We start from the raw sequence: 86465 nt of genomic DNA, 5'->3' as shown, positions 1-86465 counted from the left end.
CACCATGGTGTTGATGGTGTTCTTGAGCTCCAGAATCTCGCCCTTCACGTCCACCGTGATCTTCTTGGAAAGGTCACCGGCCGCCACGGCGGTCGTCACCTCGGCAATGTTCCGCACCTGTGCCGTCAGGTTGGAGCCCATGGAGTTGACCGAATCGGTCAAATCCTTCCAGGTRCCGGCCACKCCCTGCACGTCGGCCTGCCCGCCCAGYTTGCCYTCRGTRCCCACYTCKCGYGCCACMCGCGTCACCTCCGAGGCAAACGATCGCAACTGATCCACCATGGTGTTGATGGTGTTCTTGAGCTCCAGAATCTCGCCCTTCACGTCCACCGTGATCTTTTTGGAGAGGTCGCCCGCCGCCACAGCCTTGGTCACCTCGGCGATGTTGCGCACCTGGCCGGTCAGGTTGGAGCCCATGGAGTTGACCGAGTCGGTCAAATCTTTCCACGTGCCGGCTACACCTTGCACATCGGCCTGGCCGCCCAGTTTGCCTTCGGTGCCCACTTCTCGTGCCACCCGCGTCACTTCAGACGCAAAAGACGAGAGCTGGTCCACCATGGTGTTGATGGTGTTCTTGAGCTCCAGAATCTCGCCCTTCACGTCCACCGTGATCTTCTTCGAAAGATCACCGGCCGCCACAGCCGTCGTCACCTCGGCAATGTTGCGCACCTGGCCGGTCAGGTTGGAGCCCATGGAGTTGACCGAGTCGGTCAAATCTTTCCACGTGCCGGCTACACCTTGCACGTCGGCCTGCCCGCCCAGCTTGCCCTCAGTACCCACCTCGCGCGCCACACGTGTCACTTCAGACGCAAAAGACGAGAGCTGGTCCACCATGGTGTTGATGGTGTTCTTCAGCTCCAGAATTTCGCCCTTCACGTCCACCGTGATCTTCTTGGAGAGGTCACCGGCGGCCACGGCCTTGGTCACGTCGGCAATGTTTCGCACCTGTGATGTCAGGTTACCGGCCATGAAGTTCACGTTGTCGGTCAGATCCTTCCAGGTACCGGCCACTCCCTGCACGTCGGCCTGCCCGCCCAGCTTGCCCTCAGTACCCACCTCGCGCGCCACCCGTGTCACTTCAGAGGCAAATGACCGAAGCTGATCCACCATGGTGTTGATGGTGTTCTTGAGCTCCAGAATCTCGCCCTTCACGTCCACCGTGATCTTCTTGGARAGGTCACCGGCCGCCACGGCGGTCGTCACCTCGGCAATGTTCCGCACCTGTGCCGTCAGGTTGGAGCCCATGGAGTTGACCGAATCGGTCAAATCCTTCCAGGTGCCGGCCACGCCCTGCACGTCGGCCTGCCCGCCCAGCTTTCCTTCGGTACCCACCTCGCGCGCCACACGCGTCACCTCGGCCGAGAAGGTTCCGAGCTGCTCCACCATCTTGTTGATGATCATGGCCGTACGCAGGAACTCACCTTCCAGCGCCTTGCCTTCTGCTTCGAGGGCCATGCTCTTGGACAGATCGCCCTGGGCGACGGCACCAATCACACGCGCCACCTCGCTGGTCGGATGAACCAGATCCGCTATCAGGGAATTGATGGATTCGGCAGAGTCGCGCCAAAAGCCGGAGGCATCGGGCACAAATGCGCGCTCTTTCAGGCGGCCCTCCTTTCCGACCACCCGGCTCAATCGCTCCAGCTCCCGCGCCATCCGGACATTCTCGGAAACCACATCGTTAAATGCATCTGCAACCTTGCCCGGTACACCCGTCCAGTCCTGCGGCAACGACGCATGCACATCGCCCTTCTTAAGGTCGGTCAACGCTGCGAGAATAATTTTTGTCTGATCCGCTGCCGTATCGGCGTCATCAAGCACGGTATTAATCGCGACAGCATTTTCCAGCCAGAAGCCGGATAATTTTTCTTCCGGCAGACGGCGACTCACTCGCGCTGTAGAGCGGGATTTGGCAGCAAGTCCCTTGCAGCGGCTGGTGGTCGCCGCCGTCATAGCCGACAGCTGATTGAATTCAGCGGCGATCTTTCCGTAGACGCCTTCCCACTCCGTCGGCAGTGTGACTGCGAGTTCGCCCCGCCGTAGTGCGCTGAGGGATTTGAGAATGAACTTGAGTTCGGTGTCGCGCTCCACCACGGCCAGCTTGGCTAGTGCCTCCATATCATTCATCCTGTATTGAAGGTAACGTTTTGTAGAAACGGCTGACGAGATTACTCGCGAACATTCAGAATGACAACACAAAGCCCTCACTATTTACCGAAGGGCGCGGCAATCTGCAGCATGCCTGTCACAACCTTTCATCTGTAGGTTTTGGCTTACATACCCCTCCGTTCTAACGCTGTATATTTTGAAGTTACGCCTTGAAAATATCGCAGCAAGATGTATTCAAAAAGCGGCGCGGCCCTGCAGCCAACCCTGCAGTTTTCTGGAGCATTTTCGACGGCACGATCACCATGAATGTTCAATTCCACAGCACATCAATCCAGGAAACGGCATTGGAAAGATGCGTGACGGAGGCGGCGCAATACGCACTCCTGCGGCGGCTCGCTCCCGTGATCCGTCACAATATGGCGGGTACGCTGCAACCGATTGCCATGGTTGCGGCCATGCTGGAAAGGCGACTCCAAAAAACAGACACAGATCCGGAAACGCTGCTGCGAAATGCACGCGACATCGTGGCGCTGTCCAAAGAGGCAGCTGCATCCTGTGTTGATTTGATGGGCTGGCTTGCCCCCCGGGAAAACAAGTCAGTCAAAGCCGGAAAAGGCATTGCGGAGTGTCTGGGCATGGTGGCAACCCAGCTCTCGTTCAAGGGCATTTCCATTGTCGACAACACCAGCCAGGTCGATGTCGAGCTGTCCCAGTCGGCGCTGCGCAATGTGTTAACTGCCGCGATCATTACCCTGACCGACACGGCCACCGGACCCAGGGCACTGCTCATGGAAACTGAATTCACCGATGGTTTCTTTTCCGTTCAGGCTTCATTGAATGAGCCGAATGCGTCCGCGCCTGCGCGGGTGCCTGAGAAGTCGTCGTATCGGCAACTTGAATGGCATGACCTGGAAGCATTGGCGCTGCGGGAAGCCGTGCGTCTGACTCGTACGGAAAATCGGATTGCGCTGCTATTTGAAACATCCCCAACAACGCCGGACAGGCTGGCCGAAGTGGCACAAGCCTGACCAAATCCTTTTGGGCTCCCGCTTCCTCCCTTCCTCCTTCTTTTCGGCGATAAATGTAGGACGATGGAGCATATGACCCAATTGCCTGTTTTCCACTGGCACACTGAGACCATGAGCAGCTTTCAAACCCTCGTGGTCGCCTGTTGCCTGGCATTCGGCACATCCCTGCTGCCGGTTGCCGCGCAAGCGCAGCAAGCTCCAGTTGTTTCGGCGGAACCCCACGCCGCTGCCCTGCTCGAAAAGCACATGGCGTTGGCAGGACAGCTGGCGCAGAACGCCTACCACAGGCCGCTTTTTCTGGAGTCTTCAGAAGGCACCAACACGGTCAGTGGAAGTGCATATGCTGTACTGAATTCCCCTTTCAATACGGTTAGCGCCACGTTCAAAAGTCCCAATCGCTGGTGCGAAATGCTGATGCTCCACATCAACACCAAATACTGCCACGCCAGTTCGGACAGCAGCCCCAGCACTCTGAAAATGAACATCGGCAAAAAAACCGCGCAGCAGCTGGAGGACGCATTCGCGTTGCAATTCAACTATCGGCTGACCGCCAGTTCTTCCGACTATCTGGGTGCCCAACTCAACGCCGACAAAGGTCCGCTGGGAACCAGCAACTACCGAATCGAATTGCAGGCAGTTGCACTACCTGGTGGAAAAACCTTCATCCATTTGGGTTATTCCTATGGCTACGGCATCACCAGCCGCCTGGCCATGCAGGGCTACCTTGCCACCGTGGGCAATGGAAAAGTGGGATTCACCCAAATACGGCAAGACCAGAACATGACACATGTAGGCGGAATGCGCGGCGCGGTAGAGCGCAACACCATGCGTTACTACCTGGCGATCGAAGCCTACCTCGCCGCTGTGGACAAACCAGCCGCGCAGCAACTTGAAGCGCGCATGCTGCATTGGTTTGATGCCACGGAACAGTACGCACGGCAGCTTCATGAGGTAGACAAGAACACTTATCTCACCATGAAAAGGGCTGAGTACCAGCGGCAGCAGGCCGCCCTGTAAGCTATTGCGCTGAGTGCCCGCGCGAGCTGGAGCTGTGTTTAAACCGCCTGCGGTGGCACGTTTGTCGCCGGCTCGCGGATCGGTAGCGTCGGCTCCAGCGGTGGATCATTGACCTCAGGGGGCGTGCCTGGCGCAGGAGGAATAATCACCGGCGGCACCTCGGTGGGAACATGGATGCCAGGGGTGCCGGGACTGGGTTCCGGAACGGGAACATGAAGTCGCATAGGATGCTCCGGGGCCAGGGAGTTATCTGATCCAGCGTGGCAAGTGCGAACCGGCGCGGCGACGCAACTGTGATCGCAGCATGATCATGGCCAAGGCGCCGGCGGCGGCGGCCATCAATGCCGAACGGCACGGGTATTCCGCGACCTGGGTTCGAAAAGAACCCATAAGAGGGGCCCGCTTGTCGCCGGCCCGGACTGCCGGCGGCCGGGTCACCTGGGCGTCGGACGGAAAACCGCCTGTTCCATGGACTTGCTCCGCCAATACTGCCTCTTCGGCGGACGGAAAAATATCTTCCGACAACTTGCGTTGACCTGCACCGGAACGGTAAACAGGGTCCTCTGTGGACTGGCCGGTTAACACTGCAGATTCGTTCATGCCGTCCTCCTTCAGGCTCGCTGGAGCGCGGATTCGTCATTCGCAACCTGGTCCAGTTTTTGGCTTTGAGTCACGCAGTAAGCAAGCAGGCAGTCAATTTCAGTCGATTTGTCAAATACCGCATCGACACCCAACTCCGCACAGCGCCTGCGCATTTCGGGTGTTGCGTAGTTACTGAATACCACTATTTTTTGAAGCGGCCTGCGGGCGCGGCAAGCCTGCAACACCCCGAGACCGCTACCTTTCTTGAGAAAGAGGTCGACGATGGCCAGATCCCATTGCGCGTCGTTGCGCGTCAACCACTCTGCCCCCTGCTCTTCAGAATCAGACGTGCCAACCGCTTCCACCGGAGCGAGTTCTTCCAGCGTACTGATCAGGTTTTCGCGGATGGTCGGGTTGTCCTCTACGACATAGGTTTTCATTTTTGGCAACGTCATCGGCGTATCCCCGTCTGTAACTGGGCATGGATGTCTTTCATGGCTGCAAATTTAAGCGAAGCGTCTTCCGGTTTCTGCCGGAGGGACGAGCATGCCCGTGTAGGAGAAAAGGCCAGCGCGCCGCCAAAGGCGCCTGAAACCTGACGTCCACATGAACACTTTGCACACGCTAAAACGGTAAGCCATGTCTTACGCAAGGAGAAGAAAGGCCTTACAGGGTGCACCGGCATCCGGCTACCGGATATGGATCTGCCGGCCCGTATGGTCTATGCACCAGACAACGACACCGGGACACAACCGGTGGAGCGCAAACCACACGGGGAATCACCATGAAACTGATGGGCGGACTTTTGGCAGGCATGGCAGCAGGATTGCTCACCGCCTGGCGAATTCATGCAAGCCCCCGGGGTATCGACCTCGTCCATGCATTTCTCACCGCGCTTGTCTGCGCAGCAAGCCTGTTTTTGTGTTCAATGCTGTTGCCCGATGGCCTTGCCGACGCACTTCAGGAACTCATGGGCTGGTGCCTGGCCGGCACCGTTGCCGCACTGGCACTGCTGGCCTGCGTGAAGGGGCTGGAAGGTTTACTCGATACGTGACGGCCATATTTGCGCCGGCCAAACCGCCGGCCCGCCTGCGACAGAAAGCTCCAGGTGCACTCTCATTTCACCGCCCCCGACGCCCTCTTTTAAGAAGAAAGATTTTTCATGCCGCCATCCAAGCGCAACGCTATCAACCCTGGCCGAAATGCGGAAGGTGCAAAAGACAAAAAGTCGCAGCTTGAGGGGTTCTCCACCGGCCCGGCCGCGGCCCTGACCACCAACCAGGGCCTGCAGATTCCGGACAACCATAACTCGCTGAAGGCGGGCGTGCGCGGCCCTACCCTGCTGGAGGATTTCATCCTTCGCGAAAAGATCACCCATTTCGACCACGAACGCATTCCGGAACGCGCCGTCCATGCACGAGGCTCCGCTGCACATGGGTACTTCAAACCCTACAAGTCGATGGTGCAATACACCAGCGCTGCCTTTCTCCAGGACCCGGACGTGGAAACGCCGGTATTTGTGCGGTTTTCTACCGTGGCCGGCTCCAGGGGCTCGGCGGATACTGTGCGTGACGTGCGCGGGTTTGCCGTGAAGTTTTACACCTCCGAGGGAAATTACGATCTTGTCGGCAACAACATTCCCGTTTTCTTTATCCAGGATGCCATCAAGTTTCCGGACCTGATCCATGCGGTCAAGCCGGAGCCGCACCATGAAATGCCCCAGGCGGCCAGTGCCCACGACACGTTCTGGGATTTTGCTTCGCTGATGCCTGAAACTACACACATGCTGATGTGGGCCATGTCAGACCGCGCCATACCGCGCAGCCTCCGCATGATGGAGGGCTTCGGTGTCCATGCATTCCGTTTTATCAATGCCCGCGGCGATTCGCACTTTGTGAAGTTTCACTGGAAACCCAAGCTCGGCGTTCACGGACTGGCATGGGATGAAGCCCAGAAGATTGCCGGCAAAGACGCTGACTTTCACCGGCGCGACCTGTGGGAGGCTATCGAAAGCGGCAATTTTCCCGAATGGGAACTGGGCGTTCAAATCGTGGACGAAGGCAAGGAGGACGAGCTGGGGTTCGACATCCTGGACCCGACCAAACTGATTCCGGAAGAACAGGTGCCCGTGCAGATCATCGGGAAGATGGTGTTGAACCGTAATCCCGACAATTTCTTTGCTGAAACCGAGCAGGTGGCATTCCACCCCGGCCACCTGGTGCCGGGCATCGATTTTTCCAATGACCCTCTGCTGCAGGGCCGCCTTTTTTCCTATACGGACACGCAGCTGTCACGCCTGGGCGGCGCCAATTTCCACGAGATTCCGATCAACCGCGCCGTCTGCCCGATGCACAACTTCCAGCGGGACGGCATGCACCGCCAGGCGATCAGCAAAGGACGGGTAGCGTATGAGCCCAATACGCTGGGCAATGGGACAGAGTTCAGGATCGATGGCGGAGCGCATGGCTTCCAGTCATACCCAGAACAGGTAGAGCCACCCAAAATAAGGCGCCGCAGCCCTTCATTCGACGACCATTTCTCCCAGGCGGCACTGTTCTGGAACAGCCAGAGCGCGGTGGAAAAAGACCATATCGTTGCGGCATTCCGGTTTGAGCTCTCCAAGGTGGAGGTCCCTGAAATACGCCAGCGCATGGTGGACAACCTGGCCCATGTGGACCTGAAACTGGCAACCCGTGTGGCAACCCCGCTGGGCATCAATCCGCCGGATCCCAAGGCTGCATCCGGCCGGCTGGGTTTCCGGGACTACCGCATCACCAGCAAGATCGAGGAAGACCCGGCATTGCGCATGGTGGGCCGCACCGGCGCCAGCGTCAAGACACGCAAAGTGGCCATCCTGGTAGCGGACGGCGTCGAAGCAGCAGCCCTCAAGCGCATCCAGCAAGACCTCCTGGACGCCGGTGCGCTGTGCAAACTCGTCGCGCCGCACCTGGGCACGGTCAGCACCTCGTCCGGCCGGCAGCTTGCGGTGGACCATACTTTCACGAATATGCCCTCCGTGATGTTCGACGCGGTGCTAATCCCCGGGGGAGGCGACAGCATAGGCACCCTGGCCGCCATGGGCGAAGCTGTGCATTTCGTGCTGGAGGCCTACAAGCATTGCAAAACGATTTGCGCCATCAACGACGGCGCCCAGCTGTTAAGCACCCTGGGTTTCAGTCTGGGCAAAGACCCGGAGCTGATTCACGTGCCGACGCCGGGAGTCCTGATAGCCGATGCACGCAAAGTGACTGAGGGGCAGGTTTCCCAAGACTTCATGACAGCCATCGCCCAGCATCGCCACTGGGACCGGCTGAATGTCGACGCCATCCCGGCGTGAGACTTCGAAGCCCGTTCAGGGACTCAGCGTGAGCCGGTGCACGTAGGTTGACGGGTTCATCTGCAACGGCCGGTATTGCACTGCGGCCCAGCGGTCCTTCATGTCGCGATAGCGCCCGGAAAACACCAGGCCGCTTTGCCCCGTCTGGTAAATGAAGCGTGAGTTCTCCAGGTCTGCGAGGTCATACACGGCCCGCAAAGAAGCGGCCTGCCGGTTGGCGAAAGGCGTCGCGTCCCCGGTCGCCCAGTACTGCCCCACGTTGACGGTAAAGGTATCGCCACCGGTGGGAACGCGGACATCAAAGAACTTAGCGAGCCAGGGCACGTTGCCAAATGGCTTGTGGGCAGACAGCGCGAAGTGCGCCCTGCCCCAGCTCCAGGCCTCTACGTCGTTCCCATAGGCTGCCTGGAGGCGATCCAGCGCCCGGTTCAGCGCAGCAGCAGACTGCGCCGCACAACCAGCGGTGCCGCACCATCCGGTGTCGTTACTCTCGAGAATGTCTTCCAGCGTGCTCCTGAAATGGCGCTTGCCGTAAAGGGCCTTGAACGTGGGCTCACCCAGTTTTGCACCGATGGTGCCCCGTGTCAGCTCGTCTACCCAGGCGGCAAACACCAGAGGTTCCGCCTGGTCGGCGCGCATGGTCCCGTCAAATCCCGCCATCTTGCGGCGTACTGCTTCTGCCAACGGATGGGCGGAAGACTGCGACAGCGTTTCCTGCAGGAAAGGCAAGAGCCGCACCGTGGCCGCCGAGTACTGGTCACCCTGTATTTTTTGCATGGACTCCATGGTGTGCCTGGGTGTGGCAGCCAGCAACTGTTCAATGCGGTTGTAGCGGTAAGGCACGGTCCAGTCCTGCCCGATGAAGAAGGGATAAGCAGGTGGCGTAATGCGCTGGTTCGCCGTAGACCACCAGCCCTTGGCCTCAATCGCCGGATTGGCGGCCTCGGGCGTCTGCGCATAAGGCACCCAGCCTGCCCAGTCGTAGCGCGCCTCCCACCCGGGGGACGGCGCGGTCCCGAGGATGTCGTTATCGGGTTTTCGCAGCGGTACCTTGCCGACCGCCTTGAAACCGGTTTGGCCGAAGACATCCGCGGTCACGACGTTTTGCATGGGCGAGTGATAGGCCGAAAATGCCGCAAGCAACTCCTGGGCAGACTGTGCCCGGTTAGCGCGCAGGCCTGCCAGCACGGTCTGGTTGTCGGCATCCAGGGCACTCCAGCGCAACGCGATCACATATTTGCGGATATCAAGCAGGTCGGCGTGCGACTTCTGGACATCGCTGAGAACGGGGCCGTGGCGGCTTTCTCGCACATTGAGCACCACATCGGGTTGACCCTTCACCTTGATCGTCTCGCTACGAACCTTGAAGTCCTCCCAGGCCGTGTCGGCGTTTGCGCCGCCAGCATGGGGTACGCGGTACTGCTGCGCATTGGCAGGATTAATCTGCTCCAGGTACAAATCCTGCACATCCGGGGCGGTGTTGGTGAAGCCCCAGGCCACCTTCCCGGTATGCCCCATCACCACAAAGGGCAAGCCGGGCAATGTCGCGCCGATCACGTCCAGCGCCGGCGCGCTACCGCCGTTCGCTGTCTTGCCTTCGGATGCCTGCAGCCGCGCGAAATACCAGACAGCCGGCGCAGACAGCCCCAGATGCGGGTCGTTGGCGAGCAGCGGCTTGCCGCTGTCGGTGTGGGAGCCCGCCACCACCCAGTTATTGGAGCCTTTGCCCCCTACGTTACCGAGTGCCAAGGCCCAATCGTTGATGTTCGAAGCCAGGGCTGCGACGTCCAGTGGTCGATTTTCAGCCTCAAATAGCCTCCTAGACCTTGACTGACGGGCGCTGGAAGCTATCTTTTTAGTAGCATCCGGGAGGTCGGACCGGTAAACGCCCAAGCCCGCATACAGCTTGGAAAAGTCCACTTTCGAGGCAGGCTGTTCGCCTGGGTAAGGCGGAAACAACTGCTGGAGTTCTGCGGGCTTCAGCAGCCGGGCCGCCGACAGGCGCGCGAACTCGGTGCCCCAGTTGCCGCCGAGGTCCAGCGCCATCATCAGCGACCATGCGACGCTGTCAGTGGGAGACCAGGCTTTGCCGGAAAGGCCTCCAGGTTTGACGCCCACGATATGGAACTCGGGAGACAGCGCCTGCGAAGAGCCTTGATAAAAAGCATTGATGCCGTCGCTGTAGGCCTGCATCGCATCGCGCCCCTCGGCCGGAAGGTTCTGCCATTGGCGCTCGGCGGCCTGCACAACACCCAGGGTGCGCAGCAACTTGTCGGTGTCAAGTGTGGCCGGGCCAAACACCTCGGACAGCTCACCGTGCATAACCCGCCGGTTGAACTCCAGCTGCCAGCCACGCTCCTGTGCATGGACATAACCAAGGGCAAACCAGGCGTCGTGGGGCGACTGGGCCTTGATGTGGGTGACATCCGCGGTGTCACGGGCAACCGATACGGGGCCACGCAAGCCCGCGGTCTGGAGTTCACCGTCGAGTGTCGGGAAGGTCCGGTAAATATAGAAACCCGCCACGGTGGTTGCGATCAGCAGCAACACCAGCAGCGCAGCAGAAATGCGTTTGAACCAGACCATCATGTTCCATCGGGTGATACGGATAGCGCAGCCAGGTGCCCATGGCGATGAGCAGTTGGCATGCCAGGCAGAATCTGGTCGGCCCTGCCGGAAAGACGCTATTTTGTTTGAAGATGGACTTTGCCGTCAGCAAACTTGAAACTGACGGTAGGCACCGTGAAGTCTTCAAAGGGAGCGCCCAGAGCAATCTCACCCTCTTGCAGCAACACACATTCCTGTCGGCGCAATGCCACGACAGCTGCGCTGTCGGAAAATCGCACCCAGGTGCCGTAACTGCTGACATCTTCAAGGTAAAACTTGCCGGCACGCCATTCAATCCTGGCGTGCCTGCGGGACACGCGGGGGTCTTGAACCACAAATTGCGCGTCCTGGTCTCGGCCGAGGAAAATCGGTAGATCACCCGACGCGAACTCGGTATTGATGTCCAGCCAGCATAACTCGATTGATGCCAGAGCCAGGGGCTGCGGGGCCGAGTGCGCCGTCAGGCTGGAAGGTACGGTAAATGATTCGGTCATGACCTCTGCCTGCCATTCGATGCGGTGGACCAGGCAGGCTTCGGTGCGGCCACGAATATCCATGGCGCCAAGATTTCGGGAGCGTACGAGTGTGTCGGCCGGCAGCTTTTCGATGACGGCTTCGGTCGCGAGTATCTGGTCCGGGCCGGACAGGTCACTCAACCGGGAGGCCACATTGACGGCGTCGCCGAAGCAGTCGCCATCCTGCTCGACAATTTCTCCGCGCGCAACACCCAGCTGCAACCGCATCTTGAGGTGCTCGGGCCAGTTCCGGATACGGTCGCGGTGAACCCGCTGCAGCTCGGTTACGGCGTCAACGGCGTCCGCGTTGTCTGGAAACACCACCAGCACACCGTCGCCCAGGTATTTCACAACGTGGCCGCGATAGGCCACACTGACCTTGCCTATCCACTGCGTCAAACGTGTGATGGCCTGAGTTGCCTTGGCATTGCCCAGCGATTCAAAAACCCCGGTGCTTCCGGTGAGATCGGCAAAAACGACGGTGACTTCTGCCATAGGGTCTATGTAACTGCTTGTAGCTATCTTGTGTAATTAAAACATAAGCATGATTACGACAAGAAGAAATTGCGTGCCAAGACCCGCAAATGTAACTAAATGTTTTAATCTTCCATCCATGAGCAGCGTTGAGCCAGGCGGCTCAAGCCACGGCGGCTTTTAGTTGGATAGCCTTGAATTCCAGAAATTCTTCAAAACCATAAACGCCGTTTTCGCGGCCATTACCCGATTGTTTGTAGCCACCAAACGGCGCCTGACCGTTGAAAGGTCCGCCATTGATATCCACCTGCCCGGTGCGCAAGCGGCGCGCCACTTTCATGGCCCGTTCGTCTGTGCCGCCCCATACCGCCCCACCAAGACCGTAAATGGTGCTATTGGCGATTGCCACGGCCTCGTCCTCATCCTTGTATGAAATAACGACCAGGACCGGGCCGAAGATTTCTTCCTGTGCCAGTGTGTCTGTCGCCTTGATACCCAGGATGGTGGGTTGGACAAAATAGCCCTGCGCAAAATCAGGCGCCTCAGCACCGCCGGCAATCACATCCGCACCTTCTTCAATGCCGGTTCGGATAAAACCGAGGACGCGGTCACGCTGGGCTGCACTGACCAGCGGTCCGAGTTTGCTGGTTTCCACCAGGCTGGGGCCGATACTGAATTTCGCGACAGCTGCCTGTGCGAGCGCCTTGGCTTCCTCGTAGCGCCCGGCCGGCACCAGCATGCGGGTGTGGGCCGAACAGGTCTGGCCGCTGTTGAGCATGCAGGCCGATACAGTGCCTTTGACCGCAGCTTCGAAATTTGCATCTTCCAGGATGACACTGGCCGACTTCCCGCCGAGCTCGAGCGCTACCCGCTTGACCGACTGGCTGGCCAGTTCGCTCACACGTTTGCCTGCCCGGGTAGAGCCGGTAAAGCTCAGCATGTCGACTTCGGGATGCGTTGCCAGCACCTCGCCCACCACGGGGCCTACACCGTTGACCAGGTTGAACACACCGGGCGGCAGGCCGGCCTCATGAATGATTTCAGCCAGGATCATGGCGTTGACCGGGGCGATTTCGCTGGGCTTGAGCACCACGGTGCAACCTGCCGCCATGGCGGGGGCGATCTTGAGTGTGATCTGGCTGAGCGGGAAATTCCAGGGCGTGATGCACCCCACGACACCGATCGGCTCGCGTACCACGAGCGAGTTGCCGACCTGCTTTTCCCATTCGAACTGGCGGGCCACCTTGGCAAAGTTTCCCCAGTGCCATGCGGGCCCTCCTACCTGGACGGCCCGGGCCATCTTCAGGGGCATGCCCACCTCGCGCGCAATGGCCACGGCCAGGTCTTCGATGCGGGCCTTGATGCCGGCGGCCACCTTATCCAGGTAAGCAGCGCGCGTCTCGACGGGCAACGTAGACCATCCGTCAAACGCAGCCCGGGCCGCCAATACCGCAGCTTCTGCTTCCCCGACCGTACCGGACGGCACGGTTGCCATCACCTCTTCGGTACTGGAATCATGGACAGGAAGGGTCTCCGAAGACTGGGCTTTGACCCATTGTCCGTTGATGTAATGCGCGGGATAGGCGGTCATTGTGGTGTTCATGTTGGGTCTGGCTGGGGCTGAAAAGTTGAGCGAATGGTGGAAGGGTGACTTTTGTCTACAGCTGAAACTTAATGTAAGTCTAAAGATTTAAACGCTGTTCAATACCAGAATCGACTTGACATCTAGTTACTAACTCCTTGATTCATTTGTTGTTTTGCGTTAACCATTTCACACAAAACGTCTTGCAAATGAACCGCCGCAGTCTTAATCTAACAGAACAAACCGTTCCTCGGGAACGTGAACAAATACCCTACGGATGCCCGGTAGAAAGTTGTGAGACACATGCGCTGGTTAAAACCGAATCTGAAAAGCAGTTTCATGGCTTTGCTGGGCACTGGTGAAGTCACTGCTTCCGTTCTGGAAGACCGCACCGAAGAAATCCGCCAATTCATCCTGGATGAGCTTGGCGAGTTTGGTGAAAAGCACTACCCCAAGATCACGCGCCGCGTGCGCTACGCCCAAGACGTTCAAGGCCTGTGGTACACACGCGGCGACATCATGGCGGTGCTTGCTGCCATGCATGGCGAAACAGTTGCCCGCGAAAAAGTCAGCCGTATCAGCGACAAATTCAAGGGCATGCTGCCGCGCGGCCTCAGTTCCCGGTCCAGCCCCCTGACAACCTGACCTTCCAGCTTTCAGTTTTTTCGCTTTTTCCGCCTGTTTTTTCCGTTTTCTTCCTGGCCTCCAAGGCTATTTTTAAACCAGCTTCGTGCTGGTTTTTTTTTGCCCTGAACATCGCCGCCGGCAGTCAAGCTCAGCCAGGGCCAGCGTTTTAACGCCGGTTAGTGCTGGTGGCCCCAGAGCAGGAAGGCATCCCGGTCTTCTACCACCAAGGTGGTTTTGCAGCCCACCGGCAGCAGCACCTTGGTCGGCACGTGGCCGAACGGCAGGCCGGTCAACACGTGTGCCTTCACCTGCCCTTGAAGCCAGGCGATGGCGGTATCCAGCTTGAAGCCCTTGTCATTCGGCGCCAGCTTGTAGTTGGTGAACTGGCCAAAAACAATCGCCTTCTGCTGCGCCAGAATGCCGGCTTGCAACAGCTGCGTGAGCATGCGCTCCACCCGATAAGGGTGTTCGCCGACATCCTCAACAAACAGGATGCCGCCTTTGACGGCCGGCAGATAAGGCGTTCCCACCAGCGCAGACAGGATGGCGAGGTTACCACCCCAGAATACCGCGTCTTTAATGGTGAATCCGGCTCCAGCCTTTGCACCACGAGCGGAAGAAGCTATTAAATTCATAGCAGACTTGGGCAACTGCCAGCCGGTGCCTTCGCCCTGCCCCGTGATCAGGTCGTCAAAGCAGGCTTCCATGATGTCGTCAGGTGCTTCCGCGCCAAAATCATCTAACGAAGGACCTGCCCAGGTCATCGCGCCGGTTTTGGCCAGCAAGGCCATCTGAAAGGCTGTGAAGTCGCTCAGGCCCACAAAACGCGTGCCTCCGGCAGCAGCTTTGGCGACCGCCTTGTAGTTGATCTTCGGCAGGATGCGGGTGAGGCCGTAGCCGCCGCGGGAGATCAGGGCGATGTCGGCCCCACTGGCTGCCGCACGGTGAATAGAGGCAAGCCGGGTTTCGTCGTCGCCGGCAAAACGCTGATGCTGCGCCAGTGCATCGGTATCGATTTCAACTTCATGCCCCTGGGACTCGAGGCGCTTCACGCCACGCTTGAAAGCTGCTTTGTCGCGCACCGCGCTGGAAGGGGAATAGATGTAGATATGTTTTTTCACGGATGCAAGTATCCCATCCCGCGAAGACCTTCGCCCCTTCCCTGCCGCGGATAGCAGCAGGTATAAACGGGTCAACCATGTTCCTTTACCTGCTTGACCTCTTCGGCGTTGCCGTGTTTTCAGTGAGTGGCGCACTGGCGGCAGGACGCCTGCAGCTTGATTTGCTGGGCGTGCTGGTCCTGGCCTCGCTGACGGCCATCGGCGGAGGCACCCTGCGGGACTTGCTGATGAACCGGCACCCGGTGTTCTGGATGGCCGACCCCACCTACCTGCTGGTGATCTGCGCGGCGGCACTGGGCACAGTGCTTTATGTGCAGCTCCTGCCGATTCCTGCGCAGGCCCTGCTGGTGGCCGATGCCTTCGGCCTGGCCCTGTTTGCCCTTTCAGGTGCGCAGCTGGCCGAGGCAGCGCGGCTGTCGCCCATCATCGTGGTGTTGATGGGCACCATGACCGGTGTGGCCGGCGGCGTGATGCGCGACATCTGCAGCAACCAGATCCCCCTGCTGCTGCGCCAGGACATTTATGCCAGCGCGGCGATTGCCGGAATTGTGCTGTACCTGGCTCTGAAGACGCTGGGCCTGAAACCCTCCTGGGCGTTCAGTATCGGGCTGGTGGCCGTGGCAGCGCTGCGGCTGAGCGCTATCTTCCTGGGCTGGCACTTGCCGGTCTTCAAGCTGGCGGGCTGAAAAAACGCGCGGCTTGCTGCGCAATCGGCTCACCGTGCTCTTGCACAAAGTGGCCGGCCCGCGGCAGCATCACGGGCTCGCCGCAACCGCGGATCAGGGCTTGCAGTTCTTTCATAACGGGCGGGCCCAGCACCGGGTCTTGCGCACCCACCACCATCCATGTCCGGCCGGTCCAGTCGTTGTGCCAGAAGGCGCGCGCCTGGCGTGAAATGGCCGCGCCGTCAGCATCAGGAGCATCCGGCACCATGGGCGGGAACGCGCGCAGCGCGGCGCGATGCCCTTTGTCCGGGAACGGCGCGTTGTAGGCGGCGCACTCTGCGGGGCTCATCTGCAGGTTGCCGCGCGCAAAAAGGCGCGCCACATCAAACTCGGGATTTTTGGCGCACATCTCGCGCCAGGCCACAAAGCCTGCAGGCAAGGGGGCATCCCCAGTGCCCAGCAGAGTGTTCATGACCAGCAGGCCCTTGTAGCGATGCCGCGCGGCCATCGGCAGTGTCAGGCCCAGCAGGCCACCCCAGTCCTGCACCACCAGCACGACGTTTTGCAGGTCCAGCTTTTCCACCAGCTCGAGCAATATTTGCCGGTGGGCGCTGAAGCTATGAAAGCTGTCCTTCTTGGGCTTGTCACTTTTGCCAAACCCGACCATGTCCGGGGCAACAACGCGGTGCCCGGCTTGCAGCAGCGGCGGGATCATCTTGCGATAAAGATAGCTCCAGGCCGGGTTGCCGTGCAGGCACAGAAAGGTCAGGCCGCCTCCTTCGCCCTTGTTCCCACTGCCGCCTTCGTCGAGGTAATGCATGCGCAGCCCCTGCAGCGCCGGCAGGTCGCTCACATAACGGGGCTGCCAGGGGTAGCCCGGCAGGGCCTCAAACGCGACGTCGGGCGTGCGCAATGCATCGTCGCGCAGCGGATGGGCCAGCCGCGATGCCTCGCGCTGCTCATCCCTGCGCCGGCGAAAAAACTCCTGCAGCAGTGCGCTGCATTCCGCAGCCAGCACCCCGCCCTGCAGGTGGGTCTGGTGGTTCAGCCGGGACTCGGAAAACAGGTCGATGACCGAGCCGGCGGCGCCGGTCTTGGGATCGGTCGCGCCGAACACCACGCGTTTGAGCCGGGCATGCAGCATGGCGCCGCTGCACATGGCGCAGGGCTCCAGCGTGACGAACAGCTCGCAATCGTCCAGCCGGTAGTTGCCCAGCGCCTGTGCCGCCGCGCGCAACGCCACGATCTCGGCGTGGGCCGTCGGGTCGTGCCCGTCTACCGGGGCGTTACGGCCCGTGGCGATGACCTCGCCACGCCGCACCACCACTGCGCCCACAGGCACTTCACCCGACGCGGCTGCCTGGCGGGCCTGCGCAAGCGCCTGCTGCATGAAGGTGATGTCATTCATTTGCTATTATTTTAATAGCTGCTTGCGCTCGTCTTGAAAGGGCTACAGCCTTTTTCTTCTTGAATTATTTTTCGTCCTGCGACGGCCGGGGCTGCTGCATCAGGCTTTCCACGGACTGTTTGACCTGCTGCTGCACTTGCCGGCTTTGTTCTTGCGGCGTGGCGCCGCCAGAGACTGCAGGCACGCCGGCCGCCGGTGGGCCGGCCAGTTGGCTGCCCAGCTGCTTCTTGACCAGGAACCCCACGATGGCCAACACGACCAACAAGCTCACGATGCTGAACATGGCGCGCATTTCAGGCCTCCGTTGACGTGTTGCTTGTGCCGGCCATGCCCAGGCGGGCCATCCAGTTGGCCAGGCCGCGCTCGTTTTCATTGCCGGCCGCGTAAATGGCCTTCATCGCTGCGTGGGACTCGGGCCTGTGCTGGTTGATCTTGACCTTGCATTGCAGATCGGTCACCTGCAATTCAAAGGCCACAATGCCGGCCAGCATTTTGTGGGCAAACTCTTCGCCCAGGCCACGCCATTGCTCGGCGTAAGGTGGCTCATGGTCGCCAATCAGCTTTTTAAGCAGGCGGTCTTTTGCCAGGGGATCTTCGATCAGCGTGGCCTGCACGGTGCAATGCACGGCCAGGTAGTTCCAGGTCGGCACCCGCGCCAGATCCGGGTAGACCTTGGGCGACAGGTAGGCATGAGGCCCGAGAAAGGTGGCCACGGCCTGCGGTCGTGCCTGCAGGTAGCGCCAGTGCGCATTGGGCTTGGCCACATGACCCAGCAGCACCAGCTGATCGCCGCGATCTTCCAGATGCAAGGGCAAATGCGTGACATACGGAAGACCAGCGTCATCGACACTGATCAAGCTGGCAAAGGGGTGTTCCTGGATCAGCGCCGCAGCCTTTGCGCGGTCGCCTTTGAATTGGGGCGGCATGTACATGGGCTGAAGCATAGGCCAAAAAACGGATTTGGCGGCGGCTTGATCAGCCGGAAATTTCCCCGGAATCTGTTACCGCGGGCTCAGGGGCGCAATGGCCAGCGGGCCAGTGGAACGTGCAGCGTCTGGCCGATCAGGCTGCGCACAAGGATAAACTCGCCGGCCGTCCAGATGATGGGCTCGACCACTTGTTCGGCCACCGCGCGGTCGTCATAGAGCAAAGTGACATGGGGCGTGTAGGCCGGTTTCGCCCAGCGCCCCAGCCCGGCCTTGGTCATCTCAATGCCCAGCGCCCGCTGGAACGCCATCAGGTCGGCAAGGCCAGCGTCACCGCGCAGGACAAAAGGCCGGTTGCGCGGAGAACTGGAGAAACTTGCGGCCCGGTCAAAGGTGACAGAGAACGGCTGCGATTTGACCGCAGCGGCAGCTTGGCCCGCCATATCGACAACGCCTTGGGGCAGGCCCGCGTAATCGCCCAGATGGTGGAGCGTGATGTGAAAGCGCCCGGTTTTCAGCGGTGCACCATGCAGGCCGTGTTCTGTCTGCAATTGCCGGGCACACTGCGCAATACGCTCGGCGGTCTCAGCATCAGGAAAGAGCGCGAAAAACAGCCGGTCCGTCGGCGCCGGCGTGTCATCAAAGCCGGGTAATGCGGATTGCCCGGACATGGGTCTCAGCTCCTCATTCCCACTCAATCGTAGCCGGCGGCTTGCTGCTCACGTCGTAGGTCACGCGGTTGATGCCGCGCACTTCATTAATGATGCGGCCCGAGACCTTTTTGAGCAGCGCGTAAGGCAGCTCGGCCCAGTCGGCCGTCATGAAGTCGCTGGTTTGCACCGCGCGCAGGGCCACCACGTAGTCGTAAGTCCGGCCGTCGCCCATCACGCCCACGCTTTTCACCGGCAAAAACACAGTGAAAGCCTGGCTGGTGAGGTCGTACCAGGTTTTACCCGTCGCGGCATCCTTGAAGTTGCGCAGCTCTTCGATGAAGATCGCATCGGCACGGCGCAAGAGGTCTGCATACTCCTTCTTGACTTCGCCCAGGATGCGCACGCCCAGGCCGGGGCCGGGAAATGGATGGCGGTACACCATGTCGTGCGGCAACCCGAGAGCGACGCCCAGTTCGCGGACTTCATCCTTGAACAACTCGCGCAAAGGCTCGAGAAGCTTGAGACCCAATTGCTCAGGCAGACCGCCGACGTTGTGATGGCTCTTGATGGTGACGGCTTTTTTGCTTTTGGCGCCGCCGGATTCGATCACGTCGGGGTAAATCGTGCCCTGGGCCAGCCATTTGGCGCCCTTGTGGCCGCCGGTGCCGGCCTTGAGCCGGGCCGCTTCGGCCTTGAACACCTCAACGAACTCGCGGCCGATAATCTTGCGCTTGGCTTCGGGTTCGCTGACGCCTGCCAGGTGGCCGAGGAACTGGTCGCTTGCATCGACACGGATCACGTTGGCGTGCAGCTTGCCGACAAACATCTCCATGACCATGTCGCCCTCGTTCAGGCGAAGCAGGCCGTGATCGACGAACACGCAGGTCAGTTGGTCGCCGATAGCGCGGTGGATCAGCGCCGCAGCCACTGAGGAGTCAACACCACCGGAAAGGCCCAGGATGACTTCCTCGTCACCCACTTGCGCGCGGATTTTCTCGACCGCCTCGCTGATGTAATCGCCCATGACCCAGTCCTGGCGGGTGCCGCAAATGCCCAGCACGAAGCGTTTGAGGATGGCGTTGCCCTGCTTGGTGTGCGTGACTTCGGGGTGAAATTGCACCGCGTAAAAACGGCGGTCTTCATCGGCCATGCCGGCGATGGGGCAGGAATCGGTCGAGGCCATGAGCTTGAAGCCCGGCGGCATTTCGGTGACCTTGTCGCCGTGGCTCATCCAGACGTCGAGCATGCCCTGGCCTTCGGGCGTGGTGTAGTCGGCGATATCCTTGAGCAGGGCGGTGTGGCCGCGGGCCCGCACGTCGGCGGAGCCAAACTCGCGTTTGTGGCCGCCTTCGACCTTGCCGCCCAGCTGGTGCGCCATGGCCTGCATGCCGTAGCAGATGCCCAGCACCGGCAAGCCCAATTCAAACACCGCTTGCGGCGCCTTGTCGGTGGTTTCTTCGTAGATGCTGGCGTGGCTGCCGGACAGGATGATGCCCTTGAGCGTGCCGTCTTTGGCGTATTCGCGGACCCAGTCGTCGCTGACGTCACAGGGATGAACTTCGCAAAATACATGGGCGTCGCGCACGCGGCGGGCGATCAGCTGGGTGACCTGGGAGCCGAAATCAAGAATGAGTATTTTCTGGTGCTGCATTGAATTAATCAGTCGCTGCCAACGGCCTTAAAAGAAGAATCAATTTTCCGACGGGCCGCCCCTAGGAAAATTAGCCCCCTTGGGGGGCAGCGCAGTACACGAAGTGACAAGCGTGGGGGCCCTAATCAGCCCGGTAGTTCGGCGCTTCCTTGGTAATCTGCACGTCGTGGACATGGCTTTCGCGGATGCCGGCGGAGGTGATCTCCACGAACTCGGCCTTGTCTCGCATGTCCTCGATGGTGGGGCAACCGCAGTAGCCCATGCTGGCCCGCAGACCGCCGGCCATCTGGAACACGATGGCGACCATGGAGCCCTTGTAGGGCACGCGGCCTTCAATGCCTTCGGGGACCAGCTTGTCGGCGTTCGGGTTGCCGGTGCTGGACTCCTGGAAATAACGGTCTGCGCTGCCTTGCTGCATGGCGCCAATGCTGCCCATGCCGCGGTAGCTCTTGTAGCTGCGGCCCTGGAACAGGATCACTTCACCCGGCGCTTCTTCGGTGCCGGCGAACATGCCACCCATCATCACCGTGTTGGCGCCCGCCGCGATGGCCTTGGCGATATCGCCGCTGTAGCGGATGCCGCCGTCTCCGATCAACGGAACGCCGGTGCCGCGCAAAGCCGTGGCGACGTTGTCGATGGCCATGATCTGCGGCACGCCCACACCCGCAACGATGCGGGTGGTGCAGATGCTGCCGGGGCCGATGCCGACCTTGACGCCGTCGGCGCCGGCTTCCACCAGTGCCAGCGCCGCAGCGCCGGTGGCGATGTTGCCGCCAATCACATCAACTTTGGGGTAGTTCTGCTTGACCCAGCGGACCCGGTCGAGCACGCCTTTGCTGTGGCCGTGGGCGGTGTCCACCACAATGGCGTCGACGCCGGCTTTGACCAGCGCCTCGACGCGTTCTTCGGTACCCTCACCCACCCCGACAGCGGCACCCACGCGCAGCTTGCCGTGCAAGTCACGCGCGGCATTCGGAAAGGTGGTCTGTTTGGTGATGTCCTTGACGGTGATCAGGCCCTTGAGCTCGAAATCGTCGTTGATCAGCAGCACACGCTCGAGGCGGTGTTTGTTCAACAAGGCCTTGGCGTCGGCCAATGAAGCGGTTTCAGAAATGGTGATCAGGCGCTCGCGCGGTGTCATGATGGTGCTGACCGGCACATCCATGCGGGATTCGAAGCGCATGTCGCGCCCCGTGACGATGCCGACGACCTTGCCCCCATCAATCACGGGAAAGCCGGAAATGCCGAGTTGCTCGCTGAGTGCCATGACCTGGCGCACAGTATGCGTGGGGGTGATGACCACCGGATCGCGCAGCACACCGCTCTCGTAGCGCTTGACCTTTGCAACCTCGGCGGCCTGCTGCTGGGGCGTCAGGTTTTTGTGAACAATGCCTATGCCGCCTTCCTGCGCAATGGCAATGGCAAGCCGGGCTTCGGTGACCGTATCCATCGCTGCCGACACAAGCGGCAGATTCAGGCGGATATTTCGGGAGAACTGGGTGGAAAGTGAAGTGTCCTTGGGCAGGACCTGGGAGAACGCTGGCACCAACAATACGTCGTCGAAGGTGAGCGCTTTGCCGAGTAGGCGCATAGGGATGGCTCCAAAAACACGATTGTACCCTTGTCGTCACACGCCGTCGGTACTTACCCCTAGCATCCCTTCACGGCCTTCGCCCCTGTGTGCCAAGTGGTTGTAAAAAAGCCGCTTTACCCTTCAGCCGCAAGAAAACCGGACGGCACGGCGCTACACTGGTGAAATGCACTTCAAATCCGTTTTTCGCCCCCTCCTGCTGGCGCTCGCCTGCGGGTCATTTTCGCTGACAGCGTTCGCCCAATGGCAGTGGATCGACAAAGATGGCCGCAAGGTCTACAGCGACCGTTCGCCGCCCGCCGAAATCCTGGAAAAAAACATCCTGAAGCGACCGGGTGGCATGGCGCGAACGGCAGCGGCCCCTGATCCCGCCCCAAGTGCAGCCGATCCGGCTGCCCCGGCAGCGTCTGCGCCCGCCGGTAAAGCCAGTGCGCCCAAGCTGTTGTCCGGCAAGGACAAGGACCTTGAGGCCAAGAAGAAGCAGGCTGAGACAGAAGAAGCCGCCAAGAAGAAGGCCGAGGAAGAGAAAATAGCCAAAGCCAAGGCCGAAAATTGTGACAATGCAAAGCGCAACATGGCGACATTGCAATCGGGCGTACGCATCACTGCCGTCAATGGCAAAGGTGAACGGGAAGCTATGGACGATACGAAGCGCGCAGCCGAAGTCAAGCGCGTCCAGGAAGCCATTGATAGCAGCTGCAAATAACAAGCAGCTTCTGCGATGTTCGCCAAACATCGCTGGCGGCCACGGCTAATATCCGGCTTTCGCCCACGCTCTTTTTTTAGCGAACAGCCCGGCGCTTTTGGCGCCCTGCCGGCTGAAACGTTCGCGGCGCGCAACCTTCGGATCCACCCGAAGACCGCGGTAGACCTCAATCCTGTCATGGTCATGCAGCGCATGCCCCAGGGTGGTTTTACGTCCCCAGATACCGACGACCGGGTGGCCGCCCTGCCGCAACTCCGGGAATTCATCAAAAAGCCCGGCCGCAGCAAGCGCCTGCGCCACCGTTGTGCCCGCCGCCAGCTCCAGCACCCACTCGCGAACCTGCCGCGGCGCCGCTGAATAGACCAAGGTGACTTTGAGCGGCGCGCCGCCCTCAGGCTTCGCCATAAACGTCTTCAGCCCTTTTGACAAAGGCATCCACCAGGCTTCCCGCTATTTTTTCGAAGACGGGACCGACCAGCGCCGCCAGCGCGGCATTGTCAAAGTCATAACGCAGCGTGAAATCCACCTTGCAGGCTCTTTCATCGGCCTTGCCGACAGGCGTGAAATCCCAGTGGCCGTCGAGCTTTGAAAACGGGCCGTCGACCAGTTTCAGGCTGACCTTCCGGTTTTTTTCGTGTGTGTTGCGGGTGGTGAAGCTTTGCGTCAGCCCGGCCAGCGAGATGCCGACCTTCGCTGTCATGCCGCGCGCGTCTTCCTCCAGCACAGCGGCCTGGTCACACCATGGGAGAAACTCGGGATACCTGGCGACATCAGTGACCAGCCCAAACATTTCGGCGGCGCTGTACCAGATTAAAACGGACTTGTGAACGGTTTTCATACAATCGAGGGCTGGGCGCAATTGTATTAGCCACTTCGCGGGCACTGTACTTTTCAGATTTCGCCCTTACCTTTTATCCATGGCCACCAAAGAAGCATCCTCCTCCAAAAAAACGGCCGCAACGCCCTCTGCCAATCTCTCACCCAAGGCAGCGGCGGCCGCCGTGCGCATTGCCGACAATAAAAAGGCGCTTTTCAATTACCAGATTGAAGAGCGCTTTGAGGCGGGCATGGTGCTTGAAGGCTGGGAAGTGAAGTCCCTGCGCGAAGGCAAGGTCCAGCTTACCGACGGCTATGTCGTTATTCGCAACGGCGAACTCTTCATCATCGGCTGCCAGATCAACCCGCTGGGCACGGCGTCCACTCATGTGCGTCCCGACTCGGTGCGCACCAAGAAGCTGTTGATGCACAAGGAAGAGATCCGCCGCCTGATCGGAAAGGTCGAGCAAAAAGGTTTCACGCTGGTGCCGCTGAACATGCACTGGAAAGCCGGCAAGGTGAAATGCGAGATCGGCCTGGCCAAGGGCAAGGGTGAGCACGACAAGCGCGACACCATCAAGGACCGTGAAGGCAAGCGCGAGGTCGAGCGCGCGATGAAGTCCCGCAACCGCTAGGGCTTGCTCCAAAACGCGGCGTCCGCCGCTTGCCCTTCTCCGGGAATCGTGGAAGTATGTTTCGAGTAAGCCCGGGTCTGCCGGTGTTTATGCTTGTGCAGCCATCCGCTGTTATTCACCGGAGCTTTTCCATGAAATTCCTGACGACCGCCTTGTTGACCGCCGCCCTGCTGGGCGGCTGCGCCTCCACGACATCAAAACATCCCGCCACCGTCGCCGATGGCGTGCTGGTCGGGCCCAACGGCATGACGCTTTACACCTTCGACCGCGACACCGCCGGTAGCGGCAAGTCGGTCTGTAATAGCCAATGCGCGGCCAACTGGCCGCCCCTGGTGCCCACTGCGACAGCCCAGCCGCTGGGCGACTACACCATCATCACCCGTGATGATGGCAGCCGGCAGTGGGCGATAAAGGGCAAGCCGCTGTACTACTGGGTCAAGGACGCCAAGCCCGGGGACAAGACCGGCGACAACGTCATGAATGCCTGGCGCGTCGCCCGTCCCTGAGCAAACGACTCAGAGCCCGCGCAGCGGGTGTTCGTCCGCCGTCCAGGGGCTGGCGAAAAAAGCCTGGGTCATTTCCGGCTTCACGTCTTCGATGCGCGCGGGCATCCACTGCGGCTTGTAGTCCTTGTCAACGGCCAGCGCGCGTATGCCTTCTACCGTTTCGCTGGCTGCGCCGGGACGCAGGTGAAAGCATTGGTACACCATGTCGCGCTCCATGCGCAGGTCGTCGGCCAATGTCATGGTGCGGGCGCGGCGGATTTGCTCCAGTGTCACATGCAGCATCAGCGGTGAACGTTTGCGCAGCGTGGCGGCGGTCTTCAGCGCCCAAGGGTCGGTTGAAGCTTCCAGCGCATCCACGATGTGTTTGACCCGTGCCAGTGAAAAATAGGCATCAAGATGGCCGCTAACCGAAACAGGACGGGCGCTACCAGCTATCAATTCAGTAGCAATCCACTGCTTAGCCCCAGCGGCTGATGCGAAAGCCCGGCCGCCCAGGGCATCCCAAAGTGCCGGCAGGCGGGCGGCTTCCAGCTTGACGTCCGCCAGACCGTAGCCGATGGCTTCATCTGCACCGATCACGTCACCCGTGAGTGCCAGGTACTCGCCGGCGTGGCCCGGGCAGCGGCTCAGGAAGTAGCCACCGCCGACGTCCGGAAACAGGCCGATGTTTGTTTCCGGCATGGCCATTTTGGTGTGCTCGGTGACGACGCGCACCTTGGCGCCCTGGCTGATTCCCATACCGCCGCCCATGACCACGCCGTCCATAAAGGCGATGTAGGGCTTGGGATAGTTGTGGATCAAGTGGTTGAGCGCGTATTCCTCGGTGAAGAAGTCCTCCAGCGCGGAATCGCCCGCGAACACCGCCTGATGGAAAAAGCGGATGTCGCCGCCCGCGCAAAAACCGCCGAAGAGGCTCTCGGGCGTGCCGGGCTGGCCCTTTTTGTTGGTGCCGCGTATCGCCACCACATGAACCTCAGGGTCGTCGCGCCAGTCCAGCAAGGCGGCGGACAGATCCCGAATCATGGCCAGCGACAACGCATTGAGCGCCTTGGGGCGTTTCAGGGTGATGAGCCCGGCGCTGCCGCGACGCTCGACCAGCACATCGTTTCCACTGACAGTATTCATGCCCGCTGCCTCCATCCGACCAGTTCATTGACCACCAGCGCACCTATAACCAGCGCGCCGCCTGTCAGCACGCTCGCGCCGGGCACCTCACCCGCGCCGAACCAGGCCAGCAAAATACCAAAAATCACTTCCAGCAGCGCCAGCAGGGCGACTTCCGGCGCCTTGAGAACGCCGGCGCACATCACCGACAGCACGCACGGGATGGCCAACTGAACCAGGCCCAGCAAGGCCAGCAGGCCGACGTCATGTGGCGTGGCGGAAAACGGGAACGACAAGGGCAAGGTGGCCAACGATGAGATCACCGCCCCCACCAGCACGGCAGGCACCAGGTCGATGTTCTTGCCGTGGGCACGGCTGTGCTGCACCACCGTCCAGTTGCTGGCGCTCGCCAGCGGCACCATCAGGGCTACCAGCGTGCCGCCCAGGTGACTGGAAAGGTCCATCTGCCCGCCGTACATCCACGCAATACCGGCGCCCGCCATGGCAATGGCCAGCCAGGTGCGGCCGGGAATGCGGTGACCGATAAACGCGCGCGCCAGCAAAGCCGTGATGAAGGGGCTGACCGCCATCGTCACCAGCACATTGGCCACCGTGGTGAGCGTCAGCGCCACCATGAAAGCCGTGAACATCACGCTCCAGCAAAAGCCGGAAATCCAGAGTGCCGAGCCGCCGTTGCGGATTTTGGTGAACACCGCCCTGCCCTGCCACAGCGGCAAGATCACCAGCAAAGAGACCACGGTGAAAAAGCTGCGCCAGAACGTGACTTCAAAACTGCGGGCCGATTCGAGGTGACGCGTGACCACACCCGCAATCGACCACATCATGGTCACGAAGATCATCAAAAAAACAGCTTTGGAATGCGTGAGTTTCATAGGCTGGTTATCAATTCAGGCGGCTATGCGTACACAAAAAAGTTAAAAAGGCCGCTGGAGCTTGCACACACAGCGGCCTGGTTTCCAGCGATTCACCCCGCAACCCGGTGGGTCCCTGTCCCATTCCAGCAGGGGCCGCGGGACCGGCTTTGCCGGACCGCAGGCGCAGCGGCCACCTCGGGGGGCAGCGCATTACACGAAGTGAAAAGCGTGGGGGCTCATTAAGACCTGCCTGCGCGCTTGCGATCGCTCTCTTTGAGGTGGCGCTTGCGCAGGCGAACCGACTTGGGCGTGATTTCAACCAGCTCGTCGTCCTCGATGAACTCAACGCCGTATTCGAGCGTGAGTTCGATAGGCGGCGTGATCTTGATCGCGTCTTCCTTGCCGCTGACGCGGAAGTTGGTCAGCTGCTTGGTACGCGTGGCGTTCACCACCAGGTCGTTGTCGCGGCTGTGGATGCCGACGATCATGCCTTCATACACCGGGTCATTGGCACGCACAAACATGCGGCCGCGGTCGTCCAGCTTGCCCAGGGCGTAGGTGAAGATCTCACCGTCGTCCATCGAGATCAGCACACCGTTTTTACGGCCGCCGATTTCGCCCTTGTGCGCTTCGTAGCTGTCGAAGATGTTGGAGATCAGGCCGGAACCACGCGTCAGGTTCAGGAACTCGTTGGTAAAGCCGATCAGGCCACGCGCCGGGATGCGGTACTCAAGGCGCACACGGCCTCGGCCGTCCGGCTCCATGTTCACCAGTTCGCCCTTGCGCTCGCCCAGTGCCTGCATCACGCCACCCTGGTGCTGATCTTCGATGTCGGCCGTGACCAGCTCAATAGGCTCGTGCTTTTCACCGTTGACGTCCTTCATCACGACGCGCGGCTTGGACACCGCCATTTCGAAGCCTTCGCGGCGCATGTTTTCCAGCAGGATGGTCAGGTGCAACTCGCCGCGGCCCATGACTTCAAAGATGCCTTCTTCGTCGGTCTCGCTGACGCGCAGGGCCACGTTGTGCTGCAGTTCTTTTTGCAGGCGGTCCCAGATCTGGCGGCTGGTGACGTACTTGCCTTCGCGGCCGGCCAGAGGGCTGGTGTTGACGCAGAAATTCATGGTCAGAGTCGGTTCATCGACCTTGAGCATGGGCAGCGGCGCGGGGTTGGTCGGGTCGGTGATCGTCACGCCGATACCGATGTCGGTCAGGCCATTGATCAACACGATCTCGCCGGGGCCGGCTTCCGTGGCCTGCACGCGTTCCAGGCCCTGGAATGTCAGCACCTGGTTGACGCGGCCTTTGACGGCCTTGCCGTCCGGGCCTTCCATGACCACCACATCCATCATGGGCCTGATCGTGCCCTGGCTGATACGGCCGACGCCGATGCGGCCGACGAAGGTCGAGAAATCGAGAGCGGAAATCTGCAATTGCAGCGGCGCAGCGGGGTCGCCCTTTTGCGCAGGCACATGCTTGAGGATGGTATTGAAGAGCGCCGACATGTCGGGGCCCCACTGCTCGTTCGGCGGGCCTTCTTCGAGTGACGACCAGCCGTTGATGCCGGAGGCGTACACCACGGGGAAATCGAGCTGCTCGTCGGTGGCGCCCAGCTTGTCGAACAGGTCGAAAGCGGCGTTGATGACCTTGTCGGGGTTGGCGCCCGGCTTGTCGACCTTGTTGACCACCACGATGGGCTTGAGGCCCAGGGCAAGTGCCTTCTTGGTCACGAAGCGCGTCTGGGGCATGGGGCCTTCCTGCGCATCGATCAGCAGCACCACGCCGTCGACCATGGACAGCGCGCGCTCCACTTCACCGCCGAAGTCGGCGTGGCCCGGGGTGTCGACGATGTTGATGTGCGTGCCTTCCCAGGTCACGGCGCAGTTCTTGGCCAGGATGGTGATGCCGCGTTCTTTTTCGATGGCGTTGTTGTCCATCACGGTGTCGACCACTTTTTCGTGCTCGGCGAAGGTGCCGGACTGACGCAGCAGCTGGTCAACCATGGTGGTTTTGCCATGGTCAACGTGGGCGATGATGGCGATATTGCGGATTTGGTTATGGCTCATGGTTGGCTTTCAGGAAGACTCGAAACGGTACGGGGTTAATGTTGGAAAGAAGAAGCCGCAACGCCTGTGGGCGCGGCAGCGAAATCGGGTGTGGAGCGTTCAGCCGGCGTTCTGGCGGCTTGCAAAATGTCCTGTATTTCAATCGGGCTCAGCAAACGCTGCGGAATCAATTCGTCGGCCGTGACATGGGCCGAGCCCAGGAACGCCGGCGGCTCGGTGCCATAGACCTGCACCAGCGGCGCATCGGCGCCCCACTGCCCGGGTTCGCCCCGGCGGCGCAAACCACTTAAAAACCGCCCTGCATTGTCGGCGTCCAATGTGACAGACGGGTACGCCGACACCAGCGACTGCGCCGGCAGCAGGCAGGCTTCGCGCTCGGGCTCGGTCATGGCTTCCAGGGCAGGCAAAGTCACGCACTGCTGCGCCGTGTAGCCGCCGGTCTCCAGCCGCCTGAGCGATCCGAGATGCGCGCCGCAGCCAATGGCTTCGCCAATGTCTTCACCGAGCGTGCGGATGTACGTTCCCTTGCTGCAGGTCACTATGATTTTGATAGCTGCTTGCGCACGACTGTCCTGGGTTGCAGCCATATTCAGCTTGAAAATCGTGATGTTGCGCGCTTCCCGCTCCACCTCTTGCCCCTTGCGGGCGTACTCATACAGCGCTTTGCCGTCTTTCTTGAGCGCCGAGTACATGGGCGGAACCTGTGCTTGCGGGCCAGTGAAACGTTCCGTCAGTGACTCCAGCAAGGCCGGCGTGATTTCGGGCACGGGCCGGGTCTCAATCACGTCGCCTTCGGCGTCGGCCGTGGTGGTTTTCTGGCCCAGCAGCAGCACCGCTTCGTACGTCTTGTCGGCGTCGAGCTGGATCTGGCTGAACTTGGTGGCCGCGCCAAAACACAACGGCAACACGCCGGTGGCCAACGGATCGAGCGTGCCTGTGTGACCGGCCTTGTCGGCGCGCAGCAGCCATTTGGCCTTCTGCAAGGCCTGATTGCTCGACAGGCCCAGCGGCTTGTCGAGCAGCAGCACGCCGTGCACGGGACGTCGCTGGATTTTCTGGCCCTTCGAAGGGATGGAAGAAGTTTGCGTCATAGTTTCCGACAGGCTCAACGCACGGGCTGGCCCGGGCGCGTCGTTGGCACCGTTGTCCCTGAACCTGTCATCAAGGGGAACGGCGCGAACTCAGTCGTCTTGCGCGCGGGAGGAAACCGCCTTGGCAATCAAGGCGTTCATGTCGGCCGCACGTTCGGTCGTGCGGTCGAAGTGGAAATGCAGCGTCGGCACGGTGTGCGTCATCAACCGCTTGAAGAGGCCATTGCGAAGGAAACCGGCGGCCTGGTTGAGCGCTTCTTCGCACTCTTTCGGGTCACCGACAAGCACACTGAAAAACACTTTCGCATGCGCATAGTCGGCCGTCACCTCGACGGCCTGCACGGTCACCATCCCGACCCGGGGGTCTTTGAGTTCGCGCGCGATCAGCTCCGTCAGATCGCGCTGGATCTGATCGGCGACGCGAAAACCGCGATTCGGGGTGGAAGATTTTTTACGCATGTCAAAAAAATGGTGAGGTCTGCGGAAAGGCTGGCAGCCAGGGGCTGCCGGCCAGCCGGGATCAGACTTCCAGTGTCCGCGCCACTTCCCTGATTTCAAAGAATTCCAGAATGTCGCCAACCTGGATATCGTTGTAGTTCTTGATGTTCAAACCGCACTCGAAGCCTTCCTTGACTTCCTTGGCGTCGTCCTTGAAGCGCTTGAGCGAGTCGAGTTCGCCCGTGAAGACGACCACGTTCTCGCGCAGAAGGCGCAGGCGCGCGGTGCGGCGAACCACCCCGGCGGTGACCATACAGCCGGCGATCGAGCCGATCTTGCTGACCTTGAACACCTGGCGAATCTCGGCATTGCCGATGACTTCTTCCTTCTTGTCCGGTGTCAGCATGCCCGACATCGCGGCGCGAAGTTCGTCCACAGCGTCATAAATGATGTTGTAGTAGCGAATGTCCACGCCGTTGTTTTCGGCCTGCTTGCGGGCCTGGGCATCGGCGCGGGTGTTGAACCCGATCACCACGGCCTTGGAGGCGATCGCCAGGTTGACGTCGGACTCGGAAATGCCGCCGACACCGGAGTACACGAGCTGGACCTTGACCTCTTCGGTCGAAAGCTTCAGCAGCGACTGGGCCAGCGCTTCCTGCGAGCCTTGCACATCGGCCTTGATGATGATGGGCAACATCTTGACTTCGCCGGCGCCGATATCGGAGAACATGTTCTCCAGCTTGGCGGCCTGTTGCTTGGCCAGCTTGGTATTGCGGAACTTGCCGGCACGGTAGGTGGAGATCTCACGGGCACGGCGCTCGTCGAGCATGACCATGAATTCATCACCGGCTTGCGGCACTTCCGTCAGACCCTGAATTTCCACGGGAATCGACGGGCCTGCCGTTTTGATCGGCTTGCCGTTTTCGTCCAGCATGGCGCGCACGCGGCCATAGGTCGAACCGGCCAGCACCACGTCGCCGGCTTTCAGCGTTCCCGCCTGAATCAGCACGGTCGCCACGGGGCCACGGCCCTTGTCGAGGCGGGCTTCGATCACCAGGCCCTTGGCCAGTGCATCCACCGGCGCCTTGAGTTCAAGCACTTCTGCCTGCAGCAGCACCTGTTCGAGCAAGGCATCGACACCGGCGCCGGTATGGGCAGAGACGCCGACAAACGGAACGTCGCCGCCGAACTCTTCGGGAATCACTTCTTCGGTGACCAGCTCGCCCTTGACGCGCTCCATGTTGATACCAGGCTTGTCGATCTTGTTGATCGCCACCACGATGGGAACACCGGCCGCCTTGGCATGCTTGATGGCTTCCTTGGTCTGCGGCATCACGCCGTCGTCGGCCGCCACCACCAGAATCACGATGTCGGTCGCCTGGGCGCCGCGGGCACGCATGGCGGTAAACGCCTCGTGGCCCGGGGTATCCAGGAAGGACACCATGCCGCGCGGGGTTTCCACGTGATAGGCACCAATGTGCTGGGTGATGCCGCCCGCTTCGCCGGAGGCCACTTTGGCGCGGCGGATGTAATCGAGCAGTGAGGTCTTGCCATGGTCGACGTGACCCATGACCGTCACAACCGGCGCACGCGGCAACAACTCGGCCTGCTGGCCTTGCACGTCTTCGTCGGCAAAGGCTTCCGGGTCGTCCAGCGAAGCCGTCACGGCCTTGTGGCCCATTTCTTCCACCACAATCATGGCGGTGTCCTGGTCCAGCGGCTGGTTGATGGTGACCATCTGGCCAAGCTTCATCAGGTGCTTGATCACTTCCGATGACTTCACGCTCATCTTGTGCGCGAGTTCGGCCACGGTGATCGTCTCAGGCACGTGCACTTCAATGACCTTGAATTCGGTCGGCGCCACGAAGGTGGATTCCGGACGTGCTTCACGGTCATTGCGGCGGCCACGCGGGCCGCCACGGAAATTGCCACGGCCGGGCACAACGGGTGCGCCACGGCTTGGAATGCCCTTCTTCTTGGCGGCGTCGTCCTTCCATGTCGAAGACAGGTTCTCCGACTTGACTTCCTTCTTGCCAGCGGCACCAGGGGCACCCGCAGCGGCCGGCGCACCCGGTTTGGCCGCGGCACCCGGCGCGCCGGCCGGCTTGTGCAGCGTGCCCTTGATGGCGGCTTTGGGATCGACGTGGGGCACCAGAACGCGCTTGGGCGCGGACATCATGGCGCGAATGCCGGCAGCTTCTGCTTCAGCCTTGCGGCGGCGGTCCTGGAGCTCTTGCGCCTTCGCCGCGTCGGCCTGGAATTCGGCGGTGGCTTTGGCCTTGGCAGTTGCAGCGGCAGCCGCGGCATCGGCAGCCTTCGTGGCCTGTACGGCCGCAGCGGTTTCAGCGGCCTTGGTGGCTTCGGCCGTTACCGGTGCAGCGTCCTTGGCTTTTCCGGCCGGCTTGGCCTTTTTGACCACAGCCTCGGCAGCCGCGGCGGCCGCCTGGGCGGTTTGCTCGGCGGCCAGGCGCTCCTGCTCGCGCGCAGCATCCTTGGCGTCCTGCTCTTCGCGAAGACGGCGTTTTTCAGCAAGCTCCTGCTCCTGGCGGCGCAGCAGTTCTGCGTGGCGGCTGGCTTCTTCTTCGCGGCGAATCAGCTCGGCATCGTCAATGACGGGAGGTGCCGGCGGAGCGGCCACTTCAGGCTGCACTTCTTCCGCAGGCTGGTCGGAGCCGTCGTCACGCTTGATAAAGGTACGCTTTTTACGCACTTCCACCTGGATGGTGCGTGCCTTGCCGGTGGCATCGGCCTGCTTGATCTCGCTGGTGGATTTTTTCACCAGGGTGATCTTCTTGCGCTCGGCCGTGACGGTGCCATGGCTGGCCTGCAGATAGCCGAGAAGCTTCTGCTTGTCCGCTTCGGACAAGGGGTCGCTGGCTTGCGCCTTGGCGACACCCGCGCTGGTCAATTGCTCGATCAGGGTGGCGGGAGATTTATTGAGTTCAGCTGCGAATTCAGCGACGGTAGTGGTACTGGACATATGTTTTTTTCCTGCTGGCCTCCATGATCATTGCTCTTGGGCCGCTGCAGGTGCAGGGGTGTCAGCGGCAGCGGGTTCATCGGTAAACCAATGGGCGCGTGCGGTCATGATCAGGGCTTTGGCTTCGTCCGAAGACTGGCCGGTGATATCGGTAAGTTCGTCCACGGCCAGATCGGCCAGGTCGTCGCGGGTATGGATACCCGCTTCTGTCAGTTTGGCGATCAGCTCTGGCGTGAGGCCTTCGACGTCGCGCAGGTTCTGCGACACGCCTTCGGCATTTTCTTCCTTGGCGATTTCCATCGTCAAGAGCGCATCTTTGGCGCGCGTGCGCAGCTCATTGACGGTGTCTTCGTCGAAGGACTCGATCTCCAGCATTTCCTGCAGCGGCACATAGGCCACTTCTTCGAGACTGGTGAAGCCTTCGGAGATCAGGATGTCGGCGATTTCCTCGTCCACGTCGAGCTTTTCCATGAACAGCTTGCGGCTGGAATCGGTCTCGGTGGCCTGCTTTTGCGCAGACTCATCGGCCGTCATGATGTTGATCTTCCAGCCGGTCAGCTCGGCGGCAAGGCGCACGTTCTGGCCGCCGCGGCCGATCGAAATCGCCAGGTTTTCTTCGTCGACGACGACATCCATGGCGTGACGCTCTTCGTCGACCACGATGGACGACACGTTGGCCGGGGCCAATGCACCAATCACGAACTGGGCCGGGTCTTCGCTCCACAGCACGATGTCCACGCGCTCGCCGGCGAGTTCGTTGGTCACGCCGTTGACGCGGGTGCCGCGAACGCCGACGCAGGTGCCGATCGGGTCGACACGCTTGTCATGCGACAGCACGGCGATCTTGGCGCGGGAACCGGGGTCACGGGCGCAGGATTTGATCTCCAGCAGGCCTTGTTCGATTTCAGGGACTTCCTGGCGGAACAGCTCGATCATGTACTCGGGCGCGGTGCGCGAGAGGATGATGGGCGCGCCGCGCAAGGTCGTGTCCACTTCCATGATCATGGCGCGAACGCGGTCGCCGGAGCGCAGATTTTCCTTCGGGATCATGTCGGAACGGCGCAGGCGGCCTTCCACACGGCCGGATTCGACGATGATGTCGCCCTTGTCCATGCGTTTGACGGTGCCGACAAAAATCTTGTCGCCGCGCGACATGAAGTCGTTGAGAAGCATTTCGCGCTCGGCGTCGCGGATTTTCTGCAGAATGACCTGCTTGGCCGCTTGCGCGCCAATACGGCCGATCGGCAGGCTTTCCACCGGCTTTTCGATGTAGTCGCCTTCTTCGATGTCGGCGATTTCGTCGCGTGCGTCGCTGACCAGCTCTTCGGCTTCAGGGTTCTGCAAGCCGGCTTCGTCAGGCACCACCAGCCAGCGGCGGAAGGTTTCGTAATTGCCGCTGTCACGGTCGACGGCTACGCGGATGTCCACTTCGCCTTCGTAGACCTTCTTGGTGGCCGAGGCGAGCGCGAGCTCGACGGCGCCAAAAACGACGTCACGTTCCACATTCTTTTCACGCGAGATGGCATCAACCAACATCAACAGTTCGCGATTCATTTCACAAGCCTGCCTTTCTTCATTTCTTGAAATTAATTCTCTGCGGAGGGCTCGGCACCAGGCGTTATTTTGGGTTTACGCCCCTTGAAATCAACCACGGGCGCGAGGCGCGCCTGTTGAATCTCATCGAGGGTAAAACCCAACGCCTGCAGCGGTGCGGGAACCTTCTTCTTACTGACCTTCTGGCCGGGTTTGACGGCCGGCTCGTCGCTCCACACGATCTGCCAGCCTGCCACGCCGTCCGCGGCCACGACACGCTCGAGCGTGCCGCGAAACTTCTTGCGGCTGGCCGCGACGGTAGAACCGGCGCTGGCAGCCACGCCAATGGGAGCCTTGAGGGTGATGTCGATCAACTCACCGGCAAAACGCTCAAAATCTTTTTCGTTGCGCAAGGGCCTGTCGATGCCGGGGGAACTGACTTCCAGCCGCGCATATTCGGCGCCTTCGACTTCCAGGACAAACTGGAGCTGGCGGGTGACTTTTTCGCAGTCCTCGGCATTGATGAACTGTTCGGCACCCTTGACGTAGGGCATGTCGATCGTGACGCGCAGCAAACCACCGCCGGTGCGTTCGATCTCGACCAGCTCGTAGCCCAGCCCTGTCACAGTTTGCTCAATCGTCTCTTGCAATGCCATTCAGTCTCTTAAACCCGCTCTAAATCCGTATGTTCAAAAACAAACGCCCAAAAAAAATGGGCGGTGAAAACCCGCCCATTTGGTCGTGAAGCTCTTATTGTAACGTGCTGCGCTCTTCGATGCAAACAATTTCCGTGCCTGACGCACTAGAGAACGCCTGCATCGCCGATGTAAATCCTTCTGGTTACGCCCCCGCCCTGCTCATTGGAACAGGCCTGATGGGCGGGCTAGGGCACATTCCTTTCGGTTAACCATTCCGGCGTCACCACTAGAAAGAAGCAGAGTGAAAACGGATGCATCGCTGCGTGAAAGTCCAAATGACACCTCCTCCTCACGCTTCCTTGAAAAAGATTTATGAATCCAATAAAATCAATTAAATCATATGGGTTTTTAATTTAGTTAAAGTAATTTATGAAGATTTTTTGTGATCTCTACCGGGCCGTGGAGATGCACAACGTTCAAGCCGCAGTGACCAGAACCCGTGTATATGGATGCCGCGGCGTATCCAGCACTTCGCTCAGTGAGCCTGACTCCAGCACGTCGCCGTCCTTCATCACCATGACCTCGTGGGCCATGGCGCGGATCACGTCGACGTCATGCGTGATCAGCAAATAACTCAGGCCACGCTCGCGCTGCAATCTTTGCAGCAGTCCCAGCACCTGTTTCTGGATGGTCACGTCCAGCGCGCTGGTGGGCTCATCCAGTACCAGCAGGCTGGGGTTGACGATCAGCGCGCGCGCAATGGCCAGCCGCTGGCGCTGCCCGCCTGAAAATTCGTGTGGATAGCGTTGTAGCAAACCCGGAAACTGGGCCTCGGTCATACCGACATCGGCCAAGGCCTGCAGCGCCCGTTCGCGCCGCCCGGCCGGAGCCAGCTTGGGCTCATGCACCGTCAGGCCCTCCTCCACAATGGCTTCAACGGTCATGCGGGGTGACAGGGAAGAAAACGGGTCCTGAAACACCACCTGAACGGCGCGGCGGATGGCTTTGTTGCGTGCCGCATCCCGGCTCCAGGCCTGGCCCGCCGCCTGCAGCTGCCCTGAAAAAGGCAGCAAGCCCAGGCTGGCCAGCGCCAGGGTGGATTTTCCGGATCCCGACTCACCGATCACGCCCAGCGTTTTGCCCGGGGGGATATGAAAGCTGGCGTCTTTGACCGCCACAAATTCGGCTTTTTTAAACCATCCGCGTATGCCTGGAATGGAGACCGGATACCCCACACGCAGGCTTTCCGCGCGCATGGCCGGCGCCGCGCCCGCTTGCGCGCCGGTGCCGGCCGCCAGCCCGTCCCGCTGGGGCTTGCTGTCGATCAGTTTGCGCGTGTAGGGGTGCTGGGGCCGGGCGAAAACCTCCGCCACGGCGCCCTGCTCCACGATGTGGCCGTTTTCCATCACCGCCACGCGGTCGGCAAACTTGCGCACGAGGTTCAGGTCGTGGGTGATCATCAGCACCGCCATGCCGTTGCGCTGCTGCAGCTCGCCGAGCAGGTCCAGGATCTGGCCGCGCAGGGTGACGTCCAGCGCCGTGGTGGGTTCGTCGGCCAGCAGCAATCTGGGCTGGCAAGCCAGCGCCATGGCAATCATGGCCCGCTGCCGCTGGCCGCCCGAAAGCTGGTGCGGGAAAGAGTTTGCGCGTCTCTCAGGCTCGGTGATGCCCGTATCTGCTAGCAATTTGATAGCTTCTTGCGCACATTCTGCGGGGGTCAAACCCTGTTTTAGCTGAAGAACTTCGGCAATCTGGTTGCCAACGCTGAACAGGGGGTTCAGTGCTGTCATGGGCTCCTGAAAGATCATGGCGATGTCACGGCCGCGAATCCCCCGCAAGGACTGTTCCGGCAAGGACAGCAAATCCACGGGCGCCCTGGGCGGCGCACCGCTGGCAGCCCGATCTGCCGCATCGATGCCGGTAAAAACAGCCTTGCCACCGACCACGGCGTTTTGCGCCAGCCGTAGCAGGCTCAGCGCCGTCACCGTCTTGCCCGAACCCGATTCGCCCACCAGCGCAAGCTTTTCGCCAGGTGCGATGGAAAAATCGATGCCGTGGACAACGGATTTTCCTGCGAATGAAATCTGCAGGTTTTTGACATCAAGGAGCGGTGGTGTCATCAGTCGGCCTTCCTGGGATCCAGGGCATCGCGCAAGGCGTCGCCCATGAAAGTGAGGAGCAGCAGCGTGATCACCAGCACCGCGAAGGTAGACAGCGATATCCACCACGCATCGATGCTGTTCTTGCCTTGCGACAGCAATTCACCGAGCGAAGGCGTGCCCGGCGGCACCCCCAGCCCCAGGAAGTCCAGCGAAGTCAGCGCCAGAATCGCGCCGCTCATGCGAAACGGCAGGAAAGTCACCACAGGCGTCAGGCTGTTGGGCAGGATGTGGCGCCAGATGATGCTCAGGTTACCGACGCCCAGCGCACGCGCGGCGCGCACGTAGTCCATCTGCCGGTTGCGCAGGAACTCGGCGCGCACATAGTCTGACAACCCCATCCATCCGAACAGGCTGAGCAGGATCAGCAACAGCGCCACACTGGGCGCGAAAACGGCGCTGAAGATGATCAGCAGATAGAGCTCCGGCACGGAGCCCCAGATTTCGATGAAACGCTGGAACAACAAATCGGTCTTGCCACCGAAATAGCCCTGTAGCGCCCCCGTCAGCATGCCGAGCAGCACACCGGTGACCGTCAGCGCCAGCGCAAACAATACGCTGACCCGAAAGCCGTAAATCAGCTGGGCGAGCAGGTCGCGGCCCCGGTCGTCGGTGCCCAGCAGGTTGGCGCGCGTCGGCTTCGAGGGGTTGGGCTCTTTCGCAAAATAATTGAGTGTGTTGGGCCCATAGGGGTTGAGCGTGTACAGCGCGAAGTTGCTGCCACGCGCCAGCCGTTCCTGAATATAAGGATCGAGGTAATCCGTGGTCGTGTCGAAATCACCGCCAAAGGTTTTTTCGCTGTAGTCCTTCACCATGGGGAAGTAATAACCGCCTTCATAACGCACCAGCAGCGGCCGGTCGTTCGACACCAGCTCGGCAAACAGGCTCAGCACCACCAGCGTGCAAAACACCACCAGGCTGTAAAACCCCAGCTTGTTGCGCCGGAACCGCCTCCACGCACGCCGCGCGGGCGAGTTGGAAACGTACTTTTCTTGTACAGCGTCGCCGCGGACCGGGCTTTGCCCGTCCGCAGGAGGCGTCCCCTCGGGGGGAAGGCCGCCGGAGGTGGCTTCAGGGGGGTTAATCGAACCGTACACGCGGATCCACCCAGACATAAGACAAATCGGAAATCAGCTTGGTGAACAAGCCGATCAAGGTAAATAAGTAGAGCGTGCCCAACACCACCGGGTAGTCGCGCCGGATGATGCTTTCATAGCTGAGCAGCCCCATGCCATCCAGCGAGAACAGGGTTTCGATCAGCAGCGCACCGGTGTAGAACGAGCTGATAAAGGCCGCCGGGAAGCCGGTGATGAGGGGGATCAGCGCATTGCGGAAAATATGCTTCCACAGCACCTGGCGCTCACCCAGGCCCTTGGCGCGGGCCGTCAGCACGTATTGCTTGCGGATTTCCTCCAGGAAGGAGTTCTTGGTCAGCATGGCCGTAACTGCGAAGCTGCCCAGCACCATGGCCGTGACCGGCAAGGTGATATGCCAGAGGTAATCGGTGATGCGCGCACCCCAGCTCAAAGTCTCCCAATTGGGCGAGGTCAGGCCGCGCAACGGAAACCACTGCAACTGGCCGCCGAAGATCACCAGCAGCGCGACACCCAGCACAAAGCCGGGAATGGCATAGCCGGTCAGCACCAGCAATGTTGTGACGAAATCGAAACGCGAGCCGGCACGCACCGCCTTGGCGACGCCCAGTGGCACAGCCACCAGGTAGCTGATGAAAAAGGTCCACAAACCCAGGCTGATGGAAACCGGGAGCTTTTCCTTGACCAGTTGCCAGACCTCCTTGTTGTGGAAGAAGCTTCTGCCAAGGTCAAAGCTCAAAAACTGCTTGAGCATCAGGTAAAAGCGCTCGGGCGCCGGCTTGTCGAAACCATAGAGCGCCTTGATCTGCTCGACGCGTTTCGGGTCGACGCCCTGCCCACCCCGGTAGCTCAGGCCGCCACCCTCGGCGCCGCCTCCACCGCTGGGGCCGGCCTTGGCCTCGGCCATGTATTGCTCCACCGGCCCGCCCGGCACGAACTGCGTCACCACAAAGGTGATCAGCAACACCCCGAACAAAGTCGGGATCATCAAAAGACAGCGTTTGAGAATGTAGGCAAACATGGTCGATCAGCCCCTCTCAAATCCAGCAGGCGCAGCGGAACTGGCTTCGCCAGGCCGCAAGCGCCGCCCCCTACAAGGGGGGAAGGCGCTACGCGAAGCGAGCGTCCGACGGGGGTGTTCAATTTGCTCGACGGGGGTATTCATTGCTTGGCCCACCAGGTATCGATGATCCAGGTCTCGCCTGGCGCATAGGGTGGCATCTGGCCCGGCATGGCAAGGCGGCGTGCGTTATAGACCACGCGATGGGTGCCGGCCGTCCATTCCGGCAGCAGGTAGTGGCTGTGCGCCACGATGCGTTCCAATGCACGGCAGGCGGGCAACAACTCGGCCTTGGTTTTGGCGCTGGTCATTTTGGTGATCATGGCATCAATCGCGGGATTGGCGGCTCCGCTGAAGTTACCCGACTCCTCAGTGGCGGCGGCCTTGCTACCGAACATGTCGGCGAACTCCTGACCCGGGTTGTTGGTGCCACCGTAGGCGATGGAGATGATGTCGAACTCGAATTTATCGAGGCGCTGCTGGTAGAGCGCGAAGTCGACCTGCCGGAAGTTGAGCTGGATGCCGAGCTTTTCGAGGGCGCGTATCCAGGGCGAAATCGTGCGCACACCGCCCTCGTTGCTATCCAGGTATTCCAGCACCATAGCCTCGCCTTTGGCGTTGCGCAGCTTGCCGTCCCGAACCTCCCAGCCGGCTTCCTTCAGGAGCACCTGGGCACGGCGCAAATTGGCGCGCAGCGAGGAGTCGCCGTCAGTACGCGCCGGCACGTACATGGTGCCGAATGCCGCTGTGGGGATGTCCTTGCGCCAGGGTTCCATCAAAGCCAGCTCTTCGGGCTTCGGCAGTCCGGTGGCCTGGCAATCGGTGTTTCCGAACAAGCCGGTCACGCGCTGGTAGGCGTTGTAAAACAACTGGCGGTTCATCCACTCGTAGTCGATCGCCAGTCCCAGAGCTTCCCGCACGCGCGGGTCCTTGAGCTTTTCACGCCGGGTATTGAGCACATAGCTCTGGAAACCCGTGGGCAGGCTGTGCTTGAATTCCCCCTTGACGAGTTCACCGTTGTCAAAACGTTTGCCCGTCAGGCGCCGCGCCCAGTCGCCGGCCGAGAAGAACCGCATGATGTCGAACTCGCCGGCCTTGAGCGCCTCAAGCCTGGCAGTGTTGTCCTTGTAAATCTTGACGGTGACGGTGTCGAAATTCTCGGTGCCTACCCGCACATTGAGCTTCTCACCCCAGTAGGTCTTGTCGCGTACATAGCTGATGTCTTTGCCGAAGATCACCGGGCCGATGCGGTAAGGCCCGCTGCCAATGGGGATGTCGGTCACGACCTCATTGAAGGGCTTGGCCTTACCGGTGGCGTCCATGCCCCACTTGCGGCTGAACACCGCCATGCCGCCCACTTTCAACGGCAGTTCGCGGTTCGGCTTCCTGAAACGAAAGCGCACCGTCCGCTCGTCCACCACCTCGCAGGCTGCGACGTCTTCGAACACGGTCTTGTAGGACGGCGAGGTATGCGGGCCCATCAGGGTGTCAAAACTGTATTTGACGTCGGCCGCCAGCACCGGGTCGCCGTTGTGAAAGCGCGCTTCCTTGCGCAGGCGGAAGGTGGCCGTGAGCCCGTCAGCCGACACCTCGACGTCTTCGGCCAGCAGCCCGTAGCCTGAGGCGGTTTCGTCCATCGCCCCCGTCAGCAGCGTGTCGAACATGAAGCTCGACAAATAGGCCGGCGCCGAGCCTTTGATCGTGAAGGGGTTGTATTTGTCGAAGGTTGAGTAACGCAGGTTGCTGACCAGGCGCAGGTCCCCGCCTTTGGGTGCTGCCGGGTTGACATAGTCGAAGTGGGAAAACCCCGCGGGGTACTTGAGATCTCCCCAGAGCGCATAGCCGTGCGCGGCCCATGACGGTGATGAAAGACCCAGCAGGACCCAAACCAGCAAACTTCGCATGCGACAATTCTGCACTACTTAAGCTGGCAAGATTCCGGCGCGCAGACGTTGCGCCCTTGTCCCTTGCCCCCCCTTCCCCCGCGAACTACCTACTCTGGAGCACCTGCATGGCCACCAACACCGGATTCCTCACTGGCAAAAAACTGTTGATCACGGGGGTCCTCTCGAACCGGTCCATCGCCTACGGCATCGCCAAGGCCTGCCATGCCCAGGGCGCCGAGCTGGCTTTCGGCTATGTCGGCGAGCGCTTCAAGGACCGCATCACCGAGTTTGCTGCCGACTTTGACTCCAAGCTGATTTTTGACTGCGACGTGGGCGACGACGCACAGATCGACAAGATGTTTGCCGACCTCTCCAAAACCTGGCCGACGTTTGACGGCTTTGTGCACAGCATCGGCTTTGCGCCGCGCGAGGCGATCGCCGGCGACTTCCTGGAAGGCCTGTCGCGCGAGGGCTTCAAGATCGCCCACGACATCAGCGCCTACAGCTTCCCGGCGATGGCCAAGGCGGCCCTGCCCTACCTCAACAAAAAGTCCGCACTGCTCACGCTGACCTACCTGGGCGCCGTGCGCACCGTGCCCAACTACAACACCATGGGCCTGGCCAAAGCCAGCCTGGAAGCCTCGGTGCGCTACCTGGCCGAATCGCTGGGCCCCAAGGGCATGCGCGTCAACGGCATCAGCGCCGGCCCGATCAAAACCCTGGCTGCCAGCGGCATCAAGGGCTTCGGCAAGATTTTGAGCGTGGTTGCCGAAGCCTCGCCAATCCGCCGCAATGTGACGATTGAAGACGTCGGCAACGTCGCCGCCTTTTTGTTGAGCGACCTGGCCGCAGGCGTGAGCGCCGAGATCACCTATGTGGACGGCGGCTTCAGCCACGTGGTCGGCGGTATTGCCGAGCCGGCAGCCGAAGCCTGAAGGCTTTCGCGCCCGGCTGGCTTGCCGGGCGGCGCGCACATGCGGCAAGTTGCACTCTTGTCTCGCATGGCGCGCTATGAAATAGATAGCTGCTCGCGCATGACCCTATTGGTCTGGAGGCCAAATATGTGCACGAAAGACGGCTTCCAGGTGCTGCAAAGCCGTTTTTTTGAGGCAAGACGGGGCAGCAAGACAGCCAAATTCGATCAAATCAGGCCTGAAAATAACAATAAAGCAGGCTCTAGCCTAATAGCCGCCAGCGCGAGCAGCTATAAAAATCATAGCGCCTTGCCGCATCCAGTATCCCGCACACACCCAATTCCGCACCGCGTCTGGATCAAGGTTCAGCCCTGGGTCCAGTAGTCATAGCGCCAGACCGTTTCAAAGCCCGCCCGCCGGTAAAGCGCCCGCGCCGCGGCATTGCCTTCTTCCACCTGCAGGAATACACGCTCAATGCCCCGCTGCATGGCCGCTTCGGCCATCGCGGCCAGTACCCGGCCTGCCAACCCCTTGCCGCGATGTGCCGGGTCGGTTCGCATGCCGTGGACACTGGACCACCCGTGGCTGAACGCCGCCGCGCCAGCCGCAATGGCCTTGCCGCCTTCGCGCACGCTGGCAAACACTGAATCGCGTCCGCGGCCGAGCGACCTGACGCGGCTGGCACCGTCCACAGGATCAAAACCCTCGGCCAGGAACAACGCGGCCCAGGCCTCGTCCGGCGTGTTGGCTGTTTCAGCCAGCGCCTGCGCCGACACAGCGCGCATGGACTTGACCTGCGCCACTTCCACCAGCACCGGTTTGCCTGCCGTGTAGCCACGCGCGCCCAGTTCGCGGCGCAAGGCATCAAAGCAGGCCTCATTGGCCAGCCGGAAGACCGCCCGCTTGCCGCGCGCACGGTACAGCCCTTCAATGCGATCGATCACGCCGTCGGCGGGCGGCTGATGCAGCAGGGGCACGGCACTTTTGGCCCGGCTGACCGTTCCGCTGTCGAAGGGCAGAAGCCAGCCCTCAATTTCAAGCTGCTCCTCGGGCGAGACAGCCGCCACGGTGGCGCGCTCGATATTTTCAATGTCGCTGGAAGTCATGGTGTCAGTAAAAATGCCGGGCTGGCTGGCCCAAGGGAATCAAACAGCAATGAATACAGGCCGGGAATACCGGCCCCAGGGGTACGGGCGAAGTGGCAGATTATTGCGTCCGCCAGGGTCCGGGAATACAGGATCCGGGGGTTCCAGGAAGAGCTAGGAAGAACTAGGAAGAACTAGGAAGAGCGCCCATCGAAATTCGTCACCTTGATGGTGTCCAGATCGATTCCCTCGAGGCAGCGGACGTTGATAGCTGCAATGCGATTACCGGCCGGGTCCGTTCCTTCGCCATAGGGATGAATGCCACAGGTGGGACAAAAACGGTGGCTGATCACATGCTTGTTGAACTGATAGTTGCTGGCATTTTCGTCGGGGGTCAGCAAACGGAGCTGGTCATGCGGCACAAACCACAGCAGCGCCCCTTTGCGCTGGCAGATGGAGCAGTTGCAGGCCAGGGCGCTGCTCGGCTGGCCGTCGACCTCAAACGCGACTTTTCCACAATGGCAACTCCCTCTGGAAGTCTTTTTTTCTGTCATAAGTTGATTCCTCTCATGGCCATTGCAGCCTTCATGGTTGACGGGGTTGCGCGGGCAACACAGGCGCCCACAGAACGCTTGCACCGCGCAAATTTGAACTATAAACTGTACATTCATACAGTTATAAGTCAAGAAAAAACAGGGAGGCCCATGCGGCAACACATCACCCGCTCCGGCGAGCGGGCCAACACGGTCTTTTTTCGCCTCAAAACGCTTCACTGGCTGCTGGCACTCGCCGGCTTGCTGGCACCAGCGCTTCCGGTGCTTTCGGCATCCGCAGCTGCGCAAGCGCCGCCGCTGATGCTCGCCAAGGTGTACCAACCCGGCGTCTCCCTTCAGGATTATTGGGTCAGCGAAAAATTCGACGGCGTGCGCGGCTACTGGGACGGAGAACAGCTGCTCACGCGCGGGGGTGAACGCATCGCCGCGCCGGCCTGGTTTACCGCAGGCTGGCCCAAAACACCCCTGGACGGCGAGCTGTGGGCGGGCCGTGGCCAGTTTGCCAGGGCGGTGTCTACCGTGCGCCAGCAAACCCCGGACGACGCTGCCTGGCGGGCCATGCGCTTCATGGTGTTTGATTTGCCCGCGCAAGGCGGCCCGTTCAGCGAGCGGATCCCGGCCCTCAATGGCGTGGTGAGCCGCATCGACCAGCCCTGGGTGCAGGCCGTGGCGCAATCGAAGGTGGCAAGCCACGCCGCCTTGCAGGCGTTACTGGCCACCACCGTGAAGCGCGGCGGCGAAGGCCTGATGCTGCACCGCGGCGCGTCTTTCTACAAAAGCGCACGCAACGACGACCTGCTCAAGGTCAAGACCCACGAAGACACCGAAGCCCGCGTGGTGGCGCATGTTCCCGGCAAGGGAAAGTACGCCGGCATGCTGGGCGCGCTGCTGGTGGAAATGCCCGGTGCCGACGGCAAACCAGGGCGGCGCTTCAAGCTGGGCACCGGGCTCAACGATGAGCAGCGCCAGAATCCACCGCCCGTCGGCAGCACCGTCACCTACCGCTTTCGCGGACTCAATGACAGTGGCCTGCCCCGGTTTGCCAGCTTCATGCGGGTACGGGAAGACCAGCGGCTTTAAAGGTGGGCCTGCAAGCCGGCGCGCCGCCGGCAACCAACGTGAGTCGGCCTTGCGCCCAACGCACCTGGTGGGAAAAATGGCCTGTGGCGCCCCCTAGTCATGCGCCCCCAGCTACAAAAAATATAGCAAACGCTCCGGGGAGGCGGCCTTATTTTTTCTGGCTCGCCAGCAGGCCGAGGCCTGTGTAGCCCAGGCTGGCGATGACGAAGAACCAGCCCACCCACTTGAGGAAGGATGATCCGCCGGCTTCCTGCGCAAACCCCACCTGGCTCGGGTTATTTGGCATGTAGTAGATGCTCACCGGCTTGCCCGCCGCGAAATCCTTCAGCACGGCCTCAGGGAACGAGCGCTTGATCACCATGGGTTGCCCGGCTTCGGTGCGGAATTTGAGCTCTGCCGTGTAGATGGTTTGGCCGCTGCGGGAAAAACTCTTGTACTCCTTGATCGGCTCGACCACCGCCGTCTTGCCGCTGGCCATAAGGAGCCGCAACTCGCTGTCTCCGCTGGCCTGCACGCGCAGGAACACTGCGCCGACGATGACGCCGAGCACTCCGAAGAGAATCGTCTTGAACATGCCGCCTCCCAATAAATATGGGAGGGACTATAGCAAACGAAAGTACCCGTTTATTCCTGCCTAGCGTTTGACGCAATCCGCGTAGTAGCGCGTCTTGCCCTTGGCATCCACCTGTTCCACAAGGCCGTGGATGTCTGTTTCAAAGCCTGGGCACTGGGCGTTGAACTCGCGCGAGAACTTCAGGTAGTCCACGATTTTCCGGTTGAACACCTCGCCCGGTATCAGGAGCGGAATGCCCGGCGGGTACGGCGTGACCAGGCCCACGGTGATGCGGCCTTCCAGGTGGTCGATTTCAACCCGTTCCGTCGTGCGATGGGCAATGTGGGCGTAGGCGTCGCTGGGTTTCATGGCGGGGGCCAGGTCGCTCAGATAGACCTCTGTGGTCAGGCGAGCGATGTCGTACTTGGCATACAGCGTATGGATATGCTGGCACAGGTCGGCCAGGCCCATGCGCTCGTATTTGGGGTACTTCTGGCAGAACTCCGGAAGGATCCGCCACATCGGCTGGTTCTTGTCGTAGTCGTCCTTGAACTGCTGCAGCGCCGTCAGCAGCGTGTTCCAGCGGCCCTTGGTGATGCCGATGGTGAACATGATGAAGAAGCTGTAGAGGCCGGTCTTCTCGACGATCACGCCGTGCTCGGCCAGAAATTTGGTCACGATGCTGGCCGGGATGCCGGTTTTGGCAAACTTGCCGTTCAGGTCAAGGCCGGGCGTGACGATGGTGGACTTGATCGGATCCAGCATGTTGAAACCGGTGGCCATCTGGCCAARGCCGTGCCAGTTGTTGGCGCCGTTTTTGGCCGTCTTGGCACTGCGGGATTCACCCTTGATGATCCAGTCCTGCGACTCGCCGATGCCCTCTTCGACCAGCTTGTCCGGCCCCCAGACCTTGAACCACCAGTCGGTGCCGTATTCCTCGTCGATCTTGCGCATGGCGCGGCGGAAGTCCAGCGCCTCGGCAATGCTTTCCTCAACCAGTGCCGTGCCGCCGGGTGGCTCCATCATGGCCGCGGCCACGTCGCAGCTGGCGATGATGCTGTATTGCGGCGAGGTTGACGTATGCATCAGGTAGGCCTCGTTGAAGAGGTGCCTGTCGAGTTTGGTGTTCTGCGAATCCTGCACCAGCACGTGGCTGGCCTGGCTGATGCCGGCCAGCAGCTTGTGGATGGACTGCGTGGCGTACACCACCGCATTTTTTGGCCGCACTCGGCTCTTGCCCATGGCGTGGTAGCTGCCGTAGAAGGGGTGGAAGGCGGCGTGCGGCAGCCAGGCCTCGTCAAAGTGCAGGTTGTCGATGTAGCCGTCCAGCATGCCCTTGATGGTTTCGGTGTTGTAGAGCACGCCGTCGTAGGTGGACTGCGTCAGCGTCAGCACACGCGGCTTGACCTTGCTGCTGTCCACACCCTTGAGCAACGGATTGGCGTCGATCTTGGCGCGGATGGCTTCCGGTTCAAACTCGCTCTGCGGAATCGGCCCGATGATGCCGAAATGATTGCGCGTCGGCTTCAGGAACACCGGAATCGCACCCGTCATGATGATGGAATGCAGGATGGACTTGTGGCAATTGCGGTCAACGACCACCACGTCACCGGGCGCCACTGTGTGGTGCCACACCATCTTGTTGCTGGTCGAGGTGCCGTTGGTCACGAAGAAACAGTGGTCGGCATTGAAGATGCGCGCGGCATTGCGCTCGCTGGCGCCGATCGCGCCGTCGTGGTCCAGCAACTGGCCTAGCTCTTCCACCGCGTTGCAGACGTCGGCGCGCAGCATGTTCTCGCCAAAAAACTGGTGGAACATCTGGCCGACCGGGCTTTTCAGGAAAGCAACGCCGCCCGAGTGGCCCGGGCAGTGCCAGGAATAGGAACCGTCTTCGGCATAGTCGAGCAGTGCCTTGAAAAACGGCGGCTGCACGCCTTCCAGGTAGCTCTTGGCCTCCCGCAGGATGTGGCGCGCCACGAACTCGGGCGTGTCCTCAAACATGTGGATGAAGCCGTGCAGTTCACGCAGGATGTCGTTGGGGATGTGGCGCGAGGTCTTGGTCTCGCCATAGACGTAAATCGGCACATCCAGGTTCTTGCGGCGTACTTCCTCGATAAAGGTGCGCAGGTTGAGCACGGCCGGGTCGAGGTCGGGGCCCGGCGAAAACTCTTCGTCATCAATCGACAAAATGAAGGCGCTAGCCCGGCTTTGCTGCTGGGCGAACTGCGAGAGGTCACCGTAACTGGTCACCCCCAGGACCTCGAAGCCCTCGGTTTCAATGGCCTGGGCCAGCGCTCGAATACCCAGTCCGGAAGTGTTTTCGGAGCGGAAGTCTTCGTCAATGATGACAATGGGAAAACGGAATTTCATGGCTTGGGCTGGAGTTCATGGTCGCCCTGAACCTGTCGGAGGGCATGGGAAACGCTCAGAGGGCATAGACAGGTTGAGCCCGGGCGGTGAGAGGAAGCTTTTTCCAAGCAGCGAAGTGTAAGGACATATTGTTGCGCTACGCTTGTCTTGGGGTCTAATTGCCCCAAAATGTAGCGGATGACCGACAAAAGGAGGATGCATGAGTGAATCGACTATTTGGTGGCTGCTGGCGGGGGCCGCAGTGGCGGTGGAGCTGGCCACGGGAACGTTTTACCTGCTGATGGTGGCTTTGGGCATTGCAGCGGCGGCCATTGCCGCGCATTTGGGCGCCTCGACGTCCATGCAGCTTATTGCAGCGGCCGTCGTGGGCTCGGCCACCGTGAGCATTTGCCACCTTGTTCGCAGCCGCGGGCCCAGGGAGCTGCCGGCAGGCACCAACCCGGACGTCAACATGGATGTCGGCGAAACCGTGCAGGTGGACGCCTGGCAGGCGGACGGCACGGCGCAGGTCCGCTACCGCGGCGCGCAATGGGCTGTGGTTCAGGCGGAAGGCGGAACACCTTCTGCTGGAACCCACCGCATCCGGGAAGTCATTGGCAGCAAATTAATCGTAGAAAAAACCTGAGGGAGTCAGCATGTCGTCTTATGTAGCACTGGTCATTTTTATCGTCGCGATGATCTTCGTCATCCGCGCCATCAAGGTCGTACCCCAGCAAAACGCCTGGGTGAAGGAGCGCCTCGGAAAATACGCGGGCACATTGACCCCCGGCCTGAACTGGCTGATTCCCTTTGTCGACCGCGTCGCCTACAAGCACAGCCTGAAAGAAATCCCGCTCGACGTCCCCAGCCAGGTTTGTATTACCCGCGACAACACGCAGCTGCAGGTCGACGGCATCCTGTATTTCCAGGTCACGGACCCGATGCGGGCCAGCTACGGCTCATCCAACTACATCGTGGCCGTCACACAACTGGCCCAAACCTCGCTCCGCTCGGTGATCGGCAAACTGGAGCTCGACAAAACCTTTGAAGAGCGCGACATCATCAATGCGCAGGTCGTTGCCGCCATTGACGAAGCCGCCCTGAACTGGGGCGTAAAGGTGCTGCGCTATGAAATCAAGGATTTGACGCCGCCCAAGGAAATCCTGCACGCCATGCAGTCGCAAATCACTGCCGAGCGGGAAAAACGCGCGCTGATCGCCGCCTCTGAAGGCCGCCGCCAGGAGCAGATCAATATTGCCACCGGTGAGCGCGAGGCATTCATTGCCCGCTCCGAAGGGGAAAAGCTGGCCGCCATCAACAACGCCCAGGGCGAAGCCGCCGCCATCATGGCTGTGGCCGACGCCAACGCCAAAGCCATTGAGCTGGTGGCCGCTGCCATCCGCCAACCTGGCGGTGAACAAGCCGTGCAGCTCAAGGTTGCGCAGCAGGCGGTAGAGGCCTACTCGAAGGTGGCGAAGGACGCCAAAACGACATTGGTCGTGCCCAGCAACATGACTGAAGTCGGTGCGCTCATCAGCTCGGCCATGAAAATGGTGCAGGCCAACAAGGTATAACGACGGGCTTTTCGCAGGCAAGACCATGAGCGCAAAAAACGTACTGGGCACGGATTTGGTGCCCTGCTCCTATGACCCGCTGACCGGCTATTTTCGGGACGGTTGCTGCAACACGGATGCGTCGGATGCGGGGTCCCACCTGGTATGCGTTCGCGTCACGCGTGAATTTCTGGCTTTTTCCGCCAGCCGCGGCAACGATCTTTCCACGCCGCAGCCTGTGTACCGCTTTGCGGGCCTTCAGCCGAATGACCGCTGGTGCCTGTGTGCCAACCGGTGGCGCGAAGCGCTGGAGGCCGGCTTTGCACCGCCTGTCGTGCTGGAGTCGACGCACAGCAAGGCGCTGGAATTCGTCTCCCTGGCCCAGCTGGAAAAGCACCGGTTCCAGGACGCACTCCACTGAGCCTGTTGCGCTTCGGGTGCAATTCCTGCCTCCGTCTGTTCGCAGCACTGCTATAATCGAAGGCTTCGCGGAAGGGTGGATGAGCGGTTTAAGTCACACGCCTGGAAAGCGTGCGTAGGGTTAAACCTACCGCGGGTTCGAATCCCGCCTCTTCCGCCAAACAGTCTCGTCGCCGTGAGTTTCCACACGGTGGCAAAAACTCCTAAAAGCCCAGCTTGCTGGGCTTTTTTGTGCCCGCTCCACTTTCGGCGCCTCATTTCCGGTCTTCCCGGGTTTTTGCCGGGCAAAAAAAAGCCACCTTGCGGTGGCTTTTTTGTTTGCGGTGAACGATTAGTTCAGAGCAGACTTCTTGCCGTCTTTGTAGACGTACAGGGTGATAGCGGGGTTCTTCAGTTCGCCATTGGGTTCAAAAGCGATCGTGGTGGTCACGCCCTTGAAATTGGTTTTAATCAGCTCAGGGGTGTAAACCTTTGGATCCCAGGATCCGGCGCGCTTCATGGCATCAACCAGAACGAAGGTCGCGTCATAGGTGTACGGGCTGTAAACCTGGAACTGCTTCGGATACTTGGCTTCGTAGCGCTTCATCCAGGCTTCGCCGCCTGGCATTTTGGCCAGCGATGCGCCGCCTTCAGCGCAAACCACGTTGCCGATGGTCTTGGCGCCTGCAGTCAGCTTGGCAAGTTCTGCGGTGCAGATGCCGTCGCCGCCGAAGTACTTGACGTTGCCCATGCCGAGTTGTTCCATCTGGCGCAGCATTGGGCCGCCTTGTGGGTCCATGCCGCCGAAGAAGATCGCGTCAGGTGCTTTGGCCTTGATGGCGGTCAGGATGGCCATGAAGTCGGTAGCCTTGTCGGTGGTGAACTGCTCGTCAACCACGGTCATGCCTTTTGCCAGGGCCGTTTTCTTGAACACTTCAGCAACGCCCTGGCCGTAAGCCGTACGGTCGTCAATGATGGCGACTTTCTTCAGCTTCAGCGTGTCGGCAGCATAAAAAGCCAGGCCAGCGCCAAGGGCGTTGTCATTGGCAATGATGCGGTAGGTGGTTTTGTAGCCTGGCTTGGTCAGGTTGGGGTTGGTTGCAGCGCCCGTGACGTGGGGAATGCCGCAATCGTTGTAGACCTTGGAAGCGGGAATGGTGGTTCCGGAATTCAGGTGGCCGACCACGCCGGCGACTTTGGAGTCGCACAGCTTTTGTGCAGCGGCGGTGCCCTGTTTTGGATCAGCGGCGTCATCTTCAGCAACAATTTCAAACTTGACCTTTTTGCCGCCGATGACCACGTTTTGCGCGTTCAGGTCTTCGATGGCCATGCGCACGCCGTTTTCATTGTCTTTGCCGTAATGGGCTTGCGAGCCGGACAGCGGCGCCACGTGACCGATCTTGATCACTGCGTCTTGGGCAGAGGCAAAACCCGCTACTGCAGCGAGAGCAGCCACTACTGTCAGTTTTAATTTCATTTGCATAAAAAACACTCCGATTAGGAAATTACCGTTAAAGGTTGAGAACAATTTTTTTACTCAACGGGGCCGAACATAACGCAATTTCCGGGCCCGCACCATAGCAACGTCCCTAGGTTAAATTCCGATAAGGGGGTTTACCCGGGGAGCAGATTGCCTTATGTGAACTTGTGTTTCAAGGGTTGGGCACAGCGAAAAAGCATCTGTGCAGACAGCCGCTCGCGCATCCTATGCGTCCGTGTTTGGCGGTGCCGCTTCGTGCTTCAAAGCCTGGCTCACAGATTGACGGACAACGTCCTCAATTTCTTCGCGCAGACGTGGAACCAGGGTTTGCGTGTGCTCCAGGATAAGTTGCCCTACGACCTCCCGCAAACGCCGCTCAAGAACCAGGTTCACCCGCTGCAGCACGCGTTGCACCATCTGCTCCTGAAGCTCTGCAGAAGCGGTAGACGGCGGCACCGGCAAACCAGTCCTGGCTGGTTCAGGCGGCGCAGCCGGCATCGGTGCAGGCATGGGCCGCACGACTTCCGTCAGCGTCGGCACAAACCGCGGCGGTGCGGGCGGGCGGTTCATGCGCCCTCCCCGGCCGTCGCAAGGTCATGGCGTTTCATGGCATAGCCCCTGTCGGTGTAGTGCTTCCACCGGCTTCGCGCTGCAAGACGGTCATCGTCGGCCTGCGCCACAACTTCGATAAAACGTTCGAAGCGTTCAAATTCGGCGGGAATGCCATGCCCCAGATTGACCAGTACGCCGTAATGCGGGCAGTCCTTGAGCGACTCGGCCAGCACCACCGGCGTTGCCGCCAATGTACTTTGGGGGGCGCCCGCACGGCAATGCGGCACAAATTCCGCAGGCGAAAAACTCCAGATCAACTGGTCCAGTTCCGCCAGCACCGCCGCATCCCCCGTCACCACAACGCTGGCGCCGCTCAGGTAGGCCTTGCGAAGTAACCGGCAGCTGTAGGCCAGCTTGTCCGGCACATTGAAGTGAAAGGCGATTTCGGTCATGCCCGGGTTTTGGATGCGGATTTGCGCCTGGAAACTGTTTTGGCTTTTTTGCCCGATGCTTGGGCCGAAGTCCCTGCCCTGGCAGGCACCACCTGGTCCAGCAGGTAGTCCAGCAGTAGCGGCACCGGCCTGCCGGTCGCACCTTTGGCGGCTCCGCCTTTCCAGGCCGTACCGGCAATGTCCAGGTGCGCCCATGGAAAACTGGCTGTAAACCGCTGCAGGAACTTGGCCGCGGTCACCGCACCCGCGGCACGCCCCGCCACGTTGGCGACATCTGCAAAATTGGTCTTGAGTCCTTCGGCATAATCGTCATCCAGTGGCATCCTCCAGCACAGGTCCAGGGACGATTCGCCTGCCGTCGACAACGCCTCGGCCAAGGTGTCGTCGCTGGAGAAAAGCCCGCTGCGCACGCCGCCCAGGGCAATCACGCAGGCGCCGGTCAGCGTCGCGATGTCCACCACCGCCCGGGGCTTGAAGCGCTCAGCGTAGGTCAATGCGTCGCAGAGCACCAGCCGCCCTTCGGCGTCGGTGTTCAGGATCTCAATGGTCTGCCCGCTCATGCTGGTCACCACATCGCCGGGCTTGATGGCGCGGCTGCCCGGCATGTTTTCGCAAGCGGGAATCAGGCCTACCACATTGAGCGCCGGCCGCAGCTCTGCCAGCGCCCGGAAGGTGCCCAGAACGCCGGCGGCACCGCACATGTCGAACTTCATCTCGTCCATTTCGGCCGCGGGCTTGATGGAGATGCCGCCCGTGTCAAAGGTGATGCCTTTGCCAACGAGTACGACGGGCGCCTCGGCCCTGGCCGCCCCCTCATAGCGCAGAACGATAAAACGTAACGGCTCGGCCGAACCCTGCGCCACGGCCATGAAGGAGCCCATACCGAGTTTGGCGACCTCTTTGGGGCCCAACACCTCCACCTTGATGCCGCGCAGCTTGCCCAGTTCCCTGGCAGCGCCGGCCAGAAGCGTCGGTGTCGCGTGGTTGGCCGGACGGTTCGCCCACTCCTTGGCAAATTCAATGCCCTTGATCAGCGCTGCGCCTTTGTCAATGCCGGGTCGCGCGATTTGGGCACTTGCGGCGTCATTCACGGCAACCACCACCCGTTGCAACCTGCCGGGGCCGGCTTTTGTGTTCTTGGCGGCTTTGGACTTGGTGGTAGCGTAGGTATAAGTGGCATCACCGCAAGCGACCACGGCCGCGCGCACGGCTTCAGCTCGAAGACCGCCCACGGCACCGAAGCAAATGGTCAGGTGCTGCACGTTCGCAGCCTTCAGGGCGCCCAGGCCGGCACTGACGGCGGTACGAACGTTTTTGGCGCTGGCATCCCCGACGCCCGCCAATACGACCCGCCTGGCAGTGATGCCGGGGGCGCGGTACGTGCTCAGGAGCTTGCCCGGCTTGGCCTCAAAGTCCCCCGACTTGATCGCCAGCGATGCGAGCACAGAAAGAGGGTCATTGCCGGAGCCCGGATCCTGGGGTACGAGAACCAGCAGCGCGTCGGTTTTTTCACTGCAAATACGGGTGGGTGTCAGTGTTTTGAGTTCAAAGTCCATAATTCAGGGTCTGGTAAATAAACCAAAGTAAAACAAAAAATAAAACGAAGCCAAGGCAGATATTCAGTCAATGTTATTCCAATCCACGATTCGCAAAGAGCTGGCACGCAGTTTTGGGGCCACGCTGGTGGTCCTGGTCACCATCGTGATGACCATTGTTCTGATCCGCACCCTGGGCCAGGCATCGCGCGGTTTCATCAATCCGCAGGACGTCATGCTGTTCATGGCCTACTCGGCGCTGGGACGCCTGCCGACCATCCTCACGCTGTCGCTGTTTATTGCGATGGTCAGTACCTTGTCGCGCATGTACCGCGACAGCGAAATGGTGGTGTGGTTCACCAGCGGTCAGGGCCTGTCGGGTTTTCTGCGGCCGCTTTTCCGTTTTGCATGGCCTGTCCTGCTGGTCATCACGCTGATGGCTCTTTTTGTTTGGCCCTGGACCAACCAGCAAACCAAAGACATGCAAAGCCGCTATGAGCAGCGCGGCGACCTTGACCGCATTGCCCCTGGCCAGTTCCAGGAATCCTCCAGCGGCAACCGGGTTTTCTTCATCGACCGCGACCTGGCGGGCGAGCGCTCCAGCAACAACGTCTTCATCGCTGCGACCGAAAAGGGCAAGAGTTCCATCACCACGGCCCGCTCGGGCCGCATCGAGGCCAGAGGTGACGCGCAGTTCCTCATGCTCGAAAACGGCCAGCGCCTGGAAAACGTGATCGGGCAATCGGCGCTCAAAATCAGCGACTTCGAAGAGTACGGCACCAAAACCGGCGATAACAATCCGCTGACCGAAAACGCACCGGAAGCCAAACTGCTGTCCACCCGCTCCCTGATCAAGGCGCCGACCCGCGGCAACCTCAGCGAGCTGGCGTGGCGGCTGGGGCTGGCGCTGGCATCCATCAACTTTGTCGTGCTGGCGGTGGCCCTGGCCAGCGTGAATCCGCGCGGTGGCCGCAGCGGCAACATGATCTTTGTGCTGCTGACGTTTGTGGTCTACAACAACCTGGTCAACCTCGGGCAAAGCTGGATTTTTGTGGGCCTCATCAGTTTCAGTAACTTCCTGCTGGCGCTGCATGGCGGCGTCCTGCTGCTGGCCCTGGCCTGGCTATCCAAGCGGCAGTTCAACTGGACGCTGCGGCCCGCCCGGCGCATCAACCGTACACCGCTGGCCGTACGTGACAGTGAAAGCCACGCATGAAAACCATACGCCGCCTGATCTACGGTGAAGTGCTGGCTGCCATCGCCCTGGTGGCACTGGGCTTCCTGGCCCTGTTCTTCTTTTTTGACCTGGTCGATGAACTGCAATACCTCGGCAAGAGCAGCGGCATCAACGCAGCCGATATCTACCAGATCAGGCACGCATTGTTGTATGTAGGCCTGCTGATTCCCAATCATTTGTACGAGCTGCTGCCGATCTCCGTCCTGATCGGCACCATCTTTGTGATGGCCCGGCTGGCACAGAGCTCCGAATACACCATCCTGCGCACCAGCGGACTCGGCCCCTGGCGCGCGCTGAAGTTGCTGCTGGTCCTGGGGGCGCTGTTCGTGGTGTTCAGTTTCGCCGTGGGCGATTATGTGGCGCCTGCCAGCGAACGGGCCGCACAGCTGCTCAAGGCGCGCTACCAGAACAAGATCACCATCGGCCAAACCGGTGCCTGGCTGAAGGAAAAGCAGGCCTACAACACCTTTGTGGTCAATGTGAGGGCGCTTACTCCCGACAACGAAATGCAGGGTGTGCAGATTTTCGAGTTCAACAACAAGGGACTGATCGTCTCCACCACACAGGCGCCGCTGGCAGCGTTCACCGCCGGCGATGCCTGGGAATTGAACCAGGCCACGCGCGCAGAGTTTGATGTTCCAGCCGGCGCCAGCAGCGCCGCCAAACCCGGAGGCAGCGCCAAGGTCAACCGCACAGTGCTAAAGAGCTTTCGCTGGCCTACCGAAATCAGCGCTGAAATGGTTTCGGTGGCGCTGCTCAAGCCTGAGCGCATGGGCACCATTGACCTGTTCAATTACGTCCGTCACCTGGACGCCAATGGGCAGACCGCGCAACGCTATGAAATAGAGTTCTGGAAAAAAGTCTTTTACCCGCTCAGCTGCCTGGTGATGGTGATTCTGGCGCTGCCTTTTGCCTACCTTCACTTTCGCTCCGGCGGCATCGCCGGCTACGTGTTCGCCGGTGTGATGATCGGCATCAGCTTCTTCCTGCTCAACAACGTGTTCGGCTATATCGGCAACCTGCGAAACTGGCAGCCCTGGCTTGCGGCTGCCACGCCAGGCCTGCTTTATATGGCCGTCTCGCTGGGCGCGTTTGGCTGGCTGGTGCTCAGGCGTTAACGGACGCTACCGTTCATGACGTCCCTGGCCCATACGCCGCGCGGCATCATCCTGCTTGCCCATGGCTCGCGCGACCCGCAGTGGCGCGACCCCATTGAGGCGGTTGCCGCTCAAGTCCGTCTCCGCGAGCCCGGCACCCCTGTCAGTTGCGCCTACCTGGAGCTCTGCCCACCTTCATTGCCTGAAGCCGCTACAAATTTAATAGCTTCTGGCGCCCGCCATATAAGGGTGTTTCCGCTTTTCTTTGGTATAGGCAAGCACGCCCGGGAAGACTTGCCGCTGCTGGTCGAACGCGTCAGGTTGGCACATCCAGGCGTAGAAGTCGAGCTTCTGCCTGCAGCCGGGGAATACCGCGAATTGACCGCACTTATGGCCAGCATTGCCTTGTCATAACCGTGGAGGCATGGCGCATCGGTACGGCGGTTGGGCTCCTCTTTAGCGTAAAACAGGCGAAGTATGTATTTGACAAACCATTTTCATTTGAATTTGTCCGAAATTCGACAATTTTTGATATTTATTGATTTCCGGCCACACTTCGGGTAGCCTATGAGCTGGGTTTGGAAATAAAAAACCCGCCGAAGCGGGTTAAAGGGGTCACCCCCAGAATTTGAGCAGCAAGGTAATGGCTGTCACTGCCGTGATCAGGGGTACTGATACCGACAATTTAAAGTCCTTACCTACTTGCAACGTCAGCTTGAACATAGCTTGCACCTGTCAATGCTGGCGGCGCCGCCAACTGTTGAGGTCGGCATTTGTATAGCGCCTTGTGCCGGGCGCTTGCTCGTTTCTTGCCTAGGATAGTTCGGAGCATCGGCTCCACGGTTTCGGTTGCCCGCCCATCCGGGTGGGGCTACGCCGCGTTACCTATAAGCCGCCTGACGGGGCGGCAGCGAGTGCAGTCACGCGCTCTAAGACATTCACCGGGGTAGCCCAGCTAGCGCCTCTGGGGTGGAGTTTAGGCGGTATGAGCGCGATTGGCTAGGGTGCAGACCTGCGTAAAGGCTTTGGCTCGGATTGCGGTTTCTTCCTTGGGTCCGGCGGCGTATTGAGCATCCTGCGCAACACATCATCAGGATTGTGATGATGTGAGGGTTGCTCAGGCTTCACGGGTTGGGGTGTGACTGGCATGATGGGGTGATTATCCGCCGTTGCATAGATAAAAACAAATGACGCCCCGGGAACTTCTTGCGCACAAGACTGCTGTAAAGCAGTTGCCTGCGTTGCCTATCTTTAAAGCACAGAAACGCGGCAAGCTACCACGTCCTTTTGCGAAGCTGGGAGGGCCGCGGATTTATTGCACGGGAATGCTGGACGTATCTGCTGATCATGTCGCGATCATGTATTGGCGTGACGGAGATATTTTGACCGACCGCCTTTTTATGGGTCACCTATTTTGCAAACTTGCCGACGGCAGCATCAGCCCAATATTTGAATTCCACTGGCACCCCAGCCACAAAGGGTTTCACTGTAAAACACCCTGTAAAACGGAAATTAACTACACTGACAGAATGCTGCCAGGTGCGCCAGAACTAGACCTTAAAACTCAGCCAGATACTGACCCAAAGAAGCCGTTAGACCTCACAAAATTAGTCTACATATTCTGTAAAACTTGTGGAATTTCTCCGCCTAAATCAGGGTCAGAAGATACACCGAAAACATTGCCACTATGGCCGTCATAACCAGCAATCTTAAGCAAGCAATTTGCTCGCTCTTTGAGGTACACGCCGATGAAGGTGGAGTGCAGCGGGTTGTCACGCCCTTGGAATACCCGGGGAGCAGCGACCAGATCGTTATTCGAGTACGGCCGTCAGAAGATGGATACGCCATAGACGAAAACGGCGAAGCCGCCTTTTATGCCAGTTTGAATGGCGGTGATATCGAAAGCGGAGCGGTGGCCCGTTGGGCCGAGGAGTTGGCGCTCCCGGTAAAATTTACGGACGATGAAAAAATAACCGCCCTCGCACCGAATGAACAACTAATAGCGCCGTACATTTTCCGCGTTGCTTCCGCTGCACAGCAGTTGCATTCAATTGCCACGTCACGCGCAGAACGACAAGCCAGTGTATTTCCCGAGGCTGTAAAAGCGTTGGTACATCAAATTGCAGCTGCGCTCAATGTGAGCGTTGAGTCAAATGTTGAATTACCTATTGCCGGCGGACTTAAGGCGGATCATGTCTTAGGAACAAAAACACCGCTCATCATCATTACTGCAACGGGCCCCACCCGCTTGTTAGAGGCTGAAGTTATCTTCATGCAGTACCGCGCAGAAGCAAAACCTGGATATGTACTAGCAGTTGCAGAAGATCAGATTTCAGTTGGTAAGAAGCAGTTCGAGCGGGCCAATTACTACACCCACAAGACAGTCGTGTACCAGCCCGAAGCGCTCCGGCAACTGGTATCACAGCTCAATTAGTCTTTAGAAGAATCTGCAGCAGGCTTTCAAGCGTTGGCGGCTTGCGTGCCGTCAAGCCTTCGATAGGTCAGGCGCTTGCCTGCGATAGCCTTGAGCGTTTCGTTAGCGCGGTCAACATCATTGAAGCCGTTGGCGGAACGGAAGTTCCAACGGAAGTCAAACTCATTGGCGTAGCGCTGCAGATGCTGCTCAGAAACGCTGTGAAACGTGCCTGTGAGGCCGCGTTTGAGGATGGCGAAGGATGACTCCACGGTGTTGCTGGTGACGTTGCCACGGGCGTATTCTTTTTTGCCGTGGTTCACGGTGCTGTGCTGAGCGAATTCGCGGCCCACCTTGGTGTAAATATTGGATTCGTCGGTCATCAGATGCGTCTCAGGATGCACTTGTGACTTGAGCGTAGCGCGCAGGGTTTCGCTGGTGACATTGGCAACGTGGAAAGAGCGCTTTTGACCCGTCTCACGCTCGACAAGGGAAACGATTTTCATCTTTGCGCCGCCGCCACGGGTTTTCTTGGCGGCTTCGTTGTTGCCCCAAAAGGTTTCATCGGCCTCAACGATGGAGTTAGGGCCACCCATCTTGCCGTAGTTGTTAGGGGTCATGGCTTCGCGGATGCGATGGCACATGAACCAAGCCGTTTTGTAAGACACACCCAGCATGCGCTCGATCTGTTTGGCGGAGACGCCTTTCTTGCTGGCGCTCATGAGATGGACAGCTTGGAGCCAGATATTGAGCTTGATCTTTGAACGTTCAAACACCGTGCCGACCGTGACGGTGAACTGTTCGGAGCAGGCGCCGCATTTGTAAACGCCAGGGCGGGTTGACTTGCCCTGGAGCTTGTAGTGACCGTCAATAACCCCGCAATGAGGGCAGACCACACCGTTAGCCCAGCGCAGCGCCTCAAGGTACTCGCGGGCCTTGTCTGCGTCTTGAAAGTGGGGGAGATTGAAAACGGAAGTCATGTTCTTGTCCTTGGTATGGCTCTATTGTCGCCATATCTAAGGGTTTGTCAAGTACATACTTCGCTAAAACAGGCATAATAAAACCAATAATTAGCCTGAATTCGATATGAACCTTCACCAATTCCGCTTCGTCCAGGAGGCCATCCGGCGCAACCTGAACCTGACAGAGACCGCCAAGGCCCTGCACACCTCGCAGCCCGGCGTATCCAAGGCCATCATCGAGCTTGAAGAGGAACTCGGCGTCGAAATCTTTGCACGGCACGGCAAACGCCTCAAGCGCGTGACGGAACCCGGGGAACACGTCCTCAAAAGCATTGAACTCATCATGCGCGAAGTCGGCAACCTGCGCCGCATTGGCGAGCAGTTTTCTGCCCAGGACAGCGGCACCCTCTCCATTGCCACCACCCATACGCAAGCCCGTTATGTGCTTCCGCAGCCCGTTGCCAAGCTGCGTGAAGCCTTTCCCAAAGTCAATGTCAGCCTGCACCAGGGCTCTCCCGACCAGGTGGCGCGCATGGTGCTTGATGAGGTGGCCGAAATCGGCATCGCGACCGAATCATTGACGCAGTACGAAGACCTGGTGACCCTGCCCTGCTACGAATGGCAGCACATGCTGGTCATTCCTGTTGACCATCCGTTGGCCAAAAAAGACAACATCACGCTGGAAGACCTGGCGCAAGAACCCCTGATCACTTACCACCCGTCTTTCACCGGCCGTACCAAGATCGACCTGGCGTTTGCCGCCAAGCGCCTGCAGCCGCGCATTGCGCTCGAGGCGATTGACTCCGACGTCATCAAGACCTATGTGCGCCTGGGACTGGGCGTGGGCATCGTCGCAGAAATGGCCATCAAGGAAGACGGCACCAACAGCGACCTGATTGCCATCGCGGCCGGCCCGCTGTTCGGTATCAACGTAGCCCGCGTGGCCTTTAAGCGCAGCGCCTACCTTCGCAATTTCGTCTATAAATTCGCCGAACTGCTCAGCGACAAGCTGGACCGCGCCCTGATCACCAAGGCCATGGCTGGCCGTGTCAATGACTATGAGGTTTGACTCCCCCCCGTGGCGGGCTTCGCCCGCCTCCCCCTCAGGGGGCGCCGCAAGCGGCCCGGCAAAGCCGGTTCCGCCGCGGCCGCTTGCAAAAGAAACACATCCAGCCCAATCATGACCATGATCCTCGAACGAACTCCAGATCTCAAAACCAAGCTGCCCGCTGTCGGCACCACCATCTTCACGGTGATGTCCACACTGGCTGCTGAAAAAGGCGCTGTCAACCTGGGCCAGGGATTTCCTGATTTTGAGTGTGACCCACAGTTGGTCAACGCCGTCACGGACGCGATGACAAAAGGCCTGAACCAGTACCCGCCCATGACGGGCGTTCCGGCGCTGCGCGAAGCCATCTCAGCCAAGGTGGCCAAACTTTACGGTCACCGCTACGACGCCAACACCGAGATCACCATTACCGCGGGCGCCACGCAGGCCATCATCACGGCCATCCTGGCTGTCGTTCACCCCGGCGACGAGGTCATCGTGCTGGAGCCCTGCTACGACAGCTACGTGCCCAACATCGAGCTGGCCGGTGGCGTCGTGGTGCGCGTTCCCCTCACGCCCGGTACCTTCCGGCCCGACTTCKACAAAATTTCCGCAGCGATCACATCCAGGACACGGGCGATCATCGTCAACTCGCCCCACAACCCGAGCGCCACGGTATGGACCGAGGCCGACATGCTCACGCTGCAGGACATTCTGGCGCCCACTGACGTCCTGCTGATCAGCGACGAAGTCTATGAGCACATGGTGTTCGATGCGGCCCAGGGACGCATCCATCAAAGCGCCGCACGTTTTCCCGGCCTTGCCGCGCGTGCGTTCATTGTCAGCAGCTTTGGCAAGACTTACCACGTCACCGGCTGGAAGGTCGGCTACGTGGCCGCACCCGCAGCACTGACCACCGAGTTCCGCAAGGTGCACCAGTTCAACGTCTTCACCGTGAATACCCCTGTGCAATACGGGCTTGCCGCGTACATGGCCGATGCGCAGCCTTACCTGGACCTGCCGGCCTTCTACCAGCGCAAGCGCGACCTCTTTCGCGAAGGCCTTGCCAAAACCCGCTTCAAGCTGTTGCCCAGCGAAGGCAGCTACTTCCAGTGCGTGGACATCTCCGACGTGAGTGACCTGGACGAAGCCGGGTTCTGCAAATGGCTGACCACTGAAATCGGCGTGGCGGCGATTCCCCTGTCGGCGTTTTACGGCAACGGCTTTGACCAGCGCGTGGTACGGTTCTGTTTTGCCAAAAAAGACGAAACATTGAACACGGCGCTGCAGCGCCTGGCCAAGTTGTAAACGCGGCAAGCCTCGCATGTAAGCCAAGGCTGTCAGTATTTGCCGACGGCTGGACAGGCGTTCATCCTGCTTGTTTGCGCCCCGCACCGGGAAAGAATGACTTCACATAACAAGGAGTGCTTCAAATGTCCCTATCCCTTATCCTGCTGATCGTTCTTATTCTTATCCTGGTCGGCGCTTTGCCTACCTGGGGCCACAGCCGCAGCTGGGGTTACGGGCCCAGCGGGGGTGTCGGCCTGGTGGTGTTGATCCTGGTCATCCTGCTGCTGATGGGACGCATCTAGTCCGCACCTTCCGTTGGTGATTCACCAGGAAAAATGGCCTTGCATTGCAAGGCCATTTTTTTGCGCTCCCATCTCACAAGCCTGTTTCAACTATTCAGTTGCTGCCACGCTTTTTAGCGGCGGCATAACAAGCCTTCGGCAGTTGTTAGCCTTCGCCGAAAGGTCTGGACTCAGCTATTCAGCTGAGCCCAGACCTTTTCCAACCTCTTGATGCTGACAGGCTGCGGTGTGCGCAGCTCCTGCGCAAAAAAGCTCACACGCAGCTCTTCCAGCAACCAGCGGAATTCCTGCATGCGCGCATCCACCGCGCCTTTTCGCTCAGCCACCAGCCGCCAGTAACGCTGCTCCTGCGGTCGCAACTCGGTCATCCGTGCGGCATCACGTGCCGGGTCGGCGCGCCATTTTTCCAGCCGCAACGTGATGGCCTTGAGGTAGCGTGCGAAATGCTGCAGTTGCCCATAAGGTGTGGCCGTCAGAAAGCGTTTGGGTACGAGGCGCTGCAGTTGCTGGGCGGCATCTGCCGCGGCTTCGGCGGCATTTTTCGTGTCCTTGATCTTGCGTTGGGCCACAGCGAACTCGGTCAGGATGCCGGCAGCCAGCCGGGCCACCTCGCTGGCAATCAAGGTCAGGCGCCCTCGCCCATCGTCGATGCGTTTTTTGAACTCGGCTTCGTGCGTCGGCAACGGGTCGAGCAAAAAGGCACGGTCCAGCGCCACTTCGATGATCTGCTCGCGCAATTCCTCCAGCGTACCGCCGCCGGAATTGTCGGCTGCGCGGCCCACCAGCATGTAGCTGGTAGCCGTTTTCTGCAGCTCCGGCAGGTTCTTTTCCAGGTACTTCAGCGCATCCTTGATTTGCAGGGAGAACAGCCGGCGCAAGCCGGCGCGGTGCTTCGCGGCCGCCACGTCGGGTTCGTCAAACACCTCGATCGTCACCGCATCGCCCAAATCAATGAGCGCCGGAAACCCTATCAGCGTCTGCGAACCCTTGCGGATTTCCATCAGCTCCGGCAACTCGCCAAAGCTCCAGCTGGTGTAGCGCTCCGGCGCTCTGGGTGCTATCTTTTCAGGAGCTGCTTGCGCACGTCCTGATTGGGCCGGAGGCCTATTTGATACTGAATTTTCGGTGGATACCGTCTTTTCGGACCCAGATTCGGGTGCTTTTGCCAGGTTTTTGAGTCCCGCCAGCGCCTGGAAGGCACCCCGTGCCTGCGAGCCCAGTTCGCCCTTGAGCGCGCCCAGGTTGCGGCCCGCGCCCAGCTGGCGCCCGTGCTCGTCGACCACGCGGAAGTTCATGAACAGGTGCGGGGGCAGCATATCCAGCTTCATGTCATTGCGCTTGACGTCCAGCGAGGTCGCATCGCGCACCAGCTTGAGCACCGCATCGGTCAGCGAGCCGCTGCCGAACACCTCGGGTTGCAGCAGTTGCTCCGTCATACGCGTGGCCGTCTCGGGCAAGGGCACCAGCCGCGAGCGCGGGCGCTGGTGCAGCGTCTTGATCAGCGCCTGCACCTTGTCCTTGAGCATGCCCGGCACCAGCCACTCGCAGCGCTCTTCATTGACCTGGTTGAGAGCGAACAGCGGCACATCCACCGTCACGCCATCGCGCGCGTCGCCGGGTTCGTGCAGGTAAGTGACCCAGCAATCCACACCACCCATTCGCAGTGTCTTGGGAAACGACTGCGTAGTGATGCCGGCAGCCTCATGCCGCATCAGTTCTTCACGCGTCAAGAGCAGGAGCTGCGGCTGCTTTTTGACTTCCTCCTTGTACCAATGTTCGCAACTTGCACCACTGTGTACGTCAGCCGGGAGTTGCTGGTCATAAAAAGCGTAGATCAGTTCCTCGTCCACCAGCACGTCCTGGCGCCTGGCTTTGTGTTCCAGATCCTGCACCTGCTGGATCAGCTTCAGGTTCGCCGCGAGGAAAGGCAGCTTGGTGTCCCAGTTCCCGGCCACCAGTGCTTCACGGATGAATATCTCGCGCGCCGTGACCGGGTCGACACGGCCGAAATTGACGCGCCGCCCGTTATAGACCACCAGGCCGTAAAGCGTGGCACGCTCCAGCGCCGTCACCTGCGCAGCCTTTTTCTCCCAGTGCGGGTCCAGCAGCTGCTTGGCTAAAAGATGCCCAGCCACCTGTTCTATCCAGGCCGGGTCAATGTTGGCAATGCCACGGCCAAAAAGGCGTGTGGTTTCCACCAGCTCGGCCACCACAATCCAGCGGCCCGGCTTTTTGCTCAGGCGTGCGCCGGGGTGGCGGTAGAACTTGATGCCGCGTGCACCCAAGTACCAGTCTTCCTCGTCGCTCTTGCAGCCAATGTTGCCGAGCAGGCCGCACAGCATCGATAAATGAAGCTGCTCATAGCTGGCAGGCTTGTCGTTCAGGACCCATTTCTGTTCGCCCACAACCGTATGCAGCTGCGAATGGATGTCGCGCCATTCGCGCACGCGGCGGATATTGACGTAGTTCTCGCGCAGCAGGTTCTCATACTGGCGGTTTGACAGTTTATGGTCGGTGCCGTGGCCGCCACGCGCGTCGCCCAGCCATTTCCACAGCTTCAGGTAACCACTGAACTCGCTCTTCTCATCATCGAACTTGGCATGCTGCTGGTCGGCTTGGGCCTGTTTGTCCATGGGGCGGTCGCGCACATCCTGCACACTGAGCGCGCTGGCGATCACCAGTACCTCGTCGAGCGCGTTGCGGTCCTTGGCTTCCAGAATCATGCGGCCCACGCGCGGGTCCAGCGGCAGCTTGGCCAGCGTGCGGCCGACGCCGGTGAGCTCGTTGTCTTCGTCCACCGCGCCCAGCTCGGCCAGCAGCTGGTAGCCGTCGGCAATGGCGCGGCGCTGCGGCGGCTCGATAAAGGCAAACTCTTCCACATTGCCCAGGTGCAGCGCCTTCATGCGCAAAATCACCGAAGCCAGCGAACTGCGCAGGATTTCAGGGTCTGTGAAAGGCTGGCGGCCCTGGAAGTCCTTTTCGTCGTAAAGGCGTATGCAAATGCCATCGGCCACCCGGCCGCAGCGGCCTGCACGCTGGTTGGCCGCGGCCTGCGACACCGGCTCCACCATGAGCTGCTCGACCTTGTTGCGAAAGCTGTAGCGCTTGACGCGCGCCGTGCCCGCATCCACCACGTAGCGAATGCCCGGAACAGTCAGCGAGGTTTCGGCCACGTTGGTGGCCAGCACGATGCGCCGCCCACTGTGGCCGTCAAAAATGCGGTCCTGCTCGGCCTGGCTCAGGCGCGCGAACAGCGGCAGCACCTCGGCGTTGCGCGTCAGCGGCTGGTGCGCCAGGTGCTTGCGCAAGTGGTCAGCCGCCTCGCGGATCTCGCGCTCTCCGGGCAGGAAAACCAGGATGTCGCCTGCGCTGTGCGGGCTCAGCCAGAGCTCGTCGACTGCGTCAGCAATTGCATCGTTCAGGTCGTGCTCGCGTGACTCCTCAAACGGCCGGTAGCGCTGTTCGACGGGAAACATGCGGCCCGACACCATGATGACCGGCGCCGGAATTTTTGACCCCCACGCTCCGCGCTGCGCGTCGTCGCTGCTCCCCGAGGGGGCGTCGCCCGGCTTGGGGCGGCCCGGCGCCGGGGCGGCAGAAGCAAAATAATCCGCAAACCGCTGCGCATCAATCGTCGCCGAGGTGATGACCACCTTGAGGTCGGGCCGGCGCGGCAGCAGCTGGCGCAGGTAGCCCAGCAGAAAGTCGATGTTCAGGCTGCGCTCATGGGCCTCATCGATGATGATCGTGTCGTAGGCCTTGAGCAGCGGGTCGGTCTGCGTCTCGGCCAGCAAAATACCGTCGGTCATCAGCTTGACGGAAGCGTCGCGCGAGAGCCGGTCCTGGAAGCGCACCTTGTAGCCCACCACGTCGCCCAGCGGCGTTTTCAACTCCTCCGCGATGCGCTTGGCCACGCTGGACGCGGCAATACGGCGCGGCTGGGTATGGCCTATCAGTCGGCCCTGTCCGGCCGGGTAATTGAGCTTGCCGCGCCCCATGGCCAGCGCAATCTTGGGCAGTTGGGTGGTTTTACCCGAGCCAGTTTCGCCACAGACAATGATGACCTGGTGGGCCGCCATGGCGGCGGTGATTTCGTGGCGTTTGCCCGAAACGGGCAGCGACTCTGGAAAGGTAATGGCGAGGGGAGACAAGGATGGAGGCGAAGAAAAAGGCAAGCAGAGCAGGATAAAAGCGGCAGCAGCGCTGCCAGAGCGCTCAATTATCGGGTGTTCCAGCCCGCAGCGGACCGGCTATGGTTATGGCGCCGCGATCAGGCCGCCAGCACAGGCAAGTCGACGGTTTCCCCACTGGTCTCGTCAAACCACGCAATGCGGCTCGGGTAGCTCAGCGCGGTGCGCGACATGCCTCGCCCTATGCTCACTGCCGAAGAGGCGCGCGCATCGGATTTGGAGACCCGCAGCACGCCAAGGCCGACCTCGGCAACCCAGCGCGTCTGCTGGTTCCCTACCAAATCACCCTCCAGTGTGGTGTTAAGCACCACCGGCCGCGCCAGGGCGGCCTGGACCCTGCGCGCCAGGTGGATCAGCTGGCCGCTGTCATGGCAATTGCGCATCAGCAGCAAAAACCCGTTCTCTTCCAGGCGCCCCATTTCCACATGCGCGGGTACGGTGCGGCGCAACCGGCCGGCACATACAAACAGTGCGTGGTTGGCGGCCGCATGGCCATAGAGCTTTTCCAGCACATAAAGATTGGCCACCGACACCACAATCACGCCCAGCGGCACGGGTTCATCGCGGTAACGCCTGAAGGCCGCCTCCAGCATGTTGCCGGTTTCGCTGTGTGAGCGCATGCGTGTGACCGGGTCGTAGCTGGGGCCGTGTGCCATGGCCCGGTTCAACTCGATCAGGTAGGAATAACGGGTCCAGAGCACAGCCGCCATGGTGGCCAGATAACACGTGCCGGCGACAGCGGTCACCGCGTGCACCTGCCACGGCACATGGGCACGGTCCAGTGCCACCCAGCTCAGCCCCGCAATGGCCACCAGCATGAAGGAGACGCCCGAGACGGCCACCCAGGCCAGGCGATCCCCCCGCACGGCGCTGCGAAGACTGAGCGCCATTGCCACCAGCCCCAGAAAACACGCCACCGCCAGGCTCAGCGCCAGGGCGTGGCGCGGGCTCAATGCCCAGCCAGCCGCGATACTCAGAAGAGCCAGGCTCGCCAACCAGGTCAAGGCGCGCCGGGCCGAGTCCGGATTGCGCAGGATGCCAAGAATGGAAAACAGCAGGTAAGCCAGTAGCGCAGAGACCACGCTGGCCACATGGGCCAGGAAACGGTCCAGAAGATCGGCGTTCTCGATCGGCAATCCGCCCAGGAAGGCCACCACAAAAAACGTCGAGGCGATTGCCGAGACAGCCGCATTGACGGCAATGCGCCGCAGGGACCGGATATAGGCAAATGCTGAACCGGCCAGCATCAGGCTGGCTGACCCGAAATAGCAGCCCCAAAACCCGATCGCGTATTTGTCCATGAACCCGAACCATACCCCGCCGCCCCTCATTAAGCAAACCCTCAAATGCAGTACGCCGGCAAAAAGCACACCCTCGCCAAAGCCGGCATTTGCATCCCTCAGGCCGGCTGTGTCTCCCTTACACTCACTGGACTTTTTCCGTTTACCGGGGAAACAGCGCCCAGGGAGACCGCTTGCCACCTTCCGCGCCGTCCCCGGCTGCCCTTGACCCGCCACAACCGATCCCGAAAGCGCGCCCATGTCTGCCGTCTTCAATTTCACCTTTGTGCCCTGGTTCCGTTCAGTCGCACCCTACATACACACCCACCGCGGTAAAACGTTCGTCGTAGGCATTGCAGGCGAAGCGATTGCGGCGGGCAAGCTCCAGCACATTGCCCAGGACCTGGCACTGATCCAGAGCATGGGCGTGAAGATCGTGCTGGTGCACGGCTTTCGCCCGCAGGTCAACGAGCAGCTCAAGGCCAAGGGGCACGCCGCAAAATATTCGCACGGCATGCGTATCACGGACGAAGTCGCGCTCGACTGTGCCCAGGAAGCCGCCGGCCAGCTGCGCTATGAGATTGAGGCGGCCTTCAGCCAGGGCCTGCCCAACACCCCCATGGCCGGCTCCACGGTACGGGTGATTTCGGGCAATTTCATCACCGCGCGGCCGGTCGGCATCCTCGACGGTGTGGACTTCAAACACTCGGGCCTGGTGCGCAAGGTGGACACCGCCGCCATCGGCCGTGTGCTGGATTTCGGCGCCATGGTGCTGCTCTCGCCCTTTGGCTTCTCACCCACCGGCGAAGCCTTCAATCTGACCATGGAAGAAGTCGCCACTTCGGTGGCCATCGCCATGCAGGCCGACAAGCTGATCTTCCTGAGCGAAATTCCCGGTATACGCATCCACCACGACCAGCCCGAAAGCGAAGACAACCCCATCGACACCGAGCTGCCGCTGGCCGCCGCCGAAAAACTGCTGGCCACCCTGCCCAACGGGGAACGCCCCACCGACACCGCGTTTTACCTGCAGCACTGCGTCAAGGCCTGCAAGGCCGGCGTGGAACGCAGCCACATCCTGCCCTTCGCGGTAGACGGCGCGCTGCTCCTGGAAATCTATGTGCACGACGGCATCGGCACCATGGTGATCGATGAAAAACTCGAAGAACTTCGCGAAGCCACGGAAGACGACGTGGGCGGCATCCTGCAGCTGATCGAGCCTTTTGAAAATGACGGCACGCTCGTCAAGCGCAGCCGCACCGAAATCGAGCGTGACGCCGCCAACTACAGCATCATCGAACACGACGGCGTGATCTTTGCCTGTGCGGCGCTTTACCCCTACCCCGAAGCCAAAACGGCTGAAATGGCGGCGCTCACCGTGTCGCCGCAAAGCCAGGGCCAGGGTGACGGCGAGAAAATCCTCAAGCGTATAGAGCAACGCGCCCGCGCCGCCGGCCTGCAAAGCATCTTTGTGCTGACCACCCGCACCATGCACTGGTTCATCAAGCGCGGCTTTGTGCAGGTAGACCCAGACTGGCTGCCCGAAGGCCGCAAGCGCAAATACAACTGGGACCGCAAGAGCCAGGTGCTGGTCAAGAAGTTGTCATAGGGGCTTTCCCCTTGAACGGTTTTTCTTTAGCATCCGGTGACTCCCGTCCCATCTACACAGGAAACCCCAGCATGCTCCAGCTCCGCCCCAACTGCGAATGCTGCAACCGCGACCTGCCCGCCGAGTCGCCCGATGCCCGCATCTGCACCTTTGAATGCACGTTCTGTGTTGACTGCGTCACCACCAAGCTCAAAGGGGTCTGCCCCAACTGCGGCGGTGAATTCACCACGCGGCCGCGCCGCCCGGCCGACATGCTGGCCAAGTACCCGCCTTCGAAAGAGCGTGTTTTTAAACCTCAGGGTTGCGGAGCCGCACCATGAACACCGCCACCCTGCTGCTTTTTTCCATCGTGGCACTGGTGGCTATTGCCACGCCCGGCCCCACCGTCCTGCTGGCGCTGGCCAATGGTTCGCGCTACGGCGTGCGCCGCTCCGTGCCCGGCATGCTGGGGGCCGTGGTGTCCGACTTTGTGCTGGTAGGCGCCGTAGCTCTCGGTCTGGGTGCGCTGCTGGCGGCCTCCGAGTTCTGGTTCTCGGTGCTCAAGTGGGCAGGCGCGGTCTACCTGGCCTGGTTGGGCATTCGCCTGCTGCGCTCACGCGGCGGATTTGAAATCCCCGCCGAAGGCACTGCCGGCACGCAACACGGCAGCCGCGCAATTTTCATGAAGTCCTTCCTGGTGGCCGTGACCAACCCCAAGGGTTACCTCTTTTGCTCAGCCCTGCTCCCGCAGTTCATTGACCCGGCTGCGGCCCAGGCACCGCAATACCTCGCCATTTCGCTGGTATTCGCCGGCATCGATTTTTCCGTCATGTTCGGCTATGCCTTCATAGGCGCACGCGCAATACGCCTGCTCAAGGCCTCGGCCACACGCTGGATAGACCGCGCTTGCGGCGGCGCGCTGCTGGCGCTGGCGGGCTCGCTGGCGTTCTACCGCCGGGCAAACAGCTAGGGTCGCACGGCCCCGCTATGTGCGCTGGCGCACGGACTTTTCAGGCAAGACCTGTACACTGCCGGAGTCTTTGCAAAGACTTCACTTATCCCCGGCCAGGATTCTGGAAGCGCCGCCCATAGTCGGCGCTTCGCAGGGTCGTCGTTACTTTTACAGAAACATGGCCCATGTCACCTATTACCAGCCTGAGCGTTCTTGACGCCATTGCCAAAGCCGATGGCATAGAGGTCAAGCGCCAGGAAGCACTGCTCAAGACAGGCGCATTGCAGACGGCCATCCTGACGAGCGAAAATTTCTCGATCATCGCAACCGACGAAAAAGGCATCATCCAGCTCTTCAACGTCGGTGCCGAACGCATGCTGGGTTATATGGCGGCTGAAGTCGTCAACAAGATCAACCCCAGCGACATCCATGATCCGCAGGAAGTGATGGCCCGGGCCCAGGCGCTGAGCCTGGAGCTCGCCACCACCATCACGCCCGGCTTCGAGGCGCTGGCATTCAAGGCCTCGCGCGGCATTGAAGACATTTACGAGCTGACCTATATCTGTAAAGACGGCAGCCGCTTTCCGGCCATCGTGTCCATCACCGCATTGCGCGACGATTTCGGCACCATCATCGGCTACCTGCTGATCGGCACCGACAACTCGGTACGCAAGCAGGTCGAAGTGGCCTTGAAGGAAGCGATGGCCGTGGCCGAGAAGGCCAACCTCGCCAAATCGGACTTCCTGTCCAGCATGAGCCACGAGTTGCGCACACCGCTCAGCGCCATCCTCGGATTTGCGCAGCTGATCGAATCCGGCACGCCGCAACCCACGCCCTCGCAAAAACGCAGTGTGGACCAGATCCTCCAGGCCGGCTGGTACCTGCTGGAATTGATCAACGAAATCCTGGACCTGGCATTGATCGAGTCCGGCAAGCTGTCACTGTCGCTGGAACCTGTGTCGCTGGCCGAGGTCATGCTTGAATGCGAGACCCTGATCGAGTCACAGGCCGGCAAACGCGGCATTACCGTGACGTTTCCGAAATTCCCTGTGCCCTGCTTCGTGAATGCCGACCGCACCCGGCTCAAGCAGGTATTGATCAACCTGCTGTCGAACGCCATCAAGTACAACACCAGCAGCGGAACAGTCGTACTCAACTGCGTGGATCTGCCTCAAAAGCGCATCCGCATCTGCATTGAAGACACGGGCGAAGGCCTGAATCCGGCCAAGATCGATCAGCTTTTTCAGCCTTTCAACCGCCTGGGCCAGGAGGCCAATACCGAACAGGGCACAGGCATTGGCCTGGTGATGACCAAGCGACTGGTCGAGTTGATGGGTGGCGTCATCGGCGTGGAAAGCGTTGTCGGAAAAGGCAGTGTGTTCTGGATTGAAATGGACGTGACCGACGAAATTGCATTGCGAACAGAGCTGGCAGCCCTGGCACCGATCCTGCAAAGCCAGGTGGCTACCGATCCACGTGCCCATACACTTCTGTACGTAGAAGACAACCCGGCCAACCTGATGCTGGTGGAAGACCTCATCGCGCGCCGCTCCGACATCCGGCTGCTGTCGGCCCGTGACGGCATCAGCGGCATCGCGATGGCCAAGGCCTCGCAGCCGGACATCATCCTGATGGACATCAACCTGCCGGGCATCAGCGGCATCAAGGCGGTACAGATTCTGTGTGCCGATCCGTTGACAGCACACATTCCGGTGGTGGCGCTCAGCGCCAATGCCATACCCCGTGACATTGAAAAAGGCATGGAAGCCGGCTTCTTTCGCTACCTCACCAAGCCCATCAGGATCAATGAATTCATGGACACCCTGGACCTGGCGCTGGCATTTTCCAAAACAAAGTCCATGCAGGCCTCCGTGCCGGAAAAAACCGCATGAACACCGAATTCGACATCCTGAACGGCAGCATCCTGGTGGTGGACGACCAGCCCGTCAATGTGCAGTTACTCGAACAGCTGCTGGCAGGCGCCGGCTATACCCAGGTCAGGTCCACCATGAATTCGCTGGAGGTAGCCGCGCTGCACGCAGAGCACCGCTACGACCTGATCCTGCTCGACCTGAAAATGCCCGGCATGGACGGCTTCCAGGTGATGGAAGCACTCAAGGAAGACCAGCACGACAAATACCTCTCTGTCATCGTGCTGACCGCGGAGCCGGCCCACAAGCTGCGCGCCTTGCAGGCCGGCGCCAAGGATTTCATCAGCAAACCGTTTGACCTGGTCGAAGTCAAGACGCGCATCCACAATGCGCTGGAAGTGCGCCTGCTGTATAAAAAGCTGGAAAACTACAGCAAGCTGCTGGAGCTGGCCATGCAGCAGAGCACCGCAGAAACCGACGAAGCGCGAAGCCGCTAATAGCGTCTGGCTGGACCAGGCGGCCAGGCCCATCCCTCTAGTCTGCGGCCCGCATTTACTGCTTGAGCTTTTCAAGCAGGAAGTCGATGAACAAGCGCACCCGCAAGGGCACGTGCCGGCCGTGCGGGTATAGCAATGAAAACGGCCGTGACCGCCCCACAAAGGGCTGCAACACCTCTTGCAGCCGGCCCTGGCGCAAGTCTTCTTCAACAATAAAACGGTAAGTCTGCAGCAGGCCCGCGCCATGCCGGGCCAGCGTCACCCCACCCAGCAGGTCTTCCGAGCAGCAGTACCCACCGCTGGTAGCCACCTCCAGTTCCTTGCCCGCCTGGCTGAACAGCCACGGGATTTTCTGACCACTACTGGGCAACAAAAACTGGATGCAGTCATGCTGCTGCAAGGCCTCCAGCGAGGTTGGGGTTCCCGCCTGCTGCAGGTACGAGGGCGCGGCCACCACCACCAACGCGGCATCTTCGAGCTTGCGCGCGACCAGACTGGAGTCGGGCTGCGCGCGCCCGCGTATGGCCAGGTCGTAGCCCTCGTCGGCAAAGTTGACATTGCGGTTGCTCAGGTTGACCTCGACCTGCACTGCTGGATAAAGGGCTCGAAAAGCCGGCAGCAGCGGCAGCACGCGGTAATGCCCGTAAGGCGTGGGCAGGCTGATACGCAGCACGCCGGCGGGCACCAATTGCTGACCCGTGGCTTCGCGCTCGGCTTCCACCAGCTGTCCCAGGGCCTGCCGCGCCTGCTCAAAATAAGCGCGGCCGGCTTCGGTCAGCCGTATCTGCCGCGTCGTGCGCGTGAAGAGCCGCACACCCATCCTTTCCTCCAGGCGCGACACCGAGCGGCTCACAGCGGCAGGCGTGAGGCCGGCACTGGCTGCCGCCACAGTGAAGCTGCTGAGCTCCGCCGCAAGGCAAAAAAGCTCAATGCTTCCCAGCTGAAGATCATCGAATTGACGGCTCATGGCTTTGATTTTCTGTGGATTATCTATTACGCCATGTAACTTATGAAGTTAATCAACCTCCATTTATCTCGCCAGACATCATCAATAGCATGGGACCTTCCCAACTAACTTGATCAAGGAACCCATGAAACTGTTTTTCTCTCCCGGCGCCTGCTCACTGGCACCCCACATTGTTCTGAAAGAAACGCAGCAGGCCTTCAAGCTTGAAAAGGTTGACACAGGCACCCACACCACCGCAGACGGAGCTGACTATTACGCCATCAACCCCAAGGGTGCGGTGCCCGTGCTGGAGCTTGAAAACGGCGAGCGCCTGACAGAAGGCCCCATCATTGCCCAATACCTTGCCGACAAGGCAGGCCGCGCCGACCTGCTTCCAGCCGCCGGCAGCATGGACCGCTACCGCGTGATGGAATGGCAGAACTACATCACCTCGGAACTGCACAAAACCTTCACGCCACTGTTCAACCCGGACCTGGACAGCAGCGCCAAGAAAACCCTGGCCAGCGTTCTGCGCAAAAAATACGAATGGGTCAACACCCAGCTGCAGTCCAAAGACTATTTGCTCGGCCAGTCCTTCACCGTGGCCGATGCTTATTTGTTTGCGGTGACGGGCTGGGCCAAGTACGTGTCGCTGGACCTGGCGGACCTGAAGCACTTGCAGGACTTCCTGGCACGTGTCGCCGGCCGGCCCGCCGTGCGCGAGGCCCTGAAGGCCGAAGGGCTGCTGGCATGAGCCGCTGGAAAACCACGGCCCTGACCCAGAGGCTGGGCTTGACGGCGCCGATTGTGCAAGGTCCCTTCGGAGGTGGCCTCTCCTCGGTGGCGCTGACCGCGGCGGTCTGCGAAAGCGGTGGGCTGGGCTCGTTTGGGGTGCATCACCTGACAGGCGCGCAAATTGAGCAGACGGCGCAGGCCATACGCCTGAAAACGAAACGGCCTTTCGCCTTGAACCTGTGGGTGCCGCATGAGAACAGCGAGGATCCGCCACTCACAGACCCGCAGTTCGAGCAGCACCTGGCGCTGCTTGCGCCTTATTTCAAGGAACTCGGTGAACCCCTGCCGACCCGGCCCGAGCGTTTCAGCCCGCGCTACGAAGACCAGGTGCAGGGCCTGCTGGCAGCCCGGCCCGCCGTGTTCAGTTTTGTATTCGGCATTCCGTCGCCGGAGATCCTGCGCCAATGCAAGGCGCTTGATATCCTGACTTTAGGCGCCGCCACAACACCTGAAGAGGCGATAGCGCTCGACAGCGCCGGCGTTGACATGGTGGTGGCAACCGGCTTTGAGGCTGGTGGGCACCGCGTGTCCTTTCTCCGCCCGGCCGACAACTCGCTCACCGGCACACTGGCGCTGATTCCGCAGGTGGTCGACGCGATCAAGGCCCCCGTCATTGCCGCAGGCGGCATTGCCGATGGCCGCGGCATTGCAGCAGCCCTGGCGTTGGGCGCCCAGGGCGTGCAGATTGGCACGGCTTTCCTGGCGTGCGTTGAGTCATCCGCCAGCGACATCCACCGCGAAAAGTTATTCAGCCCCGACGCCAGGTACACCGCCCTTACCCGCGCTTTCAGCGGGCGCCTGGCGCGCGGCATTGAAAACCGCTTCATGAACGAGTTGAAGGCGCACGAAGGCCACATTGCGCCCTACCCGGTCCAGAACTGGCTGACAGGCCAGCTCAAACCAGCTGCCATTGCCCAGGGCAGAACCGACTTGATGTCGCTCTGGTCCGGTCAGGCCGCACCCCTGCTCAGGCACCGGGATGCGAGCTCGCTGATGCAGGCGCTGCAGCAGCAAACCGACGACGCGCTAAAACGGGTTGCCGGGTCAGTCTGACCCTCAAGCAGGACTTGTGTGATGACAGCGCATGACGATGGATTGACTGAAGGTGCCTGTTTGAGGTGCAGTCACCTCAATGAAAATCGCGACTCGATGTGCCCAGCCGCCCCAGCAGCGGCGTGAGGTCTTCGAGCCGATGCGCCACCAGGTTGCGCACCGCGCCGTAACCTTTGGTGCTGCCGCGTTCTTCACTACGCTGCCATATACCGTACACCGCCAGCAGCCGGGCGTGCAACACCTCACCGCGTTGCGCCTCGCGCAGTGATTTCCAGATGATCACATTGACCGGCCCGGTTTCATCCTCCAGCGTGACGAAGATGGTGCCCTTGGCAGTTTGCGGCTGCTGGCGCACGGTGACGATGCCGCAGCCGGCCACCTCTTCACCGTCGGGCAAGGCATTAAGCTCGCTGGCGCTCAGCAGGCCCCTGCGTGACAGCCGTTCCCGCAGCAAGGCCACCGGGTGGCGCCGCAGCGTGAGGCCGGTGGCCTGGTAGTCGAACAGGATGTTTTCGCCCTCGGGTGTGTCGGGCAAGGCCAGCGGCGTTTCGTGCGTGGGCACCGATTTGAGCAGGCGTGGCGCCAGTTTGATGGCCGAAGCCTCCCAGACCTGCTGGCGCCGGTGTCCGGCCAGCGGCAGCAGGGCATCGGCGGCGGCCAGCGCGTTGATTTCGAGCGTACCCAGCTGGGCGCGCGACACCAGGTCTTCCGTCGAAGTGAAAGGCGCTTGCGCCCGCGCCTCCACCAGCCGCAGTGCAGCTTCTTTGCGCAAACCGGCCACCAGGCGCAGGCCCAGGCGCACCGCCGGCTGCGTATCCGCAGGCAGCACACCCTGCGGCTCCAGCGTGCAGTCCCATTCACTGTGCATGACGTCCACTGCGCGCACCTCCACCTGGTGGCGGACAGCGTCCTGCACCAGCTGGGACGGCGTGTAAAAGCCCATGGGCTGCGAATTGACCATGGCCGCCAGAAAGCAGGCCGGCTCGTGGCGCTTGAGCCAGCAGCTCACGTAGACCAGCTTGGCAAAGCTTGCGGCATGGCTTTCCGGAAAGCCGTAGTCGCCGAAGCCCAATATCTGACTGAAGATGCGCTCTGAAAATTCGGCGCTGTAGCCGTTTTTGACCATGGCATTGACGAGGCGGCCATGAAACCGGTCTACCCCGCCCTTGCGCTTCCAGGCCGCCATGGAGCGGCGTAAATCGTCGGCCTCCCCGGGCGTGAAGTCAGCGGCGATCATCGCGATCTGCATCACCTGCTCCTGGAAGATCGGGATGCCCAGCGTGCGTTCCAGGGCCGGGTTCAGCGCCGGGTATTCCGGCACGACGTCTTCGCCCCGCCGCTTTTTATCGCGTGCCTTCAGGTACGGGTGCACCATGCCGCCCTGGATGGGCCCCGGCCGCACGATAGCGACTTCCACCACCAGGTCGTAGTAATTGCGCGGCTGCAAACGCGGCAGCATGGACATCTGGGCCCGGCTTTCAATCTGGAAAACACCCACCGTGTCGGCTTCGCAAATCATGTCGTAGGTGGGCGTGTCGTCCGGCTCGACCTGGTGCATCTCCAGCTGGCTGCCCCGCGTCTGGTTCACCAGGTCCAGGCAGCGCCGGATGGCTGACAGCATGCCCAACGCCAGCACATCCACTTTCAGCAGGCCCATGGCCTCCAGGTCGTCCTTGTCCCACTGGATGATGCGGCGGTCTTCCATTGAGGCCGGCTGCACCGGCACCAGCCGCGTGAGCTTGCCCTGGGTGAGCACAAAACCGCCGACATGCTGGCTCAGGTGACGCGGAAAGCCAATAAGCTGCGCCGACAGGTCAAACCATTGCAGCACCGGCCCTTCTCGGCCCTCCAGCCCGGCTTCCTTGAGTTTTTCCTGCAGCACCTCGCTGCCGTCAAACCAGAAATGCTCTTTGGCGAACAGGTCTATCAGTTCAGGCGCCATTGCCAGCGCCTTGCCCACATCGCGGATCGCGCTGCGCGGCCGGTAGCTGATGACGGTGGCGGCAATGGCGGCGCGGTCGTGGCCGTATTTGCCGTAGATGTACTGGATGACTTCTTCACGCCGCTCGTGTTCGAAGTCCACGTCGATGTCGGGCGGTTCACTGCGCTCGCGGCTGATAAAGCGCTCAAACAGCAGCTTGCTTTCCGCGGGGTTGACGGCCGTGACGCCCAGGCAAAAGCACACCACCGAATTGGCCGCTGAGCCGCGTCCCTGGCAAAGGATTTCCTTTTCTCTCGCAAACCGCACGATGTCGTGCACGGTGATGAAGAACATCTCGTATTCAAGTTCTTCGATCAGCGCCAGCTCAAAGCCCAGCTGCCGCCTGATCTTGTGCGGTATGTGATGCGGGTAGCGGGTGTGGGCACCCTGCCAGGTCAGCCGCCGCAGCCAGCGCGAAGGCGTTTCGGCCGCCGGCACCATGTCTTCCTGCGGGTAGCGGTACAGGTTGCGAATCTCATCGAGATTGAAATTGCACCGCGCCGCCACTTCCAGCGTGGCGCGCAACAGGCTGGCGGGGTAAATCTCGGCCAGGCGCATGCGCGGCCGCAAGTGCGCCTCGGCATTGGGCTGCAGCGCAAAGCCGCATTCGTGCACCGGCTTGCCCAGCTTGATGGCGGTCATCACATCGTGCAGCGGCTTGCGTGAGCGCTTGTGCATCAGCACATGCCCCGCCGCCACCAGCCGTATGCCGGTGCGCTGCGCAACCTCCTGCAGCTGCTGCAGGCGCAGCGCGTCGTCTAGGCCCTGCAGCAGCTCCACCGCCAGCCAGGCATTGATACCAAAAAGGCCTGCAGCCCAGGTGCAATGAGCGCAAAGCGCTTCTGTATTGATAGCACCCGCACCTGCTTCATGCATGGGCGCGAGCAAAATTTCGCAATCCCCCAGCCGGGAGAAATCCGTTTCGCCCAGCGCGACGCGGTAGCTGCCTTTTTCCACCACGTCACCGGCCTTGCGCGCTTCGGTGATGAACTCGCACAGGTTGCCCCAGCCTGCCGCGTTGTGCGGCAGCACCACCAGCCTGAAGGCATCGGGCGCCTGCACCAAAAATTCCGCGCCCGGCAGCAGCTTGAGGCCCATCTCTTTTGCCACCTCATGCGCCCTGACCACCCCGGCCACCGAACATTCGTCGGTGACGGCCAGCGCCTGGTAGCCCAGCTCGGAAGCGCGTTCGGCCAGCTCCTGCGCATGCGAGGCGCCACGCTGGAAGCTGAAGTTGCTCAGCGCGTGCAGTTCGGCGTAATCGGGAAGTGCGTAGGCAGGCATGCGGGCCTCAGGCAAAAAAGCCGTGCAAATACCAGGTGCGTTGCCGGCCGGCCTGGGCGGCAGAGCCCAGCCTTTCGCTGTAAACCCACAGCAAGCTGCCCTGCTGGCTGCGGTAGATGTAGTAGTCGCGGAACGCCCACGGCTTTTCACACAGGCCCGGCTCAGCGCTGCGGTTTTCGTGATCGGCCAGCAGCCATTCGGCAGCCTCCAGCCGCTGCGGCCCGGCCAGGCGCGTCAGCTTGCCCTGGTACACCGGGCTGTTGCCTGCAGCTTGCAGCTTCAGCGGCTCGGGCAGCAGCCAGGCAGGGTACAAGGCTTCAGCCCGGGCTTCTGGAATGTGGGAAGTGGCTTTTCTTAAACCTTTTAGGCCTCTGGCGCCCGATGGCTTTGCGCAAGCAGCTATTGATTTAATAGCGCTTCTGGCGCTCACCCAGCGCTGCATCAGCTCGGGCCGGTGGTCGCAGCAAGGTTGCCAGGCTTGCACATTGGCATCACCCAGGCGGGCGCTGAGCCGCTCGACCAGCTCCACCACGCTGTCGCCCTGCCGGCGCGCTTCCATCAACAGGCTGCCGGTGGCGGCTGCCGAATCGGCCAGCAGCTCGGTGGCCAGCGACTGCAGCGTCAGGCTGTGCACCGGCGCCGGCAGCTTTTGCTGCGCCAGGTGCTCTGAGATGAGGCGTGCCATGTGACGCAGGTCTTGTGCGGGCTGGGCGGTGCGAATCTCGAGCTCGCCGGTCGGAGGCACATCGCGGCGTTTGTCCAGGTGCCAGATGATTTTCAGGGCGCAGAGCCCGCTCTGCCGCCCCAGCAGCCAGGCGTGCAGGTGAACCAGCAGGCGCTCAACGCCCGCCATCAGCGCGGGGCCATGGGTGACCAGTGCATTGAGCTCCAGTTTTTCCTCAAAGTGTTCGGGCAGCACTTGCCACTCATAGTCGTCGGCTACGGTGCCGCGGGCGCGGTCCAGCGCCTCCAGCAGCTCGGCGCCAAAACGCCGCGCCACGCCGTCACGCGGCAGGCGCAGCAGGTCGTCCCAGCTGCGGCAGCCAATGCGCTCCAGCACACCGAGGTGCGGGCGTGCGGCCGTCAGAGTGTGCATGGGCAGGTCGGCCACGCGTTTCTTCACCACGCCAGCTTGGCCTTCCCGCATCCGAAGACGCCCTAGCGCTATCAAAGATGTAGCACCTTGCGCACGTTCTATAAGGGCAACAGCCTGATTTGATTCAAAAAACAGCTCAATTTTCTGCGCCAGCAGCTGCATCAGCCGCGCCAGCCCGCCAAACAGGCGCAGGCTGCCCGTCACGTCCATCAGCACCGCTTCGTCGACCAGCGCCACGCGCGGCGTAAAACCCAGCGCCAGGCTGGCCACCGCCCGCTGCAATGCAGCGGCGTCCTCGCCCCACTGCTGCACCGCGTCAGTGGTGATCGAGATGCGCAATGCGATCCAGCAACGCATGGATGGGGCTCCGGGGTGAAGTAACAGGCAGCGACACCAGCGACGGCAGCAGGATGGGGGCAAGCTCTTCCCGCTTTTGCCGGGCCCTGTCGCGACTGGCTGCCAGCAGCGCTGACAGCCGGGCGGGCCGGGTGTCGAGCAGCACCGGCGCAGCCAGTGGCGGGCCGCGGCGCTTGAGCACGTGGACCAGCAGATTGCCGCCCTCCTGCACAGCGCCTTCCAGCAGCAGGCGCAGCGGCGCGGGTGACGATTCGTGTTGGGCCCGCAGCGGCCGGAACACAAACAGCAGCTTGTGGTGCGCATGCGCGGCAATCTGCAGGCGGCGCAGGTGGGCACTGCGCGCATCCGGCAGCCAGGCCAGCACGGCGGTCACGTCAGCGCACTGCAGCGCCTCTCGCGTGGCCCAGAGCAGCGAAGGCGCGTCACCGGGCTTGCCGTGAATGCTGATGAGCCGCCGCATGTCGATCTGGCGCGCGCCCAGCGCCGGGCCAAACGGCAGATAAGGCGCACCGACCAGCGCCGTCAGTTGCGCGCCAGGCTCATCCGGTGCGGCGGGCTGGTTGAGGGCCCGGGCCAGGCCGGGCGCCAGCAAACCCCATTCCTGCTGGCCCGCCTGCGGCAGCAGCAGTTCAACCAGCGCGCCCTGCGGCCAGCCTCCTCCTGGCAAGGCCAGGTCGAGCGCCGCATAACCTGTGGCCACCGTCTGCACACTCGCGCTGCCCAGTTCGCCGGCCCGCCAAACCTGGGCATTCAGGGCGTCGGCAAAGTCCGGCAAAGCGCTGGGCATTGCGGTAAGGGTGGGCATGGAAGGTGGTCCGGATCAAGCTGGATATACTGTATTTATGTACAGTATATGATCGATTCGATGCCCTGCCAACCTGCATGAAACCCGGGTACCCCAGTCGAGAATTATTCACCCCGGAGCCACCGGGAAAACCGGCACCTCCCTGCAAATCAGGATGCAGCGCGCTTGCCGGCGGTACCGCTGTTCTCGCGCGTCTAGAGTTTGGGCGGGAGTGGCCGGCCCACGTTGTGGGCGCCCTTGTCGGCCGCCTCCCAATACGCCTTGTCCAGCGTGCCGGGGTGGTTCTTGACCGGGGTGCCGACCGGCACATTGCCAGGGCGCTGAACGCCCTCCACCGAATAGGTTTTCAGCTTGGGCTTCTCGGTGGTGGAGGGGTTGAGCTCATGAAACTCGTGCGCCACCTTTGAAGGGTTTTGGGGAGACAACTTTTGGCCACGAACACTCGCCAGCGTTTCAATGTGCGTCATGCACCGCGTCGTGTAGGGGTCGGGTGCCTCACCGAACAGGTGAAACACGCCGTGCTGCTGACGTTCGCTCGTCATCTGCTTGAGCTTCCAGAGCTCGAACACCGACACCTTTGCGCGCATCGCCTCCTTGGAGTCATAGCGGTATTCCCGTCCCTTCTTGCGATCGCTTTCTGGGGCCGGACGCGCCAGGAAGCGGTCCCTGTGCTCGGTCGGTGTATGGCTGCCATAGGCCAGGTTCGAGTAAGGCTTGGACTCGTCTATGCCGGTCAGCTGGTTCACGGCGCCAAACTTTGGCAAATCTGTACGGGGTGGGCCACTGCCCATCCGGAAATCTTCGTAATGACCCCACGAACCCCGTCCGTATTTGACGGTCATGTGTTCCGGCTGTTGTGGATTCGTCGTGTTTCTCCACGTGGAGAACTTGACCGGCACCACCGGCTGGTTTCCCAGGAAATAGGCACTGGCAGCGGCACCGGCACTCGCCAGGACCGGGAAGCCAAAGCGCGATAACACCCTTCCTGCTGCCATGGGGACCATCCTTGTGCCGCAGCGCGGCAATGTTGATGAGCTGACCTTCCGGTAAAACCGGCGACTGGATATTCAGTCTAGTCATGGCGCGCGGCTGGCGCCATCCCCTTTTTCAGGTGAAAAATTACATGCTTCGGCTATGGGTGCGTCGCTGCGGCCCTCAAGCTCGCAGCATGAGCTGGCCGGGGGCAATGCGCCGCCAAACTGGCGATGTGGTCGATTCAGCGCTTGCGCGCCTGGCGTGCGATCAGCAGCAAGCCCACGACCGCAATAGCCACAAAACACAGGAAAGACCAGTTGGCAATCGAGCCGCCCAGAAAGGTCCAGTCGATCTTGGTGCAGTCGCCGCTGCCCTTGAAGATCATGGGAATGGCGCGTTTGAGCGGAAAGGTTTCAATCATTCCGTAAAAGTCGCGGCCGCAAGAGGCAATTTCAGGCGGATACCACTGCAGGAAACTTTGGCGCGCCGCCACAAAAGCACCAAAACCCGAGAGCAGCACCATCAGGCCTGAACCGGCGATCAGCAGGCCCCGGCTTTTGGCGATGGCCGTCACGCCCGCCACCACCGCCACCAGCACCAGCGCATACCGCTGCACGATGCACATCGGGCAAGGCTCCAGGCCTACCACGTGCTGCAGGTACAGGCCAAAAGCCAGCATGGCCACGCAGGCCACGGCGATCAGCGCCAGCATGCGGCGCGGCATGGCGTCGAAATACGTCAAAAACATCAGGGAGCCCTCTTTTTTCTGGATGAATTATGAATTGTCCAGGGGTTCGGGCGTTTGGTGCCGGATAAGTTCCCTTCGGCGATACATGCAGGGCAGATTCTTCGCCGCTTACCCATCCCTGTCGCTCCCGCCCCCTGGTCCCCTCTCGCCCTAATTTGCCAGCGTTTGTCCTACAGATGGGCAACCCCGGCGGGCGTAGATTTTCAGGACGTCAGTTTTTTTGAAGATCCCAGAAAGGACCCCATGATGGAAATACACCGAGGACGACTCATCGACCATGTTCACCTGCGCGCCCATGACCTCACGGCCAGCAAGCGCTTTTACCGCGCTGTGCTGAAGTCACTGAACAAAGAAAGTGCCATCCAGGAAGCCGACGACCATTTCTCAGGCGACGAGTTGTGGATAGACCAGGCCGACGGCCCCACCTCGCATGTTCATCTGGCTTTCCGGGCCAAAGACCACGCAGAGGTCAAAGCCTTCTACGAAGCCGCCCTGGCCGCAGGCGGCACCGACAACGGCGCGCCAGGCGAACGCAAATACCACCCCGGCTACTACGCCGCCTTTGTGCTGGACCCGGACGGCAACAACATCGAAGCGGTGTACCACGGGCCTTTTGTGGCGTCGGCTGAGTCGGTGGTGATCAAGCCTGCGGAGTAGATAAAACCAAGACGGGCGAAGGGGTTGCGGCTGGCGGCAAAATGCACTTTGGAATGATTTCCAAGTCTTTTGCTTCAAGGAGCTGCCATGTGCCGCAACATCAAGACCCTGTTCAACTTCGAGCCGCCGGCCACGGAGCTGGAAATCCGCGACGCTTCGCTGCAGTTTGTGAGGAAGCTCAGCGGGTTCAGCGTGCCCTCCAAGGCGAACGAAGCCGCATTCGATCGCGCTGTGGAAGAGGTGGCAGCCTCTGCGCGGGTTCTCATCCGCTCACTGGTGACCAATGCCGAGCCTCGCAACCGGGAGGTGGAAGCAGAACGGGTGCGTGCCAGGTCGGCGCTGAGGTTTGGCGCGAGTCAGTAAACGAGGCGCTCTTTTCAAGGTCTCAGCTCATACCGCTGGAATCAGCTCCGGCCGCACGGTAGCGTCTATCACGATGGTGGCTCAGCTTCCCATTGGGTTGGCTGGAGGCTCGTCGCTCCATAAAAAGACTGATATAAATCAGCTCTACAAAAACAAGTATGAGCGCGCATGACGACCAAAGACGATTTGCCGAGGGAGAAACGCTGGAAAGACCTGTACATCCGGTCAAAGAAAGTTGCGCGTGCAGAGCAATTGGGCCTCGATTACCCTCGCACAACTGCAAAGCAACTTGTGCAGAAGGAAGAAACCGCCCGCAGCACTGAACGCCTGAAGGTATTGTTCGTTTGCAGCCGTAATCAATGGCGAAGCCCGACAGCAGAACAACTCTGGCGCAAACACCCCCAACTGGTAACTCGCTCGGGTGGTACGAGCCCTAATGCGCGCCATACGGTTTCAGTCGATGACATCCGTTGGGCTGACGTGGTTCTCGTCATGGAAGAAAAACACAAATCAAGACTGACCTCGGAGTTCACACGACTGCTTGACGGCAAATCTGTTCATGTTCTTGATATCCCTGACGACTACAAGTTCATGGACAAGGAACTGATAGAAATGCTCGAGCAATGTGTTCCAAGCATCCTTGGCATCGAGTGACAGACGATGGATCTACTCGAGGAGATCAAGGAGTCCTGGTACTGGGTTGGTCTCGATCCACTACAGCTTGTCGCCGAAAATGACTTTGGCAATCTACTGATAAAGGATCATTCAGGTCGCTACTGGCGCCTATGCCCCGAGGACTGTTATTGCGAAATCGTGGCTTGGGATGAAGCTTCTTACGACACGCTCGTCAATGATCCGGAGTTCAAGAAAGACTGGTTGATGGCAGCTCTGGTCAGGATTGCGAATGAAAAGCATGGCCCTCTCGTTGACGGGCGTAAATACTGTCTGGTGGTGCCTGGAATCCTGGGCGGGGCTTACGACATTTCCAATATCAAAACTGCCCCACTGTCCGAGATTGTGAGACGGTCCGGCGACCTTTCAAGGCAAATACGGGATTTGCCGGACGGTGCCAAGATCCGGTTAAAAGTGGTTGATTAGAGGTCGCATCGGAAGAGTCCACAGCGCCCCTCCACAAACACCTTCGCCTTGCGCGGCGTCACCACCAGCATGTCGCCTTCGCGCAACCGTTGCGGCGCCTCTTCGACATCACAAAACCCAGATAGAGCCTGTCAGTTGATGATTTTTCAGGCACAGTGATGCCTGAATGTGCTCTCACCATTTATCCGACAAGGGAAACTTGAGCGGCGACTTTGGCAAAATCAATGCCGGCTCATTTATTCAACATAGTGGGTCAACTCCATGTCAGTAAACAGTTTTTTCAAGTTTGGCGCGCCGTTTTATTTCGCAGGCCGCCACGTTATTCTGCGGTTTTGCGGGATATATCAGAGTTAGGCGTCGCAGAATGCGCTTCCGCACTTTTCTTGTGACTGGAGTTGAAGTCCTCGAGCTTGGAGGGCAGCACTGGCAAAGCAATGCCTGGCCTCCAGAACACTGGCGAGAACATAAGGGTCGCTTTCGCTTGTTCACGATAGCGATCGATGAGCAACTTTCCAGCGCGCTGAAGTCCAAGAACTACGGCGGTCTTGTCGAAGGAATTGTTGTAGCTCTTGAAGTCGCCTCCTTTGACCAATGGCCAGAGACCACGTTCACGAAGATAAACACGCCTCCTTCGTTCAAAACCAAGAGTAGAGACCTTTGGTGCTATGCCAAGCTCGACTGGATGAGTATTCAGAACCTCACCCTCAAGCAGCAATTCAAGGCGTACACCGAAGCAGTCATCGAAGCACTTGATCGAATCAACATCGCCAAGCGCAAGCCCAAGGGATTTCTCGCAGAGGATTGCTCAAAAGATCTGCGTCATATCCTGGGAACCTTGAAAGCGTCAACTCTCACACGGTCCGGTCGACTCAAGGATGACGCGAGCAATGCCTAATTCAGGCGTTACCCCTCCACAAACACCCTCGCCTTGCGCGGCGTCACCACCAGCATGTCGCCTTCACGCAAACCCATCTCGGCAAATTGCTGCGAAGTCATCTGGGCCTCGATGATCGAATCGCCCGAGACATTGCCCTTTTGTTCGTAGCCTTCGGCGGGAATCAGTTCCAGCCGCGCGATCGGGCCGATCACGATGGCGCGTTCCAGGTGGGCGACGATGCCTTCGGCGCCCGGTGCATAGCGCTGCACGTCCAGGTCGTGCGGGCGCACATAGGCAAAGGCTTTGGCGTCCTGGGCGCCGGCGTGTTCGGGTGAATTGAGGCGCAGGCCTTCGAGCTGGACTTCGCCTTCGTGGGCGCGGCCGTGGAACAGGTTCACGTCACCGAGGAAGCCGTACACAAACGGGCTGGCCGGGTGGTCCCACACCTCCTGTGGCGAACCAATCTGCTCGACCTTGCCTTGGTTCATCAGCACCACGCGGTCGGCAACCTCCAGCGCTTCTTCCTGGTCGTGCGTCACAAAAATGCTGGTGACATGCAGGTCGTCGTGCAGGCGGCGCAGCCAGCGGCGCAGCTCTTTGCGCACCTTGGCGTCGAGTGCGCCGAAGGGCTCGTCGAGCAGCAGCACTTTGGGCTCTACCGCCAGCGCGCGGGCCAGGGCAATGCGCTGGCGCTGCCCGCCTGAAAGCTGCGACGGA

General features: G+C 60.6%; 80 protein-coding genes and 1 tRNA gene (1 of these 81 only partly in view). 35 read left to right on the top strand and 46 right to left on the bottom strand.

Going from position 1 to position 86465, the window contains the following annotated elements; genetic code table 11:
- Nucleotides 1-2118, bottom strand: a 2118-nt coding sequence (locus tag AC1DY9_RS19220) for a HAMP domain-containing protein (protein ID WP_477667353.1), incomplete at its 3' end; no start/stop codon positions are given.
- A 200-nt stretch (nucleotides 2119-2318) separates the two neighbouring features.
- Here AC1DY9_RS19220 and AC1DY9_RS19215 point away from each other — a divergent pair.
- Nucleotides 2319-3137 (top strand): hypothetical protein, encoded by an 819-nt coding sequence (locus AC1DY9_RS19215; protein ID WP_457282793.1) that lies wholly within the window; start codon nucleotides 2319-2321, stop codon nucleotides 3135-3137.
- Nucleotides 3138-3248: 111 nt separating this feature from the next.
- The gene (locus tag AC1DY9_RS19210; protein ID WP_457282792.1) at nucleotides 3249-4154 is read left to right on the top strand and encodes a hypothetical protein; all 906 of its coding nucleotides are present in this window, start codon (nucleotides 3249-3251) and stop codon (nucleotides 4152-4154) included.
- 38 nt (nucleotides 4155-4192) lie between these two features.
- Here the strand turns inward: AC1DY9_RS19210 and AC1DY9_RS19205 are convergent, their stop codons facing one another.
- The 3 genes from AC1DY9_RS19205 to AC1DY9_RS19195 are packed head-to-tail and all read right to left on the bottom strand — an operon-like array spanning nucleotide 4193 to nucleotide 5176.
- Complete coding sequence (locus tag AC1DY9_RS19205; protein ID WP_457282791.1) at nucleotides 4193-4378, bottom strand: hypothetical protein; 186 nt, start codon at nucleotides 4376-4378, stop codon at nucleotides 4193-4195.
- Between the two features lie 22 nt (nucleotides 4379-4400).
- The gene (locus AC1DY9_RS19200; protein WP_457282790.1) at nucleotides 4401-4754 is read right to left on the bottom strand and encodes a hypothetical protein; all 354 of its coding nucleotides are present in this window, start codon (nucleotides 4752-4754) and stop codon (nucleotides 4401-4403) included.
- 11 nt (nucleotides 4755-4765) lie between these two features.
- Nucleotides 4766-5176: a response regulator transcription factor gene (locus AC1DY9_RS19195; protein ID WP_457282789.1), complete on the bottom strand. Its 411-nt coding sequence runs from the start codon at nucleotides 5174-5176 to the stop codon at nucleotides 4766-4768.
- A gap of 344 nt (nucleotides 5177-5520) precedes the next feature.
- On the opposite strand from AC1DY9_RS19195, the gene AC1DY9_RS19190 reads away from it, so the two are divergent.
- Both AC1DY9_RS19190 and katE read left to right on the top strand, forming a co-directional pair.
- Nucleotides 5521-5790 carry a hypothetical protein gene (locus AC1DY9_RS19190; protein ID WP_477667352.1) on the top strand — a complete coding sequence of 90 codons (270 nt, stop codon included), beginning with the start codon at nucleotides 5521-5523 and terminating at the stop codon, nucleotides 5788-5790.
- Nucleotides 5791-5898: 108 nt separating this feature from the next.
- On the top strand, nucleotides 5899-8073 hold the full coding sequence (gene katE / locus AC1DY9_RS19185) for a catalase HPII (protein ID WP_477667351.1): 2175 nt from the start codon (nucleotides 5899-5901) through the stop codon (nucleotides 8071-8073).
- A gap of 15 nt (nucleotides 8074-8088) precedes the next feature.
- Here katE and AC1DY9_RS19180 read toward each other — a convergent pair whose 3' ends face one another.
- The 3 genes from AC1DY9_RS19180 to AC1DY9_RS19170 form a co-directional block, all read right to left on the bottom strand.
- Nucleotides 8089-10659, bottom strand: a complete 2571-nt coding sequence (locus tag AC1DY9_RS19180; RefSeq protein WP_477667355.1) for a penicillin acylase family protein — start codon at nucleotides 10657-10659, stop codon at nucleotides 8089-8091.
- Between the two features lie 98 nt (nucleotides 10660-10757).
- Nucleotides 10758-11690, bottom strand: a complete 933-nt coding sequence (locus AC1DY9_RS19175) for an FHA domain-containing protein (protein ID WP_477649382.1) — start codon at nucleotides 11688-11690, stop codon at nucleotides 10758-10760.
- Nucleotides 11691-11832: 142 nt separating this feature from the next.
- Nucleotides 11833-13272, bottom strand: a complete 1440-nt coding sequence (locus AC1DY9_RS19170; protein ID WP_477667350.1) for an aldehyde dehydrogenase family protein — start codon at nucleotides 13270-13272, stop codon at nucleotides 11833-11835.
- Between the two features lie 282 nt (nucleotides 13273-13554).
- Here AC1DY9_RS19170 and AC1DY9_RS19165 point away from each other — a divergent pair, with 282 nt between their 5' ends.
- Nucleotides 13555-13896, top strand: a complete 342-nt coding sequence (locus AC1DY9_RS19165) for a hypothetical protein (RefSeq protein ID WP_457282784.1) — start codon at nucleotides 13555-13557, stop codon at nucleotides 13894-13896.
- Nucleotides 13897-14054: 158 nt separating this feature from the next.
- Here AC1DY9_RS19165 and AC1DY9_RS19160 read toward each other — a convergent pair whose 3' ends face one another.
- A complete protein-coding gene (locus tag AC1DY9_RS19160; RefSeq protein WP_457282783.1) occupies nucleotides 14055-14999 on the bottom strand; it encodes an LD-carboxypeptidase in 945 nt (314 codons plus the stop codon).
- 77 nt (nucleotides 15000-15076) lie between these two features.
- Between AC1DY9_RS19160 and AC1DY9_RS19155 the strand changes: the two genes are divergently transcribed.
- Nucleotides 15077-15685, top strand: coding sequence for a trimeric intracellular cation channel family protein (locus AC1DY9_RS19155; protein WP_457282782.1), 609 nt, complete (start codon nucleotides 15077-15079; stop codon nucleotides 15683-15685).
- Here the strand turns inward: AC1DY9_RS19155 and tadA are convergent.
- The 6 genes from tadA to guaB form a co-directional block, all read right to left on the bottom strand.
- Entirely contained in the window at nucleotides 15669-17072 is a 1404-nt protein-coding gene (gene tadA, locus AC1DY9_RS19150) for a tRNA adenosine(34) deaminase TadA (protein WP_477667349.1), read from the bottom strand. The two genes, AC1DY9_RS19155 and tadA, sit on opposite strands and share 17 nt — an antisense overlap.
- A gap of 64 nt (nucleotides 17073-17136) precedes the next feature.
- Nucleotides 17137-17364: a hypothetical protein gene (locus AC1DY9_RS19145; RefSeq protein WP_477667348.1), complete on the bottom strand. Its 228-nt coding sequence runs from the start codon at nucleotides 17362-17364 to the stop codon at nucleotides 17137-17139.
- A 1-nt stretch (nucleotide 17365) separates the two neighbouring features.
- Complete coding sequence (locus AC1DY9_RS19140) at nucleotides 17366-18004, bottom strand: FMN-binding negative transcriptional regulator (protein WP_477667347.1); 639 nt, start codon at nucleotides 18002-18004, stop codon at nucleotides 17366-17368.
- 80 nt (nucleotides 18005-18084) lie between these two features.
- Nucleotides 18085-18669, bottom strand: coding sequence for a 2'-5' RNA ligase family protein (locus AC1DY9_RS19135; protein ID WP_477667346.1), 585 nt, complete (start codon nucleotides 18667-18669; stop codon nucleotides 18085-18087).
- Between the two features lie 13 nt (nucleotides 18670-18682).
- Nucleotides 18683-20302 carry a glutamine-hydrolyzing GMP synthase gene (guaA, locus tag AC1DY9_RS19130; protein ID WP_457282777.1) on the bottom strand — a complete coding sequence of 540 codons (1620 nt, stop codon included), beginning with the start codon at nucleotides 20300-20302 and terminating at the stop codon, nucleotides 18683-18685.
- A 121-nt stretch (nucleotides 20303-20423) separates the two neighbouring features.
- On the bottom strand, nucleotides 20424-21893 hold the full coding sequence (gene guaB / locus AC1DY9_RS19125; protein ID WP_477667345.1) for an IMP dehydrogenase: 1470 nt from the start codon (nucleotides 21891-21893) through the stop codon (nucleotides 20424-20426).
- A 166-nt stretch (nucleotides 21894-22059) separates the two neighbouring features.
- Here guaB and AC1DY9_RS19120 point away from each other — a divergent pair, with 166 nt between their 5' ends.
- On the top strand, nucleotides 22060-22599 hold the full coding sequence (locus AC1DY9_RS19120) for a DUF4124 domain-containing protein (RefSeq protein ID WP_457282775.1): 540 nt from the start codon (nucleotides 22060-22062) through the stop codon (nucleotides 22597-22599).
- A gap of 45 nt (nucleotides 22600-22644) precedes the next feature.
- Here AC1DY9_RS19120 and AC1DY9_RS19115 read toward each other — a convergent pair whose 3' ends face one another.
- Nucleotides 22645-23004: an RnfH family protein gene (locus AC1DY9_RS19115; RefSeq protein ID WP_477667344.1), complete on the bottom strand. Its 360-nt coding sequence runs from the start codon at nucleotides 23002-23004 to the stop codon at nucleotides 22645-22647.
- On the bottom strand, nucleotides 22991-23437 hold the full coding sequence (locus tag AC1DY9_RS19110) for a type II toxin-antitoxin system RatA family toxin (protein WP_457282773.1): 447 nt from the start codon (nucleotides 23435-23437) through the stop codon (nucleotides 22991-22993). Before AC1DY9_RS19110 ends, AC1DY9_RS19115 begins: the two co-directional genes overlap by 14 nt.
- A gap of 79 nt (nucleotides 23438-23516) precedes the next feature.
- Between AC1DY9_RS19110 and smpB the strand changes: the two genes are divergently transcribed.
- Together smpB and AC1DY9_RS19100 are read left to right on the top strand one after the other, a co-directional pair.
- A complete protein-coding gene (gene smpB, locus AC1DY9_RS19105) occupies nucleotides 23517-24050 on the top strand; it encodes an SsrA-binding protein SmpB (RefSeq protein WP_457282772.1) in 534 nt (177 codons plus the stop codon).
- A gap of 131 nt (nucleotides 24051-24181) precedes the next feature.
- Nucleotides 24182-24556: a COG4315 family predicted lipoprotein gene (locus AC1DY9_RS19100; RefSeq protein ID WP_457282771.1), complete on the top strand. Its 375-nt coding sequence runs from the start codon at nucleotides 24182-24184 to the stop codon at nucleotides 24554-24556.
- A 9-nt stretch (nucleotides 24557-24565) separates the two neighbouring features.
- Here AC1DY9_RS19100 and AC1DY9_RS19095 read toward each other — a convergent pair whose 3' ends face one another.
- The 12 genes from AC1DY9_RS19095 to AC1DY9_RS19040 form a co-directional block, all read right to left on the bottom strand.
- Nucleotides 24566-25681, bottom strand: coding sequence for an enoyl-CoA hydratase/isomerase family protein (locus tag AC1DY9_RS19095; RefSeq protein ID WP_477667343.1), 1116 nt, complete (start codon nucleotides 25679-25681; stop codon nucleotides 24566-24568).
- On the bottom strand, nucleotides 25678-26553 hold the full coding sequence (locus tag AC1DY9_RS19090) for a DMT family transporter (RefSeq protein ID WP_477667342.1): 876 nt from the start codon (nucleotides 26551-26553) through the stop codon (nucleotides 25678-25680). Before AC1DY9_RS19090 ends, AC1DY9_RS19095 begins: the two co-directional genes overlap by 4 nt.
- A gap of 221 nt (nucleotides 26554-26774) precedes the next feature.
- Entirely contained in the window at nucleotides 26775-28601 is a 1827-nt protein-coding gene (typA, locus tag AC1DY9_RS19085) for a translational GTPase TypA (protein WP_457282768.1), read from the bottom strand.
- A gap of 35 nt (nucleotides 28602-28636) precedes the next feature.
- Nucleotides 28637-29692, bottom strand: a complete 1056-nt coding sequence (truB, locus tag AC1DY9_RS19080) for a tRNA pseudouridine(55) synthase TruB (protein WP_477667341.1) — start codon at nucleotides 29690-29692, stop codon at nucleotides 28637-28639.
- A gap of 90 nt (nucleotides 29693-29782) precedes the next feature.
- On the bottom strand, nucleotides 29783-30151 hold the full coding sequence (gene rbfA / locus AC1DY9_RS19075) for a 30S ribosome-binding factor RbfA (protein WP_457282766.1): 369 nt from the start codon (nucleotides 30149-30151) through the stop codon (nucleotides 29783-29785).
- Between the two features lie 61 nt (nucleotides 30152-30212).
- The gene (infB, locus tag AC1DY9_RS19070) at nucleotides 30213-33110 is read right to left on the bottom strand and encodes a translation initiation factor IF-2 (RefSeq protein WP_477649399.1); all 2898 of its coding nucleotides are present in this window, start codon (nucleotides 33108-33110) and stop codon (nucleotides 30213-30215) included.
- A gap of 27 nt (nucleotides 33111-33137) precedes the next feature.
- Nucleotides 33138-34664: a transcription termination factor NusA gene (gene nusA / locus AC1DY9_RS19065; protein WP_457282764.1), complete on the bottom strand. Its 1527-nt coding sequence runs from the start codon at nucleotides 34662-34664 to the stop codon at nucleotides 33138-33140.
- 32 nt (nucleotides 34665-34696) lie between these two features.
- A complete protein-coding gene (gene rimP / locus AC1DY9_RS19060; RefSeq protein ID WP_457282763.1) occupies nucleotides 34697-35299 on the bottom strand; it encodes a ribosome maturation factor RimP in 603 nt (200 codons plus the stop codon).
- Between the two features lie 458 nt (nucleotides 35300-35757).
- The gene (locus AC1DY9_RS19055) at nucleotides 35758-37401 is read right to left on the bottom strand and encodes an ABC transporter ATP-binding protein (RefSeq protein ID WP_457282762.1); all 1644 of its coding nucleotides are present in this window, start codon (nucleotides 37399-37401) and stop codon (nucleotides 35758-35760) included.
- A complete protein-coding gene (locus tag AC1DY9_RS19050) occupies nucleotides 37401-38555 on the bottom strand; it encodes an ABC transporter permease (protein ID WP_477667340.1) in 1155 nt (384 codons plus the stop codon). The genes AC1DY9_RS19055 and AC1DY9_RS19050 overlap by 1 nt, the downstream gene beginning before the upstream one ends.
- Nucleotides 38521-39555: a microcin C ABC transporter permease YejB gene (locus tag AC1DY9_RS19045; protein ID WP_457282760.1), complete on the bottom strand. Its 1035-nt coding sequence runs from the start codon at nucleotides 39553-39555 to the stop codon at nucleotides 38521-38523. The genes AC1DY9_RS19050 and AC1DY9_RS19045 overlap by 35 nt, the downstream gene beginning before the upstream one ends.
- Before the next feature lie 140 nt (nucleotides 39556-39695).
- A complete protein-coding gene (locus AC1DY9_RS19040; protein ID WP_477667339.1) occupies nucleotides 39696-41498 on the bottom strand; it encodes an extracellular solute-binding protein in 1803 nt (600 codons plus the stop codon).
- A gap of 107 nt (nucleotides 41499-41605) precedes the next feature.
- On the opposite strand from AC1DY9_RS19040, the gene fabI reads away from it, so the two are divergent.
- Complete coding sequence (fabI, locus tag AC1DY9_RS19035; protein ID WP_457282758.1) at nucleotides 41606-42415, top strand: enoyl-ACP reductase FabI; 810 nt, start codon at nucleotides 41606-41608, stop codon at nucleotides 42413-42415.
- A gap of 344 nt (nucleotides 42416-42759) precedes the next feature.
- On the opposite strand, the gene AC1DY9_RS19030 is transcribed toward fabI, so the two are convergent.
- Both AC1DY9_RS19030 and AC1DY9_RS19025 read right to left on the bottom strand, forming a co-directional pair.
- Nucleotides 42760-43500 (bottom strand): GNAT family N-acetyltransferase, encoded by a 741-nt coding sequence (locus AC1DY9_RS19030; protein WP_477667338.1) that lies wholly within the window; start codon nucleotides 43498-43500, stop codon nucleotides 42760-42762.
- A 173-nt stretch (nucleotides 43501-43673) separates the two neighbouring features.
- Nucleotides 43674-44033, bottom strand: a complete 360-nt coding sequence (locus tag AC1DY9_RS19025; protein ID WP_477667337.1) for a GFA family protein — start codon at nucleotides 44031-44033, stop codon at nucleotides 43674-43676.
- Nucleotides 44034-44183: 150 nt separating this feature from the next.
- Here AC1DY9_RS19025 and AC1DY9_RS19020 point away from each other — a divergent pair, with 150 nt between their 5' ends.
- Nucleotides 44184-45113, top strand: a complete 930-nt coding sequence (locus tag AC1DY9_RS19020; protein WP_477667336.1) for a DNA ligase — start codon at nucleotides 44184-44186, stop codon at nucleotides 45111-45113.
- 148 nt (nucleotides 45114-45261) lie between these two features.
- Here AC1DY9_RS19020 and AC1DY9_RS19015 read toward each other — a convergent pair whose 3' ends face one another.
- Together AC1DY9_RS19015 and AC1DY9_RS19010 are read right to left on the bottom strand one after the other, a co-directional pair.
- The gene (locus AC1DY9_RS19015) at nucleotides 45262-45687 is read right to left on the bottom strand and encodes a DUF3592 domain-containing protein (RefSeq protein ID WP_457282754.1); all 426 of its coding nucleotides are present in this window, start codon (nucleotides 45685-45687) and stop codon (nucleotides 45262-45264) included.
- Between the two features lie 60 nt (nucleotides 45688-45747).
- The gene (locus tag AC1DY9_RS19010) at nucleotides 45748-48036 is read right to left on the bottom strand and encodes an Orn/Lys/Arg family decarboxylase (RefSeq protein WP_477667335.1); all 2289 of its coding nucleotides are present in this window, start codon (nucleotides 48034-48036) and stop codon (nucleotides 45748-45750) included.
- A gap of 199 nt (nucleotides 48037-48235) precedes the next feature.
- On the opposite strand from AC1DY9_RS19010, the gene AC1DY9_RS19005 reads away from it, so the two are divergent.
- The 4 genes from AC1DY9_RS19005 to AC1DY9_RS18990 all read left to right on the top strand — a co-directional run bounded on the left by AC1DY9_RS19005 (nucleotide 48236) and on the right by AC1DY9_RS18990 (nucleotide 50148).
- Nucleotides 48236-48661 (top strand): NfeD family protein, encoded by a 426-nt coding sequence (locus AC1DY9_RS19005; RefSeq protein ID WP_477667334.1) that lies wholly within the window; start codon nucleotides 48236-48238, stop codon nucleotides 48659-48661.
- 10 nt (nucleotides 48662-48671) lie between these two features.
- Nucleotides 48672-49589 carry an SPFH domain-containing protein gene (locus tag AC1DY9_RS19000; protein ID WP_348045061.1) on the top strand — a complete coding sequence of 306 codons (918 nt, stop codon included), beginning with the start codon at nucleotides 48672-48674 and terminating at the stop codon, nucleotides 49587-49589.
- 25 nt (nucleotides 49590-49614) lie between these two features.
- Nucleotides 49615-49989, top strand: a complete 375-nt coding sequence (locus AC1DY9_RS18995) for a DUF2237 family protein (RefSeq protein WP_457282751.1) — start codon at nucleotides 49615-49617, stop codon at nucleotides 49987-49989.
- Nucleotides 49990-50058: 69 nt separating this feature from the next.
- Nucleotides 50059-50148: transfer RNA gene (locus tag AC1DY9_RS18990), tRNA-Ser, on the top strand.
- A gap of 171 nt (nucleotides 50149-50319) precedes the next feature.
- Here AC1DY9_RS18990 and AC1DY9_RS18985 read toward each other — a convergent pair.
- From AC1DY9_RS18985 to AC1DY9_RS18970, 4 genes are all read right to left on the bottom strand, one after another.
- The gene (locus tag AC1DY9_RS18985; protein WP_457282750.1) at nucleotides 50320-51450 is read right to left on the bottom strand and encodes a branched-chain amino acid ABC transporter substrate-binding protein; all 1131 of its coding nucleotides are present in this window, start codon (nucleotides 51448-51450) and stop codon (nucleotides 50320-50322) included.
- Nucleotides 51451-51672: 222 nt separating this feature from the next.
- On the bottom strand, nucleotides 51673-52017 hold the full coding sequence (locus AC1DY9_RS18980) for a hypothetical protein (RefSeq protein ID WP_457282749.1): 345 nt from the start codon (nucleotides 52015-52017) through the stop codon (nucleotides 51673-51675).
- A complete protein-coding gene (locus AC1DY9_RS18975) occupies nucleotides 52014-52451 on the bottom strand; it encodes a DNA polymerase III subunit chi (protein WP_457282748.1) in 438 nt (145 codons plus the stop codon). Before AC1DY9_RS18975 ends, AC1DY9_RS18980 begins: the two co-directional genes overlap by 4 nt.
- On the bottom strand, nucleotides 52448-54007 hold the full coding sequence (locus AC1DY9_RS18970) for a leucyl aminopeptidase (RefSeq protein ID WP_477667333.1): 1560 nt from the start codon (nucleotides 54005-54007) through the stop codon (nucleotides 52448-52450). The genes AC1DY9_RS18975 and AC1DY9_RS18970 overlap by 4 nt, the downstream gene beginning before the upstream one ends.
- Before the next feature lie 70 nt (nucleotides 54008-54077).
- Here AC1DY9_RS18970 and lptF point away from each other — a divergent pair, with 70 nt between their 5' ends.
- From lptF to AC1DY9_RS18945, 5 genes are all read left to right on the top strand, one after another.
- The gene (lptF, locus tag AC1DY9_RS18965; protein WP_457282746.1) at nucleotides 54078-55202 is read left to right on the top strand and encodes an LPS export ABC transporter permease LptF; all 1125 of its coding nucleotides are present in this window, start codon (nucleotides 54078-54080) and stop codon (nucleotides 55200-55202) included.
- A complete protein-coding gene (gene lptG / locus AC1DY9_RS18960; protein ID WP_457282745.1) occupies nucleotides 55199-56341 on the top strand; it encodes an LPS export ABC transporter permease LptG in 1143 nt (380 codons plus the stop codon). Before lptF ends, lptG begins: the two co-directional genes overlap by 4 nt.
- Before the next feature lie 15 nt (nucleotides 56342-56356).
- Nucleotides 56357-56734, top strand: coding sequence for a sirohydrochlorin chelatase (locus AC1DY9_RS18955; protein WP_457282744.1), 378 nt, complete (start codon nucleotides 56357-56359; stop codon nucleotides 56732-56734).
- 773 nt (nucleotides 56735-57507) lie between these two features.
- Nucleotides 57508-58020 carry a hypothetical protein gene (locus AC1DY9_RS18950; RefSeq protein ID WP_477667332.1) on the top strand — a complete coding sequence of 171 codons (513 nt, stop codon included), beginning with the start codon at nucleotides 57508-57510 and terminating at the stop codon, nucleotides 58018-58020.
- Nucleotides 58008-58754 carry a hypothetical protein gene (locus AC1DY9_RS18945; protein WP_477667331.1) on the top strand — a complete coding sequence of 249 codons (747 nt, stop codon included), beginning with the start codon at nucleotides 58008-58010 and terminating at the stop codon, nucleotides 58752-58754. Before AC1DY9_RS18950 ends, AC1DY9_RS18945 begins: the two co-directional genes overlap by 13 nt.
- Nucleotides 58755-58780: 26 nt before the next feature.
- Here AC1DY9_RS18945 and AC1DY9_RS18940 read toward each other — a convergent pair whose 3' ends face one another.
- On the bottom strand, nucleotides 58781-59713 hold the full coding sequence (locus AC1DY9_RS18940) for an IS1595 family transposase (protein WP_477667330.1): 933 nt from the start codon (nucleotides 59711-59713) through the stop codon (nucleotides 58781-58783).
- Nucleotides 59714-59819: 106 nt separating this feature from the next.
- Between AC1DY9_RS18940 and AC1DY9_RS18935 the strand changes: the two genes are divergently transcribed.
- From AC1DY9_RS18935 to AC1DY9_RS18925, 3 genes are all read left to right on the top strand, one after another.
- Nucleotides 59820-60764 carry a CysB family HTH-type transcriptional regulator gene (locus tag AC1DY9_RS18935; protein ID WP_457282743.1) on the top strand — a complete coding sequence of 315 codons (945 nt, stop codon included), beginning with the start codon at nucleotides 59820-59822 and terminating at the stop codon, nucleotides 60762-60764.
- A gap of 111 nt (nucleotides 60765-60875) precedes the next feature.
- The gene (locus AC1DY9_RS18930; RefSeq protein ID WP_477667329.1) at nucleotides 60876-62051 is read left to right on the top strand and encodes a pyridoxal phosphate-dependent aminotransferase; all 1176 of its coding nucleotides are present in this window, start codon (nucleotides 60876-60878) and stop codon (nucleotides 62049-62051) included.
- A gap of 125 nt (nucleotides 62052-62176) precedes the next feature.
- Nucleotides 62177-62335, top strand: coding sequence for a DUF3309 family protein (locus AC1DY9_RS18925; RefSeq protein WP_457282741.1), 159 nt, complete (start codon nucleotides 62177-62179; stop codon nucleotides 62333-62335).
- A gap of 170 nt (nucleotides 62336-62505) precedes the next feature.
- On the opposite strand, the gene hrpA is transcribed toward AC1DY9_RS18925, so the two are convergent.
- On the bottom strand, nucleotides 62506-66486 hold the full coding sequence (gene hrpA, locus AC1DY9_RS18920) for an ATP-dependent RNA helicase HrpA (RefSeq protein WP_477667328.1): 3981 nt from the start codon (nucleotides 66484-66486) through the stop codon (nucleotides 62506-62508).
- A gap of 119 nt (nucleotides 66487-66605) precedes the next feature.
- The gene (locus AC1DY9_RS18915; RefSeq protein ID WP_477667327.1) at nucleotides 66606-67826 is read right to left on the bottom strand and encodes a sensor domain-containing diguanylate cyclase; all 1221 of its coding nucleotides are present in this window, start codon (nucleotides 67824-67826) and stop codon (nucleotides 66606-66608) included.
- 238 nt (nucleotides 67827-68064) lie between these two features.
- On the opposite strand from AC1DY9_RS18915, the gene argA reads away from it, so the two are divergent.
- From argA to AC1DY9_RS18890, 5 genes are all read left to right on the top strand, one after another.
- Nucleotides 68065-69414 (top strand): amino-acid N-acetyltransferase, encoded by a 1350-nt coding sequence (gene argA / locus AC1DY9_RS18910; RefSeq protein WP_457282738.1) that lies wholly within the window; start codon nucleotides 68065-68067, stop codon nucleotides 69412-69414.
- A gap of 71 nt (nucleotides 69415-69485) precedes the next feature.
- Complete coding sequence (locus AC1DY9_RS18905) at nucleotides 69486-69734, top strand: DUF1272 domain-containing protein (protein WP_457282737.1); 249 nt, start codon at nucleotides 69486-69488, stop codon at nucleotides 69732-69734.
- Complete coding sequence (locus AC1DY9_RS18900) at nucleotides 69731-70363, top strand: LysE family translocator (protein WP_477667326.1); 633 nt, start codon at nucleotides 69731-69733, stop codon at nucleotides 70361-70363. Before AC1DY9_RS18905 ends, AC1DY9_RS18900 begins: the two co-directional genes overlap by 4 nt.
- Nucleotides 70364-70530: 167 nt before the next feature.
- A complete protein-coding gene (locus tag AC1DY9_RS18895; protein WP_477667325.1) occupies nucleotides 70531-72237 on the top strand; it encodes a PAS domain-containing hybrid sensor histidine kinase/response regulator in 1707 nt (568 codons plus the stop codon).
- Nucleotides 72234-72713, top strand: coding sequence for a response regulator (locus tag AC1DY9_RS18890; RefSeq protein WP_457282734.1), 480 nt, complete (start codon nucleotides 72234-72236; stop codon nucleotides 72711-72713). Before AC1DY9_RS18895 ends, AC1DY9_RS18890 begins: the two co-directional genes overlap by 4 nt.
- Nucleotides 72714-72768: 55 nt before the next feature.
- Here the strand turns inward: AC1DY9_RS18890 and AC1DY9_RS18885 are convergent, their stop codons facing one another.
- A complete protein-coding gene (locus tag AC1DY9_RS18885; RefSeq protein WP_457282733.1) occupies nucleotides 72769-73680 on the bottom strand; it encodes a LysR family transcriptional regulator in 912 nt (303 codons plus the stop codon).
- Between the two features lie 124 nt (nucleotides 73681-73804).
- Between AC1DY9_RS18885 and gstA the strand changes: the two genes are divergently transcribed.
- Nucleotides 73805-74413 carry a glutathione transferase GstA gene (gene gstA, locus AC1DY9_RS18880; protein ID WP_477667324.1) on the top strand — a complete coding sequence of 203 codons (609 nt, stop codon included), beginning with the start codon at nucleotides 73805-73807 and terminating at the stop codon, nucleotides 74411-74413.
- Complete coding sequence (locus tag AC1DY9_RS18875; RefSeq protein WP_477667323.1) at nucleotides 74410-75507, top strand: NAD(P)H-dependent flavin oxidoreductase; 1098 nt, start codon at nucleotides 74410-74412, stop codon at nucleotides 75505-75507. Before gstA ends, AC1DY9_RS18875 begins: the two co-directional genes overlap by 4 nt.
- Before the next feature lie 76 nt (nucleotides 75508-75583).
- Here the strand turns inward: AC1DY9_RS18875 and AC1DY9_RS18870 are convergent, their stop codons facing one another.
- From AC1DY9_RS18870 to AC1DY9_RS18850, 5 genes are all read right to left on the bottom strand, one after another.
- On the bottom strand, nucleotides 75584-78772 hold the full coding sequence (locus AC1DY9_RS18870; protein WP_457282730.1) for an error-prone DNA polymerase: 3189 nt from the start codon (nucleotides 78770-78772) through the stop codon (nucleotides 75584-75586).
- 7 nt (nucleotides 78773-78779) lie between these two features.
- On the bottom strand, nucleotides 78780-80225 hold the full coding sequence (locus AC1DY9_RS18865) for a Y-family DNA polymerase (RefSeq protein ID WP_457282729.1): 1446 nt from the start codon (nucleotides 80223-80225) through the stop codon (nucleotides 78780-78782).
- Nucleotides 80185-81030, bottom strand: a complete 846-nt coding sequence (gene imuA / locus AC1DY9_RS18860; RefSeq protein ID WP_457282728.1) for a translesion DNA synthesis-associated protein ImuA — start codon at nucleotides 81028-81030, stop codon at nucleotides 80185-80187. Before imuA ends, AC1DY9_RS18865 begins: the two co-directional genes overlap by 41 nt.
- Nucleotides 81031-81224: 194 nt before the next feature.
- Complete coding sequence (locus AC1DY9_RS18855) at nucleotides 81225-82025, bottom strand: hypothetical protein (protein WP_457282727.1); 801 nt, start codon at nucleotides 82023-82025, stop codon at nucleotides 81225-81227.
- Nucleotides 82026-82246: 221 nt separating this feature from the next.
- Nucleotides 82247-82753 carry a disulfide bond formation protein B gene (locus tag AC1DY9_RS18850; protein WP_457282726.1) on the bottom strand — a complete coding sequence of 169 codons (507 nt, stop codon included), beginning with the start codon at nucleotides 82751-82753 and terminating at the stop codon, nucleotides 82247-82249.
- Nucleotides 82754-82999: 246 nt separating this feature from the next.
- Between AC1DY9_RS18850 and AC1DY9_RS18845 the strand changes: the two genes are divergently transcribed.
- The 5 genes from AC1DY9_RS18845 (at nucleotide 83000) to AC1DY9_RS18825 (ending at nucleotide 85766) form a co-directional block, all read left to right on the top strand.
- A complete protein-coding gene (locus AC1DY9_RS18845) occupies nucleotides 83000-83410 on the top strand; it encodes a VOC family protein (RefSeq protein ID WP_457282725.1) in 411 nt (136 codons plus the stop codon).
- A gap of 87 nt (nucleotides 83411-83497) precedes the next feature.
- Nucleotides 83498-83773 carry a DUF2277 domain-containing protein gene (locus tag AC1DY9_RS18840; RefSeq protein ID WP_457282724.1) on the top strand — a complete coding sequence of 92 codons (276 nt, stop codon included), beginning with the start codon at nucleotides 83498-83500 and terminating at the stop codon, nucleotides 83771-83773.
- Between the two features lie 168 nt (nucleotides 83774-83941).
- Nucleotides 83942-84427: a low molecular weight protein tyrosine phosphatase family protein gene (locus tag AC1DY9_RS18835; protein ID WP_457282723.1), complete on the top strand. Its 486-nt coding sequence runs from the start codon at nucleotides 83942-83944 to the stop codon at nucleotides 84425-84427.
- Nucleotides 84428-84433: 6 nt separating this feature from the next.
- Complete coding sequence (locus AC1DY9_RS18830) at nucleotides 84434-84871, top strand: T6SS immunity protein Tdi1 domain-containing protein (RefSeq protein ID WP_457282722.1); 438 nt, start codon at nucleotides 84434-84436, stop codon at nucleotides 84869-84871.
- 364 nt (nucleotides 84872-85235) lie between these two features.
- Nucleotides 85236-85766 (top strand): hypothetical protein, encoded by a 531-nt coding sequence (locus AC1DY9_RS18825; RefSeq protein WP_457282721.1) that lies wholly within the window; start codon nucleotides 85236-85238, stop codon nucleotides 85764-85766.
- Between the two features lie 8 nt (nucleotides 85767-85774).
- On the opposite strand, the gene AC1DY9_RS18820 is transcribed toward AC1DY9_RS18825, so the two are convergent.
- On the bottom strand, nucleotides 85775-86465 hold the 3' portion of the coding sequence (locus AC1DY9_RS18820) for a sulfate/molybdate ABC transporter ATP-binding protein (RefSeq protein WP_477667322.1). The gene runs 398 nt beyond the window's last position; only the last 691 of its 1089 coding nucleotides appear in the window; its start codon lies off the right edge, out of view — the gene reads right to left on this strand; it ends in the stop codon at nucleotides 85775-85777.

Source organism: Polaromonas sp. P1_F6 (assembly GCF_056405695.1).
This window is presented reverse-complemented; position numbering and strand designations above follow the sequence as displayed.

Coding starts and splice junctions, on each gene's coding strand:
- AC1DY9_RS18945 (WP_477667331.1), top strand. CDS start 58,008: ATGGCCGTCATAACCAGCAATCTTAAGCAAGCAATTTGCTCGCTCTTT.
- AC1DY9_RS18955 (WP_457282744.1), top strand. CDS start 56,357: ATGACGTCCCTGGCCCATACGCCGCGCGGCATCATCCTGCTTGCCCAT.
- AC1DY9_RS19015 (WP_457282754.1), bottom strand. CDS start 45,687: ATGTTCAAGACGATTCTCTTCGGAGTGCTCGGCGTCATCGTCGGCGCA.
- AC1DY9_RS19090 (WP_477667342.1), bottom strand. CDS start 26,553: ATGAAACTCACGCATTCCAAAGCTGTTTTTTTGATGATCTTCGTGACC.
- truB (WP_477667341.1), bottom strand. CDS start 29,692: ATGACGCAAACTTCTTCCATCCCTTCGAAGGGCCAGAAAATCCAGCGA.
- lptF (WP_457282746.1), top strand. CDS start 54,078: ATGTTATTCCAATCCACGATTCGCAAAGAGCTGGCACGCAGTTTTGGG.
- AC1DY9_RS19115 (WP_477667344.1), bottom strand. CDS start 23,004: ATGGCGAAGCCTGAGGGCGGCGCGCCGCTCAAAGTCACCTTGGTCTAT.
- AC1DY9_RS18890 (WP_457282734.1), top strand. CDS start 72,234: ATGAACACCGAATTCGACATCCTGAACGGCAGCATCCTGGTGGTGGAC.
- imuA (WP_457282728.1), bottom strand. CDS start 81,030: ATGCCCACCCTTACCGCAATGCCCAGCGCTTTGCCGGACTTTGCCGAC.
- smpB (WP_457282772.1), top strand. CDS start 23,517: ATGGCCACCAAAGAAGCATCCTCCTCCAAAAAAACGGCCGCAACGCCC.
- AC1DY9_RS18940 (WP_477667330.1), bottom strand. CDS start 59,713: ATGACTTCCGTTTTCAATCTCCCCCACTTTCAAGACGCAGACAAGGCC.
- AC1DY9_RS18865 (WP_457282729.1), bottom strand. CDS start 80,225: ATGCGTTGCTGGATCGCATTGCGCATCTCGATCACCACTGACGCGGTG.
- AC1DY9_RS18830 (WP_457282722.1), top strand. CDS start 84,434: ATGGATCTACTCGAGGAGATCAAGGAGTCCTGGTACTGGGTTGGTCTC.
- AC1DY9_RS19050 (WP_477667340.1), bottom strand. CDS start 38,555: ATGTCTGGGTGGATCCGCGTGTACGGTTCGATTAACCCCCCTGAAGCC.
- AC1DY9_RS19155 (WP_457282782.1), top strand. CDS start 15,077: ATGTTCCTTTACCTGCTTGACCTCTTCGGCGTTGCCGTGTTTTCAGTG.
- AC1DY9_RS19180 (WP_477667355.1), bottom strand. CDS start 10,659: ATGGTCTGGTTCAAACGCATTTCTGCTGCGCTGCTGGTGTTGCTGCTG.
- AC1DY9_RS19195 (WP_457282789.1), bottom strand. CDS start 5,176: ATGAAAACCTATGTCGTAGAGGACAACCCGACCATCCGCGAAAACCTG.
- AC1DY9_RS19005 (WP_477667334.1), top strand. CDS start 48,236: ATGAGTGAATCGACTATTTGGTGGCTGCTGGCGGGGGCCGCAGTGGCG.
- AC1DY9_RS18895 (WP_477667325.1), top strand. CDS start 70,531: ATGTCACCTATTACCAGCCTGAGCGTTCTTGACGCCATTGCCAAAGCC.
- AC1DY9_RS18995 (WP_457282751.1), top strand. CDS start 49,615: ATGAGCGCAAAAAACGTACTGGGCACGGATTTGGTGCCCTGCTCCTAT.
- AC1DY9_RS18975 (WP_457282748.1), bottom strand. CDS start 52,451: ATGACCGAAATCGCCTTTCACTTCAATGTGCCGGACAAGCTGGCCTAC.
- AC1DY9_RS19120 (WP_457282775.1), top strand. CDS start 22,060: ATGCACTTCAAATCCGTTTTTCGCCCCCTCCTGCTGGCGCTCGCCTGC.
- rimP (WP_457282763.1), bottom strand. CDS start 35,299: ATGGCATTGCAAGAGACGATTGAGCAAACTGTGACAGGGCTGGGCTAC.
- AC1DY9_RS18985 (WP_457282750.1), bottom strand. CDS start 51,450: ATGCAAATGAAATTAAAACTGACAGTAGTGGCTGCTCTCGCTGCAGTA.
- AC1DY9_RS18900 (WP_477667326.1), top strand. CDS start 69,731: ATGAACACCGCCACCCTGCTGCTTTTTTCCATCGTGGCACTGGTGGCT.
- AC1DY9_RS18980 (WP_457282749.1), bottom strand. CDS start 52,017: ATGAACCGCCCGCCCGCACCGCCGCGGTTTGTGCCGACGCTGACGGAA.
- AC1DY9_RS19025 (WP_477667337.1), bottom strand. CDS start 44,033: ATGACAGAAAAAAAGACTTCCAGAGGGAGTTGCCATTGTGGAAAAGTC.
- AC1DY9_RS19145 (WP_477667348.1), bottom strand. CDS start 17,364: ATGCGCGCCATGTTCAGCATCGTGAGCTTGTTGGTCGTGTTGGCCATC.
- infB (WP_477649399.1), bottom strand. CDS start 33,110: ATGTCCAGTACCACTACCGTCGCTGAATTCGCAGCTGAACTCAATAAA.
- AC1DY9_RS18845 (WP_457282725.1), top strand. CDS start 83,000: ATGGAAATACACCGAGGACGACTCATCGACCATGTTCACCTGCGCGCC.
- AC1DY9_RS18925 (WP_457282741.1), top strand. CDS start 62,177: ATGTCCCTATCCCTTATCCTGCTGATCGTTCTTATTCTTATCCTGGTC.
- AC1DY9_RS19205 (WP_457282791.1), bottom strand. CDS start 4,378: ATGCGACTTCATGTTCCCGTTCCGGAACCCAGTCCCGGCACCCCTGGC.
- AC1DY9_RS19175 (WP_477649382.1), bottom strand. CDS start 11,690: ATGGCAGAAGTCACCGTCGTTTTTGCCGATCTCACCGGAAGCACCGGG.
- AC1DY9_RS19030 (WP_477667338.1), bottom strand. CDS start 43,500: ATGACTTCCAGCGACATTGAAAATATCGAGCGCGCCACCGTGGCGGCT.
- AC1DY9_RS19020 (WP_477667336.1), top strand. CDS start 44,184: ATGCGGCAACACATCACCCGCTCCGGCGAGCGGGCCAACACGGTCTTT.
- AC1DY9_RS19040 (WP_477667339.1), bottom strand. CDS start 41,498: ATGCGAAGTTTGCTGGTTTGGGTCCTGCTGGGTCTTTCATCACCGTCA.
- typA (WP_457282768.1), bottom strand. CDS start 28,601: ATGAGCCATAACCAAATCCGCAATATCGCCATCATCGCCCACGTTGAC.
- AC1DY9_RS19095 (WP_477667343.1), bottom strand. CDS start 25,681: ATGAATACTGTCAGTGGAAACGATGTGCTGGTCGAGCGTCGCGGCAGC.
- AC1DY9_RS19200 (WP_457282790.1), bottom strand. CDS start 4,754: ATGAACGAATCTGCAGTGTTAACCGGCCAGTCCACAGAGGACCCTGTT.
- AC1DY9_RS19135 (WP_477667346.1), bottom strand. CDS start 18,669: ATGTCCGGGCAATCCGCATTACCCGGCTTTGATGACACGCCGGCGCCG.
- AC1DY9_RS19110 (WP_457282773.1), bottom strand. CDS start 23,437: ATGAAAACCGTTCACAAGTCCGTTTTAATCTGGTACAGCGCCGCCGAA.
- guaA (WP_457282777.1), bottom strand. CDS start 20,302: ATGCAGCACCAGAAAATACTCATTCTTGATTTCGGCTCCCAGGTCACC.
- AC1DY9_RS19165 (WP_457282784.1), top strand. CDS start 13,555: ATGCGCTGGTTAAAACCGAATCTGAAAAGCAGTTTCATGGCTTTGCTG.
- AC1DY9_RS19100 (WP_457282771.1), top strand. CDS start 24,182: ATGAAATTCCTGACGACCGCCTTGTTGACCGCCGCCCTGCTGGGCGGC.
- AC1DY9_RS19210 (WP_457282792.1), top strand. CDS start 3,249: ATGAGCAGCTTTCAAACCCTCGTGGTCGCCTGTTGCCTGGCATTCGGC.
- AC1DY9_RS18885 (WP_457282733.1), bottom strand. CDS start 73,680: ATGAGCCGTCAATTCGATGATCTTCAGCTGGGAAGCATTGAGCTTTTT.
- lptG (WP_457282745.1), top strand. CDS start 55,199: ATGAAAACCATACGCCGCCTGATCTACGGTGAAGTGCTGGCTGCCATC.
- nusA (WP_457282764.1), bottom strand. CDS start 34,664: ATGAATCGCGAACTGTTGATGTTGGTTGATGCCATCTCGCGTGAAAAG.
- argA (WP_457282738.1), top strand. CDS start 68,065: ATGTCTGCCGTCTTCAATTTCACCTTTGTGCCCTGGTTCCGTTCAGTC.
- fabI (WP_457282758.1), top strand. CDS start 41,606: ATGGCCACCAACACCGGATTCCTCACTGGCAAAAAACTGTTGATCACG.
- AC1DY9_RS19170 (WP_477667350.1), bottom strand. CDS start 13,272: ATGAACACCACAATGACCGCCTATCCCGCGCATTACATCAACGGACAA.
- AC1DY9_RS19000 (WP_348045061.1), top strand. CDS start 48,672: ATGTCGTCTTATGTAGCACTGGTCATTTTTATCGTCGCGATGATCTTC.
- AC1DY9_RS18935 (WP_457282743.1), top strand. CDS start 59,820: ATGAACCTTCACCAATTCCGCTTCGTCCAGGAGGCCATCCGGCGCAAC.
- guaB (WP_477667345.1), bottom strand. CDS start 21,893: ATGCGCCTACTCGGCAAAGCGCTCACCTTCGACGACGTATTGTTGGTG.
- AC1DY9_RS18875 (WP_477667323.1), top strand. CDS start 74,410: ATGAGCCGCTGGAAAACCACGGCCCTGACCCAGAGGCTGGGCTTGACG.
- tadA (WP_477667349.1), bottom strand. CDS start 17,072: ATGAATGACATCACCTTCATGCAGCAGGCGCTTGCGCAGGCCCGCCAG.
- AC1DY9_RS19140 (WP_477667347.1), bottom strand. CDS start 18,004: ATGTACATGCCGCCCCAATTCAAAGGCGACCGCGCAAAGGCTGCGGCG.
- katE (WP_477667351.1), top strand. CDS start 5,899: ATGCCGCCATCCAAGCGCAACGCTATCAACCCTGGCCGAAATGCGGAA.
- AC1DY9_RS18915 (WP_477667327.1), bottom strand. CDS start 67,826: ATGGACAAATACGCGATCGGGTTTTGGGGCTGCTATTTCGGGTCAGCC.
- AC1DY9_RS19045 (WP_457282760.1), bottom strand. CDS start 39,555: ATGTTTGCCTACATTCTCAAACGCTGTCTTTTGATGATCCCGACTTTG.
- AC1DY9_RS18970 (WP_477667333.1), bottom strand. CDS start 54,007: ATGGACTTTGAACTCAAAACACTGACACCCACCCGTATTTGCAGTGAA.
- AC1DY9_RS18905 (WP_457282737.1), top strand. CDS start 69,486: ATGCTCCAGCTCCGCCCCAACTGCGAATGCTGCAACCGCGACCTGCCC.
- rbfA (WP_457282766.1), bottom strand. CDS start 30,151: ATGCGTAAAAAATCTTCCACCCCGAATCGCGGTTTTCGCGTCGCCGAT.
- AC1DY9_RS18825 (WP_457282721.1), top strand. CDS start 85,236: ATGCGCTTCCGCACTTTTCTTGTGACTGGAGTTGAAGTCCTCGAGCTT.
- AC1DY9_RS19055 (WP_457282762.1), bottom strand. CDS start 37,401: ATGACACCACCGCTCCTTGATGTCAAAAACCTGCAGATTTCATTCGCA.
- gstA (WP_477667324.1), top strand. CDS start 73,805: ATGAAACTGTTTTTCTCTCCCGGCGCCTGCTCACTGGCACCCCACATT.
- AC1DY9_RS18840 (WP_457282724.1), top strand. CDS start 83,498: ATGTGCCGCAACATCAAGACCCTGTTCAACTTCGAGCCGCCGGCCACG.
- AC1DY9_RS18950 (WP_477667332.1), top strand. CDS start 57,508: ATGACGCCCCGGGAACTTCTTGCGCACAAGACTGCTGTAAAGCAGTTG.
- AC1DY9_RS19190 (WP_477667352.1), top strand. CDS start 5,521: ATGAAACTGATGGGCGGACTTTTGGCAGGCATGGCAGCAGGATTGCTC.
- AC1DY9_RS18850 (WP_457282726.1), bottom strand. CDS start 82,753: ATGTTTTTGACGTATTTCGACGCCATGCCGCGCCGCATGCTGGCGCTG.
- AC1DY9_RS18855 (WP_457282727.1), bottom strand. CDS start 82,025: ATGGCAGCAGGAAGGGTGTTATCGCGCTTTGGCTTCCCGGTCCTGGCG.
- AC1DY9_RS18870 (WP_457282730.1), bottom strand. CDS start 78,772: ATGCCTGCCTACGCACTTCCCGATTACGCCGAACTGCACGCGCTGAGC.
- AC1DY9_RS18835 (WP_457282723.1), top strand. CDS start 83,942: ATGACGACCAAAGACGATTTGCCGAGGGAGAAACGCTGGAAAGACCTG.